We start from the raw sequence: 114,079 nt of genomic DNA, 5'->3' as shown, positions 1-114,079 counted from the left end.
GTGGGTGGCATACGGCTGTACGAGTACCACGCCGTGCCGGGTGCTCGGGACGGCGCTGCGGCGCAGCAGACCGGCGCCCGTGAGGGCGTGTGCCGTGACGTCGCGGCTCACGCCGTCGCGGAAGCGGATGCGAAGGCGCAGGTCCCAGGTGCCCACGCCGAGCGCGGCCAGCGCGGGGAGGTCCACGGTCGTCTCCGCCGACCAGGTGCCGACCGACGGCGCCGGCGCGGTCGTACCGCGGACCACCTCGTCCCCGTCGTCCCGGTGCCGCCACTCCACCTCCACCGCCTCCGGACCCGCCTGCGCCACCCGGCCGTACAGCTCGTGCAGGCGCAGCCGCAGCCGGGCACCGCGCGCGTGGGGCCGCAGTTCCGCGTCGACGGCCAGGGGCAGCACGGACACGGGCCGGGTGAGCAGGGGCTCCAGGGAGACGTGCGGGAGGTCCTCCGACCAGACGGGCGTGCCGTCGGCGGCACGGGCGTACGGCGGGTACAGCCGGGCCGGGCGGGCCGCCAGCTCCCGCAGCCGGGGCAGGTCGCGCGGCTCCGGGGAGGCCAGGACGACCCGTCCGACCAGCCGGCCGGGAGCGGCCGGGTTGCGGGCCCAGTCGTCCGCGTCGTACTCCGCGAGATGCGCCCGCGTGAGGTCCCACCACGCGCGCCGGTAGGCGGCGTCGCGCAACCCCAGTTCACGCACGTACATCCGCAGGTCGTGGTCGAGGAACTTGGCGCGCGCCACCCGGGCGAGTTCCTTCTGCCCGGCGCCCAGCAGGACCTCGTACGCCTGCCGGCACGCCTCCGTACGGGCCCGCCAGTTCTCGACGCCGGACCGGTCCAGCGAGATCGACAGCCGCTCGGCGGACCGGCGCACGTGCCAGACGTACACCCGGTCCGGGACCAGGGCGATGCGCGGGGCCGCGGCCAGCACGCGTGCGGTGAAGACGACGTCCTCGTACGGGAAGCGGCCCTCGGGGAAGCGGATGCCGTGCTCGCGCAGGAAGTCGGTGCGGTAGAGCTTGTTGACGCAGAGCGTGTCGTGGATCAGGCGCGGTCGCTGCGCGGGGTGCGGTAGCACGGTGTGGAGCGTGTAGAGGCGCGCCTGCCAGGGTACTTCGCGCCCCGACGGCAGTTCCCGGCGTACGCACAGGCCGCTCGCGACCTCCGCGTGCGCGCCCGTCGCCGCGTCGAGCAGCGCGTCGACCGCGCCGGGCGGCAGGACGTCATCGCTGTCCAGGAACATCACGTACGGCGACGTCACCGCGTCGAGCCCGGTGTTGCGCGGGGTGCCGCAGCCGCCGCTGTTGGCCCGGCGGCGGATGACCTTCAGACGGGGCTCCGACGCGGCGAGCCGGTCGAGCAGGCCGGCGCTGCCGTCCGTCGAGCAGTCGTCGACGGCCACGACCTCGCGCACGGCCGGGCCCTGGGCGAGCGCCGAGCGCACCGCGTCCGTCACATGGGCGGCGTCGTCGTAGCCGATGACCACGACGGCGACCTGAGGGAGAGGCCTCTCGGGGTTCTGTACGGCATTCATTACGGCGGATCGTAAGCCGGGCGAATGACATGAAAGTGGTAACACACCATCAAGTGTCATCGAAACCTGTGCAACGGCACAGAATCGGGCCGTGATGAGCGGACAGTCGAGGGGGAGCGGCCGGTTCGGCACGGGCGTGGTGCCTGTGGCGGTTCCCATGGCGGTGATGCCGGTGATCGGGCTGTGGGGCCTGGACCGCGGTGGCATGTGGGGCGACGAGAGCGTCACTTTCCAGGTCGCGCAGCGCACGGTGCCGCAGATCTGGCGGCTGCTGCACGACGTGGACGCGGTGCACGGCCTGTACTACCTGTTCATGCACGCAGTCCTCGCCGTCCACCCGGGCGAGGTCGTCCTGCGTCTGCCGTCGGTGTGCGCGGCGACGGCGACCGCCGGCCTGGTCGCGGCCCTCGGCGTCCGACTGGCCGGGCCCCGGGTCGGCCTGTGGGCCGGTCTCCTCTACGCGATCACGCCGATGACCGGCCACTACGCACAGGAGGGGCGGTCGTACGCCCTCGTCGCGGCGGGTGTGGCGGGGGCGACGCTGCTGCTTCTCAGGGCAGTGGAGGCGGCCACCGCACGGGCCTGGTGGCCGTACGGGACCGTCGTCGCCCTGACGTGTCTGCTGCACGAGCTGGCGGTGCCGGCGCTCTGCGCGCACGCGCTGACGCTGGCCCTGCTACGGGTGCCGAGGGCGGTGTGGTCGGGGTGGGGGCGCGCGGCGGGGGCGGTGGTGGCGCTCCTGCTGCCGCTGGTGTGGGTGTCGCAGGGGCAGTCAGGGCAGGTGGCGTGGCTGGTGCCGCCGGGGTGGGACCAAGCCGAGAGGCTGGTGCGGCACTTCTCTCCCGGGCCGACCGGGATGGTCTTCTGGGGGTCGCTGCTGCTGATGGCCATCGGGCTCCGGGCGCGGCGACTGGCGGCGGTCGCGCTCCCGCTGCTGCTCGTGCCGCCGGGGATCCTGATGGCCGTGTCGCAGGCGCGGCCGCTGTTCCACGACCGGTACGTGCTCTACTCACTGGCGGGCGCGTCCCTGCTGATGGGCGCCGGGGCCGGGCGGGTGGCCGGAGTGCTGGGGCGGCTGCGGTTCGACGGGCGGCGGGTGCGGGTCGGCGGCCGGCAGGTGCACGCCCTGCTGGGCGTCACCGGCGTCCTCGCCCTCACCGTCACCTTCGTCCACCATCTCCCCGTCCACCGTCAGGACCGGTCCGCCGCCCACCGCCCCGACAACCTCGCCGTCGTCTCCGCGCTCGCCCTCCGCCAGGTGCGCCCCGGCGACCCGGTACTGTTCGTCCCGTCGGTCGGGAGGCTCGCCGCACTGGCCTACCCGAAAGGGTTCCGGCAGGTCCGGGACATCGCGCTGCGGGAGTCGGCGCCCCGCTCCGGGACACTGTGGGGCCGCGAGGCGACGCCCGGCGAACTGCGGCACAGGCTCGCCTCGGTGGACCGCGTCTGGGTCGTCGCCGAGGCGTACGCGCTGGACCCTCGCTGGTCTCCGCCCGATCCGGTCGAGCGCACGAAACTGGCCGTCCTGGCGGAGGAGTTCACCGTCCGGGAGGAACACACCCGGGACGGGGTGATCCTCCGCCTCCACGTCCGGAGAACGCCGGCCGACGCACCGGCAACCGATGAGCCGTCCGCCGTCGCACCGGCCACTGACGAGCCGCCCGTCGACGCAGTAGCCGACGAGCCGTCCGTCGACGCACCGGCCACTGACGAGCCGTCCGCCGTCGCCGCGTCCACCGATGAGCCACCCGGCGCGTCCACCGACGGGCCACCCGGCTCCGCTACGACCGCTCGTCTGCCGGTGAACCGCCCGGCGGCTCCGCGAGCGCGGCCGCGTCGAGCGCGGTGGTGAGCTCGTCGAGGCGGGCGCGCAGGGCGCGGACCTCTTCGGGGCCGAAGCCGGTCGAGGCGGCGATCCGGCGCGGCACCTGAAGCGCCCGGCGCCGCAGCGCGACGCCCTCCTCGGTCAGCCGCACCTCCACCGACCGCTCGTCACGCGCACTGCGCTCCCGGCGCACGAGCCCTGCCGCCTCCAGTCGCTTGAGCAGCGGCGACAGCGTGCCGGAGTCCAGGCGCAGATACTCCCCGAGCTTCTTCACGGGCAGCTCGTCGTGCTCCCAGAGCACCAGCATCACCAGGTACTGCGGGTACGTGAGCCCGAGGTCCTTGAGGATCCCGCGGTAGACGCCGTTGAAGGCGCGGGATGCCGCGTGCAGGGAGAAGCAGATCTGCTGGTCCAGGCGGAGCCAGTCGTCGTCCGGCGTGTTCATGCCTCCAGGGTAGCTCGTGCCCGCCATTCAATTGCACACAACTTAATTGTGTGCTCTAATTCTGGGTGTCAGGCGGCCCGGAAGCGGGCCGCCGAACGTTGACGTGTGAGAGGGAAGGATTTCCATGGACGCGCTCTACACCGCTGTCGCCACCGCCACCCACGGCCGCGAGGGCCGCGCCGTCAGCTCCGACGGCGTGCTGGACCTCGCGCTGGGCATGCCCCAGGCACTGGGCGGCAACGGCCAGGGCACCAACCCCGAGCAGCTCTTCGCCGCCGGGTACGCCGCCTGCTTCGGCAGCGCCCTCGGCCTCGTCGGCCGCCAGGCCAAGGTCGACGTCAGCGACGCCGCCGTGACCGCCGAGGTCTCCATAGGCAAGCAGGGCGAGGGCTTCGGGCTCGCCGTCACCCTCCGCGTGGAGCTCCCCGACAGCGTGGACGAGGCGACCGGCCGCAAGCTGGTCGAGCAGGCCCACCAGGTCTGCCCGTACTCCAACGCCACCCGCGGCAACATCGAGGTCGAGCTCGTCATCGAGTAGGCACCGGCACGTCACCTCCCGACCCGCGCCAGCACCTCCCCCGTCCGTCTGCTCCACGCCACCACCACGGCCTCCTCGGGCACCGGGTGCCAGCGCGTCAGCAGCAGCCAGCGCACGTGATAGCGGCGGACGACGGCGGCACGCTCGGCGCGGGTCGAGCCGGGGGCCAGATAGGCGCGGACGTCGGCCGCCCGGCGTTTGCGTTCCCGTTCGTCCAGGGCGGGGTCGGGCCAGACGGGCGCGGCGAGGTTCGGCCCGTACCCGGCGATGGAGCGCCTGGCCAGGTATCCGTCGGTGATCACCACCTCGCCCGGCCCGATGTGCCGAGCCGCCCAGTCGTACGACGGCCAGCGCGTCGGCTGCGTGAACCCCACCGGGTCGACCGAGCGCGGCACGACCGCCCCGGCGTGCACGGTGACGAACCCGACGCACACCCCGACCGCCGCCGCCCCGCCCAGCACCCTCCGGGAGCGCCGCCACGGCCGGGGCGCCGCCAGCTCCACCGCCAGCGCGAACTGCAGCGGCACCAGCACGGCCCACAGGGCCCTGGCGTACGTGTAGTGCCCGCTCACCCAGCCGTACGCCACCATCAGGCTCTCCAGCAGGAACATCAGCACCAGCGGGTCACGCGCCGACCTGCGCGCCCGCACCCACAGCGCGGGCAGGCCGAGCAGCGCCAGCCAGGAGTTGGCGAGCATCCCCTCGTACAGCCGCCGGTGCATCGCGTCCATGCCGGTGTCGCCCACCAGCGTCAGGACGTCGTAGTACGGCCACGTCAGAGCCACCGTCGCGCAGGCCGCCCCGGCGAGCGTCCAGCGCGCCACGACCGGTCGGCGCCACCCGCGCTGCCGCGACGCCACGATCGCCACCGCCCCCAGGAGTGCCGAGGCCGCCGTGACGGGGTGGGTGAGCAGGATCAGCCCGTACAGGGCGCCGATCCCGGCGTACCCCCACCAGCCGCCGAGCCCGCTCGGGCCGACGAACCGCACGGCCGGGACGTCCTCACGCGCGCGCACGCAGGTCCAGGCCCACGCCCAGAACGTCAGCCCGATCGCGACCGCGGACGGATAGCCCAGGTTCGTCGTCATCGGCATCAGCCCGAGGTAGCCGCTCCACAGGATCCGCGCGGTACCCCACAGCAGCGTCATGAACAGCAGGGCCAGGACCGGCGCCCACGGGCGCGGGGTGAGCGCCCGGACGAAGCGGCCGATCCCCGTCAGCAGCACCAGCAGATGCACCGGCCCGGCGAGCTTCACGACCGCCCAGCCGGACAGCCCCGTCAGCCGCGCCAGGACGCCCTGGGTGACGGCGTACGGCCCGTAGTACGGGCTGCCCTCGCCCGGCAGATCGGCCATGGTGTGGGCCGGGTGCAGCAGGTCGGCCTTGAGACGCTCGACGACCGCCGCGTGCTGTCCGGCGTCGCAGCACAGCGGGATCCGCCAGAACGCCAGCGTCATCACCAGCCAGAACAGGGCGCCGAAGAACTGATACGGGGTCAGCCGCCCCACGCGGCCGCCGCGCAGTGCCGTCGCGCCGAGCACGGTCCGCCGGATGAGGACTCCGGCGCTCACAGGACAGTGGGAAAGGGGAGGGACTGGGGCATGCGCCGAATGTTCCCGCCCGTACCCGAGCCCTGACCCCGGGTCACTTCATCGGGTGAGGCGACTGCACCCACCTGCCGACGACAGGGGGCTCCTGATGAATCTCCGCGGCGTCACGGAGACCGAGACCCGTCAAAAGCCCCCTGGTCGCACAATTCCCGCTCCGCCGCCGCCGGCCAGCGCGCGAACCGGAACCCGGTCCGCTCGAAGGCACCCGTGAGGTTCCGCCAGAACCGCTCGGCGGTGAGCGGCGCGCGCACCGACTCCTTCAGCTCGGCCAGCGCGCCGCAGCCCAGCGCGGCCCGGGCCGCCTCGACCGCCTCCCGCGAGGCCCCGGCCCGCACCAGGTCCCGCTGCGGCGGGTGCTCCACCGCCCACTCCGCGAAGACCCAGTGGTTGCGCAGGAACTTCTCGTGCCCGGGCCAGCTCCACCGCTCCAGCGCGAGATGCGCGCCGATGGGACTGGCCAGTCCCCAGGCGTCGTTGACATAGGCGTCGAGCGGCGCCGCGGCTCCCGTGACACCGAGATGACGTCCCACGATCACCACCTGGTACGGGGAGTCCTCCCGCATCGGCGTGGCGTGCAGCCGGCGCCCGGCGTCGAAGTACAGCAGCGTCGGCCGGGGCGCTCGCGCGGCCTGAGCCAGCATGCCGCGCCCCTCCGGCAGGGACGGCCAGTTGTCCACCCAGGTGGCGGTGCGCACCGGGTTGTGGTCGCCGAGGCCCTCCACGTCGGAGCTGCGCACGTTGAAGGAGCCGGACGTGCTGCGCACGTCGAACGGTGCCCGCAGCGGACTGACCGCCGCGCACAGCCACACCACCAGCAGCGCGCTCGCGACCCCCGTGGTCCTGGTCGCGGGCACGACCAGGACCGGCAGGAGCAGCAGCAGGAGGGCGGGCAGGATCATGCGGGCGTGCATGTAGTCGCCGCCGACACGGACGACGTACCCGGCGAGCAGCAGGCCCGCCGCGAACGGCGCCAGCAGCACCGCGAGCGAGGCCCGCCCCGGGGCGCGGTCCCGCCGCTCCCGGCGGACGCGCCGCACGAGGAGGACGGCCATCCCGGCCAGCACGGGCACGACGGGCCACAGCCAGTAGGGCCCGAGCGTCTCCTGCACATAGCCGGCACCCCGGCCCCAGTCGCTGGCGCTCGCCTCCTTGGCGACGGCGGGCAGCGGCACCAGGATCCCGTAGTACCCCGCGCGGAACACCTCGTACGCCAGCGGCAGCGCCACCGCCGAGGCCAGCATCGCCGCGGTACCCCGCCGGGACGGGCGCAGCACCCACCACTGCGCCGCCAGGAAGCACACCGTGGCCACCGCGAGATCGGGCCGGACCAGCGGACCCAGCCCGAACACGAAGGCGGCGGCGTACGTGACCCGGGCCTGCTGACCGCGCCGGGTGCCCGTCAGCAGCCACCACGACAGGCCGGTCCAGAAGGCGCCCAGGCCGCTCTCCAGGCCCGAGGTCATGTACGACCAGAAGGGCGGCACGGCCAGCAGCGCGAACACGCCCGCCGGGAGCAGCAGAGCCGCGCCCCGGTGCAGCCGGCACGTGGCGTACAGGGCCAGCCCGAAACCGGCCGTGCTCAGCAGCAGCCCCAGCCCGACCGCGAGGAACGCCGGGTCCTCGCCGGTGACCCAGGTGCCGAGCGCGAGCAGCCACTGCCACAGGGTGCCGGTCGAACTCTCCGCCCGTTCCCCCACGTTGAACACGGGCCCGTTGCCCGCCAGGATCTGCCGGACCGGACGCAGGTAGATCAGCCCGTCGTCGCAGATCCAGCGCCGCCGGTAGCCCAGCACGAACAGGGCCGCGGTCGGCACGGCGACCAGTGCCGCGTGCCACCAGTGCACCGCCCGCAGCCGCTCGACGGCGGCCGGGGACCGCGCCGAGGAGGCCCGCTGGCCGGGCAGGGAGGGAACGGCCTCGGGGGTGGCGGGAGGTCTCATCGCTCCACCAGCGCCTCGGACCGGGCACGCGGCCCCGGGATCCGGCGGGCCACGGGCAGCAGCGCACCGCCCCGCTCGCCCAGCATCAGCAGGCGTACGACCCGCTCGGCGGCCTGCCCGTCCTCGAACTCGCAGTACCGCTCCCGGAAGCCCGCCCGCAGTCGCGCCGACTCCGTGTCCTGCCAGGTGCCGGACGCGAACAGCCAGGCCAGCTCCCGGTACGAGCGCGACACATGCCCCGGCGCGTCGGCCGTGATGTCGAAGTAGGCGCCCCGGCTCGCCGTGAAGGCACCCCAGTCGTCGGCGTGCACCACGACCGGCCGGTCGAGGAGGACGTAGTCGAACATCAGGGCGGAGTAGTCGGTGACCAGCACGTCGGAGGCGAGCAGCACGTCCTCGACGTGCGGCTCGTCGGTCGCGTCCACCACCACCCCCCGCCGGTGCAGGTCGGCAAGGCCCAGGCCGCGCGCCACGCCCCCGGCCAGCGACGGGTGCAGGCGCACGACGAGCGTGTGGCCGGGGCCGAGGTCCGCGGCGAACCGGGCCAGGTCGAACCGGTCCACGTGGCCGCCCCGCCGGTAGTCGCGGCGGGTCGGCGCGTACAGCACGACCGTGTGGTCGGCGGGGATGCCCAGCCGCTCGCGGACGGCCGGGCCCCGCTCCGGGCCGGCGCCGACCAGCACGTCGTTGCGCGGGCTGCCGGTCCGCAGCGAGGTGAAGTGGCACGGGTACGCCCGCGCCCAGGCCCGCTCCGCGTGCCGCCCGGCGACCAGGCTGTAGTCCCAGCGGTCGGCGCGGCGCAGCATCTGCGGCACATCGAAACCAAGCCGGGCGCCCGGCTTGGTCAGCAGGTCGGCGCCCAGGTACTTGAGCGGGGTGCCCTGGTGGGTGTGGATGTGGACGCTGCCGGGCCGCTTGGCCAGGGTGCCGGGCCAGTTGACGTTGTTCACCCAGTACGTGGCCCGGGCCATGACCTCGTGGTAGCGCCGCGAGCCCGGCGTCACATGGTCGATGCCGGGCGGCAGCGCGTCCACCGCGTCCTCCCGGACCACCCATACGCCCCGGATGTGCGGGGCGATCTCCAGGGCCTTGGCGTGGATCGCGGCCGGGTCGCCCGACACCCCGCGGTGGTGGGTCGCCGAGTAGACGGCCAGATGCGGATCGAGGGGACGCTTCGACTGGGCCGCGTACCAGCCGCGCAGGGCGGTCGCCGACGCCTTCCGAGCCACCCGCCGCTGCCCGCCCAGGGCAGCCGCGCGCAGGTCCCGCAGACCCCGCACCGCCGCGTACGACGCGTAGGGAGCCGACGCCAGCAGTCGCATCTCTACCCCGCGCCAGCCGTCCGGCTCCGGGAAGCCGCCCTCGGGGAGGTGGCGCCGGTGGAAGGAGCGGATCTCACGGTAGAAGTCGCCCCGGTCCGCGGGCCGCACCCGGTCCTCCCGGGCCAACACGAACAGCATGTGGTCCAGGGCCCGCTCCAGCAGCGGCGGCCGCGCCCAGTCGAGGTCGGGACGCTGCTCCAGGAACGCGAACAGGCCCTCGTACTGCGGGAAGATCTCGAAGTGCCGGCGCCCCGGCGTCTTGGTGATCGCGCCCTGCCGGCGCTGCCGGTACTCCACCCCGATCCGGTCCAGGCAGGCGATGCGGTCCGCCAGCACCATCGACCGGTAGGTGACCGGCGCGTCCTCGTACAGCCCCGGCGCGTACTGAAGGCCGTGCTCTTGGAAGAAGGACCGGCGGTACGCCTTGTTCCAGGCGACCAGGAACAGGTTCAGGTACTGCGGGCTCTCCCGGATGCCGAAGGTGTCCGTGCCCGCCGCGGCCAGCAGGTCCGCCGCCTCGCTGCGCCCGCCGCGGCCCCACCAGTAGGTGCGCACGTGGTCGAAGACCAGGATGTCCGGCTCGCCGGTCGCTTCGAGGCGGGCGGCGACGGCCGCCAGCAGGCCCGGGGTGTACTGGTCGTCGCTGTCGAGGAACAGGACGTAGTCGCCGGTTGCATGCTCCAGGCCGGCGTTGCGGGCCCGGCCCAGGCCGACGTTCTCGGGCAGGTGCAGCACCCGCACCCGGGCGTCGCGGGCCGCGTACTCCTCGAGGATCGCACCGCTGCCGTCCGGCGAGCGGTCGTCCACGGCGATCACCTCCACGTCGCCGTACGACTGGCCCAGCACCGAGTCGAGACACTCGCGCAGGAAGCCCTGCACCTTGTAGACGGGGACGATGATGCTGAAGCGGGGCACTTCTTCGGTCAGCTCCTTACGAGGGTGGCGGCGGGGGCCGGAACGCGCTCCGCGAGCGGGATCACGGGCGGGATCGACTCGGGCGGCTCCCCCAGCAGCACCCGGCGCACGACGCGCTCGGCGGCCCGCCCGTCGTCGAACTGGCAGAAGCGCTCCCGGAACGCGGCACGCAGGGCCGTGGCGGACTCGTCCGCCCAGCCGCCGTCGCGGAAGACGGCCGCAAGTTCCTCGGGCGTACGGGCGACCCGGCCGGGCGGGACCCGCATCAGGTCGAAGTAGACGCCCCGGATCTCCCGGTAGACCTCCCAGTCGTCGGCGTACACGACGATCGGCCGGTCCAGATTGGCGTAGTCGAACATGATCGAGGAGTAGTCCGTGATCAGCGCGTCGGCGGCCAGGCACACGTCCTCCGACGAGCGGTGCCCGGTGACGTCGATGATCCGGCCACCGCCCCGGCTCGCCCCTTGGTCGTAGAAGTAGTGGGCGCGCAGCAGCACCACGTAGTCGTCGCCGATCGCCTCGCAGAACTCCGCCAGGTCCAGACCCGACGCGAAGCCGGTGGCGTAGTCGCGGTGCGTGGGTGCGTAGAGCAGGGCCTTCTTGCCCTCCGGGACGCCCAGTTCCTCGCGGGCACGGGCGACGTCCTCGGCGGACGCCGTGTAGTAGACGTCGTTGCGCGGATAGCCGTACTCGAGGGTCTCGTGGGCGCCGGGGAACGCCTTCTCCCACATCTCGGTGGAGTGGCGGTTGGAGGTGAGGTTGTAGTCCCAGCGGTCGACCCGGGCCAGCAGTCTGGCGAAGCTCCCGGTCGCCGCTGCCACCACGGGGTACGTCGCCTGGTCGGCGCCCATCTTCTTCAGCGGTGTGCCGTGCTGGGTCTGGAGGTGCACGCTGCCGGGGCGCTTGATGACGGCGTCCGCGAAGTTGGCGTTGTTGACGAGGTACTTGGCGCGGGCCAGCACCTCCCAGTACCTGCGGCTGCCGATCACCGCGTACTCCACGTCCTTCGGCACGCTGTCCACCGCGTCCGGCTCCACCAGGAACACCGACCGCAGGTGCGGGGCGAGTTCGCGGGCCTTGGCGTGGATCGCGGCCGGGTTGCAAGCGTAACCGCGGCCCCAGTACGCGCAGTACACGGCGAGGTTCTCGTCGAGGGGGAGGCGCAGACCCGCCGCGTACCGCAGACGGGTGCGCAGCCCCCGGGGGTGCGGGAGCAGTGCGGCGGCTCGCGCGGCCCTCCGGGTGGCTGCGCGCAGGGTGCGGAACGCCGCGTACGCCCCGGACGCCAGCAGCCGGTGCTGGACGCCGAGGCTGCCACCGGGCGGCTGGTAGCCCGCGGGGCGGTGCTGCCGGTAGAGCGCGCTCGCCCGGCGGAAGAAGGCGCGCCGCCCGGCCGACAGCCGTCGGGGATGGGCGGCCGTCTTCAGTACGGCGGCGAAGAGCTGCTCGAACAGCGGCCCCAGCCGTTCCGCCGGCAGCCCCTGCTCCACGGCCCGGGTCAGGACCAGCTCGGTCTGTTCGAGAAGCTCGGCGTGGTGCTCTCCCGGCAGGTTGAGACGGTTGCCCGGCCGGCGCAGCAGATGCCGGACGACGACCGCGCGCAAGGCCGCCACCCGCTCCGCCCGCAGGGCGACCAGCCCGCCGAACCCGGTGTCGGTGAAGTGGTCCCCGGGGAAGGTGATGCTCTGCTCGGTGAGGAAGGCCCGGCGGTAGGCCGCGCTCCACGCCGGCAGCGCCACGCCCGTCAGCCGCGGGGCCCGGTCGGGGCAGAAGGCCCCCTCCGGCGTCCCGGCCAGCAGGGGCGCGGCCGGGTTGGTCGGCTCGCCCTCCCACCAGGGGGTGCGCTCGTGCTCGAAGTACAGGACGTCGACGTCGCCCACCGCGCCCAGCCGGGCGTCCAGCGCCGCCAGCGCTCCCGGGGCCAGGACGTCGTCCCCGTCGAGGAACAGCACATGGCCGCCGACCGCCGACCGCAGCCCGGTGTTGCGCGCCCCGGCCAGACCGGCCGACGGCGGCGAGTGCACCGGCGTCACCCTGGAGTCCCGCTCGGCGTACCAGGCGACGACGTCCGCCGCGGGTGAGTCGGGCGCGTCGCACACCGGGATCAGCTCGAAGTCGCCGAACGACTGGCCGAGGATCGAGTCCAGCGCCTGGGACAGCCGGCCCGCGACCCCATGGGACGGGACGACGATGCTGAAGCGGGGCATTCTGCTCTTTCTGTCGAGGGTCGAGCGCCTGCGGAAGCGGGGGCCGCGTCAGGCGACGTGACTACGGCGTCCCGGCCTCCCGGACGGGCGCCAGGAAGGCGGCCGGCTCGGGGTCGGCCGCGACGGGCTGGAGGGCATACGAACTCCCACGCGTGAGAACCGGGTTCAGAGGCTGTCGGTGACGACGGCCGGGCCGGCCGGCCGCGGCACCGTGGCGAGCGGCACGCGCGCCAGCGAGGCCGCCGCCGACGGCACCGGCCGGCGCTCGTCGAGCGGCACGACCGGCGGCAGGTCCGACTCCCCGAGGACGACCCGGCGTACGACCCGCTCGGCGGCCCGGCCGTCGTCGTACGTGCAGAACCGCTCCCGGAACGCCGAGCGCAGCTGAGCCGACCGGGAGCCGCGCCAGTGGCCGGTGGCGAAGATGTCGATCAGCTCGTCCTCGCCGCGCGCCACCGCACCCGGCGGGAAGGAGCGCAGGTCGAAGTAGGCGCCGCGGGCCGCCTCGTACGCCTCCCAGTCGTCGGCGTGGATCACGATCGGCCGGTCCAGGTTGGCGTAGTCGAACATCAGCGAGGAGTAGTCCGTGAGCAGGGCGTCCGAGGCCAGGCACAGCGACGACACGCTCGGGTGGTCGCTGACGTCGACGACCCGGCCGCAGGTGCTGGTCAGCGGGGCGTCGTAGGCGTGGTGGGCGCGGGCCAGCACGATGAAGCGCGGGCCCAGGCGGCGCACGATCCGTTGGAGGTCGAGGGCGCGGCGCTGGGAGCGGCGGTAGTCGCGGTGAGTGGGCGCGTAGAGGATCGCCACCGTGCCCTCCGGGATGCCGAGCGACGCGCGCAGCCGGGCCACGTCCGCCGAGGTCGCCGTGCGGAACACGTCATTGCGGGGGTAGCCGTACTCCAGCGTGGTGTAGCGGCCGGGGTGGACCCGCTCGTGGGTGAGAGTGGTGTGGCGGTTGGCGGACAGCACGTAGTCCCACTGGTCCACGCCCTTGAGCAGCCGGGCGAAGTCCCTGCCCCGGGCCGCCGCCGGGCGCTCCTGGAGGTCGAGGCCGATGTGCCCCAGCGGGGTGCCCTGCCCGGTCTGGATCAGGGTCTGGCCCCGGCGCTTGACCAGTCGGTGGTCGAATTCGGTGTTGCTGACCAGGTAGGCGGAGCGGGCGAGTGCCGTCCAGTAGGCGGCCGTACCGGGGACGAGGCGGCGCGGGCCCGGCGGGATGGTGTGGTGGTACTCGGGACGGGCGATCCACGCGGTGCGGATGTGCGGCGCGAGATCGCGGAACGCGGACTCCAGTGCGCCCGGGTTGCAGCTGTGGCCGCGGCCGTCGTAGGCGGCGAAGACGGCCCGGTCGGCGCGCAGCGGGAGACAGCGCTGGACGTGGTAGTGGAGCCTGAGCGCGGCGGACCGCAGGCCGCACAGCAGCCTCCCGGTGGTCCGCGCGACGCCGCGGTGCAGGGCCGACGCCAGCTGGAGCGTGCGGTAGGTACGGTGCAGGCCGAAGCGGATCAGGGTGTGGTGCACCCGGGCACGCAGGGGGACAGGGGCGCCCCGGGTGCGGTAGCGGCGGTAGTGGGCGCGGGCCCGGCGCATGAAGTCCGCGCGCGAGCCGGAGGGCAGCCGGTCCCGCCGGGAGTACACGATCGCCAGGTGATGGATCATGCGGCGGAACAACACCGGCCGCCACCGGACCAGTTCGGGGCGCTCCTCCAGAAACGCGAACACCCGGTCGTACTGCTCGAAGACGTCGAAGTGCCGCTCGCTGGTGGTGCGCAGGATGCCCCCCTGCCGCCGCTGCCGGTAGTGCACGCAGACACGGTCGAGGGTCGCGATCGACTCCGCGGTCATCAGCACCGGGTACGTCCACGGCGTGTCCTCGTAGTACCCGGGCGGGAAGACGAACCCCTTCTCCTCGACGAACTCCCGCCGGTAGGCCTTGTTCCAGGCGACCATCAGCAGCCTCAGCAGGCCCGGCCGGTCCTCCAGGCGGAACGGGGCCGAGCCCTGCTCGGTGAGCTGGAGGGCCGCCTGGTTGCGGACCACCTCACCCGTCCAGTACGTGCGCGCGTAGTCGAAGACCAGGACGTCCGGCTCGTCGGTCTCCTTCAGCCGGTCGGCGATGGACCGCAGCGCGTCGGGCGTGAGGGTGTCGTCGCTGTCGAGAAACAGCAGGTAGTCGCCGCACGCGTGCGCCACGCCTGCGTTTCTCGCGCGGCCCAGGCCGACGTTCTCGGGCAGATGGACGGGGCGGACGCGCGCGTCGCGGGCGGCGAACTCGTCGATGATCGCGCCGCACGCGTCCGGCGAGCAGTCGTCGACGACGATCAGTTCCAGATCGGGACAGGACTGGGAGAGCACCGATTCGAGGCACTCGTACAGGTACGCCTGAACCTGGTACGCGGGGACAATGACACTGAACCTGGGCAAGAGGCCATCCATCGGTCGGCGCGGGCGTTCGGCCCGGGAACGGCCGGTGGGGTGAGTTGGTTACGGCGGCTACGGCATCCGGGGGAACGCGGAAAGGGCGGACCGCGACCGGTCCGCCCCTCCAACTGGCTTGCGCTGAACGCTACTTGACGGCTCCCGCCATCACGCCGGACACGAACTGCCGCTGGAATGCGAAGAAGACGGCCAGCGGGACCACCATCGAGATGAACGCGCCGGGTGCCAGCACGTCGATGTTGTTGCCGAACTGCCGTACCTGAGTCTGGAGTGCGACCGTGATCGGCTGGCTTCCGGAATCCGAGAAGATCAGCGCGACCAGCATGTCGTTCCACACCCACAGGAACTGGAAGATGCCGAGCGAGGCGATCGCCGGGCCGCCGAGCGGCATCACGACACGGAAGAACAGGCGCAGTTCACCCGCCCCGTCCAGGCGCGCCGCCTCCAGCAGCTCTCTCGGGATCTCCGCGAAGAAGTTCCGCAGCAGGAACACGGCGAAGGGCAGGCCGAAGCCGACGTGAAACAGCACCACGCCGATCACCGAGCCGAAGATGCCGATGCTGCCGAAGAGTTCGGCGATCGGGATCAGCGCGACCTGCACGGGCACGACCAACAGGCCGACCACGCCCAGGAACCACCAGTCGCGGCCGGGGAACTCCATCCAGGCGAAGGCGTAGCCCGCCAGTGATCCGATGATCACGACCAGCAGGGTCGCCGGCACGGTGATCCACACCGTGTTGAGCAGGGAGCTGGTGATGTCTTCGTTCTCCAGCAGCTTGGAGTAGCTGTCGAAGGTGATCTGCGACGGCTCGGTGAACACCTTCCACCAGCCGCTCGCCGCGATGTCCTCCGGCGAGCGGAGACTCGCGAGCAGCAGACCGATCGTCGGCACCAGCCAGAACAGGCCGACGACGATGAGGAACACCCGCACCAGCCCACCGCTGACCCCCTCGGCCAGCCGGGACCCCAGCGACTGCTTCGTCTTCATCGCCGCACCTCCCGCCTCAGCCGACGCACGTTGAACCACATCACCGGGATCACGAGCAGCAGCAGGAACACCGAGATGGCGCTGGCGATGCCCGGCTGGTCCTCGGAGAAGCCCTTGCGGTACAGCTCCAGGGCGAGGACGTTCGCGTCGTCCTGGGCGGAGCCGGGGGCGATGATGAAGACCAGGTCGAAGATCTTCAGCACGTTGATCATCAGGGTGACGGCGACGACCGCGAGAACCGGCGCCAGCAGCGGCACCGTGACCCGTCTGAACACCTGCCACTCGGTCGCGCCGTCGACCCGGGCGGCCTCCAGCAGTTCCCGCGGCACGCCCGCGAGCCCTGCCGCGATCAGCACCATCGCGAAGCCCGCCCACATCCAGATGTACGCGCCGATGATGGACGGGGTGACCAGGGACGGGCCGAGCCAGTCCAGGCCGTTGTACGGCTCCTTGAAGTTGCTGTCCGGAAGCCGGAGTTGGGCCCCGTCGGCCGAGGCGGGCAGCGTGAAGGTGCCGTCGTCGGCTGCCGTGGCCGACGCCACGACCCTGCCGTCCTTCACGGCCTCGACCTTCATGCCGGCATAGCCCAGTTCGGACGCGTCGACCCGGTTGAGTGTCCCCACGCCCTTGCCCCGCGTGAAGTCCTGCCAGGTCGTACCGGTGATCTTGTCCGGCTCGGGCTTCGCCGCCACGGCGTTCTTCGCGTCGTCCGGCATCAGGTCCGGCGCGACACCCACCAGGGGCAACGAGACGGTCTCGCCCGTGCGGACGGGCGACTTGGTGATGAACGCACCCCCGCCCGCCGGCTCCAGCGGCGACTCCCGGCCCGGGTGGGCCTTCGGGAACGCCGACGACTGGGCGAACGTGTCGTGCACGCCCACCCACACCGCGTTCGCGACGCCCTTGTCCGGGTCCTGGTCGTACACCAGGCGGAAGATGATGCCCGCCGCCAGCATCGAGATCGCCATCGGCATGAAGACGACCAGCTTGAAGGCCGTGCCCCAGCGCACCCGTTCGGTCAGCACCGCGAAGATCAGGCCGAGCGCCGTCGCGACCGTCGGCGCGAACACCACCCAGATGATGTTGTTCTTCAGCGCGGTGCGGATGCCCTCGTCGGTGAAGAGGGCCTGGTAGTTGTCGATCCCGGCGAAGCCGTCGCCGGACTGGTCGTAGAAGCTGCGGACCACCGAGTACCCGATCGGGTACACCACGAGCGCGCCGAGCAGGACGAGCGCGGGCAGCAGGAACAGCGCCGCGACGGTCCTGCGGGTGCCGGTCACACTCTTGCGCGACTTGGGAGCGGCAGGGGGCGGAGTGCCCCCTGCCGCCGTGGCCGACGTCATGCCGTCAGCCTCCGTAGGCCGCGGCCGCTTCGGTCTCCAGCTTCGCTTGCGTACCCGCGATGTCCTTCGGGTTCTTCAGGAAGTCCTGGAGGAGCTTCCACTCGCCCTTGCCGGGCGTGCCGCCGAAGGCCTGCGGGGCCTGGTCGGACATGTCGAAGCGGAAGTCGTCACCGGCGTCGATGAGCGCCTTGGCGATCCGCTGCTGCACCGCGTTCGGGTACGCGGAGTTCGGCACGTTCTTGTTCGGAGAGAGGTAGCCGCCCAGCTTGGCCTGGATCTCCGCCGCGTCCGGCGAGGCGAGCCAGGTGGCCAGGGCCTGCGCCCCCTTCGAGTCCTGGAGGATCACGGCCGCGTCGCCGCCCGAGACCACCGGCCCGTTGTCACCGACCGCCGGGAACGGGAACACCTTCGCGTCCGTGCCGACCTTCATGGTCGTCGGGATGTTGACCTGCGCGAAGTCGCCCGCGGCGACCATGGCCGCCTTGGGCTGGTCCCCGCCGGTGAAGACCTGCGTGACGGAGGCCGGGAAGTCGGTCTGCAACGCACCGCTCGCCCCGCCCGCGACGTAGTTCGCCTTGCCCCAGACCTGCGCGAGCGTGGTCAGCGCGTCCTTCACGGACGGGTCCGTCCACTTGATCTCGTGCTTGGCCAGCTGGTCGTACTTCTCCGGCCCGGCCTGGGAGAGGTACACGTTCTCGAACCAGTCGGTCAGCGTCCAGCCCTCGGCGCCGCCGACGGAGAACGGGGTGACGCCGGAGTCGTAGACCGTCTGCGCGGTCTTCAGCAGATCCGGCCAGGTCTCGGGCTCACTCGCCCCGGCGTTCTCGAAGACCTGGTTGTTGTACCAGATCAGGGACTTGTTGGCGGCCTTGTAGTAGACGCCGTACTGCTTGCCGCCCACCTTGCCGATGTCCTGCCAGCCCTGCGAGTAGTTCTCGCCGAGCTCCTTCAGCCCCTCGGCGCCGAGTGGCTTGGCCCAGCCCCGGTCGACGGCCTGTTTGATGGCGCCCGGCTGCGGCAGCATCGCGATGTCCGGCGGCTGACCGCCGGCCACCTTCGAGCCGATGAAGTTGATGATCGGGTCCTGGGCGGGCACGAACGTGACCTTGGCGCCCGTGCGCTTCTCGAACTCCGCCAGGACCTTCTTGAAGTTGGCCTGCTCGGCGCCGCTCCACACGGCGGCGATCTCCAGGCTCGTCCCGTCAAGCTTCGGAAGGGTGACGTTGTTGGCGGTCTCCTCGGTGTTTCCCTCGGTTCCACTGTTTCCGTCGCCGTCGCCGTCGCCTCCGCAGGCGGTGAGCGAGAGCGCGAGCGCTCCCGCGGCGACGGCGGCCGCGGCCTTGGCGGCTCTGCGGTGCTGGGGGGTCGCCTTGTCCCGCTTCGGCGACCAGCGTGTCCGGATGGTGCTGCTCGTCATGCGCATGACTGCCCCGTTCTTCGTTCCATCGTCGAACGTCGAGCGCGCTCCCGTGCGATCTGGTCTACGCCCGGGTGTGCGGGGGCGGCAAGATGGCGTCGGCTGTCAAGCGGGGGATCGTGACCCCCTCGTGACCAGGGTCTCGTCCCTGATCAACGGACGGGGTCGGCATCCAGCCAGTGCCACGGACGAGTGCTACAGAAGTGACGGCACACGCGCCGCCGCTACCTCCCGCGCCGCCCTTTCCAGCGCGCTGGCCAACAGTGCCAGGTCGGTCGGGCCGTTTCCGAGTTCCCGCACCGGACGCCGGGCCGGTGGGTCACCCATGCGGTGCCATTCCAGGGGCACGACCGTGGGGCGCAGGGTCGCCGTCCGGGGGATACGGCCGGTGACCCGCCCGCCCTGGAACGGCGTGATCCGACCGTCCGCGCAGGCGAGGCGGCCACGGCCCGGAGCAGGTTCTCCCCCGGGTTCTCCGCTGCGCTCGAACGGGGGGGCGCCCCCATGGCCCGGTGCCGGTGCGTCGAGGGTGACGCGGAGGGTGGCCCGGCGCGCCGGTTCCGTCTCCGCCGTACGGGCGCACGGGCCGGTGGCCGCCACCAGGTGGACGCCCAGCCGCTCGCCCTCCCGGGCCACGGCCTCCAGCGCGCGCATCACCGACCCGGCCGCGGGCCGTCCGGTCGAGCCGAGGGAAGGGGAGACCAGCGCGTCCAGGTCGTCCACGACCACGACGAGCCGGGGCAGGGGCGGCGCCGCCTCCGTCTGCCGCCGGGCCGCTCGGGGCCGCAGCCGCATCGTCGAACTGGGCGGGGAGTCGAGATCCCCGGCCCCGGCGGCGGTCCCGGCACCGGCCTCGGCCTGGGCGCCGCCCCGGGCCGTCGCCGTGCGCTGGGCGACCATACGGCCCGACAGCTCGCGTCCCGTGTGCCACTCGGCGAAGTCGGACCGCCCCAGCAGCTCGGCGCGCCGCTTCAGCTCGGCGCTCAGGGACTGTGCGAACTCGCGCATCCGGACCGGGTCGTGGGCCGTGAGATACGTGGTGACATGCGGGACGTCCGTACAGACGCGCAGTCCCTCGCCGGCCCCGCCGCCCGCGCCGGGGCCGCCCCGGCCGTCGACCAGCACGATGCCCAGCCGGTCCGGCCGCTCGGCGGCGCCCAGGGACGCGACGACCGCCCGCAGCAACTCCGTACGGCCGCTGCCCGACGGGCCCTCGATCAGCAGATGCGGTCCCTGGGCCGCGAGGTCCGCGCAGACCGGGCCGCGCGGCCCGGCGCCCAGCACCGCGCGCACCCGCCCGCCCAGCGCCTCGGTGTCGTCGGCCGCGTCCGCCCAGCGCGCCATCAGCGACGCCGGGGTGGCCCGGGCCAGGCCCAGCTCGTCCAGCAGCCGTGCCGCCTGGGGCAGGGGCGCGGAGACACGCGGCTGCCGCTCCCTCGTCGCGCCGTCCGTGCGCAGCGGCGCCAGCGCCCGTGCGAACCGCTCGGCCCACGCGGGGGACACGGCGTCGACGGTGGCTATGGTGCCGTGGCCCACCGGCCCGACCGGCCCTGAGGCGCCGCCGACCCGGGCCACGCGCATCAGCCGCAGCGCCGTCGCCACGTCCCCGCTGAGCAGCGCGACCGCACCGCACTGCCGGAACGCGGGCGCCACCGAGCAGGCCGCCTCGTAGGTCTCCGTCACGGGCGAGGCGGGGGAGGCGGCCGCTGTCTCGGCCAGGCACACGACATGGATCCCGGCCCGAGGGCCCTCCAGCGCCAGCCGTGCCACGGCCTCACGCAGGTCGGCTCCGCCGGGGTCGCCGTCCACGACGAGGACGGTGTAGGGGCCGGGGAAGGCGGTCGCCGGGGTGGGGGTGTCGTCCCGGGCCCAGGAGGGGCGGCGGTGCACGGGACCGGCGGTGCTGGTCGCCGGGCTGTCGCCGCCCTGGGCGTCGGGGCCCGGCGCGTCGCTGTTCGGGCCGTCGGTCCCCTGGGCTCTGGAGAACCGCACGTTGCCCAGCAGCCCGTCGGCCCCTGCGGCGCCGCCTCCCGCGTCCGCCAGCTGGTCCTCCAGGCGGCGGAGGAGCTCGTCCGCGCGGGCAGCGGCCTGTTCCCGGTCGTAGGCGAGCAGCAGGCGGCAGTCCTGCCCGTGCCCCGGGCGGACATGCGGCAGCCAGCCCAGCCAGCCCCACTCGGCGGTGCGCTCCTCCAGGGGGCGGGAGCGGTCCGCGGCGATCAGGACGATCTCCAGGGCGTCGGGGGAGTGCAGCGCGGTGAGCTGCGCCAGCACGGCACGGGCCAGCCCGGCGAGCCGCGCCCGGGGCCCGGCCAGTCCCAGCGCGCCGGCCTCGCGCAGCCCGGAGGTCACCGGCACCGCGGGCAGCAGGCCCGAGCCGTCCGGCGCCGCCCGGTCGGCGGTGCCGAGACGCACCGCGAGCGCCTCCGGGTGCCCCGGACCGCGCTCCCACAGCCGGGGCCCCGGCCCCAGCGCCGTCAGCAGCAGCGTGGCCGGATCCGGCCAGGTCTCCGGCACCGCCGGCCCGACGGCAGAGCGCTGCACCGCCACTTCGGCCGGCTCGCCTTCGTACGTCCCGCGCGCGTCCGCCCCCTGCTCGCCGCGCCCTCCGGCCAACCGCCGCGCCCACGCCCCGAGCCCGCCCCGCCTGCGCGTCCCCGGCGGAACGTCCGTGCCCCGGAGAGGAGTGCCCTTGCGCCCGCGACCGGACAGCTCGTCCGCGGCGTCTGCCGGGAAAACCGGGCCGCCGTCGTCGACCGGACCGGCGCCGGTCGGAGTCGTCGGACGCGGGACCGCCTGGCCCCCGGCCCGGGCATGAGGGCCTACGCCGTCCGCCGTTCCGTCGCCCTGGCCGGAACCGCCCGCACCCCTGTCGCCGAACGCCTCGACACCGGAGCGCCCCGCGTGCGTGTCCCCGGCGCCGAGCCCGCCCTGTGTCGCGTCGCGCTGCCGCGGCGCCCGTACGACGGGCCCCGGGTTTCCCTGGCCCCGGGCGATGCCCGGCCCCTGCTCCCCAGGAGATGCCCGGAATCCGCTCTGCGCGGCCCCCGGACCGTCCCCGGAAGCCGCCCGCGAGGCCTCCGCGTCCGCTTCCACACCGCTGCTCTCGACCCGAGGCGCCCCACCCTGCCCCGGCACCACCGCCGACTCCCCGGAGCCCTGCCCCACGGTGCCCGGCGCGCCCCAGGCCGCCGAGCCGTAAGCGTGATGCGTCGGCCCGGCAGGAGCGGCGGGAGCGGTAGGACCGGCAAGACCGGAACGACCGGCCGCAAGCGGGTCCGACGCACGCGTATCCGCCCCCGAGCCGCCGTCAGGCCCCGGCACGCGCACGTGCCCCTCCCCGTCCGGCGTCGTGTCCACGCGGCCCCCCGGCCCCCCGGCGGGAGCCAGCCGCAGAGCCGATTCGCCGATCCGCAGCAGCGCCCCCGGTGTGAAACGGACCGCCCGGCCGCCCACCCGCGTGCCGTCCAGCGTCGTGCCGTTCGTGGAGTCGAGGTCGGCGACCGAGACGCCGCCGTCGGCGCTCACCGTCACCGCGCAGTGCAGCCGGGAGACGTCCGGGTCGTCGAGCGGTACGTCGGCGTCGGCGGAGCGGCCGATGCGGATCTCGCCGCCGTGCAGAAGGTGGACGCCGCCGGCGTCGGGCCCGGCGACCACCTGGAGCTGGGCCGGCGCGTCGTCCAGCTCGGGATGCGGCTCCGGCTCGCCCGGCCCGCCTACGGACAGCACGGCACCGTCGGTCAGCGGGGGCTCGCCGAGCGTGCAGCGCTGGGCGTCGAGCCGCTGCTCCCCGGCGTACAGCACCGGGGAGCCCGAGCCGTCACCGCCGAGGACCACCTGGGCGAGCGCCGAGGACACCGCCGCGAGCGCCGTCCCGGCGGGCGCGGTGACCAGCACATCGCAGCGCGCGGCGCGGTCCCGAGCCGGAGCCGCCAGGCCCAGCGGGTCTACGACGGTCAGCCGGATCTGCATCGCCGTCAGCGGTCCCTTCTGCCCGGGCGCGGAGTCCCCCCACCCCGCCCCAGCACGTCGGCCAATACTGCACGCATCCTCGCACCTGCCACTGACAGCGCGCCCCTCGCTCCGGAACAAGTGATCTTGATTGGTCGGCTCTGCCCGCAAAAGTGCCTGAGAGATGCCCCACTCGCGATCAGTTGAGATCGGTCACGCTCACTCTCGGCAACCCCGAGACCGAGGTGAGCGTCTTCCCTTCGAACGCGTGTGAGAACGGATACGTAAGACCCACAGAAAGACGACACCCCGGTCCCCGGCGGCACGGCACTACAGTGGGTCGGACAGGCCAGCAGGCAAGGCAAGCACCAGGGAGCGCATGACGTGCGGCCGGTAGGCAGCAAGTATCTGCTCGAGGAGCCGCTCGGACGCGGCGCCACGGGCACCGTCTGGCGAGCCCGCCAGCGTGAGACCGCGGGCGCCGAGGCGGCCGTGCCGGGACAGCCCGGAGAGACGGTCGCCATCAAGGTCCTCAAGGAGGAGCTGGCCAGCGACGCGGACATCGTCATGCGGTTCCTCCGGGAGCGCTCCGTCCTGCTCCGGCTGACCCACCCGAACATCGTCCGGGTCCGTGACCTGGTGGTCGAGGGCGAGCTGCTGGCGCTGGTCATGGACCTCGTCGAGGGGCCCGACCTGCATCGCTACCTGCGCGAGAACGGGCCCTTCAGCCCCGTCGCCGCGGCCCTGCTCACCGCCCAGATCGCCGACGCGCTGGCCGCCAGCCACGCCGACGGCGTCGTCCACCGCGACCTCAAGCCGGCGAACGTCCTGCTCCAGCAGTACGACGGGCAGATGCACCCGCTGCTGACCGACTTCGGCATCGCCCGACTGGCGGACTCCCCGGGCCTGACCCGCACCCAGGAGTTCGTCGGCACGCCCGCGTACGTCGCGCCCGAGTCCGCCGAGGGCCGCCCGCAGACCTCCGCCGTCGACATCTACGGTGCCGGCATCCTGCTGTACGAGCTGGTCACCGGCCGCCCGCCGTTCTCCGGCGGCTCCGCCCTGGAGGTGCTGCACCAGCACCTGAGCGCCGAGCCGCGCCGCCCGTCCACGGTCCCCGACCCGCTGTGGACGATCATCGAGCGCTGTCTGCGCAAGAACCCGGACGAGCGGCCCAGCGCGGAGAACCTCGCCCGTGGCCTGCGCGTCGTCGCCGAGGGCATCGGGGTGCACGCGAACTCCGCGCAGATCGCCGCCGCCGAGGGCGTCGGCGTGCTCCTGGTGCCCGACCCGGCGCCCGCGCCCGTGCCGGACACGCCCGGCGCGGCCGACGCCGACCCCACTCAGGTCCTCCCGCAGGGCGCGGGCTCGTACGACCCGAACGCCGCGACCAGCGTCATGCCGCACACCGGCGGCCCGTCCGGCGCCGCCGACCCCACCGCCGTACTCCCCAACCGGGGCGCGGCCGACCCGACCGCCGTCATGCCGCCGGTCCCGCCGGGCTCGCCCGGCCACCCCGGTCAGCAGGGCCAGCAGGGCGGACCCGAGGACCCGCACCCCTGGCAGAACCAGCTGCGAGCGGCCCGCGACCGCAACGAACAGACGCAGGTCCAGTACCTCGACCCGAACGAGGACCCGCTGCGCCGCCGCCCCCAGCGGCAGGTCGCCCGGCCCCAGCCGGGCCCCGGCTACGGCCATCCGCAGCAGCCCCAGCAGTACGCCCCGCAGCCCCAGCGGCCCCAGCCTCCGCAGCGCTATGCCCCGCCCGCGCCGCCGCCCCAGCCCCAGCAGCCGCAGCGGCCCCAGCGCGAGCCCCGGCAGCCCCGGCAGCGCAGCGCCAACCCGATGCGGATCCCCGGGCTCGGCTGCCTGAAGGGCTGTCTCTTCACGATCGTCATCCTGTTCGTCGCGGGCTGGCTGATCTGGGAGCTGAGCCCGCTCCAGGAGTGGATCGGCACCGGCAAGGGCTACTGGGACCAGCTGACCGACTGGTTCAACACCGTGACCGGCTGGTTCGAGAAGCTCGGCGGGAGCGGTTCGGGCACGAACTGACCGGAACCGCCCTGCGGGGTTGGTGATTTGTCGACACCTGGCGGGTGATTTCTGCCTCCGCAGTGAAGGTTGGCTCTCCGGACGCGTAGTTTTAACGACAACACGCGTCGGTAGGAGCAGCCTTGGCACGGAAGATCGGCAGCCGGTACACCGCCCACCAGATCCTGGGGCGGGGCAGCGCCGGCACGGTGTGGCTGGGTGAGGGTCCCGAAGGCCCCGTCGCCATCAAGCTGCTGCGCGAGGACCTCGCGTCCGACCAGGAACTCGTCGGGCGGTTCGTGCAGGAGCGGACGGCACTGCTCGGCCTGGAGCACCCGCACGTGGTGTCGGTGCGCGACCTGGTCGTCGACGGCAACGACCTGGCGCTGGTCATGGACCTCGTCCGAGGCACCGACCTGCGGACCCGGGTGGAGCGGGAACGGCGCCTGGCGCCCGAGGCGGCCGTCGCGATCGCGGCCGACATCGCCGACGGGCTGGCGGCCGCCCACGCCGCGGGCGTCGTGCACCGGGACGTGAAGCCGGAGAACGTGCTGCTGGACATGCAGGGCCCTCTGGGCCCCGGCGGCTCCCACCGCGCGCTGCTGACCGACTTCGGCGTGGCGAAACTCATCGACACCCCGCGCCGCACCAAGGCCACGAAGATCATCGGCACCCCGGACTACCTCGCGCCGGAGATCGTCGAGGGCCTGCCGCCGCGCGCCTCCGTCGACATCTACGCGCTCGCCACGGTGCTGTACGAGCTGCTTGCGGGCTTCACCCCGTTCGGCGGCGGCCACCCCGGCGCGGTCCTGCGCCGCCACGTCACCGAGACGGTCGTCCCGCTGCCCGGCATCCCGGACGAGCTGTGGCAGCTGCTCGTGCAGTGCCTGGCCAAGGCGCCGGCGTCGCGGCTGCGGGCCTCGGAGCTCGGGGCCCGGCTGCGGGAGCTGCTGCCGATGCTGGCGGGCATGCCACCGCTGGAGGTGGACGAGCCGGAGACGGAGTCCGCCGAGGAGGCGGACCAGGAGGAGCAGCCCGCCGGACCGGCACCGGCCGGGGAGCGGGTCCGGCGGCGGGGCGCGGTCCCCCTGGTGCCGGGTGCGAAACCGGCCGACTCCAACCGGGACACGCACACCTCGATGCGCGTGCCGGCACCCGACGAACTGGCCGGGGGCGCGCACGGCACGGCCCGGGCCCCGCGCGCGTCGGGCACGCCCCGGCCGGGCTCGGCCCGCAACCGCGCCATCGCCCGGCGCCGCCGCGTGGCCGTGGGCGCGGGCGCGGTCGCCCTGGCGGTGGCGATCGGCGTCGGGGCATGGCTGTCCACATCGGGCGACGACGCGAGCGCACCTCCCCAGGACACGAAGAACTCGGCCCCGCAGTCGCCCTGACCTGTCCCGGAGACAGGCGAAGGGCGACGGCAGCGGTCGGCGCCGGGGCCCGGCCGCCGCCGACGGGCGACCGGCGCGGGGGTGGCGCGGGGCACGAGGAGTTCGTCCCCGTTCCCCCTGGCCCCTCCCGCAGAACGGGCGAAGCCGACGGCGGCAGCGGCCGTTCCCCCGGCCCCTCCCGCGGAACAGGCGAAGCCGACGGCGGCAGGCGGCCGGGGCGAGTGCCCGGCGCTGGCCGGTGGGCGGAGCCGTTACGCTGGAGGCGTGGCAGTCGTCGATGTATCCGAAGAGCTCAAGTCCCTCTCCTCGACCATGGAGTCGATCGAGGCCGTTCTGGACCTCGACAGGCTGAGGGCAGACATCGCCGTGCTCGAGGAGCAGGCGGCCGCGCCGTCCCTGTGGGACAACCCCGAAGAGGCGCAGAAGATCACCAGCAAGCTGTCCCACCTCCAGGCCGAGGTGCGCAAGGCGGAGGCCCTGCGCGGTCGTATCGACGACCTCGCCGTTCTCTTCGAGATGGCCGAGGAGGAGGACGACCCGGACACCCGCGCCGAGGCCGAGTCCGAGCTCACGGCCGTGAGGAAGGCGCTGGACGAGATGGAGGTCCGCACCCTCCTCTCCGGCGAGTACGACGCCCGTGAGGCTCTGGTGAACATCCGCGCCGAGGCCGGCGGCGTCGACGCCGCCGACTTCGCCGAGAAGCTCCAGCGCATGTATCTGCGGTGGGCCGAGCAGCGCGGCTACAAGACCGAGATCTACGAGACGTCGTACGCGGAGGAGGCCGGCATCAAGTCGACCACCTTCGCCGTCCAGGCGCCCTACGCGTACGGCACGCTCTCCGTCGAGCAGGGCACGCACCGCCTCGTGCGCATCTCGCCCTTCGACAACCAGGGCCGGCGGCAGACCTCCTTCGCGGGCGTGGAGATCCTGCCCGTGGTGGAGCAGTCCGACCACGTCGACATCGACGAGAGCGAGCTGCGGGTCGACGTCTACCGGTCCTCGGGGCCCGGTGGTCAGGGCGTGAACACCACCGACTCCGCGGTGCGCATCACCCACATCCCCACCGGCATCGTCGTCTCCTGCCAGAACGAGCGCTCGCAGATCCAGAACCGCGCGACGGCCATGAACGTGCTCCAGGCCAAGCTGCTGGAGCGGCGCCGCCAGGAGGAGCAGGCCAAGATGGACGCCCTCAAGGGCGACGGCGGCAACTCCTGGGGCAACCAGATGCGTTCGTACGTGCTGCACCCGTACCAGATGGTCAAGGATTTGCGCACCGAGTTCGAGGTCGGCAACCCCGAGGCCGTGTTCAACGGTGAAATCCAAGGGTTCCTCGAAGCCGGAATTCGCTGGCGCAAGCAGCAGGAGAAGTAAGTTTGTCGACAAGGTAACTGCCGATGTCAGGGCGGCGGTTGCCTTGTCCGTGCCCCGCATGTCTGGGTTTTACATCACGCTCACAGAGTCAGACTCCCGGCATTACCCCCGTATTTGGACATGGCGCACGCAAACGCCCTTGACGTGTCTTTGAAAAATGGGAAGGGTAAAGCGCGGCATGCGTGTCTCTGGGGCGCATGTGAACCGGGGGGCTCTTCACCGCAGCTATCCCCGTCGAGCACAGCCCCGAGCGGTGCCTAATGACGATGAGCTACTGGGGGTAGCAACCACATGACGAAGAAGACGCGGATCCGTGTCGCGCGGATAGCGGCCGGTGCCGTGATCGCCGCCGGCGCCTCGCTGACCGCCGCCGGTGCCGCATCCGCCGCGGAGGCCGAGAACTGCCTGCTCGGCATCCTGTGCGCCGACGAGTCGCCCGTCCCGACTCCGACGCCGACGGATGTCCCGACGGACATCCCCACCGACCTGCCGACGGACCTCCCGACCGACCCGCCGTCGACCGAGGAGCCCACCGACGAACCGACCGACCCCACGGACGAGCCCACCGAGCCGACCGAGGACCCGACGAGCCAGCCGACCGACCCGGGCAACGGGAACGGCAACGGCAATGGTGGCGGCAACGGCAACGCCAACGGTGGCGGCAACGGCGGCGGCAACAACACCGACCCCGACGGCGGCACCTCCCCGCAGGAGGAGGGCTCCTCGTCCCTCACCGACATCGGCTCGGACGCCACCCCGGCGGCGCCGCAGGCCCAGGGCAACGGCCAGGAGCTCGCCGAGACGGGTGCCGCGCAGACCACCTTCCTGGTGATCGGCGCCGCCACGATGATCGCCGGCGGTGTCGGCTTCCGCGTCCTGCCGCGTCTCATGGGCGGCCGCGGCGGGACTGCCGCCTGACGGTAGCCGCGTCCGTACGGACCGTAGGCACAGCGCAACGCCGAGGGCCCGGAGCGAAACGCTCCGGGCCCTCGGCCGTGTCTTCGGACCGCTGACTACGCCGCTCGGCGGTCAGGCGGTCTGGTGCGCCAGCAGCGCCACCGCGGCGATCAGCACTGCCAGCAGTGCGATCAGCGCCATCGGGTTCAGACCCGCGAGGAAGTTCTCCTGCTGCAGCCGTTCGCGGTTCGCACGGCACACGGGGCACCGGCCCTCGCTCACGGGCGCCGCGCAGTTCGCGCACACCAGCCGGTCGTACGTCATGCGCTCGCCCTCCTTGCGCCGGTTCCTTGTGTGTAACGCTCGCGGTGGTGCGAACGTTCCCTCTCCACTGTGCCAGGTTCCTCCGGAGGGTGCGCGGGTCGCTCCCGAGGGGGGTGGTCGCTGTTGCCGCGCGGCTGCGGGTCGTACGCGGCTCCTCGCGCAGTTCCCCCGCGCACCCTGGGGGCGTGGTACTCACCGGCAGAAAAAGGCACAAGTTCTACAGAAGCGCCACCGGTGACTGCGGTGCCCTGCCCGGTTCGCGTATGGTCACGCTCATCTACCCCCGGCTACCCGTGGTGCATCCGTGATCCGATTCGACAACGTCTCCAAGGTCTATCCCAAGCAGACCCGCCCCGCCCTCAGGGATGTATCCCTGGAGGTCGAGAAGGGCGAGTTCGTCTTCCTCGTGGGGTCCTCCGGCTCCGGAAAGTCCACCTTCCTGCGGCTGATCCTCCGCGAGGAGCGGTGCAGTCACGGGCAGGTGCACGTTCTGGGCAAGGACCTCGCGCGCCTCTCCAACTGGAAGGTGCCGCAGATGCGGCGCCAGCTGGGGACGGTCTTCCAGGACTTCCGCCTGCTGCCGAACAAGACGGTCGGCGAGAACGTCGCCTTCGCGCAGGAGGTCATCGGCAAGTCGCGCGGCGAGATCCGCAAGTCCGTGCCGCAGGTGCTCGACCTCGTCGGGCTCGGCGGCAAGGAGGACCGGATGCCCGGCGAGCTGTCCGGTGGTGAGCAGCAGCGTGTCGCCATCGCGCGGGCCTTCGTCAACCGGCCCAAGCTGCTCATCGCCGACGAGCCCACCGGCAACCTCGACCCGCAGACGTCCGTCGGCATCATGAAGCTGCTCGACCGCATCAACCGGACGGGCACGACCGTGGTGATGGCCACGCACGACCAGAACATCGTGGACCAGATGCGCAAGCGCGTCATCGAACTGGAGAAGGGCCGCCTCGTCCGCGACCAGGCCCGCGGTGTCTACGGCTACCAGCACTGAGACCGCACCCGAGAGTCACGGAAAGGCATAACCCTTCGCCATGCGCGCCCAGTTCGTCCTGTCGGAGATCGGCGTCGGTCTTCGCCGCAATCTGACGATGACCTTCGCCGTCGTCGTCTCCGTCGCCCTGTCGCTCGCCCTGTTCGGCGGGTCGCTCCTGATGAGCGACCAGGTCAACACCATGAAGGGCTACTGGTACGACAAGGTCAACGTCTCGATCTTCCTCTGCAACAAGAGCGACGCCGAGTCCGACCCCAACTGCGCCAAGGGCGCGGTGACGGACGACCAGAAGAAGCAGATCAAGGCCGACCTCGACAAGATGGGCGTCGTCCAGACGGTCACGTACGAGTCGCAGGATCAGGCGTACAAGCACTACAAGGAGCAGTTCGGCGACTCCCCGCTGGCCAGTTCCCTCACGCCGGACCAGATGCAGGAGTCGTACCGCATCAAGCTGAAGGACCCGCAGAAGTACCAGGTCATCGCCACCGCCTTCAACGGCCGGGACGGCGTGCAGTCCGTGCAGGACCAGAAGGGCATCCTGGACAACCTCTTCAAGCTACTGAACGGCATGAACTGGGCCGCGCGCGCGGTGATGGCGCTGATGCTGGTCGTCGCACTGATGCTGATCGTCAACACGGTGCGCGTCTCGGCGTTCAGCCGCCGGCGCGAGACCGGCATCATGCGCCTGGTCGGCGCCTCGGGCTTCTACATCCAGGCGCCGTTCATCATGGAGGCCGCGGTCGCCGGGCTCATCGGCGGCACGCTCGCGTGCGCCTTCCTGATGATCGCCCGGTACTTCCTCATCGACCACGGACTGGCCCTGGCCGACCAGCTGACGCTGATCAACTTCATCGGCTGGGACGCGGTCCTGACGAAGCTGCCGCTCATCCTCGCAACGAGCCTGCTGATGCCCGCGTTGGCGGCGTTCTTCGCGCTGCGCAAGTACTTGAAGGTGTGACACATACCAAGAGGGCCGTGCGGTCAACCAGCCGTACGGCCCTTCCCCTTGTCCTAGACTCACCGGCATGTCAGGTCGTGACCCGTTCTGTCAGCCCCGTCGCAGCCGCCGCGGGGCCGCCCTGACATTGATGTTCGCGAGCGTGCTCGTCGCCGGCGCGGCCACGGGATCCCTCCCGCAGGCCGAGCGGAAGTCCGCGCCGGACGAGGCCCGTGCGGCCACCCCGGCCGGGCACCACGCGGACGTCGCCAGGGCGGCCGAGGAGGCCATGGCCGACGGCAAGTCCCCGATGGAGGCCGCGAAGCGCGCCGTCAGCCGCAGCGGGGACCGCTGGGGCGCCGTCTACTCCCAGGGCGATTATGAGGAGTTCGAGGAAACCCTCGACGGTCAGTACACCGGCGTCGGCCTGTGGGCGCGCAGCGAACGCGACGGCCGTATCGAGGTGACGAAGGTGCGCGCCGGTTCGCCCGCGGCCGCCGCCGGGATCCGCCCCGGAGACCTGCTGCGCAGCGTCGACGGCGAGAAGACCGACGGGCGGCCCGTCACCGAGGTCGTCTCCTTGCTGCGCGGGGACGCCACCGACGCCCCCGTCGGCACCACCGTCAGCCTCGGCCTGGAGCGCGGCACGCGCGCGTGGACCGAGACCCTGCGCCGGGCTCAGCTGTCCACGGACTCGGTCGCCGTTCGAAAAGTCGCCGGCTCGATCACTGTCATCCGGGTCGACACCTTTACCAAGGGCTCCGGCGACCAGGTCCGTGAGGCCGTCCGGCAGGCCCCGCCCGGCGCCGGGATCGTCCTCGACCTGCGCGGCAACTCCGGCGGCCTGGTCACCGAGGCCGTCACCGCCGCCTCCGCCTTCCTCGACGGCGGCCTGGTCGCCACCTACGACGTCGACGGCGAGCAGCGTGCCCTGCACGCCGAGCCCGGCGGTGACACGACGAGACCTCTGGTCGCGCTCGTCGACGGCGGGACGATGAGCGCGGCCGAACTCCTCACCGGCGCCGTTCAGGACCGCGGACGGGCGCTCGTCGTGGGTTCCCGGACCTTCGGCAAGGGCTCGGTCCAGATGCCGAGCAGGCTGCCCGACGGCTCCGTCGCGGAGCTGACCGTCGGGCACTACCGCACTCCCTCCGGCCGCGCGGTCGACGGCCGGGGCATCACGCCCGACCTGGACGCCGACGAAGGGGCCCTCCAGCGGGCCGAGACCGTACTGCGCGGTCTGGCCGGTCCCTCGTAATCGACTTCCCGCGGGACCCCTCCGTAGTGCGAAAATGGGCGGCACTATGGCTAAGGAAAAAGGGCGCAAGCTGATCGCGCAGAACAAGAAGGCGCGGCACGACTACCTCATCATCGACACCTACGAGGCCGGTCTGGTCCTCACCGGCACCGAGGTGAAGTCACTGCGCCAGGGACGGGCGTCGCTGGTCGATGGCTTCGTGCAGATGGACGGGCACGAGGCGTGGCTGTACAACGTGCACGTGCCGGAGTACAGCCAGGGCACGTGGACCAACCACAGCGCGCGGCGCAAGCGGAAGCTGCTGCTGCACCGCGAGGAGATCGACAAGCTGGAGTCGAAGTCGCAGGAGACGGGTCACACGATCGTGCCCCTCGCCCTGTACTTCAAGGACGGCCGCGCCAAGGTCGAGATCGCGCTGGCGAAGGGCAAGAAGGAGTACGACAAGCGCCAGACGCTCCGCGAGAAGCAGGACCGGCGCGAGGCCGAGCGGGTGATCTCGGCGGTGCGGCGCAAGGCTCGGGGGTAGGGCCGGCTCGGCGGACACCCGGTCGCCGGGAATACGGTGGCATCGTCGGGCGTTGGTCACGTACGATGGCACCTGCGCCTCACAGCGGGCGCGAGCCCCCGGCGGGGGCGACGATTGAAAAATCAACATGGGGATGATCGGTTTCGACAGCGGCTGTCGAAGCAGGGGAAGCGTGTCGAGGAAGCGGCCATGATCTCGTAAACCACAGGCCGAAAAAATAATCGCCAATTCCAAGCGATCCATCTCCCAGGGCGAGCTCGCCCTCGCTGCCTGATCTTCAGGTAGCGAGCAGCGGCTCCCCTACTTAAGGGAGTGTCAGCCCGGGGGTGTTCCCGACCCGGATCCTGGCATCATTTAGGGAACTAAACCTTGATCCCGGTCACGGGGTGAAGAGGGAAACCACACAGTGACTGGGCCCGTCGGAGACTTGTCGGCGTGATCTCCGGGGCCGAGAAAAGCACAGCCGACTGCACACGGAGAAGCCCTGATTCCACACCGTTGGACGCGGGTTCGATTCCCGCCATCTCCACTCATCCCATGTGGGCAGAGGCCCCGTCGCTTACGAGCGGCGGGGCCTCTGTCATGCGTGGTCCGCTTCTCCCGTGACGTCGAAGCGCTTCGACGGAAGAACGTATGTAGGGTGCGTGAGGGCGTCACTGGGGCGAGCGCTGACCGGTGAAGCGATTCGACGTGGCGCACAGGGACAGCGCCAGGGCCACGGCCGCCGCCGTCACCGGGATGCCGTATCCCGCCGTCGCGGACACGTGCTCCACCGTCCAGCCGCCGAGCGCGCTGCCGCAGGCGATGCCGCCGAGCAGGCCGGTCACCGCCAGAGTCATGCCCTCGTTCAGCCGTCCCTCGGGGGTGCGCTGCTGGACCAGCGTCATGGTGGTGACCATCGTCGGAGCCGTCGCCATCCCGGCGATCAGCAGCGCGCCCGCCAGGAGCGGGAGCGAACCGGTGAGGGCGGCCGCGAGCAGCGGCAGGATCAGCAGCGCGGTCATCGCGGCCACACACCACGGCAGGCGGGACGCAGTCGGCCCGGCGGGCTTCGCGGCGCCGTACAGCAGACCCGCCACGCACGAGCCCGCCGCCTGGAGCGCGAGCACGACACCGGCCGCCGACCGGTACCCCCGTGCGTCCGCGAACGCGAGCGTGACGACCTCAGTCGAGCCGAACACCGCGCCCATCGCCAGGCAGACCGCGAGCAGAGGAGGCATGCCGGCGGCGCGCAGCGGCGCACTCGCGGGTATGCGCGCGCCGACCGGCGGCTCCGTCGCACGCCGAGTCGTGAACAGGAGCATTCCCGCCAGCAGCAGCACCGCCCCGACGAGCGTGCCCGCCTCCGGGAAGAACGCCCCGCACAGGAAGGCCGCGAGCACCGGGCCCAGCATGAAGCACAGCTCGTCCGCGGCCTGCTCGAAGGAGTTGGCGGTGTGCAGCGCCTTGGCGTCACCGGCCAGCAGATACGCCCAGCGGGCCCGGGACATGCCGCCGATGTTGGGGGTCGTGGCGGTGGCGGCGTAGGAGGCGAACAGGGTCCAGACGGGGGCGTCGTGACGCACGCACAGCAGCAGCGCGAGCGAGCCGAGGACGGCGATCATCGTGGCGGGCAGCGCCACCCGGGCCTGGCCGTACCGGTCGACGAGCCGCGCGGTCCACGGCGCGACCACCGCGGTCGCCGCGAGTCCGGTTGCCGTGACAGCACCGGCGAGGGCGTACGAGCCCCGCGCCCCGGCGATCATGACGACCGCACTGACGCTGAACATGCCCATCGGCAGCCGGGCGATCAGGTTCCCGGCGGTGAAGGCCCGGGCGCCCGGCAGCCCGAAGAGACGGCGGTACGGGGTGAGTTGCGGCATGCGCCCACCGTCGCCCGGAGGCGACCGGGGGGTCCAACACCTGTTCCGTACGGAATCACGCACCTGGGTTGTAGGACGGGCGGGAAATATTCGCTACCCGTTCTTCATACAGAGATATGGAGAGTCCTTAATGGCGCATAGAAAAGATGCTCAACCGGGAAATCCTTCACCCGTTTGCCGCGCATCCGCTGAAGAGGGCCGACGGTTAGTCGGTACATGACCGAGGCGACCAGGAAAGACGGTTGGGCGGTAACGCTCGGCCCCTACACCTACATTCCCGCTCCAGCGCACTCGTCGGCTACCGTCAACGGCACGCTCACCAAGGCCGGTTGCCCGGTCGCGCTCCAGGTGACCGAGCCGGTGCTGCGCGATTTCATCGATGCCATGAGTGTGCTGGAAAAGGACCTCGCCCGGCGGTGGATCTGTGCGACGGAATGGCCCGCTTTCGCGCTCGCGGAATAGTCGGGCCGCGCTATGTACGACAACGGAATCGAGGGCACCGGCCGGCACCGGGCGCCGACCCGGGATTTCGTCACTCCGCTGACGCCACCGGATCCGACCTGGGATCCGGCCGAGGAACTGGCGTTCATCCTCGAGGAGGCACTCGGGGACCAGGAGTCGAGGTTTCCCGCCCCGCGTGACGTGGCACCGCCCGCCCCCGCGGACCCGCCCCCGGGCGAGCGCATGCGCCGGCTCCAGGACATCACCGAGGAACTGCCGCCCGTGCGGGACGTCCCCCGGCGTCACCGCAAGGTCCGGGTTCGACGAGCCGGGGGCGTGCTCCGCACCACCAGCTTCCTCGTCGCCGCCCTGACGGCCGTCATCGCCTCCGCGGTGAGTCTCCTGAGCGGCATGGTCGCCTACGACCCGCTGCGCCTGGTCGGCGTGTCCTCCGCGGAGCGCGGCCTCGGCACCTGGTGGCCCCTGCTGGTGTACGGGCCCTGGCTGGTGGCCTCCCTGTCCGTCCTGCGCGCCGCGCTGCACCAGCGCCGTGCCGTGCACTCCTGGTGTGTGGTGCTGGTCTTCTCGTGCGTCGCCGTGCTGCTGTGTGTCGCCCAGGCGCCGAGGACCGTCCTCGGTACCGCGGCCGCGGCCCTGCCCGGGCTGGCGGCGCTGGCGTGCTTCCAGCAGGTCGTCCGCCAGATCACGCTGACCCGTCCGCCCGTGCGTACTGTGCCTCGCCATCGCCTGGGGCAGGTTCCGTCGAGGGACTTTCCCGGTGGGGATGTTCCGGGGGGTGAGGTGACGGGTGCCGGTGCCGGTGCGGTTTCGGCTGAGCGTGAGGGTGAGGGCGCGGGCGAGGGGCCTGAGCGGGTGGCCGGAGGCTGAGCGGGCAGCCCGCCGCTGTAGGTTCACGGCATGCCCGGCCACCTCGATCCCCGACTCCTGCGTGCCTTCGTCACCGTCGCCGAGGAACTGCACTTCACCCGTGCCGCGGTGCGTCTCCACACGGCCCAGCAGGCGCTCAGCCGGGACGTGCGACGACTGGAGCGGGAGCTGGGCGCCGAGTTGTTCGTGCGGACCACCCGGCAGGTGACGCTCACGCCCGACGGAGAGCGGCTGCTGCCGTACGCCCGCCGCGTGCTCCAGGCGCAGGAGGAACTGCTCGCCGCCTTCGACCGGGCCCGGCCCCTGCTGGTGGACCTCAACTCCCCGGGCCTGGTCACACCGCGTCGCGTGCTGCAGGGGGCGCGTGAACTCGCCCCCGGGCACGAGCTGATGGCCCGCTACGAGAGCGGCCTGACCGGGGCCGCCGGGGAGTTGCTCGCGGGCCGGCTGGACGCCTCGTTCGGACGGTTCGCCGGGCTGGACCCGGCACTGCGGGCCGGGCTCGACCACCAGCCCGTAAGGTACGAGCCGATGGCGGTCGTGCTGCCCGAGGACCACCGGCTGGCCTCGCTGGCGGAGGTGCCGCTCGCCGAGCTGGCCGGCGAGACCGTCTACGCGGGCGCCGGCAATCCCCGTACGCCGGAGTGGACCGGTCTCGCGCGGCTGTTGTTCGAGGGGCGGGACATCGAGATCGCGCCACCGGCACCACTGGCCGTGGGGGACGAGGAGTTCCAGCGGGTCATGGCCCGTACGCGCAACCCGGTCCTGGCCGTCGTGGGGTTCCCGGCCCCGCCGACGACGGTGTCACGTCCTCTGGTCGATCCCGTTCCGCTTTCCCCCGTCTCGCTGGTGTGGCGCAAGGGCCTGACGCACCCCGGGCTCGACGCGCTGCGACGGGCGGCGGCGCGGCTCGCGGTGGAGGAGGGGTGGCTGCGGAGGCCCGCCGGAGGGTGGGTTCCGGCCACCGATGATGTCCTCATGGTGTCTCGCCGCTGACACGATTCCGCACGTGGTCCGCACATATCCTCCGCGTGCGCTACATTCGACGCCTGAGCACGGTGTGGTAATGGGGGGCGCTCTGGACGGGTTGGGGACCCGGTCCGGACGACGGGTGCTCAGGTCGTACGCGCACCTGAACCATCCCGTGGGGGGAAGTGCGTGCGTGTGAAACAGTGGCGAGAAGACGCCCAACCCGAATGGCCCGAGGTCGCAGCGGCGACCGGTGAACTCCCCGCGGACGGCAGAGCCCGGGACCGGAGAGCCACGCAGGTCTTCGCCGGCGGCGACGTCCAGGTGACGGGTACCCGCCCGTCCGCCCGGACGGAGCTGACGGAGATACTGCGCGGCATTCCCCGGCAGAGCGAGGGTGAGGTCGACCCGTTCGCCGCGGATCCCGGAACCCGGCCGGTCGTAGGCGACCCCTGGCAGGAGGACGCCGACCCGGTCGGGCACGTCCGGGCCGGGACCCTCGCCGGGCACACTCACGACCCGCACGAGGTCACCGTCCAGCTCGACGCCGTCCAGCTCGGGGACGGGTTCGTACGGCAGGTCAAGGAAGACACCGGCGCGAGCACCTCCGACCGGCCAGTCTTCGTGGACGAGTCCGGTCGCCGCAGCCGTCGCCTCCGCCGGATCGGCATAGCCATCGCCCTGGCCTGCGGGGTCTACGCCGTCGTCATCGTCGCCACGGTGCTGTCGGGCAACTCCAACGCGCCCTGGCTGCCCGTGCCGGGCCAGCAGGAGGGCCGGCCGGCCGGGCAGGTCGACACCCCGTCGCAGCCCACGGAGTCGGCCCCGGCCGGTGACACGGGCGCCACCACCCCGGGCAGCGCGCCGGCGACCGACGAGGCCACGGCACCTGCGCCCGGCCCCAACGCCCTCGAACCTGCGGCCTCCGCGAGCCCGGGACGTCCCGGCGCGACCGCCAGGCCCTCGCCGACGGCGACCTCGACCACACCGGCCCCGGGGAAGGGCGTAACCGACCCGACCCCGACCGAGCCGGCGGACCCGCCGGCCACGCCGGCGACCGACCCGACGCCGACGGTCGAGCCCACGTCAGAACCGACCGAGCCCACAGGCGCCGGCGACAGCGGCGGCACCGAAACGGTCGCCGAAGGCCCGCCCGAGACGCCGCCCGTCGCCCAGCCGCCCGCCGCCCAGCCGCCCGCCGCCTAGACCCGGTCGCGGGGCGGCGCCCGCCGCGTCCGCCCTCCAGGGCAGATCCGGGGGAAGGGCGCTCCGGCGCCCCAGATCTCAGGCCCAGAGCTCCCGGTCCCGCTGGAGCGGAGGGACCCGATGACGCCGCGGAGCAGCCGGCACCGTCCCCGCACCACCCCGTCCCCGCAGCACTTCACACCCGCACCACCCCGGAGTACCACAACCCATGGCATCCCATACCCGCCGTTCGGGGCCCGCGCCCGGAGCCCGTGGCGGTTCCAGGCGCCGCCTGCCCCTGCGCCTGCTGCTGCCCCTGCTCGTCCTCGTCGCGCTGATGGCGATGCTCATGCTGCGCGGCTACGTGCACAGCGAGATCCTCGCCGACCACCGGGTCCGGCCGCCCGCCGCCACCGACCAGGTGCCGGAGAAGATCATGAGCGGCGGGCCCGTCATCGACACCCGCAGCGGCCGCACCGAGAGCCTGCGCGTGCCCGACCACCGCCTGGTCCTCACCTTCGATGACGGCCCCGACCCGACCTGGACACCAAGGGTCCTGGACGTACTGAAGAAGCACGACGCACACGCGGTCTTCTTCGTCACCGGCACCATGGCCTCGCGCCACCCGGACCTGGTCCGGCGCATGGTCGAGGAAGGCCACGAGATCGGCCTGCACACCTTCAACCACCCCGACCTCTCCTACCAGTCCAAGAAGCGCATCGACTGGGAGCTGTCCCAGAACCAGCTCGCGATCTCGGGCGCGGCGGGCATCCGCACCTCCCTCTTCCGGCCGCCGTACTCCTCCTTCGCAGGCGCCATGGACAACAGGTCCTGGCCGGTGACCGAGTACATCGGCCGCCGCGGCTACATCACCGTCGTCAACAACACCGACAGCGAGGACTGGCGCAAGCCCGGTGTCGCCGAGATCGTCCGCCGTGCCACGCCCAAGGGCGGCAAGGGCGCGATCGTGCTGATGCACGACTCCGGCGGCGACCGCCACCAGACTGTCGAGGCACTGGACCGCATGCTGCCCGACCTGCGCGAGCAGGGCTACGAGTTCCACAACCTCACCGAGGCCCTCGATGCCCCGAGCGCGCACTCCCAGGTCACCGGCCTCGACCAGTGGAAGGGTGCGGCGTGGATCTTCCTGGTCCAGGCCTCGGAGCACCTCACCGACGGGCTGGTCTTCGGCCTCGCGATCGTCGGCACCCTCGTCATCGGCCGTTTCGTGTTGATGCTGCTGCTCTCCGGGATGCACGCCCGCCGGGTGCGCCGCCGCGGCTTCCGCTGGGGAGCACCGATCATCGAACCGGTGTCGGTCCTGGTCCCGGCGTACAACGAGGCCAAGTGCATCGAGAACACGGTCCGTTCCCTCGCCGAGAGCGACCACCCCATCGAGGTCCTCGTCATCGACGACGGCTCCTCCGATGGCACGGCACGGATCGTCGAGGACATGGGCCTGCCCAACGTCCGGGTGGTCCGCCAGCTCAACGCGGGCAAGCCGGCCGCGCTGAACCGCGGTGTGGCCAACGCCCGGTACGACCTCATCGTGATGATGGACGGCGACACGGTCTTCGAACCGTCCACCGTGCGCGAACTGGTGCAGCCCTTCGGCGACCCGCGCGTGGGCGCGGTCGCGGGCAACGCCAAGGTCGGCAACAAGGACACCCTTATCGGCGCCTGGCAGCACATCGAGTACGTGATGGGGTTCAACCTCGACCGCCGGATGTACGACGTCCTGCGCTGCATGCCGACGATCCCCGGCGCGGTCGGGGCGTTCCGTCGCAGCGCGCTGGAACGGGTCGGCGGCATGAGCGACGACACGCTCGCCGAGGACACCGATATCACGATGGCCCTGCACCGCGACGGCTGGCGCGTGGTCTACGCGGAGAACGCCCGTGCCTGGACCGAGGCGCCGGAGACGGTCCAGCAGCTGTGGTCCCAGCGCTACCGCTGGTCGTACGGCACCATGCAGGCCATCTGGAAACACCGCCGGGCCCTGGTCGACAAGGGCCCCTCGGGCCGCTTCGGCCGCGTCGGCCTCCCGCTGGTGTCCCTCTTCATGGTCGTGGCGCCCCTGCTGGCCCCGCTGATCGACGTGTTCCTCGTCTACGGCCTGGTGTTCGGCCCGACCCAGAAAACGATCATGGCGTGGCTCGGCGTCCTGGCGATCCAGGCGGTCTGCGCGGCCTACGCCTTCCGACTCGACCGCGAGCGCATGACCCACCTCGTCTCGCTGCCCTTGCAGCAGATCCTCTACCGACAGCTCATGTACGTCGTCCTGCTCCAGTCCTGGATCACCGCCCTCACCGGCGGCCGGCTGCGCTGGCAGAAACTGCGGCGCACCGGTGTCGTCGACGCGCCCGGCGGCGTCCCCGTGCCGCGCCAGCGGTCCCAGAGCAGCGGCGAGCGGAGGCCGGTGGCATGACCCACGGAAACCCGATCCCCACGTCATCGGCGGCGTCCGGCACACCGGGGCCGCCGTCGTACGGCATCCCGCAGCAGCGCACGACGGACCCCGCGGCCTCGGGCGAAGCCGCCCCCGACGCGGCGCCGCGCCAGGGCGGCGGCCGTGACCGCTACCTGGACCTGCTGCGCTCGATCGCCCTGGTCCGTGTCGTCGTCTACCACTTGTTCGGCTGGGCGTGGCTGACCGTGCTGTTCCCGTCGATGGGCGTGATGTTCGCGCTGGCGGGCTCCCTGATGGCGCGCTCGCTGAACCGCCCCGCGCTCGGGGTGGTCCGGGGCCGGATCCGCCGGCTCCTGCCCCCGCTCTGGGCGTTCAGCGTGGTGGTGCTGGCGATGATGTTCGCGGGCGGCTGGAACCCGCTGAAGGACCCGGACCACGGCGGCACCTGGGGCCTGATCGACCTCTTCAACTACGTCTTCCCCGTCGGCGCCCCGCCCTTCCCCTGGCACCTCGGCGCCAAGTCCGGCCTGCTGGAGGACACCTGGGCGGTGCAGGCGGCCGGTCCGCTGTGGTACCTGCGGGCCTACCTCTGGTTCGTCATCGCCTCCCCGCTGCTGCTGTGGGCGTTCCGCCGGGCACCGTGGCCGACGCTGCTGGCGCCCCTGGGCCTCACGGCGGTCGTCGGTACGGGCCTGGTGAAGATCCCCGGCGAGACGGGCAACGCCGTGACGGACTTCGCGGTCTACGGCGGCTGCTGGGTCCTGGGCTTCGCCCACCACGAGGGTCTGCTCAAGCAGATCCCCCGCTACCTGTCGATCTCCTGCGCGGCCCTGCTGATGGCCTTCGGCCTGTGGTGGGCCTCGGGTCACCTGGGGCCCGACGGCTGGGACCTGAACGACATCCCCCTGGCCCAGGCGGCCTGGTCCTTCGGCTTCGTGGTCGTCCTCCTCCAGTACTCCCCGTCCTGGCGCGCACTCCCGGGCCGCCTCGCCAGGTGGGACAAACTCGTGACCCTCTCCAACAACCGCGCCGTCACGATCTACCTCTGGCACAACCTCCTCATCATGGCCACGGTCCCGATCCTCGACCTCCTCTACGAACTGCCGTTCCTCCAGAGCGACAGCGCGGTGTCCGCCCTGGACACCACGTACACCCTTTGGATGTTCGTCCTGGTCTGGCCCCTGATCGGCGCGGCGATCCTCGCGTTCGGCTGGGTCGAGGACGTCGCGGCGAAGCGGAAGCCCCGGTTGTGGCCGAATCGTGCGCCTCGGGTGAGGGTTCGTGGCAGCCGGAGGCGCGCGGCACCCGGAAGCTAAGCTGACCCGTCATCGGCGGGGGGGGCGGACGATGAGCGGCCCTTTCCGGGGGTTCCTTTTCGGTCCAGGCGAGAGAACGACCGCGCTGGAATGCCGGCTGCTGTGGACGTCCCTGGGGCTCGGCGCGGAGCTCGTCAAGGTCGCCGACGAGCTGGCGGACTCACTCCGCCTGGCGTGACGCGGCGGAACCCCGGCGCTTCCCGAACACATCACCGAGACCGAACCGCTCCCAGGGGACCATCGCGAGCGGCATCCAGCCGAACCCGACGGCGAAGACGGCGACGACGGTGGTGATCCGGGCCGGGAGGAACCACCCGAGCTGGGCGACGAGCAACGACACGACCAGCAGCCAGACGTCGAACACCAGCACCGCCAGCACCTTGCGCGCCGCGGCTCCCGGGCCGACCCGGGGCGTGCCTCCGTTCTCTTCGGTCCCCCGCACCATGCCGAAGAGGATCACCGGCAGCATCAGCCCGGTCAGTCCGCCGATCGCGATGCCTCCCACCACCAGGGCGTTGTGCCCGTCGTCGGGCACCATGCTCGACAGCGGGGCCGCGTCCACCGCCCTGCCCAGCAGGGCCACGGCCGCGAACGCGCCGAGCGTCGCCGTCGCCAGCACGAGGAGCGTTCCCGCTCCGAAGGCGACGTTTCCGGCGAAGGAGCGCTGCGGGCGCTGCGCCTCCGGCCGCTCGGCCCCCGACTCAGCGGACATGGACTCTCCCCTTCCCGTGTGGGGTCCGCTAGAAGATAACGGGACCCCGTGCCCCCGGCCTTTCCCGGTGTGGAAAACTGCCTGAGTTGCGCATGTGAACAACTGTGAGCAGTCAGTGGCCCGGGGGAGCGGTGGGATGAGTAAGCGGCAGACACAGAAGATGTTGCGGCTGATGGCGAGCGGAGAGCCGGTCGAGCTCACCAGCCCGATGGCGTCCGTGAAGAAGCTCGCCCGGCTGGCCTTCGTCGCCCAGCAGTTCGGCTACGAGTACGCGGACGTCCGGCAGAGCACCGGCCGCAACGGCGCGCTCACCATGCTGATCCTGCCCGACCCCAGCCCGCAGGCCCGGGCCCGGGCCGCACAGAACTGGGCGCAGTACCCGGGCGCCGGCGACGGTGTCTCCCTCCCGCCGCTCGTGCCGGACGCCTTCGAGCTCCTCAAGGCCCGCATCAACTTCGACCTCACCGGCAAGAACGCCGAGAAGCGCATGGGCTGGGCGGCCCTCGGCATCACCGTCGGCTGCGTGGTCCTCGCCTTCCGCGCCGGCGGTGAGTCCTTCGACTTCGTCGCGGCGGGTGTGGTGTGGCTGCTGTTCATGGCGATCTTCGGCATCGGGCTGCTGGTCACGCGCAAGCGCAACACGAAGTTCGCAGCCAGGTTGCAGGCGGCCGGCTTCATGCCGGTGACGGATGAGAACGGGCGGTTGCGGTACCTGCCGCCCGGGGCGCAGCTGCCGGGGCACGGCAATCCGTTCGGGGGAGGACCGTACGGCGGTGCGCAGGCGGCTGGGGCGCCGGGGTACGCGGGTGCGCCGGGTCAGCCCGGCGGGATGCCCACTCCGGCCGGGGGCGCCCACGCAGGTTACGGACAGCAGGCGCCGGGACCGTACGCCCAGCCGGCACCGGGACCGTACGCCCAGCCGGCACCGGGCCCGTACCCCGCCCAGTCCGCGCCCGGCCCGTACCCGGCGCAGCCGGCACCGGGCCCGTACCCCGCCCAGCCCGCGCCCGGCCCGTACGGAAGCCAGCCCCCCGGCCCCTACAACCAGCCGTATCCCCAGCAGAATCCCCACTGGCAGCCCCCGCAACGCTGACACAACGCCACCGAACCTCTCATCCCGCCCAAGGCAGGGGTGAGAGCAAAGTTCCCTCGCGGTCACCCGCTGGCACAGCCACGAAACGCGTCCTCCCTACCTTCGGGATCAGCACTCATGGAACGACCGAGTCCCGGAGCAAGTGGAGGCGTCATGACAGGCCCTGGCACGGCACCCGCACCCCCGAGCAGGGGCGGACGCTGGATCCAGCACTGGGATCCGGAAAACGAGATCTTCTGGAAGGAGACCGGGGAGAAGGTCGCCCGCCGGAACCTCTTCTTCTCCGTGCTCTCCGAGCACATCGGCTTCTCGATCTGGACCCTGTGGTCCGTGCTGGTCCTCTTCATGGGCCCGGAGTACGGGCTGACCCCGGCCGACAAGTTCATGCTGACCTCGATGGTCACGCTCGTCGGCGCCGTCGTCCGCGTCCCCTACACCTTCGCCGTCGCGATCTTCGGCGGCCGGAACTGGACGATCATCTCCGCCGGCCTCCTCCTCGTCCCTACGGTCGCCGCGTTCACCGTGATGGAGCCGGGCACCTCCTTCTCCACCTTCCTGCTCGTCGGCCTGCTCGCCGGCATCGGCGGCGGCAACTTCGCCTCCTCCATGACCAACATCAACGCCTTCTTCCCGCTGCGGAAGAAGGGCTGGGCCCTCGGTCTGAACGCGGGTGGCGGCAACATCGGCGTACCGGTGATCCAGCTGGCCGCGCTCGCGATCATCGGCGCCGGCGGCGGGCCGCGCGTGCTGCTCGGGATCTACATCCCGCTGATCCTCGTCGCCGCGGTCATGGCCGCGCTGTTCATGGACAACCTGGAGAACGTCAAGAACGACACCGGTGCCGCCAAGGACGCGTCACGGGACGCCCACACGTGGATCATGTCCTTCCTCTACATCGGAACCTTCGGCTCCTTCATCGGCTACAGCTTCGCCTTCGGCCAGGTCCTGCAGAACCAGTTCGGACGCACCCCGCTGGAGGCGGCGTACGTCACCTTCATCGGTCCGCTCCTCGGCTCCCTGATCCGGCCCCTGGGCGGCTGGCTGGCCGACAAGTACGGCGGCGCGAAGATCAGTCTGTGGAACTACGTCGGCATGGGCGTCGCGACGGCGATCCTGATCGGTGCCTCGATGGAGAAGTCGCTGGCGCTGTTCACCGTGGCGTTCGTGGTGCTGTTCGTGCTCAGTGGGCTCGGCAACGGCTCGACGTTCAAGATGATCCCGGGCATCTTCCAGAACAAGGCCCTCGCCAAGGGGCTGAAGGGGGAAGCGGCCGCTGCCTACGGACGTCGCCTCTCCGGCGCCTCGATGGGACTCATCGGCGCGGTGGGCGCGCTCGGCGGCGTCGGCATCAACCTCGCCTTCCGCCAGTCCTTCATCTCCTACGGCTCCGGCACCGGCGCCTTCATCGCCTTCCTCGCCTTCTACGCGGTCTGCTTCGTGGTCACCTGGTCCGTATACCTTCGCCGTACGGCTCCCCGGGTACCCGCCACGACGGCGACCTCGGCGGAGCCGCAGCTCAGCTACGCCAAGGTGTGACGCTGTGCTGATCCGGGGCCATCCCCCCGGATCCCCGGCCGAAGCCCGCAGCCGTCGATCCGGCGGACAACGGCATCGGTAACACGAGCGACATCAAGCCGATCCGAGCCTGTCACGAGCCGTTGACAGGCTCGATCGGCATGTAGGTACGCCGTACCCATAAGTACGACGACTCGAGTGCGGGACGAGAGCCATGTACGAGGAAGAACAGCGACCGGACCACGGGCCCCTGGCGGGCTTCACCGTGGGCGTGACGGCCGCGCGCCGGGCCGACGAGCTGGGCACGCTGCTGCAGCGGCGCGGTGCCGCCGTTCTGCACGCCCCTGCCCTGCGGATCGTGCAGCTCGCCGACGACAGCGAGCTGCTGGGCGCGACGAAGGAGCTCATCCGCCAGGTGCCGGACATCGTGGTCGCCACGACCGCGATCGGTTTCCGGGGCTGGGTCGAGGCCGCCGACGGCTGGGGGCTCGGCGACGATCTGCTGTCGCGGCTCGGCGGCGTACGGATCCTGGCACGCGGCCCCAAGGTGAAGGGCGCGGTCCGCGCCGCCGGGCTGACGGAGGAGTGGTCGCCGTCGTCGGAGTCCATGGCGGAGGTGCTCGACCGGCTGCTGGAGGAGGGCGTGGACGGGCTGCGGATCGCCATCCAGCTGCACGGTGAGCCGCTGCCCGGGTTCGTGGAGGCGCTGCGGGAGGGCGGGGCCGAGGTCGTGGGCGTGCCCGTCTACCGGTGGATGCCGCCGGAGGACATCGCCCCGGTGGACCGCCTCCTGGACGCGACGGTTTCCCGGGGCGTGGACGCGTTGACCTTCACCAGTGCCCCGGCCGCGGCCTCCCTGCTCTCCCGGGCGGAGGAGCGCGGGATGCTCCACGAGGTACTGGAGGCCCTGAGCCACGACGTACTGTCGGCCTGCGTGGGTCCGGTCACCGCCCTGCCGCTGCAGTCCCGCGGCATTGACACCATCCAGCCCGAGCGTTTCCGGCTCGGCCCCCTCGTCCAGCTCCTCTGCAAGGAACTGCCCGGCCGGGCACGCACGCTGCCGATCGCCGGACACCGGGTGGAGATCCGCGGCCATGCCGTCCTGGTGGACGGTGACCTCAAGCCCGTGCCGCCCGCCGGTATGTCCCTCCTCCGCGCGCTCTCCCGCCGCCCCGGCTGGGTGGTCGCCCGCGCGGAACTCCTGCGCGCCCTCCCCGGCTCCGGCCGCGACGAGCACGCGGTCGAAACAGCCATGGCCCGCCTCCGCACGGCCCTCGGCACGCCGAAACTGATCCAGACGGTGGTCAAACGGGGCTACCGCCTCGCCCTGGACCCGGCAGCGGAGACGAAGTACGCGGACGCGTGACCGCATCCGCGAGTTGGGCGAAATACCGCCACGCTGACGCCCACCGCGCGACCGGGCCCGCTCGGCGTGGCGTGCACGCCATGGCCGGAACCCGTGCCCGGGCGGAGCCGTCCCTCACGACCGGCCCGTGCGAGGGGTTTCCGGCGCCGCAGTGGGCAGGCACTGTAAGAGGGAACGGTTTCCCAGCCCTCTCACTGGCACCCCGCCGAACCCCTCGCGACCGGGGTGCACCCTAGGCGGTGACAGGCACATGGCACTGGGTACGGCCACGGCCCCGTACGAGCTGCGGTTCGATGCCGGGCGGATCTGCCTCGATCTGCTCTCCACCACGCATCCGGAGGAACGGCTGGACTCCGTGGACGTGCTGCGCGTCTGGATCACCGGCTCCGGGCTCGTCCCGGCGGACACCGCCCTGGCCCACGCCGACGCCACCTGGCTGGTCGCCTTCCGCGAACTGCGCGGGCAGGTCGACCGGTTGGTGCGCGGCTGGTCGGGATCCGGAGCCCGGGCGTACGACTTCGCGCTCGCGCGCGTCAACGACCTCGCCCGTACCGCACCCCCTGCCCCGCGCGCCGTCCGCGGCGGAGACGGCGAGCTCGTACGTCAGTTGGACGGCCCGCCCGGCTGCCCCGCCCTGCTCGCGGCCGTCGCCCGGGATGCCGTGGACCTGCTGACCGACCCCGTCGCCCGCGCGGCCCTGCGGGAGTGCGAGGGCGACAACTGCCCCATCGTGTACCTCGACACCTCCCGGGGACGCAGGAGGCGCTGGTGCTCCAGCGAGGTCTGCGGGAACCGCGAACGGGTCGCCCGGCACCGCCGCCGCGCGGCACTCACCCGCGCTTAAGTCCCTTTTGCCCTTCACGGCAAGGCCGTTGGGTGGTCGCTGCATTCAATTTCCCTGTCCTAAATGCGACTTCTGCGGATGCACTGTCGAAGTGATTTCGATTACACGCCGTTTACCTACGCACCCGTAGGGAAGGCCTGGCTTGATCTGGTCGCTGTGGCGGAAATGTAAAGAACGCGGGGTGGGAATGTGCTCCCATGTCCCCCTCGTCACGCCACTCCGAAGAAATCTGTCACGTCTCTTTGAACACCCAACGCCTCACGTCCGTACGGCATGTGGAGCGACCGACTGGGGGAACCCCCGGACACCGGAGGTGGGCGTGCGCAAGGATTCCGTCGTGGCCAATGAACGTGCACCGAGGGCCCGACATCGCATGTCCCAGCCCTCGGAACCCGACGAGGAGCTGATGCGTGCGCTCTATCGCGAACACGCCGGACCCCTGCTTGCGTATGTCCTGCGCCTGGTCGCCGGAGACCGGCAGCGCGCCGAGGACGTCGTGCAGGAGACGCTCATCCGTGCCTGGAAGAACGCCGGTCAGCTCAATCGGGCGACCGGATCGGTACGCCCCTGGCTGGTGACGGTCGCCCGGCGCATCGTCATCGACGGCCACCGCAGCCGGCAGGCCCGGCCGCAGGAGGTCGACCCGTCGCCGCTGGAGGTCATCCCCGCGGAGGACGAGATCGACAAGGCGCTGTGGCTGATGACTCTCTCGGACGCACTCGACGACCTGACCCCCGCTCACCGGGAGGTGCTCGTCGAGACGTACTTCAAGGGGCGTACGGTCAATGAGGCGGCCGAGACCCTGGGCATACCCAGCGGAACCGTCCGCTCCAGGGTGTTCTACGCCCTGCGTTCGATGAAGCTGGCACTGGAGGAGCGGGGGGTGACGGCGTGATGAGTGTTTACGGGGGAAACCAGGGGTTCGGCACGGGAGGCATGGGTATGTCTGGACCCATGCAGGAATCTCCGGTGCCGAACGAGCACGAGACCGTCGGCGCCTACGCTCTCGGCATCCTCGACGACGCCGAAGCAACCGCTTTCGAAGCCCACCTCGCGACCTGTGAATGGTGCGCCCAGCAGCTCGACGAGCTGGCCGGCATGGAGCCGATGCTCGCCGCCCTCGCCGACCTGCCCGGCTCCGGCACGCCCGCGATCGGCGAGTCGCTGTCCGCGAAGCCCCGGCCGCGCCTGGTGGAGAAGCTGGTCGACGAGGTCGCCGACCGCCGCGCCCAGAAGCGCCGCCGCAGTTTCTACATGGTGGCCGCGGCCGGCGCGCTGATCATCGGCGGTCCCTTCGTCGCGGTCGCGACGAACGGCGGCGACGGCGGCGGCGCGGAGAACCGCCCGCTCGCGTCGAGTCCCGCCAAGGAAGCCTTCGACGGCATCTCCGACAAGATCACGGCCACCGACCCGAACACCAAGGTCTCCGCGACCGTCGCAGTCCAGAAGAAGGACTGGGGCACCGGAATGGTCCTGGAGCTGAAGAACGTCAAGGGCCCGCTCAAGTGCGCCCTCGTCGCGGTCGGCAAGAACGGCGAGCGGGAGACCCTGTCCTCCTGGTCCGTCCCGGAATGGGGCTACGGCCTGCCGGACGCCAAGTCCGAGAAGGCCAAGGAGCCGCTGTACGTCCAGGGCGGCGCCGCCTTCGAGCCGAACGAGATCGACCACTTCGAGGTAGTGACCTTCGACGGCAAGCGGCTGGTCGAGGTCGACGCGTAGCCTTACCGGGTCCCCTTCGCGTACGGTGGACGGCTGCCCAGCACGTCAGAAGGGGGCCCGGTGGCCGCTCAGGCTCAACAGGAAACCGCGCTCGACTCCCTGAGAGACAGAGAGATCGGCGTCGAACAGGAACACCTGGACCGGGTGTACCGGCGTCTCGAGGAGAAGATCCACGAGGCCGAGTTCCTCATGAACGACGCGGCCCAGCGCGGCCAGGTCGGCACCCCCGGCGCGCTCGCCGAGCGGGACGCCCAGGTCTTCCGCGCGGGCATACACCTCAGCCGGCTGAACAACGAGTTCGAGGACTTCCTCTTCGGCCGCATCGACCTGCTGCGCGGCAAGGACGGCAAGAAGGGCCCCGACGGTGCGTACACCGCCGTCGAACCCGCCGAGGGCTCGATCCGTGAGGACAACACCGCCGACATCGCCGAGACGCTGCACATCGGCCGCATCGGCGTCCTCGACCAGGACTACGCCCCGCTGGTGATCGACTGGCGGGCGCCGGCCGCCGCTCCCTTCTACCGGTCGACGCCCGTGGACCCCGGCCGGGTCGTCCGCCGCCGGGTCATCCGCTCCAAGGGACGCAGGGTGCTCGGCGTCGAGGACGACCTGATGCGCCCCGAGCTGACGGCCTTCCTCGACGGCCACGAGCTGTCCGTCATCGGTGACGGTGCCCTGATGGCCGCGCTCGGCCAGGCCCGCAGCCACACCATGCGCGACATCGTCGCCTCCATCCAGGCCGAGCAGGACCTGGTCATCCGCGCCCCCGCCGCCTCCGTGACCTACGTCGAGGGCGGCCCGGGCACCGGCAAGACCGCCGTCGCCCTGCACCGCGCGGCCTACCTCCTCTACCAGGACCGCCGCCGGTACGCGGGCGGCATCCTGATCGTCTCGCCGACCCCGCTGCTCGTCGCCTACACCGAGGGCGTGCTGCCCTCGCTCGGCGAGGAGGGCCAGGTCGCCATCCGCGCCATCGGCTCCCTCGTCGACGGCGCCGAGGCCACGCTCTACGACTCCCCGTCCGTGGCCCGCGCCAAGGGCTCGTCCCGCATGCTCAAGGTGCTGCGCAAGGCCGCGCGCGGAGCCCTGGAGCTGAACGATTCACCGGCCCGGCTGCGCGTGGTCGCCTTCGGCCGCCGACTGGAGCTGGAGGCCGAGCAGCTGGCGGGCATCCGCCGCGCCGCCCTCGGCGGCACCGCCCCCGTGAACCTGCTGCGCCCCCGCGCCCGCAAGCTTCTCCTGGACGCCCTGTGGGAGCAGTCCGGCGCGGCCGGCCGCCACGCCGACCCGGAGCTCGCCGCCGAGCTGCGTTCCTCCTTCGACGAGGACATCACCTCCGAGGACGCCTTCATCGAATTCCTCGACGCCTGGTGGCCCGAACTGACCCCGGCGGCCGTCCTGGACGCCATGGCCGACGAGCGGCGCCTCGGCCGCTGGGCCCGGCGGATCCTCAACCCCGGGGAGATCCGCAAGGTCGCCCGCTCCCTCAGGCGAGACGGCTACTCGGTGCACGACATCGCGATGCTCGACGAGCTCCAGGCCGTCCTCGGCGCCCCGGCCCGCCCCCGGAAGAAGCGCGAACTCGATCCGCTCGACCAGCTCACCGGTCTGGAGGAGCTGATGCCGGTGCGCGAGGAGTCGCAGCGCGAGCGCGCCGAGCGGCTGGCCGCCGAGCGCACCGAGTACGCCCACGTCATCGTCGACGAGGCCCAGGACCTCACCCCGATGCAGTGGCGCATGGTCGGCCGCCGTGGCCGGCACGCCACCTGGACGGTCGTCGGGGACCCGGCCCAGTCCTCCTGGTCCGACCCGGACGAGGCCGCCGAGGCCCGCGACGAGGCCCTCGGCACCCGTCCGCGCCGCCGCTTCGAGCTCACGGTGAACTACCGCAATCCGGCCGAGATCGCCGAGCTCGCCTCGAAGGTGCTGGCCCTGGCCATGCCCGGCTCCGCGTCCCCGAAGGCGGTCCGCTCCACCGGAGTCGAGCCCCGCTTCACAGTCGTGGACAACACTTTGGCCGAAACAGTCCGCGCCGAGGCGGCCCGGCTGCTGGAGCGCGTCGACGGCACGGTCGGTGTGGTCGTCGCCATGCAGCGCCGAGAGGAGGCCCGCCGCTGGCTCGCCGGGCTCGGCATGGGGGTCCCCCCGGTCGAGCGAAGCCGAGACTGGGGGAGGGTCGTGGTCCTCGGCAGCCTGGAGGCGAAGGGCCTGGAGTACGACGCGACGGTCGTGGTCTCCCCGGCGGAGATCGCCGACGAGTCCCCGGCCGGCCTGCGTGTGCTCTACGTCGCACTGACCCGGGCCACGCAGCAGCTCACGGTCGTCTCGGCCGAACGGGACGAGCCCGACGCGGCGGGAGTACCGGACCTGCTCAGGGACTGACCCGTCCTTCCGGTCCTTCCGGCGGACCGTGCCCGGATACCCACTTGTCGGTGAAATGAACTCCCGGTACGGGAATGGCCTTACGGGATCTGTTTGTTAGCCTGGACGTGGCACCGGCCCGATCCAAGCCCCCGGGCCCAACCATCGTCGCTACGAGCGACCACTTGCCGCGAGGCGAGCATGGCGGGTCGGTGTCGCTTACTTCCCGAGGGACCCACGTCAGAGTGACGTGGGTCTCTTTTTGCTGGCCTGTTCCGCGAACAAAAAGTTCGCAATCGAGGGTGGCTACCTGCTACCCGGCGGTAGGTGCGACGATCGGACGGCACAAATCAGCGTCAGGTGAAAGCAGAGGAAGTCGGCCATGGCAACGGCGCCCAGCGTCTCCTACTCGATGACGGTCCGGCTGGAGGTGCCCGCGAGCGGAACCGCCGTCTCGCAGCTCACCACCGCCGTGGAGTCCTCCGGAGGCTCGGTGACCGGCCTCGACGTCACCGCATCCGGTCACGAGAAGCTCCGTATCGACGTCACCATCGCGGCCTCGTCGACCGCGCACGCGGACGAGATCGTCGAGGAACTCCGCGGCATCGAGGGCGTCACGCTGGGCAAGGTCTCGGACCGGACCTTCCTCATGCACCTCGGCGGCAAGATCGAGATGGCGTCCAAGCACCCCATCCGCAACCGTGACGACCTGTCCATGGTCTACACGCCGGGCGTGGCCCGCGTCTGCATGGCGATCGCCGAGAACCCCGAGGACGCCCGCCGCCTCACCATCAAGCGCAACTCCGTTGCGGTCGTGACGGACGGCTCCGCCGTGCTGGGCCTGGGCAACATCGGCCCGAAGGCCGCGCTGCCCGTCATGGAGGGCAAGGCGGCCCTGTTCAAGCGGTTCGCCGGCATCGACGCCTGGCCGATCTGCCTCGACACCCAGGACACCGACGCGATCGTCGAGATCGTCAAGGCGATCGCCCCGGGCTTCGCGGGCATCAACCTGGAGGACATCTCCGCTCCCCGCTGCTTCGAGATCGAGGCCCGGCTGCGCGAGGCCCTCGACATCCCCGTCTTCCACGACGACCAGCACGGCACCGCGATCGTCGTCCTCGCCGCCCTCACGAACGCACTTCGCGTCACGGGCAAGGCGATCGAGAACATCCGGGTCGTCATGTCCGGTGCCGGCGCGGCCGGTACGGCCATCCTGAAGCTGCTGCTGGCCGCGGGCGTCAAGAACGCCGTCGTCGCCGACATCCACGGTGTCGTGCACGCGGGTCGCGAGGACCTGGTGGACGCCGCCCCGGACTCGGCGCTGCGCTGGATCGCCGACAACACCAACCCCGAGGGCCTGACCGGCACGCTCAAGGAGGCCGTGCGCGGCGCCGACGTCTTCATCGGCGTCTCGGCCCCGAACGTCCTCGACGGCGACGACGTGGCCGCCATGGCCGAGGGTGCCATCGTGTTCGCGCTCGCGAACCCGGACCCCGAGGTCGACCCGGCAATCGCCCGCCAGACCGCGGCCGTTGTGGCCACCGGCCGTTCCGACTTCCCGAACCAGATCAACAACGTGCTGGTCTTCCCGGGTGTCTTCCGCGGTCTGCTGGACGCCCAGTCCCGCACGGTCAACACGGAGATGATGCTGGCCGCCGCGACCGCCCTCGCGGACGTGGTGACCGAGGACGAGCTGAACCCGAACTACATCATCCCGAGCGTCTTCAACGACAAGGTCGCGGGCGCGGTCGCCGGAGCGGTCCGGGAGGCCGCCAAGGCGGTGGGCGCGACGGTCAGCAGCTCGTCCGGCGTCTGAGGACGAGGCCGCTCGGCCCGCAGTGAGTCCGGGGGCGACAGCCCCCGGACTGTGAGGATCCCCACGGCAACCCGGAAAACGGCGCGTCGCAAGACCACTGTCAGCGGCGGACCCCTATCGTGGCGGCCAGGCTCAGGCCCTCTTTTCGTGTGACTCCCCAAGGGTGTTCTCACGACTCCGCCGGGTGCCGGATTGGCTTTCCCGCCGCAGGTAGAGGCAGGATGCCTCCCTGGGCGCGAGGGTCTGACGACGGACCCGGGTCCGGGGACTCATTGAGGACCCTGGCAGCATCGGCTTCGATCTGACGCCTCAACGGCAAGATGAACACGGGAGTAACAACATGAACCGCAGTGAGCTGGTGGCCGCGCTGGCCGACCGCGCCGAGGTGACCCGCAAGGACGCCGACGCCGTGCTGGCCGCGTTCGCCGACGTGGTCGGCGACATCGTCTCCAAGGGGGACGAGAAGGTCACGATCCCCGGCTTCCTGACCTTCGAGCGCACCCACCGTGCCGCTCGCACCGCCCGCAACCCGCAGACCGGCGAGCCCATCCAGATCCCGGCTGGCTACAGCGTGAAGGTCTCCGCGGGCTCCAAGCTCAAGGAAGCGGCCAAGGGTAAGTGACCTGGTCGTTCGTACGTCTCAGGACGACGTACGAGGCACAGTGACACCAAAGGGGCGGCCACCCGAATCGGGTGGCCGCCCCTTTGGCATCACTGCGTGTGCTGACTGCGTGTACTACCCGAGCGCCCTGCCCGGCAGTGCCACCTTCGCGCCCGGCTCCATGAGCTTCTCCATGCTGTGCTTTCCCGGGGGATGACCCCCGGACCCCCAGCCGGGCGGGCGTTGCTCCAGGGCCGGGATCAGCCGAGCGCCTTGCCGGGGAGCTCGACCTTCGCGCCCAGCTCCATGAGCTTCTCCATGAAGTTCTCGTAGCCTCGGTTGATGAGGCCGATGCCGTGGACGCGGGACGTGCCCTGGGCCGCCAGCGCCGCGATGAGGTACGAGAAGCCGCCGCGGAGGTCGGGGATGACCAGATCGGCGCCCTGGAGCTTGGTGGGGCCGGAGACGACGGCCGAGTGGAGGAAGTTGCGCTGGCCGAAGCGGCAGTCGGAGCCGCCCAGGCACTCGCGGTAGAGCTGGATGTGGGCGCCCATCTGGTTCAGGGCGGAGGTGAAGCCGAGGCGGGACTCGTAGACCGTCTCGTGGATGATGGACAGGCCCGTGGCCTGGGTCAGGGCCACCACCAGGGGCTGCTGCCAGTCGGTCTGGAAGCCGGGGTGGACGTCCGTCTCCAGCGCGATGGACTTCAGCTGGCCGCCGGGGTGCCAGAAGCGGATGCCCTCGTCGTCGATCTCGAAGGCCCCGCCCACCTTCCGGTAGGTGTTCAGGAACGTCATCATCGAGCGCTGCTGGGCGCCACGGACGAGGATGTTGCCCTCGGTCGCCAGCGCGGCCGACGCCCAGGACGCGGCCTCCAGGCGGTCGGACAGGGCGCGGTGGTTGTAGCCGCCGAGCTGGTCCACACCGGTGATGCGGATCGTCCGGTCGGTGTCCATCGCGATGATGGCGCCCATCTTCTGAAGGACGCAGATCAGGTCCTCGATCTCCGGCTCGACAGCCGCGTTCGAGAGCTCGGTGACACCCTCGGCGAGCACCGCCGTCAGCAGCACCTGCTCGGTCGCGCCCACGGACGGGTACGGCAGCCGGATCTTCGTGCCCCGCAGCCGCTGCGGCGCCTCCAGGTACTGCCCGTCCGCCCGCTTCTCGATCCGCGCGCCGAACTGCCGCAGCACGTCGAAGTGGAAGTCGATGGGCCGGCCGCCGATGTCGCAGCCGCCGAGGCCCGGGATGAACGCGTGGCCGAGGCGGTGCAGAAGGGGGCCGCAGAAGAGGATCGGGATACGGCTCGAACCCGCGTGGGCATCGATGTCAGCGACGTTCGCGCTCTCCACGCGCGTCGGATCCATCACCAGTTCGCCGGGTTCGTCCCCCGGACGGACCGTCACGCCGTGCAGCTGCAACAGACCCCGAACGACCCGTACGTCACGGATGTCCGGAACATTGCGGAGCCGGCTCGGAGCGCTGCCCAGCAGCGCTGCCACCATGGCCTTCGGTACGAGGTTCTTCGCACCGCGGACACGGATCTCGCCCTCCAGCGGGGTTCCGCCGTGGACAAGCAGGACATCGTCGTTGACGGTCATGAATCTCGCGTTCCGTGGAGTCGGGCAGGGGCCAGGAGGGAAAGGGTAATCGCCCTCCACCCCCCTTCCGTAAGCCTGAGTCAGACCCAGCCACGTCATAGCTCTGTCACAACACGAACCGTTCCGTGCCGGGCACGTGGGGTCACGGTCACGTCCGTGCGCGCCGGACGTATCGGTGCGCCCGCCCGTCTCCCGCCGTCACCCTCGATCGAGGCCTTACCAGGCCGCATCCTTGATTCATGGCCGCGTTCACTCCCGTCCCCGCATTGCCTCCCCGCGTGGAGGGAAGATGCGGGATCATGTCTGGCATGACCGAGGTGTCCTCGCTCACAGGGCGGTTGCTCGTGGCCACGCCCGCCCTGGCGGACCCGAACTTCGACCGCGCGGTGGTGCTGCTCCTCGACCACGACGAGGAGGGCTCCCTCGGTGTCGTCCTCAACCGCCCCACCCCGGTGGACGTGGACGACATCCTGGAGGGCTGGGGGGATCTCGCCGGCGAACCCGGCGTCGTGTTCCAAGGCGGCCCGGTGTCGCTGGACTCGGCCCTCGGGGTCGCCGTCGTCCCCGGCGGCGCGTCCGGGGAGGCCGCACCGCTGGGCTGGCGCCGGGTGCACGGCGCGATCGGTCTGGTCGATCTGGAGGCCCCGCCGGAACTGCTGGCCTCCGCCCTCGGCTCGCTGCGGATCTTCGCCGGATACGCCGGCTGGGGCCCGGGCCAGCTGGAGGACGAGCTGGTGGACGGCGCGTGGTACGTCGTCGAGTCGGAGCCCGGTGACGTCTCCTCGCCGTCCCCGGAGAGGCTCTGGCGCGAGGTGCTGCGCCGCCAGCGCAACGAGCTGGCGATGGTGGCGACGTACCCGGACGACCCTTCGCTCAACTGATGTCTGTGAGCTTCAGTACCCTTGGGTTCATGAGCACTCTCGAGCCCGAGCGCGGGACTGGTACGGGGACCCTCGTAGAGCCGACGCCGCAGACCTCCCACGGTGACGGTGACCACGAGCGCTTCGCCCACTACGTCCAGAAGGACAAGATCATGGCGAGCGCCCTCGACGGCACCCCCGTCGTGGCGCTGTGCGGCAAGGTCTGGGTGCCGGGCCGCGACCCGAAGAAGTACCCGGTGTGTCCCATGTGCAAGGAGATCTACGAGTCCATGGGCTCCGGCGACGACGACAAGGGCAAGGGCGACAAGTAACGCCCGCCCGCGCGGGGCGTAAGGCCTCCAGGGTGCGCTTTGGGCGCCCTGGGGGCTTTTGTGCTGTCGTCCGGGCGTTGCGCGGGATGCTGCAAGGCTCCTTCAGGCCAGGGAGCACTCAACAGCCTCGTCGTCGTCGCGGGCTGTGTGGAGATCGCCTCCGCACTCATCGCGTTTCTCGCCGCGACCGCCGTGACACGATTCCGCTTCCGTTTCTTCGGACCACCTTGCCGATCATGACACTTCCCAGTCGACGCTGCCGATGGCCTTGTCTGCGGACCGGGCGGAGCGGTGAAGGACTGACGTGACTGAACTGATCCCGAAGCCCCGCAGCGTCGTCGCCATCACCGGCGAGGTGCGGCTGACGACGCACTCCCGGCTCTACGCCTGCTCCGGGACGCAGGGCGTCGGCCACTGGCTGCGCACCGTTCTCTGGCAGGCCACCGGTCTGCCGTTGCGCGAGGGGCGGGAACTCGACGATGTCGGCGGCGACGGCATCGGGCTCCAACTCGATCCCGAGCTCGGCCCCGAGGAGTACCGCCTCGTCAGCGACCGGAACGGCGTCCTCATCGGGGGCGGCAGCGCGGCCGGTGTCTTCTGGGGTGCCCAGACCCTGCGGCAGCTTCTCGGCCCTGACGCGTACCGCAAGGCTCCGCTCAGCCGCGACCGCGCCTGGGCCGTGCCGTACCTCACGATCGAGGACGCCCCCCGTTTCCGCTGGCGCGGCCTCATGCTCGACGTCGCCCGGCACTTCATGCCCAAGGAAGGTGTCCTGCGCTATCTCGATCTGATGGCGGCGCACAAACTCAACGTCTTCCACTTCCATCTGACGGACGACCAGGGCTGGCGCATCGAGATCCAGCGGCATCCACGGCTGACGGAGATCGGCTCCTGGCGGGCCCGGACGAAAACCGGCCACCGGGCCTCGCCGCTGTGGGAGGAGAAGCCGCACGGCGGCTACTACACCCAGGACGACATCCGGGAGATCGTCGCCTACGCCGCCGAGCGGCATATCACCGTCGTCCCCGAAATCGACGTACCCGGCCACTCGCAGGCCGCCATCGCCGCGTACCCGGAACTCGGCAACACCGACGTCATCGCTGCATCCATTGAGGGGGGCACATCCCTCTCCGTCTGGGACACCTGGGGAATCAACCCGAACGTACTCGCCCCCACTGACAACACCCTGCGCTTCTACGAGGGTGTCTTCGAGGAAGTACTGGAGCTGTTCCCGTCCGAGTTCGTCCACGTCGGCGGCGACGAATGCCCCAAGGGCCAGTGGCGGCGGTCCGAGACCGCCCAGGCGCGCATCAGGGAACTCGGACTCGCGGACGAGGACGAGCTCCAGTCGTGGTTCATCGGGCACTTCGACGCCTGGCTCTCCGTGCGCGGGCGCCGGCTGATCGGCTGGGACGAGATCCTGGAGGGCGGGCTGGCGAAGGGCGCGGCCGTGTCCTCCTGGCGCGGCTACGCCGGAGGCATCGCCGCCGCGCGGGCCGGCCACGACGTCGTCATGTGCCCCGAGCAGCAGGTGTATCTGGACCACCGTCAGGCCCCGGGCCCCGACGAGCCGGTACCGATCGGGTGGGTGCGCACCCTGGAGGACGTCTACCGATTCGAGCCCGTGCCGCCGGAGTTGACGCCCGAGGAGGCCCGGCACGTGCTCGGCACCCAGGCCAACGTGTGGACCGAAGTGTTGGAGGACCAGGCACGCGTGGACTACCAGACGTTCCCCCGGCTCGCGGCCTTCGCCGAGGTCGCCTGGAGCGCCCTGCCCGACCCGGCGGAACGGGACTTCGCCGGCTTCGAGCGCCGCATGACCGCCCACTACCGGCGTCTCGACGCCCTCGGCGTCGCCTACCGGCCACCCGCCGGCCCGCTGCCCTGGCAGCGGCGCCCCGGGGTGCCGGGCCGCCCGAAGGACGGCCCGCCGCCCCGCCGGTAGCAGGCGGGCCGTCGCTACCGAACAGCTCGAACAGGCCACGGAAAATGCGCACAAGGGTCACCGAAAGTGCCAATCCGCGCGCACTGGCGAACCCGTGCGAAAACGGACGATCTCCCCGGTGAGGTGGGCGAATGCCTCCTAGCGGACCCGTGTCTTCGGCTCTCGCCAAGATGTGCCAGAGTTGCCACGTCCGCCCTGTCAGCACGTACCGTACGGCAACACAGGTGGGACCAGGTGGGGCAGCGGGAAGGGGCAGCCGGTTTGACCACGCACGCACCGCAGGCGGCGCAGGTCGTCACGCTGCCCACGACGCTGGACGAGGCCGTCGCGGCACTCACCGCCGTGCCCGCCGCCGTGCCCGTCGCGGGCGGTACCGATCTGATGGCCGCCGTCAACTCCGGGCAGCTCAGGCCCGCCGCGCTGGTGGGACTCGGCCGGATCAGCGAGATCCGCGGCTGGCGGTACCTGGATGGTCACGCGCTGCTCGGCGCGGGCCTCACGCACGCGCGCATGGGCCGCCCCGACTTCGCGGCCCTGATCCCGGCGCTGGCCGCCGCCGCGCGCGCCGCGGGCCCGCCGCACATCCGCAACGCGGGCACCCTGGGCGGCAACATCGCCTCGGCCGCCCCCACCGGCGATGCGCTGCCGGTGCTGGCCGCCCTGGAGGCGACACTGATCATCGCGGGCCCGGGCGGAGCCCGCCGGGAGCTCCCGGTGTCGCACCTGCTGGCCGGCATGGACATGCTGCGCGCCGGCGAACTCATCGGCTACGTGCGCGTGCCGCTGCTGCACGCCCCACAGGTCTTCCTGAAGGCGACCGGTCGTACCGGCCCGGGGCGCGCGGTGGCATCCGTGGCCTTGGTCCTGGACCCCGCGCGCCGGGGTGTGCGCTGCGCGGTGGGCGCCATAGCGCCGATGCCGCTGCGGCCCCTGGAGGCCGAGCAGTGGGTCGGCCGGCTCATCGACTGGGACAACAACCGCGCGCTCGTGCCGGAGGCCCTCAACGCCTTCGGGGAGTACGTCGCCACGGCCTGCATCCCCGACGCGGCCCCGGCCGAGGACGGCTCCGTACCGCAGCTTCCGCCCGCCGTACTGCACCTGCGGCGCACCGTCGCCGCGCTGGCCCGACGAGCACTGGGGAGGGCGCTGTCGTGACCGACGACCAGCACGGAGAGGGCACGCCCCGGGGCGGGAGCCGCTGGGATCCGCTGCCCCAGGGCGAGTACGACGACGGCGCCACCGCCTTCGTCGAACTCCCCGAGGGGGGCGTCGACGCCCTGCTGGCCGCTCACAGCCCCCTCGCCGCGCCCGGCCACGGCTACGTACCGCCGCAGATAGCGGTCGACCCCGCGATGACCGCCGGTACCGACCCGGCAGCCCCGGGCGCGTGGCCGGTGCCCGGCGTGCCCGTCGACGGCGCCCAGTGGCACGACCCGCACGCGGCACACCAGCAGGGCCACGAGCACGGCGGTCACGAGCAGCCGGGGCACGACACGGGGGAGCGGTCGTACGGCTCGGAGGCGCCGTACGGATCCGGCACGCCGTACGGCTCCGACGCGGGGGCGGCGCGGCACGGGAACGACCGCTTCACGTACAACCCGGGAGCCACCGGGCAGTGGAACTTCGACGAGGCCACGGCGGCGGAGTCCGCGCCCGGCCATGACGTGACCGGGCAGTGGTCCATCCCCGTCGCCGGGGGCGACCTTCCGGACGAGTCGGGCGAGTTCACCACGTCCTCGCTGGTCGAGCAGTGGGGCGGCACCCCACCGCCCACACTGCCGGGCGGTGCGCCCGCGCCGTGGGCGACACAGGCGGCGGGCCAGCCGTGGGGACAGCAGGTCCCGCAGGACCCGGCGGGGCAGGAACAGGCCGGGCCGGGCTATCCGTACGGGCACGAGCAGGGCGACGGGCACGGACACGGGCAGCCGGGGGCCGCCGGACCGGCCTCCGGGTACGCACCGGATCCGGCCGCGCAGCGCGCCCACGCCCCGGAGCAGCTGCCTGCCGGGCCCCTGCCGCAGGAGGCGGACCCGGCGGCCGGCCACGCCCCCGGGGCGACCGACGGCACCGGTCACGTACCGCAGCAGCCGGAGAGTGCCGGGCAGGCGCAGGAGCCGTCCGGCTCCCCCGGTCATGGGCCGGAGCCGTCCGGGTTCGGCGGCCATGGGCCGGAGGTGCCGGGCGCCGGTCACGCACCTCAGCCGCCCGACGGTGCCGGTCATGGGCCGGAGCAGCCGGCTTTCGCCGAGCACGGGTCGGATCCGCACGGCTTCACGGACCACGGCTCGGAGTCGTCCGCCTACACGGACCACGGCTCGGAGTCGCACGGCGTACCCGGCCACGGTGCGGAGTCGTCCGCCTTCACCGACCACCGCTCGGAGCCGTCTGCCTTCGCCGACCATGGCTCGGATCCCCAGGACGTCACGGAGCGTGGCTCGGAGGCGTCCGCCTTCACGGACAACGGCTCGCAGTCGTCCGCCTTCACCGACTACCGCTCGGAGCCGCACGCCTTCACGGACCACCACGGCCCGGAGCCCTCCGGCTCCCCCGGCCACGGCCCGGAGCCGTCCGGCGTACCCGGAAACGCGCCGGAGCCGTCGGGTCACGGCGGTGAGCCGACCGAGCACCCCGCTGCCACCGATGACGCTCCCGAGCACCCCGAGGACGCCGAGCACCCCGGTTCCGTCGCGCACGCCCCCGGACAGCCCGGCCCCCAGCCGTACCCCGAGGCCCCCGGTGAGCCCGCGCACGAGGCACACGCGGAAGCCGCCGCGCCCCCGCAGACCGCCCAGGAAGCCTCACAGGACGTTCCCGGCCCCGATGAGGTCGCCGAGGACGCACCGGAGGCCGCAGAGGGCGCTGACGGCCCCGCCGAGCCGTCCGCCGGGCCCCTCCCGGCCGAGGCGGACCCGGCCGCCGGGCCGGAGGACGCCGACGGCGAGACTCCGGACGACCCGGCACCGCAGGACCGGTCCGCCGTCTCGTACGACTCGGCCGACGACCAGGGCGAGGCGTCCCAGGACGAGCCCTCAACGGCCCCGCAGGAGGAACACCCCCTCGCCTCCTACGTCCTGCGCGTCAACGGCACCGACCGCCCCGTCACCGACGCCTGGATCGGCGAGTCCCTGCTGTACGTGCTGCGCGAGCGGCTCGGACTCGCGGGGGCCAAGGACGGCTGCTCGCAGGGCGAGTGCGGCGCGTGCAACGTCCAGGTCGACGGGCGGCTCGTCGCGTCCTGCCTGGTCCCGGCCGTGACCGCCGCCGGCAGCGAGGTCCGTACCGTCGAGGGCCTGGCCGAGGACGGCCGGCCGTCGGACGTGCAGCGGGCGCTCGCGCGCTGCGGCGCCGTGCAGTGCGGCTTCTGCGTGCCGGGCATGGCGATGACCGTGCACGACCTCCTGGAAGGCAACCCGGCGCCCACCGAGCTGGAGACCCGCCAGGCGCTGTGCGGCAACCTGTGCCGCTGCTCCGGCTACCGGGGCGTGGTGGACGCCGTGAAGGAGGTCGTCGCCGAACGCGAGGCACACTCCGCGCCCGCCGACGGCGACACCGACGAGGCCCGCATCCCGCACCAGGCGGGCCCGGGCGGCGGCGTCAACGCGTCGGCCTTCGGCTCGCCCCCGGAATCGCACACTCCGGACCCGCACACTCCAGACCCCCATGACCAGCCCTACGGCCAGGACGGAGGCCCCGCGTGAGCAACGAAGCAGCCACCGCGCAGGCCGCACAGGCCGCGGAGGCCGCCCCCGCCCCGGAACCACTGCCGCACGGCCTCGGCGCCTCCCTCCCGGCCGCAGACGCCCGCGCCAAGACGGAGGGCACCTTCCCGTACGCCGCAGACCTGTGGGCCGAGGGCCTGCTGTGGGCGGCCGTGCTGCGCTCACCGCACCCGCACGCGCGCATCGTCTCCATCGACACCTCCCACGCGCGCGAGATGGCCGGCGTACGTGCCGTCGTCACCCACGAGGACGTCCCCGGCAGCCCGTTGCACGGCCGCGGCAAGGCCGACCGCCCGGTCTTCGCCTCCGAGGTCGTACGCCATCACGGCGAGCCCATCGCCGCCGTCGCGGCCGACCACCCGGACACCGCGCGGATGGCTGCCGCCGCCGTCATCGTCGAGTACGAGGTGCTCGACCCGGTGACCGACCCGGAGCAGGCCTTCGAGGCGGAGCCGTTGCACCCCGACGGCAACCTGATCCGGCACATCCCGCTGCGCCACGGTGACCCGGAGGCAGCCGGCGAGATCGTCGCAGAGGGCCTGTACCGCATCGGCCGCCAGGACCCGGCGCCCATCGGCGCCGAGGCGGGCCTGGCCGTACCGCGCCCGGACGGCGGTGTGGAGCTGTACCTCGCGTCCACCGACCCGCACGCCGACCGCGACACGGCCGCCGCCGCCTTCGGCCTGGAACCCGAGCGGGTCAAGGTCGTCGTCACCGGTGTCCCCGGCGCCACGGCCGACCGCGAGGACCAGGGCTTCCAGCTCCCGCTCGGCCTGCTGGCGCTGCGCACCGGCTGCCCGGTGAAACTCGCGGCCACGCGCGAGGAGTCCTTCCTCGGGCACGCCCACCGGCACCCCACCCTGCTGCGCTACCGCCACCACGCCGACGCCGAGGGCAGACTCGTCAAGGTCGAGGCGCAGATCCTGCTCGACGCGGGTGCCTACGCCGACACCTCCGCCGACGCCCTGGCCGCCGCCGTCGCCTTCGCCTGCGGCCCGTACGTCGTCCCGAACGCCTTCATCGAGGGCTGGGCCGTCCGCACCAACAACCCCCCGTCCGGCCACGTGCGCGGCGAAGGCGCCATGCAGGTCTGTGCCGCCTACGAGGCACAGATGGACAAGATCGCCAAGAAGCTCGGCCTCGACCCGGCCGAGGTGCGGCTGCGCAACGCCATGGCGACGGGCGACGTGCTCCCGACCGGCCAGACGGTGACCTGCCCGGCTCCCGTCGCCGAACTCCTCCAGGCCGTGCGGGACTTCCCGCTCCCGCCGCTGCCCAAGGACACGCCCGAGGAGGAGTGGCTGCTGCCCGGCGGCCCCGAGGGCGCGGGCGAACCGGGCGCCGTGCGCCGGGGCGTGGGCTACGGCGTGGGCATGGTGCACATGCTCGGCGCGGAGGGCGCGGACGAGGTCTCCACGGCGACCGTGAAGGTCCACGACGGTGTCGCGACGGTGCTGTGCGCGGCCGTCGAGGCCGGCCAGGGTTTCACGACCCTGGCCCGGCAGATCGTGCAGGAGACGCTCGGCATAGACGAGGTGCACGTGGCGCCCGTCGACACCGACCAGCCCCCGGCGGGCGCGGGCTGCCGTGGCCGGCACACCTGGGTGTCGGGCGGCGCGGTGGAGCGCGCGGCCAAGATGGTCCGTACGCAGCTCCTCCAGCCGCTCGCCCACAAGTTCGGCATGTCCACGGAGCTGCTCCAGATCACCGACGGCAAGATCACGTCGTACGACGGAGTCCTCTCGACGACCGTCACCGAGGCGCTGGACGGCAAGGAACTGTGGGCCACCGCCCAGTGCCGCCCGCACCCGACCGAGCCGCTCAACGAGGCCGGCCAGGGCGACGCCTTCGTCGGCATGGCCTTCTGCGCGATCCGCGCGGTGGTGGACGTCGACATCGAGCTCGGTTCCGTACGGGTCGTGGAACTGGCCGTCGCCCAGGACGTGGGGCGGGTCCTGAACCCCACCCAGCTGGCCGCCCGGATCGAGGCGGGCGTGACCCAGGGCCTGGGCATCGCGCTGACCGAGAACCTGCGCACCCCGCGCGGCCTGATCCGCCACCCGGACCTGACCGGTTACGCCCTCCCGACGGCTCTCGACGCGCCCGACATCCGCATCGTCCGGCTGGTCGAGGAGCGGGACGTGGTCGCCCCCTTCGGAGCGAAAGCGGTCAGCGCGGTGCCGGTGGTGGCGTCCCCGGCGGCCATCGCGTCCGCCGTGCGGGCCGCCACGGGCCGCCCCGTGAACCGGCTGCCGATCCGCCCGCAGGCGGCGGTGGTGACGGAACGGGCGTGACGCCCATGCCGGCCGGCGTCGTCCTGGTCACCGGGGTGATGGCGGCCGGCAAGTCGACGGTCGCCCAGGCGCTGGCGGAGACGCTGCCGCGGGCGGCGCACGTCAGGGGTGACCTGTTCCGGCGCATGATCGTGTCCGGGCGCGAGGAGTACGCCCCCGGCGCCGGGGACGAGGCCCGGGCGCAACTCCGGCTCCGGTACCGCCTGTCGGCGGCGACCGCGGACGCGTACGCCGAGGCCGGGTTCACGGCGGTCGTGCAGGACGTGGTGCTGGGCGAGGACTTGAGGACCTACGCCGGTCTGGTGCGCACCCGGCCGCTGCACGTGGTCGTCCTGGCGCCACGCCCCGAGGCGGTGGCCGCGCGGGAGGCGGAGCGGCCGAAGACGGGATACGGCGACGCCTGGACCGTCGGCATGCTGGACGAGGCGCTGCGCACGCGGACGCCGCGCATCGGACTGTGGCTGGACACCTCGGAGCTGACGGTGGGACAGACCGTGGAGGCGATTCTGGCGGAAAGGGAACGCGCGAGGGTGCTCTGAGCGTCCTGTGAGGTGGACGTGTGCGGTCGCCGGGGCGCGCGTCGCTGTTCCGGGGCGTTGTCAGTGGTGGGGCGTAGTGTTCTGGGCAGTGGGGGACGGCTGCCGGGCCTGGCCGGGCGGACTGCCGTGCTCCGCCAGGGGACGGTGAGCAAGCACATTCGGGGGAGCCCATGAGTACGACCGACGCCGGTTCCGCGGTGATCACCCTGACCGAGTCCGACCTGGACCCGTGGGTGACGCACGCGTCGACGCGGCACTGGCTGACCGGGCCCGGACTGCCGGGCGAAAGCGGCGTGCTGAGCTTCGCCGAGCTGGGCCGGGAGGGTCTGCGCACGGTGGCGGACTCGACGGGCGATCCCGACCACCGGCTGTCGGCGGAGCTGCGCGAGCAGCTCGTGATAGGCGGACTGCTCGGCCCCGGAGACCTGGAGACGGAGTCGGTCCTGCTGGACGGCGCGACGGGCGAGATCTCGACGACGTACTTCCTGCACGACCGCCCCGACCTGATGGACCGCCGCCCCTTGGCGCCCTCGCTGCGGACGCTGGTGCGCTTCGCCGAGTCCACGGACGAACTGGCGGGTCTGCGTGGCCAGTTCGCCTCCTACGCGGGCCGCTTCGGCCCGAAGGCGGTGGCGGAGGCCTCCCAGCACCTGCTGGCGGTGTTCCGGGACGGGGCGGACGGCGAGCCGGCCCCGTTCTGGAAGATGGCGGCCCTGATCCGTCCACTGTCCCTGGTCGCGGGCCGGGGCGGCACCTCCGGCCTGTCCCTGGACCTCCCGCACCGCCTCCTGGACCAGGAGTTCGGCCCCGGCAAGGTGGCCCGCTTCGAGGACGTCGACTTCCCAGCGACCCTCACGCACGAGCCGACCCGCCGCTTCCTGCGCGAGGTGGGCCTGCCGGAGGACGCCTACGTCTTCTCCCTGGACACGGACGTCCCGCTGGCGACGCTGGCGGAGTACTACGCCGACACGGACGGCCCGACGGGGCTGCTCCCCTCCGAGGCCCACCGCCTGATACGCCTCGGCCACCTCGTCGAGGACAACAGCCTGGTCGTCGACGGCGCGACGGGCGCGGTCCTGAACTGGTGCGAGCCCGAGGCGACGCTGTACCCGCTGAACACGGACGTGTCGACCCTGGCGTTCACCCTCTGGCTGCTGCACCGCGAGCGGGCGATCGACGCCCAGTCGGACCACGAGCTGACCACCGACACCTACGACCAGTTGGCCATGACGATGCTCCAGGTCCTGTCGGCCGTCGACCCGACGGGCGTCACGGCGGGCAGGTCGGGCCGCCACTACTGGACGGACGCGTTCCAGGACGAGGCGGGCGGGGTGCTGTAGGAGCGGGGTCCCCCGACCCGACTGCTCCCGTTGCGCCCTTATTGCGCCCTGGCTGACTCCCGGACGCACGCACATGCTCGGTCCCATGGGGGATACAGGCGAGTCGAGCATCATCCCGTTACCCGACCTCGACGGACACCGGCAGCGGCCACCGGGCGCGCCGCGGCCGTGGGAGAAGACCGACCGGGCCCAGGCCGCGATGGAGGGCGCCACCGGCCCTGAGCCGCCCGCTCCACCCGTCTGCCCCAACTGCGGGCTTGTCGGTGACCGGCGTGTCACCTACTACGGCTGGCACGTCCTCCTCGAACCGGACATGCCGGTGCCCGCGCACATGGTTCCCGCCTGGCACCGCTGGTACGTGGACTCCAACGGGACCGCGTGGAACAGCCGCGAGGACGAGCCCGCGCCCGGCGCCGTGTGCCGCGTACCGCATCGGATCGCCTGTCCCGGGCTGCGGCTTGAGGAGGTCGGCCTGTGGCGGTGGCTGGACGCCGTACGCGCGGAGAACGCGCGCCGGGCGAGGCGAGAGGCCGACGAGGAAAGCGGACCGGGAGCGCTTCCCGACGCCGGCTGACGCCGTGACCGTACGAACGGGCTGCAACTCCACGTGGGTCATGTTCTGCCCGACCGGCGGTCTCTGCCCGGCAGGCTGGTGAAGAGGCCGTGGCGGGATTCGAACCCGCGTAACTCGCTTTGCAGGCGAGCCCCTGAACCACTCGGGCACACGGCCTTGTTCGCACTCGATGTCGTGACCGTAGGACGCGGGTGAGGCAGGGCTCAAGGGCATCCGGACCGGTGCAACGTGACTGCCATACGCAGTTCATGAACGGGGGTGGCCGAGAGGAGGGGTGTACGACCAAGGTCTCAGCCGGGGACCATCTCGCGACAGGGGTGACAGTGGCCCGTGGGCCTTACGCTGGCGGGCATGAGTGTCCCGAAGCCGCCCGACGCGGATGTCGTAGGTGCCGATGACCTGCCCTCCGTCGCCGCGGTGGAGGAGACCGTGCTGGGGCGGGGCTACCGGGCGCTGAGCCTCGGGATCGTCTCCGTCGTGCTGCTCATCGCCTTCGAGGCGACGGCGGTCGGTACGGCGATGCCCGTCGCGGCGCGTGAGTTGGACGGGGTGCCGCTGTACGCGTTCGCGTTCTCCGGGTACTTCACGACCAGTCTGTTCGGGATGGTGCTCTCCGGGCAGTGGTCGGACCGGCGTGGGCCTCTCGGGCCGTTGACGACGGGCATAGCCTCCTTCGGGGCCGGGCTGTTGCTGTCGGGGACCGCCGGCGCGATGTGGGTGTTCATCCTGGGGCGGGCCGTGCAGGGGCTCGGCGGCGGGCTGGTGATCGTCGCGCTGTACGTCGTCGTCGGGCGGGCGTATCCGGAGCGGCTGCGGCCGGCCATCATGGCCGCGTTCGCCGCGAGCTGGATACTGCCGTCGATCGTCGGCCCGCTCGCCGCCGGCACGGTGACCGAGCAGCTCGGGTGGCGGTGGGTGTTCATCGGGATACCCGTGCTCGTCGTCCTTCCGCTCGCGCTCGCGCTGCCGCAGATACGGCGCCGGGCGGCCGGACCGTTACCTGCGGCGGAGCCGGACTCCGAGCCCTCTTCTCCCGGCCGGCCCCCCTCCCTCAACCGCCGCCGTATCCGCCTGGCCCTGGCCATCTCCCTCGGTGCCGGCCTGCTCCAGTACGCCGCCCAGGACCTGCGCCCCCTTTCGCTCCTGCCGGGCGCGGTCGGACTGGCCCTGCTGGTGCCCGCCGTGCTCGGGCTGCTGCCGCGCGGCACCTACCGGGCCGCTCGCGGGCTGCCCTCCGTCGTGCTGCTGCGCGGCGTCGCCGCGGGGTCCTTCATCGCCGCGGAATCCTTCGTGCCGCTGATGCTGGTGACCCAGCGCGGCCTCAGTCCGACCCTGGCCGGGTTCTCGCTCGCCGCGGGCGGCGGGACGTGGGCGCTGGGCTCGTGGGTGCAGTCGCGGCCGCGGTTCGAGCCGTACCGGGAGCGGTTGACGACTCTCGGCATGCTGCTGGTGGCGGTGGCCATCGCCACCGCGCCGAGTGTGCTGATCGACTCCGTGCCCGTCTGGACCCTGGCCGTCGCCTGGGCGTTCGGCTGCTTCGGCATGGGCCTCGTCATCTCCTCCACGAGCGTGCTCCTGCTCAAGCTCTCCGCCCCCGAGGAGGCCGGCACCAACTCCGCCGCCCTCCAGATCTCCGACGGCCTCTCCAACGTCGTCCTGCTCTCCGCCGGCGGCGCCGCCTTCGCCGCCCTCGGCGGCGGCACGGTCACCCACACCACCACCGACACCAGCGGCTCCCATCCGGCCGCCTTCGCCGCGGTGTTCCTGCCGATGGCGGTGGTGGCGCTGGTGGGGGCCTGGGTGACGACGCGGCTGCGGGAGCGGTGAGGAGCCCTTCCGGGCTGTGACGTGGATCCCACCCGGGCATGACCCGGCCTTGTCCGCGCATGGACAGTGGTGGGCCGCCGGTAGGGTGGCCCGGTTGTCATACGTAGCCGAGCCGTCAGACTCCCTCGAACGAGCCGCCCGACCCCCAACGGAGACCGTGACTACCACCGCCGGCACAAGCTCTGCCTCGCACCACCTGTCCCCGGCGTTCCCCGGCCGCGCCCCGTGGGGTACCGCCAGCAAGCTGCGTGCCTGGCAGCAGGGCGCGATGGAGAAGTACATCCAGGAGCAGCCGCGGGACTTCCTGGCGGTCGCCACCCCCGGCGCCGGCAAGACGACCTTCGCGCTGACGCTGGCGTCCTGGCTGCTGCACCACCACGTCGTGCAGCAGGTCACCGTCGTGGCCCCGACCGAGCACCTGAAGAAGCAGTGGGCCGAGGCCGCGGCCCGCATAGGCATCAAGCTCGACCCGGAGTACAGCGCCGGGCCGCTCGGCCGGGAGTACCACGGGGTCGCCGTGACGTACGCGGGTGTCGGTGTGCGGCCGATGCTCCACCGGAACCGCGTCGAGCAGCGCAAGACCCTGGTCATCCTCGACGAGATCCATCACGCCGGTGACAGCAAGTCCTGGGGCGAGGCCTGTCTGGAGGCCTTCGAGCCCGCCACCCGCCGACTCGCCCTCACCGGTACGCCCTTCCGGTCCGACACCAACCCCATCCCCTTCGTGACGTACGAGGAGGGGAACGACGGGATCCGGCGGTCCGCCGCCGACTACACCTACGGGTACGGCAACGCGCTCGCCGACAACGTCGTCCGGCCCGTCATCTTCCTCTCCTACAGCGGCAACATGCGCTGGCGCACCAAGGCCGGTGACGAGGTCGCCGCGCGGCTCGGCGAGCCCATGACCAAGGACGCCATCAGCCAGGCCTGGCGGACCGCCCTCGATCCGCGCGGTGAGTGGATGCCCGCCGTGCTGCGCGCCGCCGACCAGCGGCTGACCGAGGTGCGCAAGGCCATCCCAGACGCCGGGGCGCTCGTCATCGCCTCCGACCAGGACTCGGCGCGCGCGTACGCCAAGCTGATCCGGGAGATCACCGGCAGCAAGGCGACCCTCGTGCTGTCGGACGACTCCGGGGCCTCCGAGCGGATCGACGAGTTCAGCGGCAACACCGACCGGTGGATGGTCGCGGTGCGGATGGTGTCCGAGGGCGTCGACGTGCCGCGGCTAGCGGTCGGGGTGTACGCCACCACCATCTCGACCCCCCTCTTCTTCGCCCAGGCCGTCGGGCGTTTCGTACGGTCCCGGCGGCGCGGCGAGACGGCCTCCGTGTTCCTGCCGACCGTGCCCGACCTGCTCTCCTTCGCCAACGAGATGGAGCGCGAGCGCGACCACGTCCTCGACAAGCCCAAGAAGGAGGGCGAGGAGGACCCGTACGCCGAATCCGAGAAGGAGATGGAGGAGGCGAACAAGGAGCAGGACGAGGACACCGGCGAGCAGGACATGCTGCCCTTCGAGGCGCTGGAGTCCGACGCGGTCTTCGACCGGGTCATGTACAACGGCGCCGAGTTCGGCATGCAGGCCCACCCGGGGAGCGAGGAGGAGCAGGACTACCTCGGCATCCCCGGGCTGCTGGAGCCCGACCAGGTCCAGCTGCTGCTCCAGAAGCGGCAGGCCCGGCAGATCGCGCACAGCCGCAAGAAGCCGGACGAGGAGGCCGACCTGCTCGAAGTGCCCGCAGAGCGGCGGCCGGTGGTCTCCCACAAGGAGATGATGGAGCTGCGGCGGCAGCTCAACACGATGGTCGGCGCGTACGTCCACCAGAGCGGCAAGCCGCACGGCGTGATCCACACGGAGCTGCGGCGCGTGTGCGGGGGGCCTCCGGCGGCGGAGGCGACGGCGGGGCAGCTGCGGCAGCGCATCGCCAAGGTCCAGGAGTGGGCGACGCGGATGAAGTGACGCCGGGCGTCGTCACAGGGCCGGGCCGAGCCGAGCCCGGCCCGTTCCGTATGTGTGGGTGTCGTGTGTGCTCATTGGAGCCCGATGAGTCCCCTGTTGTACGTATCCGGGCAAACAGAGCCAGTCGATCCCGACGTGTGCCCGGATTGTGGACGGAGCCTTCCGCTGAGCGAACCCCCTTCGCTACTGTCCGGCTACGCATACGCCCCGTGGCAGCGCCGCCGCGGAGCGCAGCCGTGAAGCGACGCGGTCCGGACAGGCCGGGCCGCCGGCCGATCGGCGGCCTCTGAAGCGCGTTGCCGACGGGACTCGGTGACGCATCCGCCGACCAGGGGGCCGCCGACCTCACCACTAAGGAGTGGGCGTCGTGACCGCGGAGACCTCCCAGACGCTCGACAGAGGACTGCGTGTCCTCAAGCTGCTCGCCGACACGGACCACGGGCTGACCGTGACCGAGCTCTCCCTCAAACTGGGCGTCAACCGGACCGTGGTGTACCGGTTGCTCGCCACGCTGGAACAGCACGCGCTCATACGCCGTGACCTGGGCGGACGTGCCCGGGTCGGGCTCGGCGTGCTGCGTCTGGGCCGGCAGGTCCACCCCCTGGTACGAGAGGCCGCGATGCCGGCGCTGCGGTCGCTGGCCGAGGACATCGGCGCGACGGCGCACCTGACCCTGGTCGACGGGGCGGACGCGCTCGCCGTGGCCGTGGTGGAGCCGACCTGGACGGACTATCACGTCGCCTACCGGGCCGGATTCCGGCACCCTCTGGACCGGGGCGCCGCGGGCAAGGCGATCCTCGCGGCCCGGCAGCACCCGATGACGGACCCGGGCTACACCCTGACGCACGGGGAGCTGGAGGCCGGCGCGTGCGGGGCGGCGGCCCCGTTGCTGGGCGTGACGGGTGTCGAGGGCAGCGTGGGCGTGGTGATGCTGACGGACGTGGTGCCGGAGCGGGTGGGGGCGAGGGTCGTGGACGCGGCGCGAGAGGTCGCGGACGCGCTGCGCTGACGTGTGCGGGACCGCTACGGGCGCGCTCTGACGACGTCGCCCCGGCGTCCGCCGAGCCCTCCGGTCAGGCCCCGGGCGACCTGGGCCCGGCCGGATTCCATGCCCGAGTTAGATTGATCCCGTGTTCTCTCGCCTCCCGCGCCCCCAGGCCATCGCCGTCTGCGCCCTGCCCGTCGTGGCTCTGCTCGCCACGGCGGTGTTCGCGCCGCTGCCGTTCTCGGTGGCGCAGCCCGGGCAGACGACGAACGTGCTCGGGGAGGACAAGGGCGCCCCGGTGATCACCATCTCGGGCGCGCCGACCCGGGACACGCCTGGCCAGCTGCGCATGACCACCATCGTGGCCACCTCGCCGGACCGCCGGGTCTCGCTCCCGGACATCGTCGACAGCTGGTTCCGCACGGACCGGGCGGTCATGCCGCGCGACGCGATCTATCCGAGCGGCGACACCGTCCAGGAGATCGAGCGGCACAACGAGAAGCAGATGAAGGAGTCCCAGGACGCGGCGACGCAGGCCGCGCTGAACTACCTCGGCCTCGACGACAAGGACGTCAAGGTCGGCCTGAAGCTCTCGGACGTGGGCGGGCCCAGTGCCGGGCTGCTGTTCTCCCTGGGGATCATCGACAAGCTCAACGGCGACGGCACCGGTGGTGATCTCACCGGGGGCCGTGTCATCGCCGGCACCGGCACGATCGCCGCCGACGGCACGGTCGGGGCGGTGGGCGGCGTCGCCCTCAAGACCCAGGCCGCCAAGCGTGACGGTGCCACCGTGTTCCTCGTCCCGAAGGCCGAGTGCGCGGACGCGCGGGCCGAACTGCCGAAGGGCCTGCGGCTGATTCCGGTGACCACGCTGAAGAGCACGGTGAGTTCACTGGTGGCCCTGGAGACGGGGAAGGGGTCCGTGCCCAGCTGTTAGTGGGCAGCGGCTGCCGTCCCCGGCCGGGTGGCGAGCCTTAAACCGACCTCGACGAGGGTCCAACCGAGGCGGGTGCGGAGGCTGTGAGGGGGCTTGGCCCTGACGGGGCCCTGGGCTCCGGCCTCGGCACGGAGTTCCGCGGCGCGGGCGTGGTACAGGGTGAGGTGGATGTCGGGGTGCATCTCAGTCCGTCCTGATCGGGAAGGCGTGGGTGTGGAAGCGGACCTGCTCGGCGCCGGGGGTGTCCTCGGCGGTCTCGCGGTCGCGGTAGGTCTCGACCAGCGCGTGCATCTTCTCGACGAGTTCCCGTGTCAGTTCGGGCGTCAGTCGCAGCGTGAAGCTGCTCATGTCCCAGACGCGGCTCCACTCGTCGGGCCATGAGTCGCGGTTGCCCAGCCAGGTCGACAGATCCCGGGTCTGCGTGGTGGCGACCTCGTGGAGGTACAGGTCCGCCGCCCCGCGTACGACCGGGTCCGAGTCGTTGAGCAAGGTCTCGTCGAAGCGCAGGCCGTGGTGGACCGCCTGCCACCATCGCTCGCGCCCCTTGCCCCGCTCGGGGGCGTCCTCGACGAAGCCGTACTCCGCGAGTTGGCGCAGGTGGTAGCTGGTGGCACCGCTGGACTCGCCCAGCTTCGCGGCCAGTTGCGAGGCGGTGGCCGGGCCGCCGAAGCGCAGGGCGTCCAGCAGCTGCATCCGCAGGGGGTGCGCGAGTCCGCGCAGGGATCGGGCGTCGAGTTGCCGTACCTGTGGGTTCTGGGGTTCGGTCACGGTGCAAAGGTATCCTTGCAAAGAAACCCTTGCAAGGGTTTCTTTGCAACTCCCTTCGTCACCTCTCCCTGACGAGTCCCTCCGCCACCATCCAGTCCAGCGCCACCTGGTGCGGATCCTCCCCCTCCACATCCACCTTCGCGTTCAGCGTCCGCGCCACCCCGTTGTCCAGCCTCGCCGTCACCGGATCCAGCACGTCCGCGATCGCCGGCCACTCCTTCAGCGTCCTGGCGTTGACCATCGGCGCGGCGTTGTAGTTGGGGAAGAACGTCCTGTCGTCCGCCATGACCGCCAGGTTCATGGAGTTGATGCGCCCGTCGGTGGTGAACACCTCCCCGTACGGGCAACTCCCCTTCGACGTCTGGGTGTAGATGATCCCCGTGTCCATCTGCGTGATGCTCCGCGCCGGCAGCTTCATCCCGTACGCCCGCTGCATGCCCGGCAACCCGTCCGCCCGGTTGGCGAACTCGACCTCCACGCACAGCTTCACCGCCTCCGGGGCGGACTTCGCCAGCTTCGCCACGTCCGACAGGGTCTTCGTGCCGTACTTCCTCGCGTTCCGCTGGTTCATCGCCAGCGCGTACGTGTTGTTCAGGGACGACGGCCGCAGCCAGGTCAGCCCGTTCCCAGCGTCGGCCTTCCGCACCGCCTCCCACTGCTCGTGCGGATCGGCGATCGGTTTGCTGTTCCCCAGGTAGGTGATCCAGGCCGTCCCCGTGTACTCGTACCCGGCGTCGGCGTCGCCCTTGCGGACGGCCTCGCGGCTGCCGATGGAACCCTGGATGCCCGTGCGGTCGAGCACCTCCGCGCCGGCCGCCTCCAGGGCGATGCCCATGATCGCGCCCAGGATCAGCCCCTCGGTGAACGACTTCGACGTCACGGTCAGGCTCGCGCCCTTCAACGGCTCGCCCCGCCCGACCGACCCGGGCCGCACGTCGTCCGCCATGGGGGAGCCGCTGGTCAGGCCACAGCCCGCGACCAGCAGCCCCGCTGCCACGAGGTACCTGCGCCGTCTCATGGCTGGAGTCCCCGGGGCCGCAGGAGCACTTCCGCCAGCGAGGCCAGCCAGTCCACCAGCAGCGCCAGGACCACCGTGAGGATCGAGCCCAGCACCAGTACCGGCATCCGCTGGTTGGTGATCCCGGTCGTGATCAGCACGCCCAGCCCACCGCCCCCGCCGAAGACCGCCAGGGTCGCCGTGCCGACGTTCAGGACGAGGGCCGTGCGTACACCCGCGAGGATCAGAGGGACCGCGAGGGGGAGTTCCACCCGGGTCAGGACTCCCACCGGCGACATGCCGATGCCCCGCGCCGCCTCCAGCAGGGTCGGGTCGTTCGCCTTCAGGCCGGTGATCGTGTTCGACAGCACGGGCAGGACGGCGTAGGCGATGATGCCGATCAGGGCGGCCCTGCGGCCGATGCCCAGCCAGATGACGAGGAGCGCCAGCAGACCGATCGCGGGTGTCGCCTGGCCCGTGTTGGCGAACGCCATCGCCACCGGGGCGGCCCTGCGGAACGCCCCGCGGGTCAGCAGGATCCCCAGCGGGATCGCGATGATCAGCACGAAGAACGTGGAGATAGCGGTCAGTTGGATGTGCTGCCACAGGGCCTTCGAGACCTGGCCGCCCGACAGGGCGTTCCGGGACAGCGCGTCCAGGTCGGCCCGCCGGAACCAGAGCCAGGTGGCGAGCAGTACGGCCACCAGGGCGACGGGCAGGACGGTCAGCTTCTGCCAGCCGACGTGCCGGGGCGGCGGGCCGGGTGGCGTCCGGGGCTCCTCGGTCTCGTCTTCGTCCGCCGGTCCGGGGGCGGTGCGCACCGGACCGGGAGCGGTCACCGCGTCCCTCCCAAGCCGCCCACGCTCGTGACGCCCCCGCCGCCGTCCTGTTCCGCGTGCGTCTGCGCCGCCCGCAGTTCCTCCAGCTCGTGCTGGTGCTCCAGCGCGTCGAGCCGGTCCGCCTTCAGCATGTCGTGCACGGAGTTCATGAGCGTCTCCATGTCGACGACGCCCGTGTACTCACCCCGCCGTCCGGTCACCGCCACCCGCCCCGCGTTGTCGGTGAGCACCGCCTCCAGCGCGTCCCGCAGGGTCGCGTCCCGGGTGACCGTGTCGTGCACCGGCGTCCCGGCCCGGGCCAGCGAGCCGCGGGCCCGCATCAGGTCGCCGCGCCGGAGCCACTTGTACGGGCGGCCGCGCCGGTCGAGCACCAGGACCTCGTTGGTGCCGCCGGCCCGCAGCCGGTTGAAGATCTGCTGCAACGGGTCGTCGATCGTCACCGTCGGGTAGTCGGTGATCTCCACGTCCCGTACGCGGGTCAGGTTCAGCCTCTTCAGCGCCGCCCCGGCGCCGACGAACCCGGACACGAAGTCGTCCGCCGGGTTGGTGAGGATGGCCTCGGGGGTGTCGAACTGCGCGATGTGGGACCGCTCGCGCAGGACGGCGATCCGGTCGCCGATCTTGATCGCCTCGTCGAAGTCGTGCGTGACGAAGACGATCGTCTTGTGCAGCTCGTGCTGGAGCCGGATCAGCTCGTCCTGGAGATGGTCGCGGGTGATCGGGTCCACCGCCCCGAACGGCTCGTCCATCAGCAGTACCGGGGGATCGGCGGCGAGGGCCCGGGCCACGCCCACCCGCTGCTGCTGGCCGCCGGAGAGCTGACGCGGGTAGCGGCCGTGGAACTCGCCGGGGTCGAGGCCGACGAGGTCGAGCAGTTCCTCGGTCCGCGCCCGGATCCGGGCCTTCGGCCAGCCGATCATCCTCGGTACGAGCGCGATGTTCTGCGCGACCGTCATGTGCGGGAAGAGCCCGGCGGACTGGATCGCGTAGCCGACCTTGCGGCGCAGCCCGACCGGGTCGATGTCGGTGACGTCCTCACCGTTGATGCGGATACGGCCGCCGGTCGGCTCGATCAGCCTGTTGATCATCTTGAGCGTGGTCGACTTGCCGCAGCCCGAGGGGCCGACGAAGACGACGACCTCGCCCGCCTTGATCTCCATGCTCACGTCGTCCACGGCCGGCTGCGCACCGCCGGGGTACCGCTTGGTCAGGTTCTCCAGCTCGATGGAGGCCCCGTGGTCACCGGTCTCAGGCACGGATCCCCCTGGGAATGGTCAGCCGCCCGATCAGGACGTACGCGGCGTCGAACAGCAGCGCCAGGACGATGATGCCGAGCGTTCCCGCGAGGACCTGGTTGAGCGCGTTGGCGCTGCCCAGCGAGGCCAGGCCGCGGAAGATGACGTTGCCGAGGCCGGGGCCGGAGGCGTACGCCGCGATGGCCGCGATGCCCATCAGCATCTGGGTCGCGACCCGGATCCCGGTCAGGATCGGCGGCCAGGCCAGCGGCAGCTCGATCCGCAGCAGCCGGGCCGCCCGGGACATCCCGATGCCCGTGGCCGCGTCCACCAGCGACGGGTCGACCCCGCGCAGCCCGACGATCGCGTTGCGCACGACCGGCAGCAGCCCGTACAGCGTCAGCGCGATCACCGTCGGCGCCACGCCCAGGCCCACGACCGGGATGAGCAGCCCGATCAGGGCGAGCGCGGGGACGGTCAGGACGGTGGCGGTGGTCGTGGTCGCGAGGTTCCCGGCCCACTCGCTGCGGTAGGTGGCGACGCCGATCAGGACCCCGAGCACGGTCGCGACGACCATGCACTGGAAGACGGCGCCGGCGTGCTGGTAGGCGTCCGTGAGCAGCTGCTGGTGCCGGCCGGCCAGATACTCCCAGAAGGTCACAAGCGCTCACCCCACGACTCAGGTCTCCTCCGCGGCCTGCTCCACCAACGGGATGATCCGCAGCGGCACCGGGTTCTCCATGACGATCGCCGTGGAGGCCCGGACGATGCCATCAAAACCGACGACCCGGTCGATCACACGCTGGAGATCGGCGTTCGAGCGGGCCACCAGCCGGCACAGCATGTCCCCGCTGCCGGTGGTGGTGTGCAGCTCCAGCACCTCGGGCACGGTCGCCAAGTGCGCCCGGACGTCGGCGCCTTGGCCCTGCCGGATCTGGAGCGTCGCGAAGGCCGTGACCGGGTAGCCGAGCGCCGCCGGGTCCACCTGCGGGCCGAAGCCGCGGATGACTCCGTTCGACTGAAGCCGGTCGAGCCGCGCCTGCACCGTGCCGCGGGCCACTCCCAGTCGCCGGGACATCTCCAGCACCCCGATCCGCGGTTCCCGGGCCAGCAGCAGGATGATCCGGCCGTCCAGATGATCGATCGCCACAGCAGCCTCCCGGCATGGTCATCCTGTACAGAAATGCCGTCGATACGACCGTATTGCTGAACAGATTGCCCAGCGGACAAGCAAACTATTGCGCACCTTGCCGAGTGGGGAGACCCTGCGGCTATGACGCAGACCACACACCACACTCCCGACACCGCCCGGCAGGCCGACCCCTTCCCGGTCAAGGGAATGGACGCGGTCGTCTTCGCCGTGGGCAACGCCAAGCAGGCGGCGCACTACTACTCCACCGCCTTCGGCATGAAGCTGGTCGCCTATTCCGGACCGGAGAACGGCAGCCGCGAGACCGCTGCTTACGTCCTGGAGAACGGCTCCGCCCGCTTCGTCCTCACCTCGGTCATCAAGCCGTCCAGCGACTGGGGCCACTTCCTCGCCCGGCACGTGGCCGAGCACGGCGACGGAGTCGTCGACCTCGCCATCGAGGTGCCGGACGCACGCGCCGCGTTCGCCTACGCCGTCGAGCACGGCGCCCGCCCGGTCGCCGAACCGTACGAGCGGAAGGACGAGCACGGCACGGTCGTCCTGGCCGCCGTCGCCACCTACGGCGAGACCCGCCACACCCTCGTCGAGCGCTCCGGCTACGACGGCCCGTACCTGCCCGGTTTCGTGGCGGCCCAGCCGATGGTCGAGCCGCCCGCCCACCGCACCTTCCAGGCCATCGACCACTGCGTCGGCAACGTCGAACTCGGCCGGATGAACGAGTGGGTCGGCTTCTACAACAAGGTGATGGGCTTCACGAACATGAAGGAGTTCGTGGGCGACGACATCGCCACCGAGTACAGCGCGCTGATGTCGAAGGTCGTCGCCGACGGCACGCTCAAGGTCAAGTTCCCGATCAACGAGCCGGCCATCGCGAAGAAGAAGTCGCAGATCGACGAGTACCTGGAGTTCTACGGCGGCGCGGGCGTCCAGCACATCGCGCTCAACACCAACGACATCGTCCAGACGGTCCGCACCATGCGCGCGGCCGGCGTCGAGTTCCTCAACACGCCCGACTCCTACTACGACACGCTGGGGGAGTGGGTCGGCGAGACGCGGGTCCCGATCGACACCCTGCGCGAGCTGAAGATCCTCGCCGACCGCGACGAGGACGGCTACCTGCTGCAGATCTTCACCAAGCCGGTCCAGGACCGTCCGACCGTCTTCTTCGAGATCATCGAGCGCCACGGCTCGATGGGCTTCGGCAAGGGCAACTTCAAGGCCCTGTTCGAGGCGATCGAGCGAGAGCAGGCCCGCCGCGGCAACCTGTGACCCGGGCCGCCCCGGTCAGGTCGTGCGGGTGTCACGGGGCACCCGCACGACCTCACTCCCCGTCCGTCTCCGGCACCTCGTCCGGCGGCTTTCCCACGGTTCTCCGTGGCGCTCACGGTGCGTCAGTACGACGACCACACCCGGGCAGGTGAAGGGTGCCGCCGACGGGGTTCACACCGATGGCCGCGGGTGCGAACCTGTGATCATGAGCCGTATCGAAGCGCCCCGCTCCGACGACGCAGACACCGCAGCGACCGGCGACCTCGTCGACCTGCTGCTCAACGGCCTGCCCGCCGAGGCCGTCCTCACCGACCCCGACGTCACGGCCTCGTACGCCCACGACATGGCGAGCTTCTGCCCGGCCGGCGCCCCGGCCGTGGTCGTCCTGCCCCGCACGGTCGAGCAGGTCCAGCACGTGATGCGCACCGCCACCGCCCTGCGCGTCCCGGTCGTCCCGCAGGGCGCCCGCACCGGCCTGTCCGGCGCCGCCAACGCCTCCGACGGCTGCGTCGTGCTCTCCCTGACCAGGATGGACCGGATCCTGGAGATCAACCCGGTCGACCGCATCGCCGTCGTCGAGCCCGGCGTGATCAACGCCGCCCTCTCCCGGGCCGTCGGCGAACACGGCCTGTACTACCCGCCGGACCCCTCCAGCTGGGAGATGTGCACCATCGGCGGCAACATCGGCACGGCCTCGGGCGGCCTGTGCTGCGTGAAGTACGGGGTCACCGCCGAGTACGTCCTCGGACTGGACGTGGTGCTGGCCGACGGGCGGCTCCTGTCCACCGGCCGCCGCACCGCCAAGGGCGTCGCCGGCTACGACCTGACCCGTCTGTTCGTCGGCTCCGAGGGCTCGCTCGGCATCGTCGTACGGGCCGTGCTCGGCCTGCGCCCCAAGCCGCCCGAGCAGCTCGTGCTGGTTGCCGAGTTCGCCTCCGCGGCCGCCGCCTGCGACGCCGTGTGCCGCATCATGGAGGGCGGCCACGTCCCGTCACTCCTCGAACTCATGGACCGTACGACGGTCAAGGCCGTCAACGACCTGGCACAGATGGGCCTTCCGGAGAGCACCGAGGCCCTGCTGCTCGCCGCCTTCGACACCACCGCCCCGGCCGCCGACCTCGCCGCCGTCGGCGCGCTGTGCGAGGCCGCCGGCGCCACCCAGGTCGTACCGGCCGACGACGCGGCGGAGTCCGAACTGCTCCTCCAGGCACGGCGGTTGTCGCTCATCGCGCTGGAGGCCGTCAAGGGCGTGACGATGATCGACGACGTGTGCGTGCCCCGCTCCCGGCTCGCCGAGATGCTCGAAGGGGTCGACCGGATCGCCGAGAAGTACCGGCTCACCATCGGGGTCGTCGCCCATGCGGGGGACGGCAACACGCATCCGACGGTGTGCTTCGACCCGGCGGACCCCGACGAGTCCCGGCGCGCCCGCGAGTCCTTCGACGAGATCATGGCCCTCGGCCTGGAACTCGGCGGCACCATCACCGGCGAGCACGGCGTCGGCGTACTGAAGAAGGAGTGGCTGGCGCGCGAGATCGGCCCCGTGGGGATGGAGATGCAGCGGGCCGTCAAGCAGGCCTTCGACCCGCTGGGCATCCTGAACCCGGGCAAGCTGTTCTGACGGCCGTGTCCTCACCGGCCTCACAGGCCTCACCGGGCGAGCAGCTCGGTCAGCTCGTCGTCGAGGCCGGGCTGCTCGCCCTCCGTCCCCGGCGGGACCACCCGCAGCGTGCGCTCCAGCCAGGCCGACACCTGCGCCGCCGGGGCCTCCAGCAGGGCGTCCCCGTCGGGTGAACTCAGCGCCATCAGTACGACGCTGCGCCCCTCGGCCTTCGTCGGCCACACCCGCACGTCCCCCCGCCCGCACGGCCGGAACACGCCCTCCACCAGCAGGTCCCGGGCGAACGTCCAGTGCACGGGGTGCGCGGAGTCGATGTGGAAGGTGACGTGCACGGCGTACGGATCGTCGGTGACATACCCGAGCCGGGCCGGAACCGGGATCCGGTGCTCCGGCGACAGGACGAGTTTCAGCTCCAGTTCGCGTTCCACCACGGTGTGCATGGCGGTGTTCCCTTCTCCGCACGGGTGCCCGCGAGGGCCGGTCGGGAGGAGAGAGCGCGCGGGGGCGGCGGCATTACGCGCGTTGCCGGAATTTTTTTCGCAGGGGGAGGCGTCGGGCCGCGCGATCCGTAGCACATCAGTGCTCGAAAGGGGTGGGTCCGGTGGGAGCGGCGGTGGGGGTTGCGCGCGTCTGATAGATGTGGAGGCCCCCATTTGGCCCTCGAGCAGATACGGGACGACGGAGATGAGCGCCCCAACCCCGGCCCCCGGTGACGACAGGCCCCGCGAAGGTTATTACCCGGATCCGTCCATTCCTGGATACGTCCGGTACTGGAACGGTGCGTCCTGGGTACCGGGCACCAGCCGTCCCGCGCCCAAGGACGGCGAGACGCTCGCACCGCCTCCCGGCGCGGGGACGGAGCAGCCCGGCGCCTCCGGCTCCGCCTCGGCCTCGGTCGAAGAGACCGGTCCGCACTTCTTCGACGAGGACCCGGCCGACGAGCCGTCCCCTGCCGACGCCCAGCACGGCAGCCGTCCCGAACCCGCGTCCGCCTGGGGCGCCGACCGCTCCCGGCAGGCCGGCTTCGGCGGCGACCAGGACCGCCGCGTCTCGTGGGGCGCACCGCAGGGCGCGCAGGGCGCCGATCCGCGGGTGCCGCACGCCGACCGGCAGCCGTCCGGCGAGTCCGCCGGCACCGACGGCACGGCGAACTCCCCCGAGTTCTCGGCTTCGCTCGACCAGGGGGGACCCCCTTCCCCCACCGACCAGGAGGCGAACGCCGCGGCCGCCGGCAGCACGTTCGTCTTCCGCCGCCCGACGGGGAAGTCCGGGGGAGGGGCCTCCGCCGATGCCCCCGACGAGGGCACGATGACGTTCCGCGCGGTGTCGCCGCGTCCGGGCACGGCCGCGTCCGGAGGCGGCTCGAAGCCCGCCGGGGGCTCCGGCGGCAACTCGGGGACTCCCGGGTTCGGTTCTGCGGGCTCGGGCGGTTCGGGCAGTGGCCCGGCGGCGTCCGGGTTCGGTGCGCAGCCCGGGTCGGGCGGTTCCGGTGGCAACCCGCCCGGGTCTGGGTTCGGCCCTCAGGGAGGGGCGGCGGCCTCCGGTGCCTCGGGCTTCGGGGCGGCGGGCTCGGCCGGCCCGGCGGCGTCCGGTTTCGGGGCCCAGGCCGGCCCGGGCGGGAACCCGGTGGGACCCGCCTTCGGCGCGCAGGGCGGTGTGGCCGGCTCCGCGGACGCCTCGAACCGCCCCGGCTTCGGTGCCGGGAAGGCCGCCGCCGCCCGGGCCGCCGCACAGGCCGACCCCGGCGTCCAGGCCTCCGCAGTCGCCCCGGCTGCGCTGTCCGGGCCCCAGTCGGCGCCCACCGTCCCCCCGCAGTCCGGCGGGCCCCAGCCCGGCCCCGCCTCCGCCGCCGCACCCCTCAGCGCCGGCCCCGGTGGCGGTCAGTCCTCCTGGGCGCAGCAGGTGCACCGGCTCGCCGGAGAGGGCGGCGGTGACGATCAGCCCGTCGCGCCCTGGAAGCCGCCGACCGAGGACGTGTTCCAGGCGGCCGCGCGGCGCCAGGCGTCGGCCCGCCCCGCGGCGCTCGGCAAGCGGCTGGCCGCCCGGCTGCTGGACACCCTCGTCCTCGCCGGCATCACGGCCGGGGTCGCCGTACCGCTCGGCATCAAGGCGATCGACCACGTCAACGAGAAGATCGAGGAGGCCAAGCTCTCCGGCGAGACCGTCACGGTCTGGCTGCTCGACGGCACCACGTCGGCGTACCTCGGCATCGTCCTGGCCGTCCTGCTGCTCGTCGGCGTCGTCTCCGAGGTGCTGCCCACCGCCAAGTGGGGCCGCACCCTCGGCAAGAAGCTGATGGGGCTCGACGTACGGGACATCGAGGGCCACGACGCCCCGGAGTTCGGCGCGGCCCTGCGCCGCTGGCTGGTCTACAGCGTGCCCGGACTCCTCGTCGTCGGGATCGTCGGCATCGCCTGGTGCCTCTTCGACAAGCCGTGGCGCCAGTGCTGGCACGACAAGGCCGCGCACACGTTCGTGGCGGGCTGAGCGGCACCCGTATGTCCGTCACGGGACGGCGGCGTACCGCTGCGGCACCAGGGAGTCCGTACTTCGGACGGCCGCCCGCCGGATGCGGAGCCGGGCAGTACGCGGTCGACTCGGGCCATGAGCAGTGAACCGCCCCCCGGCTCCGGTCAGCAGCCCCCGGAAGACGATCCGTTCAGGAAGCGGCCCCCGGGCGAGCAGCCCGGCGAGGGCGCGGGCTCGCCCTACGACGGCCCTCCCAGTGGTGGCCCCTACGGCGGCGGCTCCTACCCCACCGACCCCCTGGCGGGCATGCCCCCGCTCGCCGACAGCGGCAAGCGCACGCTCGCCCGCATCATCGACATGATCCTGGTGGGCGCCGTCGTCTGGCTGCTCACCTGGGGCTTCGGCGTCAACGAGTACGACGTGGACAGCGACCGCATCGAGGTCGGCAAGTCCTTCGGGCAGTCGGCGGTCGCCGCCGTCCTCTACATCGCCTACGACACCCTCCTGACCGCGCGCACCGGCCAGACCCTCGGCAAGAAGCTGCTGCACATGCGGGTGGCCAACCTCGACAACGGCGCCACGCCCTCCGGGCAGACCGCGCTGATGCGCGCGGCGGTGCTGTGGATCCCGTTCGCCTTCTGCTGCGCCTGCCTCTGGACCGTGATCTCGGGCGGCTGGAGCTTCCTCGACCGGCCCTACAAGCAGGGCCTGCACGACAAGGCGGCCAAAACGGTCGTGGTCAGCACCGACTGAGGCACCGCACCGACAGAGGCAACGCGAGGTACAGACGGATCAACCGGCGGTCAGGAGACCGCCCGCTCGCGCACCGGCTCCGGGGCCGGCGCGGGCACCGAGGCCCGTACGGGTTCCTGGGGCGCGGGCTGTTCCACCGCTGCCGGGCGCTTCCCGGGCAGCGGCACCGTCATGGCGACCAGCAGCCCGAGGGCGAGCGCCGCGACGGCGATGACCGCGATCCCCACGCCCGAACTCGTCTGTGACAGCAGCAGCAGGGCGAGGGTCGAGAAGATCACGGTGCAGGAACCGTAGGCGAGCTGTGCGGCAGTCGGACGGGGCATGGCCATCATGTCCTCGAAAGTGGGGGTCCACGGGGGTGTCGGCCTGGCATTCCGCCAGCTTCCGGGCGTTCCGCCAAGTGACATTCTCATCGGCAGGGTGCCCGAGTGGAACGAACGGTAAGCGTGACCTAACCAACAGGGCCGGAGCACAGGGGGCGCACGGAGTCATGGCGTCCAGGTAGTGGACATATGCGCGCGCCCACCGGACGGTGGCACGTGCCTGCCGGGCGGCGGACACCGCTGCCCGGGCACCAGCCTGGTTGTCCGTAAAACGAACGCCGACTCCGCATAGTGCACTTGACCTGTTCAAGTCAAGGTCTGTCTTTTCTTCTAAACCTCTAGTCAAATGTCGTCACTTGACTACACGCGTTGATCACGCGCGCGCGGGCCCCTTCACACCAGACCCCTTCCTCCGCGCGCACGAACGCGGGGGAGGAACTCAAGTGACCAGTAGACCCTGGACGTTCAGAGCGGCCGCGATAGGCGTGGCGCTCGCGGCGGCCACGGCCACCGGCTCCGCATTCGGTGTGGCCCAGGCCGACGACACCTCCGCTCCCAGGTCCACCACCGTGGACCGGCACGACCCGGCGGATCGCCACCACGGCGAGCACGACCTCGAAGGCCCGCTGAGCAAGACCCAGGAGGCCCAGCGCCAGGAGGCCCTGAAGCAGGTCATATCCGGCAAGAACACGGTCAAGAACCGCGACGGCTCGAAGGTCGTCCAGCTCAAGAGCAAGAAGGGCGACAGCAAGTACGTCGAGCTCGGCCGCGAGAAGACCGACAAGATCTTCACCATCCTGGTCGAGTTCGGCGACAAGGTCAGCGAGTTCGGCGGCACGCCCGGCCCGCTGCACAACCAGATAGCCAAGCCGGACCGCAAGAAGGACAACTCCACGGCCTGGCGGGCGGACTACGACCAGGAGTACTTCCAGGACCTCTACTTCGGCACCGGCAAGAAGACCGAGTCGGTGAAGAAGTACTACGAGAAGCAGTCCTCCGGCCGCTACTCGGTCGAGGGCGAGGTCTCCGACTGGGTCAAGGTCCCCTACAACGAGGCCCGTTACGGCAACAACGCGTGCGGTGACACCAACTGCCCGAGCGTGTGGAACGTCGTCAGCGACGGTCTGAACGCGTGGGTCTCCCAGCAGAAGGCAGCTGGGAAGACCGACGCCGAGATCAAGGCGGACGTCAAGCAGTACGACCAGTGGGACCGCTACGACTTCGACGGCGACGGCGACTTCAACGAGTCCGACGGCTACATCGACCACTTCCAGGTCGTGCACGCCGGTGAGGACGAGTCCGCGGGCGGCGGCGCGCAGGGCGAGGACGCGATCTGGGCCCACCGCTGGTACGCCTTCGGCACCGACGCCGGCGCCACCGGCCCCGCGGACAACAAGCTCGGCGGTGCCAAGATCGGTGACACCGGCATCTGGGTCGGCGACTACACCGTCCAGCCTGAGAACGGCGGACTCGGCGTCTACGCCCACGAGTACGGCCACGACCTCGGCCTGCCGGACCACTACGACACCACCGGCGGCGGCGACAACTCCACCGGCTTCTGGACCCTGATGTCCTCCGGCTCCTGGCTGGGCACCGGCAAGAACGAGATCGGTGACCTGCCCGGCGACATGACCGCCTGGGACAAGCTCCAGCTGGGCTGGCTCAAGTACGACAGCGCGAAGGCCGCGACGAACTCGTGGCACAAGCTGGGTCTCGCCGAGTACAACACGAAGCACAAGCAGGCCCTCGTGGTCGAGCTGCCCAAGAAGGCCGTCACCACGGAACTCGTCACCCCGGCTCAGGGCGCCACCCAGTGGTGGAGCGGCAGCGGCAACGACCTGAAGAACACGCTGACTCGTTCCGTGGACCTGACCGGCAAGGCGTCGGCGTCCCTGACCCTCGACGGCTGGTACGAGATCGAGGCCAACTACGACTACCTCTACACCGAGGTGTCGACCGACGGCGGCGCCAACTGGACCGCGCTCGACGGCACGGTGGACGGCCGGCCGCTCCCGCGGGACGGCAGCGACAAGCCGGCCCTGACCGGCACGGCCGACGCCTACAAGAAGCTGGCGTTCCCGCTGGACGCCTACGCGGGCAAGAAGATCGACCTGCGCTTCCGCTACCAGACCGACGGCGGCCTGGCGATGAAGGGCTTCGCGGCCGACCGCATCGCCGTGACCGCCGACGGTGCCGCCGTCTTCTCCGACGACGCCGAGTCCGCGGACGCGGCCTGGAAGGCCAACGGCTTCTCCCGCATGGGCGCGTCCTTCACCGAGGACTACGCGCAGTACTACATCGCGGAGAACCGCCAGTACGTGTCGTACGACAAGACCCTCAAGGTCGGCCCGTACAACTTCGGCTTCTCCGGCAGCCGTCCGGACTGGGTGGAGCACTACGCGTACCAGAACGGACTGCTGATCTGGAAGTGGGACACCTCCCAGGCGGACAACAACACCAGCAAGCACCCCGGCACCGGCCTGCTCCTGCCGATCGACTCGCACCCGACCGCGCTGAAGTGGTCCGACGGCACGCTGATGCGCAACCGCATCCAGAGCTACGACGCGCCGTTCAGCAAGTACCGCACGGACGGCCTGACGCTGCACATGGCGGACGTGGCGACCCGGATCCCGTCGTCGAAGGGTGTGCCGGTCTTCAACGACCGCACCAACGACTACTACGACGAGACGAACGAGACCGGCGGCGTCAAGATCACTGACACCAACACCAAGATCAAGATCATCAAGGAGGCCAAGGACGGCTCGACGATCGAGCTCGAAGTAGGCCCCGCAGCGAAGTAAATCGCGTCTTCCCAGGTCAGAGCATGATCGGCGGTGACCCCCTGGCGGGTCACCGCCGATCCGTGTTTAGGTGCGTCCTGTGGTTCTCTTATTGACACCGACCGACACACCGACCGACACGGGGGTATGACCGCATGGCCGCAGGAGGCTTCTGCAAGCTGCCGAACGGCACCGTGGTGGTGGCACTGAACCTGCCCAGCCCCGCCGTCGACGGCCCCGGCTCCGTCCGCGTGCTCGTCCACGCGGCGAACCGCGCCCGAGCCCTGACCAGGCTCCGCAACCTGGGGATGCGCGCGGTCTACCTGCGCGGCAACGCCGCGCCACCGTCCCCCGACGAGATCACAGCGGTCCTGCACCACCCCGACGGCCTGATATGGCGCACGGCCCCTGACAACGGTGTCGTGGGCGGCCCGGACCTCGCCCTGGAACTGTGGCGCCCGATCAGAGCCCTCCTGCGCCGTCCGACGGCCCAGACCTGACCCTCGGGGCCTACCGCATCACTGGACGACCGGCTTGCCCGAGAGCTCCACGCCCGCCTCGCGCAGCTCCTCCAGGGCCCGCTCGGTGGTCTCCTGGGCCACGCCCGCCGTGAGGTCGAGGAGGACGTGGGTGCGGAAGCCCTCCTCCGCGGCGTCCAGGGCCGTGGCGCGTACGCAGTGGTCCGTGGCGATGCCGACCACGTCGACCTCGGTGACCTCGCGGGAGCGGAGCCAGTCGGCCAGTTTTGTGCCGTTCTCGTCCGTCCCCTCGAAGCCGCTGTACGCCGCCGCGTACGCGCCCTTGTCGAAGACGGCGTCGACGGAGCCGGACGCGACGGCGGGGGCGAAGTTCGGGTGGAAGCCGACGCCCTCCGTGCCGGCGACGCAGTGCGCGGGCCAGGAGCGGACGTAGTCGGGGTTGGTGGAGAAGTGGCCGCCGGGGGCGATGTGGTGGTCGCGGGTGGCCACGACGTGCTGGTAGCCGGACCCGGCCGCCTGCCCGATCAGCTCGGTGACGGCGGCGGCCACGTCGGCACCGCCGGACACCGCGAGGCTGCCCCCCTCGCAGAAGTCGTTCTGCACGTCTACGACGATCAAGGCGCGGCGCATGGTCGGTGTCCTTCGGCTATGAGGTCGGCAAGCCCGGCCGCTGAACTTCCGAGCCTATTGACATGGAGGAGGAGACGGGAGGGGGCACGGGTCGGCGCATCGCGGCACACCCCCTAGCTACCCGAGGCTCCGTGCGCGTACTCCGTCGGAATGACGGGCTCCCCGCGCGAGAGCTGTGTGGCCGACATCGGGAGTCCCGCTCGCGCCGCCGCGTGCCGGTCCCGGGCCGCGTCCAGCGGCTCACGGGCGACGACCTCGCCGCCCTTGACCAGCTCCACGAGCAGCTGCCGGTCCGCGAGATCCGCCGGCACCGGCCCGGTGCCGACCACCTCGGCCTCGGCGACCCCGTAGGAGTCCAGCCGCCGCGCGGCCCACTTGCGCCCGCCCACGGACGTCTTGCCCCCGCTCGACTTCTTCGCCACCGGCACCAGCGGCGCGTCCGGCCCGGTGGACTCGGCCCGCGCGACCAGCTTGTAGACCATGGAGGACGTCGGGTGCCCGGACCCGGTCACCAGCTGGGTACCGACGCCGTACGCGTCCACGGGCGCCGCCGCCAGCGAGGCGATCGCGTACTCGTCCAGGTCCGAGGTCACGATGATCTTCGTGTCGGTCGCGCCCAGCTCGTCCAGCTGCTGCCGGACCCGGTGCGCCACCAGCAGCAGGTCGCCGGAGTCGATCCGCACGGCCCCGAGCCCGGTCCCGGCGACCTCCACGGCTGTACGGACCGCCTCGGCGACGTCGTAGGTGTCCACCAGCAGCGTCGTGCCCCGCCCCAGCGTGTTCACCTGGGCCTGGAAGGCGTCCCGCTCGCTGTCGTGCAGCAGGGTGAAGGCGTGGGCGGAGGTGCCGACGGTGGGGATGCCGTAGCGGAACCCGGCGGCCAGGTCCGAGGTGGTCGCGAAGCCGCCCACGTACGCGGCCCGGGACGCCGCCACCGCCGCCAGCTCGTGCGTGCGCCGGGCGCCCATCTCGATCAGCGGCCGGTCCCCGGCGGCCGACGACATGCGCGAGGCGGCCGCGGCGATCGCCGAGTCGTGGTTGAGGATCGACAGGATCACGGTCTCCAGCAGCACGCACTCGGCGAAGGTGCCCTCGACCCGCATGATCGGCGAGCCCGGGAAGTACACCTCGCCCTCGGGGTAGCCCCAGATGTCCCCGCTGAAGCGGTAGCCGGCGAGCCACTCGAGGGTCTCCCCGCCGACGATCTCGCGCTCGCGCAGGAAGTCGAGGACGCCCGCGTCGAAGCGGAAGTTCTCCACCGCGTCCAGCACCCGCCCGGTGCCCGCCACGACGCCGTAGCGGCGCCCGTTCGGCAGGCGCCGGGTGAAGACCTCGAACACGCTCCGCCGCTCGGCCGTGCCCGCCTCCAGGGCGGCCCGCAGCATCGTCAGCTCGTACTGGTCCGTGAAGAGCGCCGTCGAGGGAACATCCACCGGCAGCCCAAGGTCCGCTGTGTTCATGAGCGGGATCGTACCCCCATTTCGTCAGTCTGACGATTTACGTCAAGGCCCCCGACTTCCAGGCCCGTTTGTGCGACTACCCCCCTCGGGTGGCAGCATGGGCAGTGTGACGTCACCCGCGCCCCTGGAGATCGAACGGACCGAGTCGGCGGAGGAGGTCTTCGCCGTCCCCGAGCCGGACCTCCCCTGGGTCACCATCGTCCACAACGACCCGGTCAACCTCATGAGCTATGTGACGTACGTCTTCCAGACGTACTTCGGCTACTCCAAGGACAAGGCCACCAAGCTCATGCTCGACGTCCACCACAAGGGCCGGGCGGTCGTCTCCAGCGGCAGCCGCGAGGAGATGGAACGCGACGTGCAGGCCATGCACGGCTACGGCCTGTGGGCCACCCTCCAGCAGGACCGCAAGTAGCCAGCTCCCCGCCCAGCAGTGAAAAGGCGTTCATGCCCGGAACCTTCGAACCGCTTCCCGGCGGCGGCGCGGCCGTCGCCCTCGACGACGTCGAGATCTCCATCATCCGGTCGCTGGCCGTCCAGCTCCTGGAGCTCATCGGCCCCGGCCCCGCCGAGGACGCCCCCGACGACCCGCTCGCCGAGCTGTTCGCCGAGGGCCCGAGCGAGCCGCCCGCCGACCCGGTGCTCAAGCGCCTCTTCCCGGATGCCTACAGCGACCCCGAGCAGCCCGCCTCGCCCCGGGACGCCGAGGAGCAGCGGGCGTACTCCGCCGAGTTCCGCCGCTACACCGAGAACGACCTGCGGGCCGGCAAGCGGGACAACGCCCTCGCGGTGATCCGCTCCCTTGACGCGCTCTCCTCGGCCTCGGCCGGCGAGGGCGGCGCGGTGCTGAAGCTGTCGGTGGAGGAGTCGCAGCGGTGGCTGGGCGCCCTGAACGATCTGCGGCTCGCGATCGGCTCGCGGCTGGACATCACCGACGAGGAGGACACCGACCTCCTCTACCGCCTCCCGGACGAGGAGCCGCGCAAGCCGATGGTGATGGCCTATCTGTGGCTGGGCGGCCTTCAGGAGACGCTGGTCGAGACCCTTATGCCCTGATCCGTGCAGGTTCTGTGACCGCGGGGTGACCGATCGGTGTTCGCTCAGAGGACGCTCAAATCCGGATAACGATCCCGTCACCGCTCTCGCCTTCTATGCCGACTTCGGCTGCACTTTGTCCGGTTTTCCCTGTGTGGTGTGTCACAAGCCGTCCGTGTGATCACTGCTGCCGTCGTGATAAATCTTCACGATCGCCCGGCCGACACCACCCGAATGTTCGGCCGGGTGCGCCACCGAGCCGGTAACCGCCGGCCAGGCACCACTCCAGCAATCCGGGGGGATCGAGACCCGATCCGAGGCCGACGAAGGCCCGGGTCGGCATGGAGAAAGGCGCACCACACATGACCTCTGCGCAGGTCGACACGGAAAACGTCCCCGAGGAGGGGTACGAGCGCGGGCTCGGCAGTCGCCAGGTCCAGATGATCGCGATCGGCGGCGCCATCGGCGTCGGTCTGTTCATGGGTGCCGGAGCGAACATCGCCAAGGCCGGGCCCAGCATCATCCTCATGTACGCCCTCGCGGGCGTCGTCATCTTCTTCATCATGCGGGCGCTGGGCGAACTGCTCCTCTACCGGCCCGTCTCCGGCTCCTTCGCCGAGTACGCCCGCGAATTCCTCGGCCCGTTCTTCGGATTCGTCACGGGCTGGACGTACTGGCTCATGTGGGTGGTCACCGGCATGGCCGAACTCACGGCCGCCGCGATCTACATCCACTTCTGGTTCCCCGAGATCCCGCAGTGGGTCAGTGCCCTGGTCTTCCTGGTAGTGCTCTTCGGCGTCAACCTGATCTCCGTCAAGATCTTCGGCGAGGTCGAGTTCTGGTTCTCGATGATCAAGGTCACGGCCATCATCGGCATGATCGTCATCGGCCTCGGCGTGCTCACCCTCGGCTTCTCCGACGCCGGTGACACCGCCACCGTCTCCAACCTCTGGTCGCACGACGGCTTCTTCCCGAACGGCATCGGCTCCAGCCTGATGACGCTCCAGGGCGTCATGTTCGCCTACCTCGCCGTCGAGCTCGTCGGCGTCACCGCGGGCGAGTCCGAGAACCCCGAGAAGACCCTGCCCAAGGCCATCAACACCCTGCCCTGGCGCATCATCGTCTTCTACGTCGGCGCGCTGCTGGTGATCCTCTCCGTCGTCAAGTGGACCGAGTTCTCCGAGGGCGAGAGCCCGTTCGTCCACGCGTTCGGCGAGATCGGCATCCCGCTCGCCGCGGGCATCGTCAACTTCGTGGTGCTCACCGCGGCCCTGTCGTCCTGCAACTCGGGCATGTACTCCACCGGCCGGATGCTGCGCGACCTGGCCTCCAACAGTGAGGCGCCGCAGGCGTTCGGCAAGCTCAACGCCCGCAAGACGCCCGCCGTCGGCATCACGGTCTCCGTGGCGCTCATGGGCATCGGCGTCGTTCTGAACTACGTCGTCCCGGAGAAGGCGTTCCTCTACGTCACCTCCGTCGCCACCGCGGCCGGCATCTGGACCTGGATGATGATCCTCGTCAGCCACATCCGCTACCGCGCCGCCGTCGACGCGGGCCGGCTGCGCGCCTCGTCCTTCCCCGCTCCCGGCGGGGCGCTCTTCAGCTGGGTCGCGCTCCTCTTCCTCGTCGGCGTGACCTGCATGATCGCGTACGACAAGGACGCGCGGGTCTGCCTGTACGTCGCGGCCGGCTGGGCCGTCGCCCTCGGTATCGGCTGGGCGATCCTCAAGAGCCGCAACCCGCAGATCGCCGAGCGCCGCGACGCGGAGTTCGAGAAGGTCGGCTGAGCCGGCTGACGAACCAGTCAGGACGTCCAGCCGCAGGGAGCACTCGTGGCGCCCCCTGCGGCTGCCGCTCAGGGCGTCCGGCATGTGGGCCGTTCCGTACCAGCCATCGGTACGGAACGGCCCTTCTGCTTATCCTGACGAGCATGCTGACCATCACCCAGGCCCTCGTCGACCAGATCGTCGCCCACGCGCGCAAGGACCACCCCGACGAGGCGTGCGGCGTCGTGGCGGGCCCCGCGGGCTCGGACCGCCCCGAGCGCTTCATCCCCATGCTGAACGCGGCCATGTCGCCCACGTTCTACGAGTTCGACTCCGGCGACCTGCTCAAGCTCTACCGCGAGATGGACGATCGCGACGAGGAGCCGGTGGTGATCTACCACTCCCACACGGCGACCGAGGCCTACCCCTCCCGCACCGACATCTCGTACGCGAACGAGCCCGGCGCGCACTACGTCCTCGTCTCCACGGCCGACACAGACGGGGCCGGAGAGTTCCAGTTCCGCTCGTTCCGGATCGTGGAGGGCGAGGTCACGGAGGAGCAGGTCGAGATCGTCGAGGCGTACTGAGCGGGCCTGAACAGCGCGGTCTCACTCCCCGGCCTGAAATCGTCCGCGATGTGGGATCACATTCCAGAACCCGGACCGGGAATCGATACGATGAGCGCATGGTTTTCCACGACGTGAGCGACAAGACGCCGGGCATGCTGCTCGTGGCGCGGCTGCACGTCGACCTGTGCAGGCTCGCCAGCGCCATCTGTTGACGCCGACCCTGCCGCCGTACGGCCGTGAGCCGCGGCGCTGCACACACGCACCACCCCGCTGTTCTTGCGCTGCCGCGCGCCCGACTGACTACTCCCGACAGGAGCCCTGAGCCATGGCCATCGAGGTCCGCATCCCGACCATCCTCCGCCAGTACACCGACGGTCAGAAGGCGGTGGAGGGCAGCGGTGACACCCTCGCCGAGCTGTTCGCCGACCTCGAGACGCGGCACGCCGGCATCCAGGCCCGCATCGTGGACGGCGACCAGCTGCGCCGCTTCGTCAACGTCTACCTGAACGACGAGGACGTGCGCTTCCTCGACGGCATCAACACCAAGCTGACGGACGGCGACAACATCACGATCCTGCCGGCCGTGGCCGGCGGCATGGTCTGATCACCTATGCGATACGACTCACCCCTGGCCGCGGTCGGCAACACCCCGCTGGTGCGCCTGCCGCGGCTGTCGCCGTCCGCCGACGTGCGTATCTGGGCGAAGCTGGAGGACCGCAACCCGACCGGGTCGGTCAAGGACCGCCCGGCCCTGCACATGATCGAGCAGGCGGAGAAGGACGGCCGGCTGACCCCGGGTTGCACCATCCTGGAGCCGACCAGCGGCAACACCGGCATCTCCCTGGCCATGGCGGCGAAGCTCAAGGGCTACCGCATCGTGTGCGTGATGCCGGAGAACACCTCGCAGGAACGCCGGGACCTGCTGGCCATGTGGGGCGCCGAGATCATCTCCTCCCCGGCCGCGGGCGGCTCCAACACCGCCGTGCGCGTCGCCAAGGAGCTCTCGGCCGAGCACCCGGACTGGGTGATGCTCTACCAGTACGGCAACCCGGACAACGCGGGTGCCCACTACGCGACGACGGGCCCCGAGATCCTCGCGGACCTGCCCTCCGTCACCCATTTCGTGGCGGGCCTCGGCACCACGGGCACGCTCATGGGCGTGGGCCGCTACCTGCGCGAGAACAAGCCGGACGTCCAGATCGTCGCCGCCGAACCGCGCTACGACGACCTGGTCTACGGCCTGCGCAACCTCGACGAGGGCTTCGTCCCCGAGCTGTACGACGCGTCGGTCCTCACCACCCGCTTCTCGGTCGGCTCCGCGGACGCGGTCACCCGCACCCGCGAGCTGCTCCAGCAGGAGGGCATCTTCGCCGGCGTCTCCACGGGCGCCGCGCTGCACGCCGCGCTCGGCGTGGGCCGCAAGGCCGTGAAGGCCGGCGAATCGGCGGACATCGTGTTCGTCGTCGCCGACGGCGGCTGGAAGTACCTGTCGACGGGCGTCTACACGGCGGCCACGACGGAGGAGGCCATCGAGACGCTCCAGGGGCAGCTCTGGGCGTAACCCGACGGCGGATCACACGAGAAGGGCCGGAGTGAGGACTCCGGCCCTTCTGCGTTTCCGACCCGCAGTCCCGGCGGCAGCCCGGACCCGGCCCGGTCCTCGGGCCGCTCGGGTTCCCGGGCGCGGTCCCCCCCCGGCGGCAGGCGGGTGGTCCGCCGGGGTGCCGGCCGCGGTTACGGGCTGGCGTGCTGGTGCCATACCTGCTGCTTCGACGGCTGGGGCGAGGGTGGTGGCCGACGGTCCGGTCTTCGGCCGGGCTTCGGCTGGGGGGCGGGGGGCCGTGGCGGGCCGTAGCGCCCGGTCGTCGCGTCGGCCGATCCGCCGGTCGTCGCGGTCGGCCCGTGGCCGGTCCGGTGGCATGTTCCTGCGGGGACGTGTGAGTTCCGGCTCTCAGCCGGCCAGGTACCGCACCTGGTCCCACAGCGCCGGGTCCACCACCCCGACCCGTCGCCGGAAGCCCCACACCGGGACCTCCCGCAGTTCGTCCGTCTCCAGGAAGCTCGTGCGGCCCTGGGGGTCGCCGACCGAGCCCGGGGGGAGGGGAATCACGCCGGTGCGCTCGTGCCGGAACCGGGTGGTGATCTTCGCGACCGTCGCCCGCTCCCCGCGCACCGCCAGCACCAGGCAGGGCCGGTCCTTCGTGCGGACCTCGTCCTCGTAGGGAACGTCCGCCCACCAGATCTCCGCCGGCTGCGGCAGGCCCGCCACCGTGGCGGTTCCAACCGCCGTCCGGCCCCGCCGCGCCGACGACCGCCGCCCCCAGCCGTCGACGAGCGTGGCGACGAGCGCGAGCAGTACCACCGCGGCGAGCGCCAGCCACCAGGACGTGTCCATACTGAGACGGTACCGGCGCCGTCCCTCCCACGCGCCCCCCTCACAAGGATCACGCCGCGCCCTGCCAGCCGAACCGGTGACACCACAGGTGAGTTCGCCCACAACGGCCCTTGGCGGAGGAGCGACCGGAGGTTTTGCGCCTTACGCTCGACGCACCGCACGACCCCCGACGCCCCTCTCAGACATTCCCGCCAGCGGAGGTTTCTGCTTCATGAAGCTCACCGTCGTCGGCTGCTCGGGGTCGTTCCCGTCCGCGGAATCGGCCTGCTCGAGCTACCTCGTCGAGGCCGACGGCTTCCGGCTGCTTCTCGACATGGGCAACGGTGCCCTGGGCGAGTTGCAGCGCCACTGCGGTCTCTACGACCTCGACGCGATCTTCCTCAGCCATCTGCACGTCGACCACTGCATCGACATGTGCGCGTACTTCGTCGCGCGCTACTACCGCCACGACGGCGGCCGCTGCGATCCGCTCCCCGTCTATGGACCGGAAGGCACGGAACACCGGCTGACCACCGCCTACGCGGACACCCCCTCCGCCTCCTCCATGAGCGAGGTCTTCGACTTCCACACGGTCAAGCCGTCCACCTTCGAGATCGGCCCGTTCACGGTGCACACCGAGCGGGTGGCCCACCCCGTGGAGGCGTACGGCATCCGCGTCGAACACGACGGCAAGGTCCTGACGTACTCCGGCGACACCGGTCTGAGCCCTGCCCTGGACGAACTCGCCCGGGACGCCGACCTGTTCCTGTGCGAGGCGGCGTTCACGCACGGCAAGGAGAACATCCCCGACCTGCATCTCAACGGCCGCGAGGCGGGCGAGACGGCGGCCCGGGCAGGTGCCCGGCGTCTGGTCCTCACGCACATCCCGCCGTGGACGGACCCCCAGGTCAACCTGGCCGACGCCCGCGCGGTGTACGACGGTCCGGTCGACCTCGCGGCACCGCGGCAGACGTACGAGGTCTGAGGGCCTGTCCGGCACACGAGCACGACGAGGCCCCGGAACCGAAGCGGTTCCGGGGCCTTCACCGTGTGCGGACTACTTCGCCTCCGCCTTCTGGAGCTCGGCGAGTTCCTCGTCGGACTCGCGGCCCGGCGTCGGCAGGTTGAACTTGGTGATCGCGAAGCGGAAGACCACGTAGTAGACCGCCGCGAAGCACAGGCCCACCAGGGCCAGGCCCCAGGGGTTGGTCGCGATGCCCAGGTTCAGGAAGAAGTCCACCGCGCCGGCCGAGAAGCCGAAGCCGTCCTTCATCCCCAGGGCCCAGGTCAGCGCCATCGAGACACCGGTGAGCACCGCGTGGATCGCGTACAGCACCGGGGCGATGAACATGAAGGTGAACTCGATCGGCTCGGTGACGCCCGTGACGAACGAGGTCAGCGCGAGCGAGACCATCATGCCGCCGACGACCTTGCGGCGCTCGGGCCGGGCGCAGTGCACGATCGCCAGGCAGGCGGCCGGCAGGGCGAACATCATGATCGGGAAGAAGCCGGTCATGAACTGGCCGGCGCTCGGGTCGCCCGCCAGGAACCGGGCGATGTCGCCGCTCTTGCCCTCGTAGGTGCCGGCCTGGAACCAGGGGAAGGAGTTCAGCAGGTGGTGCATGCCGATCGGGATCAGCGCGCGGTTGGCGACACCGAAGATGCCCGCGCCGACGGCTCCGGAGCCCACCAGCCACTCGCCGAAGTTGTGCAGGGCCGTACCGAGGACCGGCCATATGTAGCCGAAGACGATGCCGATGACCAGGCCCGCGAAGGCGGACAGGATCGGGACCAGGCGGCGACCGCCGAAGAAGCCGGCCCAGTCGGGCAGCTTGGTGCGGTAGAAGCGCTGGTAGAGCAGAGCCACCACGAGACCCATGACGACACCGCCGAGCACCTTGGCGTCGACGGGCGCGTCCGTCATGACGACCTTGCCGTCGACAGCCGTCGCCACCTTGGGCAGACTCGGGTCGGTGAACGTGGCCAGCACGTTCTTGAAGACCAGGTAACCGACGACGGCGGCGAGAGCGGTCGAGCCGTCCGACTTCTTCGCGAAGCCGATCGCGATGCCCACGGCGAACAGCAGCGGCATGTTGTCCAGGATCGCGTTGCCGCCCGCGGTCATGAAGCTCGCGATCTTGGTGATGAACTCCGGGAACGACTCCCGCCCCAGCATGTCGGTGTTGCCGAGGCGGACCAGGAGCGCGGCGGCAGGCAGCACGGCGACGGGCAGCATGAGGCTGCGGCCGATACGCTGCAGGACCGCCATCACCGCAGACCCCTTCTTCGGGCTCGCGGACGCGGCTGTGGCTGTGGACATGAACTTCCTCCATGGGGCACGGCGCCGCCCAGGGAAGAGTTCGACGGGGGACGGCGGCGTCTCAAAAGGGGAACGCGGTCTCCACCGCGCGACCTCCACCAGTGAGTGGTGTAGACCAGTTGTAGCACGGTAGGCCGAACGAGTGGAACCCGCCAATTCCGCCCGCCTCGACGATCACGCCGTGACGCTGTAGAGGAACGCGAAGCACAGACCGATCGGGACGATCAGTCACGGTCTGGTCGCCAGGTTCCAGTTGATGGCGTAGTCGATCAGCCCCGCCGAGAAGCTGAACCCGTCCTTGAGGAACTGGTGCAGCCCCACCACCGGCAACGCCCGGTTCGCCACCTCGAAGACGCTCGCCCCCCCGCGTCCAGACCGTCCATCCAGTTGCTGAAACCCTCCAGCGCGTCACCGATCGGTGGCCATACCCACGGACACAGCGACGGGAACCCGATCGCCACGAACGCCATGATGACCGGGCTGGTGGACCGTGCCCCGCCCGCCCCCACCATCACTTTCGAGACGTTCGTCCAGCCCGTCGTCCCCGAACACACCAGGCTGACCCAGCCGGTTCCAGCGAGCGCGGGCAGGACTGACGGCGGCCTCGGCGCCGGCGGGGCTGTCGGCACTCGTTCCGGTCCCTTTGTCGAGAGACAGGCTCGTGGTGTAGACCAGTCGAACGGACGGTCGCACACTGACGTGACGCCATCCTTCGGCACGCACGACATGACCGCTCGCAAAGTTGGGTCAACTGTGGATTACTGCGACAAAGCGGTTCGGATCAGGGAGAACGAACATGGCCACCAAGGCTGAGAAGATCGTTGCCGGGCTCGGCGGCATCGACAACATCGAAGAGGTCGAAGGCTGCATCACCCGCCTGCGGACCGAGGTCGTGGACCCCGCCAAGGTCGACGAGACCGCCCTGAAGGCCGCCGGCGCCCATGGCGTCGTCAAGATGGGCAGCGCGATCCAGGTCGTCATCGGCACCGACGCCGACCCCATCGCCGCGGAGATCGAAGACATGATGTGAAGCGCGGGGATCGTCCCGGGCTTCACCCCCTGACAGACCCCCGAGCTCGGCCGTGAGGGCCCCTTCCCACCGCGGGAGGGGCCCCTTCCGCGCGTACGGATAGGCTCAGCGGCATGTCTCGAATCGACGGCCGCACCCCCCAACAACTCCGCCCGATCACCATCGAACGCGGCTGGAGCAAGCACGCCGAAGGCTCCGTCCTCGTCTCCTTCGGCGACACCAAAGTCTTCTGCACCGCCTCCGTCACCGAAGGCGTCCCGCGCTGGCGCAAGGGCAGCGGTGAAGGCTGGGTCACCGCCGAGTACTCCATGCTGCCCCGCTCCACCAACACCCGCGGCGACCGCGAGTCCGTCAAGGGCCGCATCGGCGGCCGCACCCACGAGATCAGCCGCCTCATCGGCCGTTCGCTCCGTGCCGTCATCGACTACAAGGCACTCGGCGAGAACACCATCGTCCTCGACTGCGACGTCCTCCAGGCCGACGGCGGCACCCGCACCGCGGCCATCACCGGCGCCTACGTGGCATTGGCGGACGCCGTCGCCTGGGCCCAGCGCAAGAAGATCATCAAGGCCGGCCGCCAGCCCCTCACCGGCACCGTCAGCGCCGTCTCCGTCGGCATCGTCGGCGGCGTCCCCCTCCTCGACCTCTGCTACGAGGAGGACGTCAAGGCCGACACCGACATGAACGTCGTCTGCACCGGCGACGGCCGCTTCGTCGAAGTCCAGGGCACCGCCGAGGCCGAACCCTTCGCCCGCGAGGAACTCAACGCCCTCCTCGACCTCGCCGTCGCCGGCTGCACGGAACTCGCCGCCCACCAGCGCACCGCGCTTGATACCGTCCTCGAAAAGTAAAGGGCGCGCCAAGACGAGTGCTCGGCACGGGCAACCGCGCCGAGCACGCTCGCGTCTGAAGGAGTACGGGCGCACGGCTCATCCCTGTGCGCCCGGCCACCCACACGGGCCGCCCGGCCCGCCCGACGAGAGGGACCGTTCCATGGCCGCGAGCCGCCGCCGACGCCGCACCGCAGCCGTCGCCGCCACCCTGGCGGCCGTCGCGCTGACCACCGGACTCACCACCGGCTGCGCCGCCGTCGACAAGGCGATGGACTGCGTCCGGACCGCCGACGCCATCGCCGACAGCGTCACGGAACTCCAGCAGGCCGTCGACAACGCCGCCAACGACCCGACGCAGCTCGACGAGTCCCTCGACTCCATCGACAAGAACCTGGACAAGATCGGCGACAAGACCGACAACGCCGACGTCAACAAGGCCGTCGACGACCTCAACCAGGCCGTCGGCAACGTCCGCACGGCGATCAAGAACGGCGACGAGACGCCCGACATCAGCCCGGTCACGGACGCGGCGGGCGAACTGACGAAGGTCTGCACGCCCTAACGCTGCACCGGCTGGGCCGGGCTTCTCGTCTGCCGGGTTTTGTCGGTGGGTGGGCGCGGATCCGTGGTGGCTGGTCGCGTCCACGCGGCGGAGCCGCATGTGTCACAGCCCCGCGCCCCTTACGGGGCGCGCCCCCGGGCCCGGCGATACTGGGGGCCATGAGTCGCCTGATCCTCGCCACCCGCAATGCCGGAAAGATCACCGAACTTCGCGCGATCCTCGCCGAAGCCGGGCTGCCGCACGAACTCGTCGGCGCCGACGCCTACCCGGACATCCCCGACGTCAAGGAAACCGGCGTCACCTTCGCCGAGAACGCGTTGCTGAAGGCCCACGCCCTGGCCCAGGCGACGGGCCTGCCCGCGGTCGCCGACGACTCCGGCCTCTGCGTCGACGTCCTGAACGGCGCCCCCGGCATCTTCTCCGCCCGCTGGTCCGGCCGCCACGGCGACGACAAGGCCAACCTGGACCTGCTCCTCGCCCAGCTCTCGGACATCGCCGACGAACACCGCGGCGCCCACTTCGCCTGCGCGGCGGCGTTGGCCCTGCCGGATGGCACGGAGCGGGTCGTGGAAGGCCGGCTGCGGGGCGTCCTGCGCCACGAGCCCACCGGCGCGGGCGGTTTCGGCTACGACCCGATCCTCCAGCCGGAGGGCGAGACCCGAACCTGCGCGGAGCTGACCCCGGAGGAGAAGAACGCGATCAGCCATCGGGGGAAGGCGTTTCGGGCGTTGGTGCCGGTGGTGCGGGAGCTGTTGGGCTGAGGGGCCACTCGGGTGGGCGGCCCCTCAGTGCATGTGCGGCCGGTGGGATTCGAACCCACACGGGCTTTCGCCCAAGGGCTCCTAAGGCCCTCGCGTATGCCATTTCGCCACGGCCGCGTGTGGCCGCCATGCTACCGGTCGGCGGCCACCTTCCTGCGTTGCCCTCCTCGGCACCAGGTGTCCGTGGAGGCGTGGCAGTTGGGGCACAGCAACCGTAGGTTCTCCAGCCGGTCGTCGCTCCAGTCACCGTTGATGTGATCGACCTCCAGGGTCATGGGCTTGCCGAGCCACTCGGGGCCGATTCCGCACTCGGCGCAGAGTTCGGGGACACCGCTTTCGCGGAGGGCCCGACGCAGCACAGCGGTGCGGGTCCGACGCTCGCCGTCGTGCTTGACCAGGATCTCCTCGGGGCGCCGGGCCAGTGCCGGACCGCGCTTCCCGCGCTGGTGGGCCTGTCCCAGAAAGTGCTCGGTGTTGAGCTGTTCCTGGGCGATCCACCGGCGCAGATGCGCGCGCTGCGTGCTGCTGCCCGGGCGTCCCAGGCGGCGAAGCGCCTCTGAGATGGAGACGGACTCGGCGACCGCGACACGCAGTTCCTCGGGGGTGGGCCGTGCCCGCCGACTGCTCATGAGGCATGCCCCCGCGCGCGTCGTTTGCCACGCCCTCGGTAATTGTCCGTCGTCGAATGGCAGTTGGGGCACAGGAGCCGAAGGTTCTCGATCCGGTTGTCCCTCCAGCGGCCGTTGATGTGGTCGACCTCCAGGGGGAGCGGGTGGCCCCGCCAGACCGCCTCTATGCCGCAGAGGGCGCACCGCTCCGCTACCCCGGAAACCGTCATCGCCCACTTGAGGCGGTCGCTCGGAACACGTCGGGCGCGATCGGCTGGTTGCTCGACGAGGAAGGCCTCAGGGGTCCGCGGGCGCCAGCGTTTCCCACGCCTCGTCGGCACCTGAAAGTGGGACGTGTCGATGTCGTACGCCTTGATCCGGCGGCTGATGTGCGTGTGATGCCCGCCTACCACCTCGAGCCCGAGGTGCCGCAGCACCTCGCACATGTTCGTCGACGCCGCGACCGCCCGCTCAAGGACGTCTCTCGTCCACTTCACCCCCTCCCGCTCGAAGTGCGACACGTCCACACCCAGCTTCTTCATCCGCCCGTACACATACCGCCGTGTCGAACTCTTCGGATCCACCCCCAACCACACCAACGCCTCCGACAACGTCCGCGCCCCCCGAGCCGCCTCCTCCAGCCGCTCCCTGGTGTACGCACTCGCCCCCATCGAGCCCCTCCGTCACTCCGCCCCTCGACCACTCGTTCGCGGTCTCGCACGGAGTAACGAACCGCTTATCGGACGGTCACGCCCGAAAAACGGAGCGGCTCGTACCGGACCTCTCCGGTACGAGCCGCTCCAGAGGATCAGCGGGGTCTCAGATCCCCAGATCCTTGATGATCTTGGCCACGTGGCCCGTCGCCTTGACGTTGTACAGGGCCCGTTCGACCTTGCCCTCCTCGTCCACGATCACCGTGGAGCGGATGACGCCGACGACCGTCTTGCCGTACAGCTTCTTCTCGCCGTAGGCGCCGTAGGACTCCAGGACCTGCTTGTCCGGGTCGGCCAACAACGTGACCTTCAGGGACTCCTTGTCGCGGAACCTGCCCAGCTTCTCGGGCTTGTCGGGGGAGATGCCGATCACCTCGTAGCCCGCGCCGGCCAGCAGCTCCAGGTTGTCCGTGAAGTCGCAGGCCTGCTTGGTGCAGCCGGGGGTGAGGGCGGCCGGGTAGAAGTACACGATGACCTTGCGGCCCTTGTGGTCCGACAGGGACACCTCGGTGCCGTCGGCGTCGGGCAGGGTGAAGGCGGGGGCCACGTCCCCCGGCTGGAGTCGCTCGCTCATCGGACCAGCGTAACCGGGGGTCCCGACAGTGCGATGAGCCGTGGAGCTGACAGACTGTCCAGCACAGGTTTCACACCGACTTCGGAGGCGACACGGTGGCGGACACGGCGGACACCAGAACCCCGGCGCAGATCGAGGCGGACATCAGGCGCCGCCGCGAGACCCTGGCCGAGACCCTCGACGAGATCGGGGTGCGGGTGCACCCGAAGACCATCGTCGGGGACGCCAAGGCCAAGGTCGCGTCCAATATCGATCACACCCTCGGGCGGGCCTATGTGGAGGTCAACCGGGCCGTCACCGATGTGCGGGCCCGGTTCGTGGACGAGGACGGTGCCCCGCGGCTGGAGCGGGTCGTGCCCGTCGCCCTCGTCGTCGTCGGAGTGGTCGGGCTGCTCGCCTTCAGCGCGCGGCGGCGCAAGGGCTGACCCGAGCGCGTACGTTCACGGGGAAGACAGGTAGGTTTCAGGCGTGAGCGCCAAGAGAAACGAGCACAGCACCCATCCCGACAAGCTGCCCATCCGGATGCTGCACGACCGCGTACTCGTGCGGCAGGACACCAGCGAGGGCGAGCGGCGTTCCGGCGGCGGCATCCTGATCCCCGCCACGGCGGCGGTCGGCCGGCGGCTGGCCTGGGCCGAGGTCGTCGCGGTGGGGCAGAACGTACGGACCGTGGAGCCGGGCGACCGGGTTCTGTTCGACCCGGAGGACCGCGCCGAGGTCGAGGTGCGCGGTATCGCGTACGTGCTCATGCGCGAGCGTGATCTGCACGCTGTGGCCGCGGACCGGTTCGAGGGCTCGGAGGACTCGACGGGCCTCTATCTGTAGGTCCAGAAGCAGCGCGGAAGGGGCCGGTGACCATCGTCACCGGCCCCTTCCGCGCTGCTTTGCCACGTTGGAGAGACCCGACGAGACGCGCCGTACCGGGACGAAGGCAAAGACGACGCACCTGCACCGTCAGCCCGTTTCCCGGAGGTGCCGTCATGGCCTGGGTTCTGCTCGTCGTCGCCGGTCTGCTCGAAGTCGGGTGGTCCGTCGGTATGAAGTACACCGACGGCTTCACGCGCCCGCTCGCCGGCGTTCTCACCGGTGCCGGCATCGTCGCCGGCATGCTGCTGCTGTCCCAGGCCGCCAGGACCCTGCCCATCGGTACCGCCTACGGCGTGTGGGTGGGCATCGGGGCGGCCGGGGCGGCGGTGTTCGGCATGGCCGTGCTGGGGGGAGCCGGCCACCGCCGCCCGGATCTTCTTCGTGTGCCTGCTGGTGGTCGCCGTGGTGGGGCTGAAGGCGACCTCGGGTCACTGAGAGAGCGACGGCGGGCGGCTCACTCGCGGCGCGCCGTCTGCGGGACCACGCCCCAGCCGGGGCCTGTCGACCCGCCCGTCGTGCCGCCGTCGGTCGTGTCGCCGCCGCCCTCCGTCGTGCCGCCGTCGGTCGTGCCGCCGTCGGTGGCGGTGCCGCCGTCGTCGGTCCCGCCGTCCGTGGTGCCGCCGCTCGGGGACTCGCCGCCCGTGCTGCCGTCGGTGGTGCCGCCGTCGGTCTGGCCCTGGGTCTGCTCCTCGGGCGCGCTCGGGGCCTGGCCGGGCGTCTCGGTGCCGGTGTCCTGGCCGCCGGTGGACGTGCTGCCGCCGTCGGTGGTGCCGCCCGTGGTCGGGTCGGTGGGGGCCTCGGTGCTGGGGGCCTGCGGGACGTCGGCGCCCGGCTGGAGCCTGAGGTCGAAGTCGGTGACCGGCTTGCCTTCCAGGGCGTCCCGGGTGAACTGGGCCCAGATGTCGGCGGGCGCCCCGCCGCCGTTGATGCGCTTGAGGCCCATCGCGCCGTACAGCGACTTGTGGGCGGCGGTGACCGGGTCCTGGCCCATGACGGAGACGACCGTGGCGAGGTCGGGGGTGTAGCCGGCGAACCAGGCCGCCGTGTCCTCCTCGGCGGTGCCGGTCTTGCCTGCGGCGGGTCGGCCCGCGGCCTGCGCGGCGGAGGCCGTGCCGTTCTGGACGACGCTCCGCAGGACCGAGGTGGTGGTGTCGGCGGCCTCGCGGCTCACGGCCTGCCGGGTGCGCCGCTCGGGCAGCTCGATCGGCGAGCCCTCCTTGGTGACCTTCTCGACCATCGTGTACGTGCCGTGCCGGCCGTGGTTGGCGAGCGTGGCGTACGCCTCCGCCATGTCGAGGACGCTGGCGGTGGCCGTGCCGAGCGCGATGGCGGGGCCGTCGGCGAGGTCGGGGGTGGTCTCGGGGACGCCGAGGTCGATCGCGGTCTGCTTGACCTTCTGGGGGCCGACGTCGGCCGCCATCTGCGCGTACACCGAGTTCACGGAACTGTCGGTCGCCTCGGTGACGGTGATGTCGCCGTAGGAGTGCTGGTCCTCGTTCTCGGGGGCGTACGGGTCGCCGGTCCAGCCCTCGACCGGGCGCTTGTTGGTGCCGTCGTAGATCGTGTTCGGGGTGATCACGCGGCCGTCCTGGGTCTGCGAGGCGTTCTCGACGGCCGAGGTGAACACGAACGGCTTGAAGGTGGAGCCGACCTGGAAGTCCCTGCGGGTGGCGTTCGGGGTGTACTGCTTGACGTAGTCGATGCCGTTGTACATCGCGACGACCTTGCCGGTCTTGGGCTCGACGGCGGCGCCGCCCGCGCGGACGTAGGTGTCGATCTTGTTGTTCTTGTCCAGCTTGTCCATCAGCTTGTCGTTGACGGCCTTCACGAAGGCGTCCTGCCTGGGCTTCTGGAGCGTCGTGGTGATGCGGTAGCCGCCGGCGTCGAGCTGATTCTCGTCGATGATCTTGTTCTGGGTGAGGTAGTCCTTGACGGTCCGGACGATGTAGCCGCGCTGGCCGGACATGCCGGTGGACAGGGTGGACTCCTTGGGCACCGGGAACTTCATGCCGGCCCGCTTCGACGCGCTGAGCCAGCCCTTCTTGACCATGCCGTCCAGGACGTAGTTCCAGCGGGACTCGGCGGCCTTGCGGTTCTCGGGGTGGGCGACGACGTCGTACTGGCTGGGGGCGTTGACGAGCGCGGCGAGGTAGGCGGCGCGGGCCGGGTCGAGGTCCGTGGCGTCCATGCCGTAGTAGGCCTGGGCGGCGGCCTGGATGCCGTAGGCGTTGCGGCCGAAGTAGCTGGTGTTGAGGTAGCCCTCGAGGATGTGGTCCTTGCTCACCTCGCGGTCCAGCTTGATCGCGATGAAGAACTCCTTGGCCTTGCGCGTGACGGTCTGGTCCTGGCGCAGGTAGTAGTTCTTCACGTACTGCTGCGTGATCGTGGAGCCGGACTGCTTGCCCTTGCCGAGGGCCGTGTTCCAGGCCGCGCGGAGCATGGCCTTGGGATCGACGGCGGACTCGGTGTAGAAGTCGCGGTCCTCGGCGGCCAGGATCGCGTGCTGGGCGTCCTTGGAGATCCGCGGGAGGGTGACGTTCTCCCGGTTGACCTCGCCGTCGCGGGCGATCACCGAGCCGTCCGCGTAGAGGTAGACGTTGGCCTGCTTGGTGGCGAGCGCGTTGGCCGGCGGGATCTTCACCAGCGAGTAGCCGAGGAAGAATCCGCCGACCAGCAGCAGGGCGACGATGATGAAGGCGCCGAGCGTCATACGCCAGGTCGGGATCGTCCGGCGCCAGCCGGTCCGCTTCGGTTTCCCGGCCGGCCGGGCCTCCGGCGTGTTCGGGTCGCCGTCCGCCTGCGGCTCTCTCGGTGCCCAGCCCGGTGTCGGCTGCTGCGGCTGAGGCTCGTCACTCATGTCGTGCACGGACTCCTGTTTCGCGTCGTACGTCGTTCCCGTACGTCTCTGCTCGCTCTTGCGCCCCTGTGATGAAGACTGTCCCATCCGGCGATCAGTTCCCTGACCGAGGGCCGTGTCGTGAACCGTGTGGCGAGGCGGGCCCCGTGCGGGCGAACGCGCGGGACGGGCGCAGGGTGAACTGCGTCATCCTGCGCGCCTGTTCGGAGAGCGATCCTGCCTGCGCGAGATTCGCCTGAAGGGGGACACGACCGACGCTACGACTGCTCGCCCTGACCACGGGCGCTCGGCCCACGCGGACGGAACGGATCGTACCGTCTGGGCCGGCCGGACTCGCCCTGCGGCGCCCCCACCCCTCCCGAAAAGCCGTGGCACGCGTGATCGCCGGTCCACTAGGCTCCTGCGCTTCGGTGCCGGGCGGCGAGGAGGGCTGTGGATGTGGGCTCGGGACGGTTGTACGCGGCCGTCGCGGCGGGGGGCTTCAGGCGGTACGCGACGTATCGGGCGGCCACGGTGGCCGGGGTGTTCACCAACACGGTCTTCGGCCTCATTCTCGTCTACACGTACCTGGCGCTCTGGGAGGAGAAGCCGCACCTGGGAGGGTACGACCAGGCGCAGGCCGTGACCTATGTGTGGCTGGGGCAGTGCCTCTACGCGACGCTCGCCATCCAGGGCGGCGGAGCCGAGAAGGACCTGATGGAGCGGATCCGCACCGGTGAGATCGCCGTCGACCTGTACCGGCCGGCCGATCTCCAGCTGTGGTGGCTGGCGGGCGACGTGGGGCGGGCGCTGTTCCAGATGCTGGGACGGGGCGTCATCCCGTTCACGTTCGGCGCGGTCTTCTTCCCCATGGCGCTGCCGACGTCGGTCATCCCCTGGGCGGCCTTCGTGGTCACGCTCCTGCTGGCAACGGTCGTCAGCTTCGCGATCCGCTATCTGGCGGCCCTGAGCGTGTTCTGGCTCATGGACGGCATGGGCGTCAACCAGGTCCTGATGATCACGGGGGTCTTCTTCTCGGGCATGGTGCTGCCGCTGAACGCCTTCCCGGGGGTGTTCGGCGACATCGTGCGGGTGCTGCCGTGGGCGGCGCAGATCCAGATGCCGGCGGACGTGCTGATGGGGGAGACCGACCCGCTCGGGGCGTTCGCCTTCCAGGCGGCGTGGGCGGTGGCGCTGCTGGCGGCGGGGCGGCTGCTGCAGTCGGCCGCGACGCGGCGGGTGGTGGTGCAGGGTGGGTGAGCGGAGCGTCCTGCTGGAGGGGCTGCGGGCCTACCGGCTGATCGCCGGGATGTGGGTGCGGTCCAGCATGACCTACCGCACCTCCTTCGTCGTCACGGTGTTCGGCAACCTGATGGTGACCGGTCTGGACTTCGTGGGCATCCTGCTGATGTTCTCGCAGGTCGACTCGCTGGGCGGCTGGTCGCTGCCCGAGATCGCGTTCCTGTACGGGCTGTCGGTGACGGCGTTCGGGATCGCCGACCTGGTGCTGGGCTCGATGGACGTCCTGGGCGCCCGGATGCGTGACGGCTCGTTCGACATCCTGCTCGTGCGTCCCGCGCCGGTGCTCGCCCAGGTCGGCGCCGACCGCTTCGCGCTGCGTCGCCTCGGCCGGATCACCCAGGGCGCGGTGGTGCTGGTCTGGGCGCTGGTCTCGGTCGACGTCGACTGGAGTGCGCCGAAGGCGCTGCTGGTGCCGGTGATGGTGGTCAGCGGCGCGGCGATCTTCTCGGCGGTGTTCGTCGCGGGCGCGGCCTTCCAGATCTTCGCCCAGGACGCCGCCGAGGTGCAGAACGCGTTCACGTACGGCGGGACCACGCTGCTGCAGTATCCGCCGACCGTGTTCGGGAAGGACCTGGTGCGCGGCGTGACCTTCATGCTGCCGCTCGCCTTCGTCAACTGGGTCCCCGCCGCCTATGTGCTGGGCCGGCCGTACCCGGTCGAACTGCCCCGGTGGACGGCCTTCGCGTCGCCGCTGGTGGCGGTGGCCTGCTGCGCGCTGGCGGGGATGGCGTGGCGGGTGGGGCTTCGTTCCTACCGGAGTACAGGGAGTTGAGTTGACCGGGGTGGACAGCGGGCTGACCGGAGTGGACGACGGGTCGGCCGGGGCGGACGGTGGGTCGGCGGACAGCGGGTTCATCGAACTCGACGGTGTCGAGAAGGTCTTCGACGTGCGCAAGAAGACCGGCTTCATGAAGCGGGAGCGGCGGCAGGTGCGGGCCGTCGATTCGATCTCCTTCCGCGTGGAACGCGGCGAGATGGTCGGCTACATCGGCCCGAACGGCGCCGGCAAGTCGACCACGATCAAGATGCTGACCGGCATCCTCACCCCGAGCGCCGGCCGGCTCCGGGTCGCCGGCATCGATCCCTCCCGCGAACGCTCGCGGCTCGCGCACCGCATCGGCGTGGTGTTCGGGCAGCGTACGACGCTGTGGTGGGACCTCCCGCTGGTCGACTCGTACCGGCTGATGCACCGCATGTACCGGATCCCGGACGCCCGTTACCGCGAGAACCTCGACCGTCTGGTCGAACTCCTAGACCTGGGCGACCTGCTGGACGTGCCGGTACGGCAGCTCTCGCTCGGGCAGCGGATGCGCGGCGACATCGCGGCGGCACTGCTGCACGACCCGGAGGTGCTGTACCTCGACGAGCCGACCATCGGCCTCGACGTCGTGTCGAAGTCCAAGGTGCGGGAGTTCCTGCGGGAGTTGAACGCCGAGCGCGGCACGACGGTGCTGCTGACCACGCACGATCTCCAGGACATCGAGCAGTTGTGCAAGCGGGTGATGGTCATCGACCACGGGCGCCTGATGTACGACGGCCCGCTCGCCGGGCTGCACGAGGCGGGGGAGAGCGAGCGGACCCTGGTGGTGGACCTGGAGCGGGAACTGCCGCCGATCGACGCCCCGGCGCCCGCCCGGGTGGTCCGGGTGGACGGTCCGCGGCAGTGGCTGGCGTTCCCGGCGGCGGAGTCGGCGGCGCCGCTGGTCGCGCGGATCGCCGCGGAGTACCCGCTGGTGGACCTGTCGGTGCGGGAGCCGGACATCGAGGCGGTGATCGCCAAAATGTACGCGGAGCGCGCGACCGCATAGTGTCCGGGACATGTAACTCGTAGGCTGCTGTGTATGACCGACGACTCAGTCCCGGACCTCCGCGCCTCCGACGCCGACCGTGAACGGGTCGCCGAGATCCTGCGGGACGCCCTCGCGGAGGGCCGTCTCGACATGGCGGAGTTCGAGGAGCGGCTGGACGCGACGTACCAGGCGCGGACGTACGGCGAACTGGCGCCGATCACCCGGGACCTGCCGGCCGCGGGTGTCACGGTGCCCTCCGTGTCACTGGCCAAGGAGCCCGCCGCAGGCTCGGACGGCTCGGAGTGGTCCGGGCGGATCGTCGGCGGCGAGGGATCCTCGTCGTGGGCTGTCGCCGTGATGTCCGGCTTCCAGCGCAAGGGGCGCTGGACGATGCCCCGGCGGTTCACCTGTCTCGCCCTCTGCGGCGGCGGGGAGATCGACCTGCGCGAGGCGAACTTCGCGGAGCGCGAGGTCGAGGTCAACGCGATCGCGATCATGGGCGGGGTGGACGTCATCGTCCCGCCCGGCGTCGAGGTCGTCGTCCGCGGCGTCGGCGTCATGGGCGGCTTCGACCACCAGGAGGAGGGCGTCCCCGGCGCCCCCGGCGCGCCGCGCGTCATCGTCACCGGCTTCGCCTTCTGGGGCGGCGTCGGAGTCCAGCGAAAGCTGACCCGGGCGGAGAAGCAGCGGCTCCGCGAGGAACGCCGCCAGGAGAGGCTGGACCGCAGGGCGGGGCGACGCCAGCTGGACGGCTAGCCGCCGCCTGCGGGCAGTCGTGCCGCTGGGGCGCCACCCGTCCCACAGAGGGCGGCACCCCGCGGCGCCGGGCTGGGCACCCACCCCGCCCCAGCACTATCGCCGGGTACGCAGCAGCTGACCTCAGCCCTACAGCTCCGCCGGCACCGACCCCTTCAGGCTCTCCAGGTCGAACGCCTCCGCCATCCGCGCATACCCCTTGTCACTGGGATGCAGGTGATCGCCGGAGTCGTAGTCGGCCCGCAGCCGCCGCGGGGCATAAGGGTCACGCAGCGCCTTGTCGAAGTCGGCCACCGCGTCGAAGACCCGCCCCGCCCGGATCTCCGCGTTGATCTGCTGCCGCACGGCCTCCCGCGCGTCCGAGTACCCCCGGTGCCCGCCGAACGGCATCAGCGTCGCCCCCACGACCTTCAGCCCCCGCGCGTGCGCCTGCCCGACCATCGTGCGCAACCCGCCGAGAATCGCGTTCGGATCCGCGAGCCGCGGGTTCCGCAGGATGTCGTTGACCCCGAGGTCGATGACGACGACCTTGACGTTCGTCCGCTCCAGCACGTCCCGCGCGAAGCGGTTCAGCCCGCTGGGGTTGTCCGCAGGCCGGCCCAGCCCGTCCGCGAGGACCTGGTTCCCGCTGATGCCCTGGTTGACGACGCTGTAGCGGGGCAGGTCCCGCCCGGCGGCGGTCTCCGCGCGTAGCCTGTCGGACAGGACGTCGGTCCACCTGCTGTTGGCGCCCGCGGTGGAGGTGATCCCGTCGGTGAGCGAGTCGCCGAGGACGACGACCGTCCCGTCGGACTCGTTGCTCAGCACGTCCAGCGCGGTCAGGTAACGCCAGTACATGCTCTGCTCGGTGTACGGCGCGCCCGTCGCGTCAGCCGTGTGGTCGCCCTGGGCGACGTAGGAGATCTGCCGGGCGTGCCGGTGGTACGTCACCGGGCCGGAGCTGGTCGGTGTGTACGTGGTGATCAGGACGTCCGCGTCGTGCGGGATGACGATGCGCACGGCGTCGCTCATCACCTGCCGGCCGGGCGGGATGACGACCGTCGGCCCGCCGTTGAAGGTCAGCTGCCGCAGGGTGTCCGAGAGCGCGGCGGCCGTGCCGCTCCCGGCCGCGACGGCGATCGAGGCGCGCGTGATGCTCAGAGGCGACTGACCGTAGAGATTGGACAGCGTCACGCGGGCACTCGTACCGCCGACGCTGCTGTGAACGACGTTGCGCACCGAACGGTCCGCCATGCCGGTCGTCTCCGTGCCGGGCTCGGCCGCGGACGGGGAGGTGGACCAGGTGCCGACCCAGGTGCCGGTGGAGGCGGGGGCGGCGTTGTTCGGAAGGCGGCTGTCGGCGATGGCGTTCCGGCTCTGCGTACCGTCGTCGGTCGCCACTCCGACGTATATGGCGGTGGAAAGGGCCACGATCGCTGCGATCAGTCCGGCCAGAAGGGCGTAACCACGACCCCGGGTCATGCTGTGTAGTTCTCCTCGGGCGATGGGAGCCCCAGGCTCCGATCTGATGTGCCCATGATGCGTCATGGGCAGGGGGAAGCTCACAGGACCCCCCATGGCATTACCCCCTCCCGACAGACGCCGGGAACTCCTGATCCGTTCCAGGAGTCGGTCAGGAAGGGACAATGTGTGCGGGATCACCAAGCGGGTGGAGCGGATGGAACGGACGAAAGTGGAAGAAAAGGGTGACGTCCGGGGGCAGCATGCCCGCCCGGGAGCCGTCACGAACCGTGCGATGGCGACCTTCAGCCCGGCGGACGAGGAGAAGCAGCGCGGCGTACGCCGTATGAAACTCACCGCCACCGGGCTCCTGCTGTTCGTCGCCGTGGTCTACATCCTCGCCAAGTGGGCCCAGAACTCCGGCGCCGGGCCCTGGGCGGGCTATGTCGCCGCGGCCGCCGAGGCGGGCATGGTCGGCGCGCTCGCCGACTGGTTCGCCGTCACCGCCCTCTTCCGCCACCCCCTCGGCATCCCCATCCCGCACACCGCGATCATCCCCACCAAGAAGGACCAGCTCGGCGTCTCCCTCGGCGAGTTCGTCGGTGAGAACTTCCTCTCCGAGGACGTCGTACGGCAGCGGCTGCGCGCCGTCGGCATCGGCAGCCGCCTCGGCGCCTGGCTCGCCGTCCCCGAGCACGCCGACCGGGTCACGGCGGAGCTGTCCACGGCCCTGCGCGGCGCCCTGACCGTCCTGCGCGACTCCGACGTCCAGGCCGTGGTCGGCGAGGCGATCACGCGCCGCGCCAACGCCCAGGAGATCGGGCCCGGCATCGGCAAGATGCTGGAGAAGATCGTCGCCGACCGCGGTCACAAGCGGGTCGTCGACCTGGTCGTCACCCGCGCGCACGACTGGCTGGTGCTGCACCGCGACGAGGTGATGGACGCCGTGGAGGGCGGCGCCCCCGGCTGGACGCCGAGGTTCGTCGACCGCAAGGTCGGTGAGCGCGTCTACAAGGAACTGCTGCGCTTCGCCACCGAGATGCGCGACATGTCCGCCCACCCCGCGCGCCGCGCCCTCGACCGCTTCCTCACCGACTTCGCCTCCGACCTCCAGTCCGACACCGACACCCGCGCCCGGGTCGAGCGGCTCAAGGGCGAGGTGCTGGGCCGCGGCGAGGTCCAGGACCTCATCGCCAGCGCCTGGACGGCCGTACGATCCATGATCGTCGCGGCGGCGGAGGACGAGCGCAGCGAGCTGCGGCTGCGCGTACGGGCCTCCCTGCTGTCGCTGGGCTCCCGGATGGCGGCCGAGCGCAAGGTCCAGGACAAGGTCGACCAGTGGGTGGAGGACGCGGCCGTGTACGTCGTCACCACCTACCGCAAGGAGATCACCTCCCTGATCACGGACACGGTGGCGAGCTGGGACGCCGAGCACACCACGAAGAAGATCGAGGCGAACATCGGCCGCGACCTCCAGTTCATCCGGATCAACGGCACGGTGGTCGGCTCGCTCGCCGGCCTGCTGATCTACACGGTGTCGCACGCGCTGGGAGCGTGAGGGGGGGGGAGACGTGACGCGCCGGTGACGTGAGGTGGCAGGGCGTAAGCGAATGCGCTCAGGGCACTCGAACCGGGTTCTTCTCGATGAGGAGGGAGCCCATGACCACCGCACAGGCCGGCACCGGCCGAACCGTGACCACCGACATCCCCGCCCGTCTCGACCGCCTCCCGTGGTCACGCTGGCACTGGACGATCGTCATCGGACTCGGCACCGTGTGGATCCTCGACGGCCTCGAAGTCACCGTCGTGGGCAACATCGCCAGCCGCCTGTCGGAGCCCGGCAGCGGCCTGCCCATCACCTCCGGCGAGGTCACCGGCATGGCGGCCGCCCTGTACGTGGCGGGAGCCTGCTCCGGCGCGCTCTTCTGGGGCCGGCTGACCGACAAGTGGGGCCGCAAAAAACTCTTCATGATCACACTGGCGGTCTACCTCGGCGCCACCGCCCTGACCGCGATCGCCTTCGACACCTGGTGGTTCTTCCTCTTCCGCTTCCTCACCGGCTTCGGCATCGGCGGCGAGTACGCGGCCATCAACTCCGCGATCGACGAGCTGATCCCCAAGGAGTACCGCGGCCGCGTCGACCTGATGATCAACGGCAGCTTCTGGCTGGGCGCGGTCGGCGGCTCCCTCCTCTCGATCGTCGCGCTGGACACGGACGTCTTTGCGGCGAACGTCGGCTGGCGCCTCACCTTCGCTCTCGGCGCGGTCCTGGCCCTGGTGATCCTCCTGGTCCGCCGGCACGTCCCGGAGAGCCCCCGCTGGCTCCTGATCCACGGCCGCGACGACGAAGCGGAACGCATCGTCTCCTCGATCGAGCGGAAGATCGAGCAGGAGAACGGCGAGCCGCTGCCGCGGGCGGAGGGCGAGATCACCATCCACCAGCGCCGCAGCGTCTCCTTCCTGGAGATCGGCCGTACGGTCTTCTCCGACTACCGCCGCCGCGCCGTCCTCGGCTTCTCCCTCTTCATCGGCCAGGCCTTCCTCTACAACGCCATCACCTTCGGCTTCGGCGCGATCCTGACGACGTTCTTCGACGTCCCGAGCGGCAGCACCGGCTACTACTTCGCGGTCATCGCACTCGGCAACTTCTGCGGCCCGCTGCTGCTGGGCAAGCTCTTCGACACGGTGGGCCGCCGGGTGATGATCTCCGGCACGTACCTGCTGTCCGGCCTGCTCCTCTTCGGCACGGCCTGGCTCTTCGACCAGGGCTCGCTCAGCGCGAGCACGCTGACGGCATGCTGGTGCGCGGTGCTGTTCTTCGCCTCGGCGGGCGCGTCCAGCGCCTACCTGACGGTCTCCGAGGTCTTGCCGATGGAGACCCGCGCCATGTCCATCGCCTTCTTCTACGCCATCGGCACGGCAGCCGGCGGCATCAGCGGCCCGCTCCTCTTCGCCGACCTCAC

The 114,079-nt window shown here is 71.4% G+C and carries 98 protein-coding genes, 2 tRNA genes, 1 other RNA gene, 2 pseudogenes and 1 riboswitch (1 of these 104 cut by a window edge); of the genes and pseudogenes, 67 read left to right on the top strand and 36 right to left on the bottom strand.

Annotated features, from left to right (window positions below; translation table 11 throughout):
• A protein-coding gene (locus tag ACZ6TU_RS35710) for a glycosyltransferase family 2 protein (protein ID WP_469552990.1) crosses the window boundary here: on the bottom strand, positions 1-1,530 show its 5' portion. 87 nt of this gene lie to the left of the window's left edge; the window shows 1,530 of its 1,617 coding nt (coding positions 1-1,530); its start codon is at positions 1,528-1,530; its stop codon lies off the left edge, out of view.
• A 157-nt stretch (positions 1,531-1,687) separates the two neighbouring features.
• Here ACZ6TU_RS35710 and ACZ6TU_RS35705 point away from each other — a divergent pair, with 157 nt between their 5' ends.
• Positions 1,688-3,382, top strand: coding sequence for a glycosyltransferase family 39 protein (locus ACZ6TU_RS35705; protein ID WP_467669052.1), 1,695 nt, complete (start codon positions 1,688-1,690; stop codon positions 3,380-3,382).
• On the opposite strand, the gene ACZ6TU_RS35700 is transcribed toward ACZ6TU_RS35705, so the two are convergent.
• Complete coding sequence (locus ACZ6TU_RS35700; protein ID WP_467667818.1) at positions 3,312-3,827, bottom strand: MarR family winged helix-turn-helix transcriptional regulator; 516 nt, start codon at positions 3,825-3,827, stop codon at positions 3,312-3,314. The genes ACZ6TU_RS35705 and ACZ6TU_RS35700 overlap by 71 nt on opposite strands.
• A 97-nt stretch (positions 3,828-3,924) precedes the next feature.
• On the opposite strand from ACZ6TU_RS35700, the gene ACZ6TU_RS35695 reads away from it, so the two are divergent.
• On the top strand, positions 3,925-4,338 hold the full coding sequence (locus ACZ6TU_RS35695; protein ID WP_467667820.1) for an organic hydroperoxide resistance protein: 414 nt from the start codon (positions 3,925-3,927) through the stop codon (positions 4,336-4,338).
• Between the two features lie 11 nt (positions 4,339-4,349).
• On the opposite strand, the gene ACZ6TU_RS35690 is transcribed toward ACZ6TU_RS35695, so the two are convergent.
• The 9 genes from ACZ6TU_RS35690 to ACZ6TU_RS35650 form a co-directional block, all read right to left on the bottom strand.
• Complete coding sequence (locus ACZ6TU_RS35690) at positions 4,350-5,909, bottom strand: hypothetical protein (protein ID WP_469552988.1); 1,560 nt, start codon at positions 5,907-5,909, stop codon at positions 4,350-4,352.
• A gap of 143 nt (positions 5,910-6,052) precedes the next feature.
• Positions 6,053-7,888, bottom strand: a complete 1,836-nt coding sequence (locus ACZ6TU_RS35685; RefSeq protein WP_469552986.1) for an arabinofuranosyltransferase AftB family protein — start codon at positions 7,886-7,888, stop codon at positions 6,053-6,055.
• Complete coding sequence (locus ACZ6TU_RS35680; protein ID WP_467667825.1) at positions 7,885-10,125, bottom strand: bifunctional glycosyltransferase/CDP-glycerol:glycerophosphate glycerophosphotransferase; 2,241 nt, start codon at positions 10,123-10,125, stop codon at positions 7,885-7,887. The genes ACZ6TU_RS35685 and ACZ6TU_RS35680 overlap by 4 nt, the downstream gene beginning before the upstream one ends.
• Positions 10,126-10,133: 8 nt before the next feature.
• Positions 10,134-12,332: a bifunctional glycosyltransferase/CDP-glycerol:glycerophosphate glycerophosphotransferase gene (locus ACZ6TU_RS35675; protein WP_469552984.1), complete on the bottom strand. Its 2,199-nt coding sequence runs from the start codon at positions 12,330-12,332 to the stop codon at positions 10,134-10,136.
• A gap of 165 nt (positions 12,333-12,497) precedes the next feature.
• The gene (locus ACZ6TU_RS35670) at positions 12,498-14,759 is read right to left on the bottom strand and encodes a bifunctional glycosyltransferase/CDP-glycerol:glycerophosphate glycerophosphotransferase (RefSeq protein ID WP_467667829.1); all 2,262 of its coding nucleotides are present in this window, start codon (positions 14,757-14,759) and stop codon (positions 12,498-12,500) included.
• Between the two features lie 142 nt (positions 14,760-14,901).
• Positions 14,902-15,762: a carbohydrate ABC transporter permease gene (locus ACZ6TU_RS35665; protein WP_469552982.1), complete on the bottom strand. Its 861-nt coding sequence runs from the start codon at positions 15,760-15,762 to the stop codon at positions 14,902-14,904.
• Positions 15,759-17,105, bottom strand: coding sequence for a carbohydrate ABC transporter permease (locus tag ACZ6TU_RS35660; RefSeq protein WP_467667833.1), 1,347 nt, complete (start codon positions 17,103-17,105; stop codon positions 15,759-15,761). Before ACZ6TU_RS35660 ends, ACZ6TU_RS35665 begins: the two co-directional genes overlap by 4 nt.
• A gap of 4 nt (positions 17,106-17,109) precedes the next feature.
• On the bottom strand, positions 17,110-18,528 hold the full coding sequence (locus ACZ6TU_RS35655) for an ABC transporter substrate-binding protein (protein ID WP_467667835.1): 1,419 nt from the start codon (positions 18,526-18,528) through the stop codon (positions 17,110-17,112).
• Positions 18,529-18,717: 189 nt separating this feature from the next.
• Positions 18,718-22,491, bottom strand: a complete 3,774-nt coding sequence (locus ACZ6TU_RS35650) for an FHA domain-containing protein (protein WP_467667837.1) — start codon at positions 22,489-22,491, stop codon at positions 18,718-18,720.
• Between the two features lie 363 nt (positions 22,492-22,854).
• Here ACZ6TU_RS35650 and ACZ6TU_RS35645 point away from each other — a divergent pair, with 363 nt between their 5' ends.
• From ACZ6TU_RS35645 to ACZ6TU_RS35630, 4 genes are all read left to right on the top strand, one after another.
• A complete protein-coding gene (locus ACZ6TU_RS35645; RefSeq protein ID WP_467667839.1) occupies positions 22,855-24,522 on the top strand; it encodes a serine/threonine-protein kinase in 1,668 nt (555 codons plus the stop codon).
• A 122-nt stretch (positions 24,523-24,644) separates the two neighbouring features.
• The gene (locus tag ACZ6TU_RS35640) at positions 24,645-25,892 is read left to right on the top strand and encodes a serine/threonine-protein kinase (protein WP_467667841.1); all 1,248 of its coding nucleotides are present in this window, start codon (positions 24,645-24,647) and stop codon (positions 25,890-25,892) included.
• A 264-nt stretch (positions 25,893-26,156) separates the two neighbouring features.
• A complete protein-coding gene (gene prfB / locus ACZ6TU_RS35635; protein WP_467667843.1) occupies positions 26,157-27,263 on the top strand; it encodes a peptide chain release factor 2 in 1,107 nt (368 codons plus the stop codon).
• 291 nt (positions 27,264-27,554) lie between these two features.
• Positions 27,555-28,181: a hypothetical protein gene (locus tag ACZ6TU_RS35630; protein WP_469552978.1), complete on the top strand. Its 627-nt coding sequence runs from the start codon at positions 27,555-27,557 to the stop codon at positions 28,179-28,181.
• A 111-nt stretch (positions 28,182-28,292) separates the two neighbouring features.
• Here ACZ6TU_RS35630 and ACZ6TU_RS35625 read toward each other — a convergent pair whose 3' ends face one another.
• Positions 28,293-28,484, bottom strand: a complete 192-nt coding sequence (locus ACZ6TU_RS35625; RefSeq protein WP_133931420.1) for a hypothetical protein — start codon at positions 28,482-28,484, stop codon at positions 28,293-28,295.
• Between the two features lie 304 nt (positions 28,485-28,788).
• Between ACZ6TU_RS35625 and ftsE the strand changes: the two genes are divergently transcribed.
• From ftsE to ssrA, 5 genes are all read left to right on the top strand, one after another.
• Positions 28,789-29,478 (top strand): cell division ATP-binding protein FtsE, encoded by a 690-nt coding sequence (gene ftsE, locus ACZ6TU_RS35620; protein ID WP_003990615.1) that lies wholly within the window; start codon positions 28,789-28,791, stop codon positions 29,476-29,478.
• A gap of 40 nt (positions 29,479-29,518) precedes the next feature.
• A complete protein-coding gene (ftsX, locus tag ACZ6TU_RS35615; RefSeq protein WP_467667847.1) occupies positions 29,519-30,436 on the top strand; it encodes a permease-like cell division protein FtsX in 918 nt (305 codons plus the stop codon).
• Between the two features lie 67 nt (positions 30,437-30,503).
• Entirely contained in the window at positions 30,504-31,673 is a 1,170-nt protein-coding gene (locus tag ACZ6TU_RS35610; protein WP_467667849.1) for a S41 family peptidase, read from the top strand.
• Between the two features lie 46 nt (positions 31,674-31,719).
• On the top strand, positions 31,720-32,199 hold the full coding sequence (gene smpB, locus ACZ6TU_RS35605) for an SsrA-binding protein SmpB (RefSeq protein ID WP_467667851.1): 480 nt from the start codon (positions 31,720-31,722) through the stop codon (positions 32,197-32,199).
• Positions 32,200-32,328: 129 nt separating this feature from the next.
• Positions 32,329-32,731, top strand: a transfer-messenger RNA (tmRNA) gene (ssrA, locus tag ACZ6TU_RS35600).
• A 121-nt stretch (positions 32,732-32,852) separates the two neighbouring features.
• On the opposite strand, the gene ACZ6TU_RS35595 is transcribed toward ssrA, so the two are convergent.
• Positions 32,853-34,124: an MFS transporter gene (locus ACZ6TU_RS35595; RefSeq protein WP_469552973.1), complete on the bottom strand. Its 1,272-nt coding sequence runs from the start codon at positions 34,122-34,124 to the stop codon at positions 32,853-32,855.
• 153 nt (positions 34,125-34,277) lie between these two features.
• Here ACZ6TU_RS35595 and ACZ6TU_RS35590 point away from each other — a divergent pair, with 153 nt between their 5' ends.
• The 7 genes from ACZ6TU_RS35590 (at position 34,278) to ACZ6TU_RS35560 (ending at position 41,448) form a co-directional block, all read left to right on the top strand.
• A complete protein-coding gene (locus tag ACZ6TU_RS35590) occupies positions 34,278-34,523 on the top strand; it encodes a hypothetical protein (RefSeq protein WP_467667855.1) in 246 nt (81 codons plus the stop codon).
• A 12-nt stretch (positions 34,524-34,535) separates the two neighbouring features.
• Positions 34,536-35,390, top strand: coding sequence for a hypothetical protein (locus ACZ6TU_RS35585; RefSeq protein WP_467667856.1), 855 nt, complete (start codon positions 34,536-34,538; stop codon positions 35,388-35,390).
• A 30-nt stretch (positions 35,391-35,420) separates the two neighbouring features.
• Positions 35,421-36,386, top strand: a complete 966-nt coding sequence (locus ACZ6TU_RS35580; RefSeq protein WP_469552970.1) for a LysR family transcriptional regulator — start codon at positions 35,421-35,423, stop codon at positions 36,384-36,386.
• Between the two features lie 162 nt (positions 36,387-36,548).
• Positions 36,549-37,565: a hypothetical protein gene (locus ACZ6TU_RS35575; RefSeq protein ID WP_469552969.1), complete on the top strand. Its 1,017-nt coding sequence runs from the start codon at positions 36,549-36,551 to the stop codon at positions 37,563-37,565.
• 208 nt (positions 37,566-37,773) lie between these two features.
• Positions 37,774-39,972, top strand: a complete 2,199-nt coding sequence (locus tag ACZ6TU_RS35570) for a polysaccharide deacetylase family protein (protein WP_467667861.1) — start codon at positions 37,774-37,776, stop codon at positions 39,970-39,972.
• Positions 39,969-41,270 (top strand): acyltransferase family protein, encoded by a 1,302-nt coding sequence (locus tag ACZ6TU_RS35565; protein WP_469552967.1) that lies wholly within the window; start codon positions 39,969-39,971, stop codon positions 41,268-41,270. Before ACZ6TU_RS35570 ends, ACZ6TU_RS35565 begins: the two co-directional genes overlap by 4 nt.
• A 31-nt stretch (positions 41,271-41,301) precedes the next feature.
• Positions 41,302-41,448 carry a hypothetical protein gene (locus ACZ6TU_RS35560; RefSeq protein WP_467667864.1) on the top strand — a complete coding sequence of 49 codons (147 nt, stop codon included), beginning with the start codon at positions 41,302-41,304 and terminating at the stop codon, positions 41,446-41,448.
• On the opposite strand, the gene ACZ6TU_RS35555 is transcribed toward ACZ6TU_RS35560, so the two are convergent.
• Positions 41,431-41,982: a hypothetical protein gene (locus ACZ6TU_RS35555; protein ID WP_467667866.1), complete on the bottom strand. Its 552-nt coding sequence runs from the start codon at positions 41,980-41,982 to the stop codon at positions 41,431-41,433. The two genes, ACZ6TU_RS35560 and ACZ6TU_RS35555, sit on opposite strands and share 18 nt — an antisense overlap.
• 136 nt (positions 41,983-42,118) lie before the next feature.
• Here ACZ6TU_RS35555 and ACZ6TU_RS35550 point away from each other — a divergent pair, with 136 nt between their 5' ends.
• The 9 genes from ACZ6TU_RS35550 to ACZ6TU_RS35510 all read left to right on the top strand — a co-directional run bounded on the left by ACZ6TU_RS35550 (position 42,119) and on the right by ACZ6TU_RS35510 (position 53,318).
• Positions 42,119-43,075: a hypothetical protein gene (locus ACZ6TU_RS35550; protein WP_469552965.1), complete on the top strand. Its 957-nt coding sequence runs from the start codon at positions 42,119-42,121 to the stop codon at positions 43,073-43,075.
• Positions 43,076-43,228: 153 nt separating this feature from the next.
• Positions 43,229-44,611, top strand: coding sequence for a nitrate/nitrite transporter (locus ACZ6TU_RS35545; protein ID WP_467667870.1), 1,383 nt, complete (start codon positions 43,229-43,231; stop codon positions 44,609-44,611).
• Between the two features lie 193 nt (positions 44,612-44,804).
• Positions 44,805-45,956, top strand: coding sequence for a uroporphyrinogen-III synthase (locus ACZ6TU_RS35540; protein WP_467667872.1), 1,152 nt, complete (start codon positions 44,805-44,807; stop codon positions 45,954-45,956).
• 250 nt (positions 45,957-46,206) lie between these two features.
• On the top strand, positions 46,207-46,800 hold the full coding sequence (locus tag ACZ6TU_RS35535; RefSeq protein ID WP_469552964.1) for a CGNR zinc finger domain-containing protein: 594 nt from the start codon (positions 46,207-46,209) through the stop codon (positions 46,798-46,800).
• A gap of 373 nt (positions 46,801-47,173) precedes the next feature.
• On the top strand, positions 47,174-47,695 hold the full coding sequence (locus ACZ6TU_RS35530) for a sigma-70 family RNA polymerase sigma factor (protein ID WP_010039908.1): 522 nt from the start codon (positions 47,174-47,176) through the stop codon (positions 47,693-47,695).
• A complete protein-coding gene (locus tag ACZ6TU_RS35525) occupies positions 47,695-48,519 on the top strand; it encodes an anti-sigma factor family protein (protein WP_469552963.1) in 825 nt (274 codons plus the stop codon). Before ACZ6TU_RS35530 ends, ACZ6TU_RS35525 begins: the two co-directional genes overlap by 1 nt.
• A 60-nt stretch (positions 48,520-48,579) precedes the next feature.
• Positions 48,580-50,901: a HelD family protein gene (locus ACZ6TU_RS35520; protein ID WP_467667878.1), complete on the top strand. Its 2,322-nt coding sequence runs from the start codon at positions 48,580-48,582 to the stop codon at positions 50,899-50,901.
• Between the two features lie 361 nt (positions 50,902-51,262).
• On the top strand, positions 51,263-52,696 hold the full coding sequence (locus ACZ6TU_RS35515; protein ID WP_467667880.1) for an NAD-dependent malic enzyme: 1,434 nt from the start codon (positions 51,263-51,265) through the stop codon (positions 52,694-52,696).
• 340 nt (positions 52,697-53,036) lie between these two features.
• Positions 53,037-53,318, top strand: a complete 282-nt coding sequence (locus tag ACZ6TU_RS35510; protein WP_003990598.1) for an HU family DNA-binding protein — start codon at positions 53,037-53,039, stop codon at positions 53,316-53,318.
• 239 nt (positions 53,319-53,557) lie between these two features.
• Here ACZ6TU_RS35510 and murA read toward each other — a convergent pair whose 3' ends face one another.
• Entirely contained in the window at positions 53,558-54,898 is a 1,341-nt protein-coding gene (murA, locus tag ACZ6TU_RS35505; RefSeq protein ID WP_467667882.1) for a UDP-N-acetylglucosamine 1-carboxyvinyltransferase, read from the bottom strand.
• Positions 54,899-55,206: 308 nt separating this feature from the next.
• Between murA and ACZ6TU_RS35500 the strand changes: the two genes are divergently transcribed.
• The 9 genes from ACZ6TU_RS35500 (at position 55,207) to ACZ6TU_RS35460 (ending at position 66,501) form a co-directional block, all read left to right on the top strand.
• Positions 55,207-55,779, top strand: a complete 573-nt coding sequence (locus tag ACZ6TU_RS35500; protein ID WP_307175486.1) for a YqgE/AlgH family protein — start codon at positions 55,207-55,209, stop codon at positions 55,777-55,779.
• A gap of 29 nt (positions 55,780-55,808) precedes the next feature.
• On the top strand, positions 55,809-56,090 hold the full coding sequence (locus ACZ6TU_RS35495; protein WP_010039914.1) for a DUF3039 domain-containing protein: 282 nt from the start codon (positions 55,809-55,811) through the stop codon (positions 56,088-56,090).
• Between the two features lie 304 nt (positions 56,091-56,394).
• On the top strand, positions 56,395-58,035 hold the full coding sequence (locus ACZ6TU_RS35490; RefSeq protein ID WP_467667885.1) for a beta-N-acetylhexosaminidase: 1,641 nt from the start codon (positions 56,395-56,397) through the stop codon (positions 58,033-58,035).
• 261 nt (positions 58,036-58,296) lie between these two features.
• Positions 58,297-59,190, top strand: a complete 894-nt coding sequence (locus ACZ6TU_RS35485) for an FAD binding domain-containing protein (protein WP_467667887.1) — start codon at positions 58,297-58,299, stop codon at positions 59,188-59,190.
• Positions 59,187-61,733 carry a 2Fe-2S iron-sulfur cluster-binding protein gene (locus ACZ6TU_RS35480; protein WP_469552959.1) on the top strand — a complete coding sequence of 849 codons (2,547 nt, stop codon included), beginning with the start codon at positions 59,187-59,189 and terminating at the stop codon, positions 61,731-61,733. The genes ACZ6TU_RS35485 and ACZ6TU_RS35480 overlap by 4 nt, the downstream gene beginning before the upstream one ends.
• Positions 61,730-64,048, top strand: a complete 2,319-nt coding sequence (locus ACZ6TU_RS35475; protein ID WP_467667891.1) for a xanthine dehydrogenase family protein molybdopterin-binding subunit — start codon at positions 61,730-61,732, stop codon at positions 64,046-64,048. The genes ACZ6TU_RS35480 and ACZ6TU_RS35475 overlap by 4 nt, the downstream gene beginning before the upstream one ends.
• Before the next feature lie 5 nt (positions 64,049-64,053).
• The gene (locus ACZ6TU_RS35470; protein WP_467669054.1) at positions 64,054-64,587 is read left to right on the top strand and encodes an AAA family ATPase; all 534 of its coding nucleotides are present in this window, start codon (positions 64,054-64,056) and stop codon (positions 64,585-64,587) included.
• 170 nt (positions 64,588-64,757) lie between these two features.
• Positions 64,758-65,927 carry an SUKH-4 family immunity protein gene (locus ACZ6TU_RS35465; protein WP_467667893.1) on the top strand — a complete coding sequence of 390 codons (1,170 nt, stop codon included), beginning with the start codon at positions 64,758-64,760 and terminating at the stop codon, positions 65,925-65,927.
• Positions 65,928-66,012: 85 nt separating this feature from the next.
• A complete protein-coding gene (locus tag ACZ6TU_RS35460; protein ID WP_467667895.1) occupies positions 66,013-66,501 on the top strand; it encodes a DUF6083 domain-containing protein in 489 nt (162 codons plus the stop codon).
• A gap of 84 nt (positions 66,502-66,585) precedes the next feature.
• On the opposite strand, the gene ACZ6TU_RS35455 is transcribed toward ACZ6TU_RS35460, so the two are convergent.
• Positions 66,586-66,657: transfer RNA gene (locus ACZ6TU_RS35455), tRNA-Cys, on the bottom strand.
• A gap of 195 nt (positions 66,658-66,852) precedes the next feature.
• Here ACZ6TU_RS35455 and ACZ6TU_RS35450 point away from each other — a divergent pair.
• The 4 genes from ACZ6TU_RS35450 to ACZ6TU_RS35435 all read left to right on the top strand — a co-directional run bounded on the left by ACZ6TU_RS35450 (position 66,853) and on the right by ACZ6TU_RS35435 (position 72,207).
• Positions 66,853-68,328: an MFS transporter gene (locus ACZ6TU_RS35450; protein WP_467667896.1), complete on the top strand. Its 1,476-nt coding sequence runs from the start codon at positions 66,853-66,855 to the stop codon at positions 68,326-68,328.
• Between the two features lie 157 nt (positions 68,329-68,485).
• Positions 68,486-70,285 (top strand): DEAD/DEAH box helicase, encoded by a 1,800-nt coding sequence (locus ACZ6TU_RS35445; RefSeq protein ID WP_467667898.1) that lies wholly within the window; start codon positions 68,486-68,488, stop codon positions 70,283-70,285.
• Positions 70,286-70,652: 367 nt separating this feature from the next.
• The gene (locus ACZ6TU_RS35440) at positions 70,653-71,294 is read left to right on the top strand and encodes an IclR family transcriptional regulator (RefSeq protein ID WP_467667900.1); all 642 of its coding nucleotides are present in this window, start codon (positions 70,653-70,655) and stop codon (positions 71,292-71,294) included.
• Between the two features lie 121 nt (positions 71,295-71,415).
• The gene (locus tag ACZ6TU_RS35435; protein WP_467667902.1) at positions 71,416-72,207 is read left to right on the top strand and encodes a S16 family serine protease; all 792 of its coding nucleotides are present in this window, start codon (positions 71,416-71,418) and stop codon (positions 72,205-72,207) included.
• On the opposite strand, the gene ACZ6TU_RS35430 is transcribed toward ACZ6TU_RS35435, so the two are convergent.
• Genes ACZ6TU_RS35430 through ACZ6TU_RS35400 form a run of 7 tightly spaced genes read right to left on the bottom strand, consistent with a single transcriptional unit; the run spans position 72,204 to position 77,196 of the window.
• Positions 72,204-72,389 carry a hypothetical protein gene (locus ACZ6TU_RS35430; RefSeq protein WP_467667904.1) on the bottom strand — a complete coding sequence of 62 codons (186 nt, stop codon included), beginning with the start codon at positions 72,387-72,389 and terminating at the stop codon, positions 72,204-72,206. The two genes, ACZ6TU_RS35435 and ACZ6TU_RS35430, sit on opposite strands and share 4 nt — an antisense overlap.
• 1 nt (position 72,390) lies before the next feature.
• On the bottom strand, positions 72,391-72,975 hold the full coding sequence (locus ACZ6TU_RS35425; RefSeq protein WP_467667906.1) for an ArsR/SmtB family transcription factor: 585 nt from the start codon (positions 72,973-72,975) through the stop codon (positions 72,391-72,393).
• 58 nt (positions 72,976-73,033) lie between these two features.
• On the bottom strand, positions 73,034-73,993 hold the full coding sequence (locus ACZ6TU_RS35420) for a glycine betaine ABC transporter substrate-binding protein (RefSeq protein ID WP_467667907.1): 960 nt from the start codon (positions 73,991-73,993) through the stop codon (positions 73,034-73,036).
• Positions 73,990-74,811 (bottom strand): ABC transporter permease, encoded by an 822-nt coding sequence (locus tag ACZ6TU_RS35415; RefSeq protein ID WP_467667909.1) that lies wholly within the window; start codon positions 74,809-74,811, stop codon positions 73,990-73,992. The genes ACZ6TU_RS35420 and ACZ6TU_RS35415 overlap by 4 nt, the downstream gene beginning before the upstream one ends.
• Positions 74,808-76,067, bottom strand: a complete 1,260-nt coding sequence (locus tag ACZ6TU_RS35410; protein WP_467667911.1) for a betaine/proline/choline family ABC transporter ATP-binding protein — start codon at positions 76,065-76,067, stop codon at positions 74,808-74,810. The genes ACZ6TU_RS35415 and ACZ6TU_RS35410 overlap by 4 nt, the downstream gene beginning before the upstream one ends.
• Positions 76,060-76,707: an ABC transporter permease gene (locus ACZ6TU_RS35405; RefSeq protein ID WP_469552955.1), complete on the bottom strand. Its 648-nt coding sequence runs from the start codon at positions 76,705-76,707 to the stop codon at positions 76,060-76,062. Before ACZ6TU_RS35405 ends, ACZ6TU_RS35410 begins: the two co-directional genes overlap by 8 nt.
• 18 nt (positions 76,708-76,725) lie before the next feature.
• Complete coding sequence (locus tag ACZ6TU_RS35400; RefSeq protein WP_351406546.1) at positions 76,726-77,196, bottom strand: Lrp/AsnC family transcriptional regulator; 471 nt, start codon at positions 77,194-77,196, stop codon at positions 76,726-76,728.
• A gap of 123 nt (positions 77,197-77,319) precedes the next feature.
• Between ACZ6TU_RS35400 and hppD the strand changes: the two genes are divergently transcribed.
• Together hppD and ACZ6TU_RS35390 are read left to right on the top strand one after the other, a co-directional pair.
• The gene (gene hppD, locus ACZ6TU_RS35395) at positions 77,320-78,465 is read left to right on the top strand and encodes a 4-hydroxyphenylpyruvate dioxygenase (RefSeq protein WP_467667915.1); all 1,146 of its coding nucleotides are present in this window, start codon (positions 77,320-77,322) and stop codon (positions 78,463-78,465) included.
• Between the two features lie 199 nt (positions 78,466-78,664).
• Positions 78,665-80,086, top strand: coding sequence for an FAD-binding oxidoreductase (locus tag ACZ6TU_RS35390; protein WP_469552953.1), 1,422 nt, complete (start codon positions 78,665-78,667; stop codon positions 80,084-80,086).
• A gap of 29 nt (positions 80,087-80,115) precedes the next feature.
• Here the strand turns inward: ACZ6TU_RS35390 and ACZ6TU_RS35385 are convergent, their stop codons facing one another.
• Entirely contained in the window at positions 80,116-80,526 is a 411-nt protein-coding gene (locus ACZ6TU_RS35385) for an SsgA family sporulation/cell division regulator (RefSeq protein ID WP_467667919.1), read from the bottom strand.
• Positions 80,527-80,770: 244 nt separating this feature from the next.
• Between ACZ6TU_RS35385 and ACZ6TU_RS35380 the strand changes: the two genes are divergently transcribed.
• Positions 80,771-82,573, top strand: a complete 1,803-nt coding sequence (locus tag ACZ6TU_RS35380) for an RDD family protein (protein WP_469552951.1) — start codon at positions 80,771-80,773, stop codon at positions 82,571-82,573.
• A gap of 117 nt (positions 82,574-82,690) precedes the next feature.
• Positions 82,691-83,308 (top strand): RDD family protein, encoded by a 618-nt coding sequence (locus tag ACZ6TU_RS35375; protein WP_467667923.1) that lies wholly within the window; start codon positions 82,691-82,693, stop codon positions 83,306-83,308.
• Between the two features lie 50 nt (positions 83,309-83,358).
• Here the strand turns inward: ACZ6TU_RS35375 and ACZ6TU_RS35370 are convergent, their stop codons facing one another.
• Positions 83,359-83,637 carry a hypothetical protein gene (locus tag ACZ6TU_RS35370; RefSeq protein WP_469553002.1) on the bottom strand — a complete coding sequence of 93 codons (279 nt, stop codon included), beginning with the start codon at positions 83,635-83,637 and terminating at the stop codon, positions 83,359-83,361.
• Between the two features lie 437 nt (positions 83,638-84,074).
• Between ACZ6TU_RS35370 and ACZ6TU_RS35365 the strand changes: the two genes are divergently transcribed.
• Positions 84,075-86,432: an immune inhibitor A domain-containing protein gene (locus ACZ6TU_RS35365; protein WP_469552949.1), complete on the top strand. Its 2,358-nt coding sequence runs from the start codon at positions 84,075-84,077 to the stop codon at positions 86,430-86,432.
• Positions 86,433-86,566: 134 nt separating this feature from the next.
• Positions 86,567-86,911, top strand: coding sequence for a hypothetical protein (locus ACZ6TU_RS35360; RefSeq protein ID WP_467667927.1), 345 nt, complete (start codon positions 86,567-86,569; stop codon positions 86,909-86,911).
• Between the two features lie 18 nt (positions 86,912-86,929).
• Here the strand turns inward: ACZ6TU_RS35360 and ACZ6TU_RS35355 are convergent, their stop codons facing one another.
• Complete coding sequence (locus ACZ6TU_RS35355) at positions 86,930-87,520, bottom strand: nicotinamidase (protein WP_467667929.1); 591 nt, start codon at positions 87,518-87,520, stop codon at positions 86,930-86,932.
• A 113-nt stretch (positions 87,521-87,633) separates the two neighbouring features.
• Positions 87,634-88,980, bottom strand: a complete 1,347-nt coding sequence (locus ACZ6TU_RS35350; protein ID WP_467667931.1) for a nicotinate phosphoribosyltransferase — start codon at positions 88,978-88,980, stop codon at positions 87,634-87,636.
• 97 nt (positions 88,981-89,077) lie between these two features.
• On the opposite strand from ACZ6TU_RS35350, the gene clpS reads away from it, so the two are divergent.
• The 7 genes from clpS (at position 89,078) to ACZ6TU_RS35315 (ending at position 93,911) form a co-directional block, all read left to right on the top strand.
• On the top strand, positions 89,078-89,395 hold the full coding sequence (clpS, locus tag ACZ6TU_RS35345; protein ID WP_020270284.1) for an ATP-dependent Clp protease adapter ClpS: 318 nt from the start codon (positions 89,078-89,080) through the stop codon (positions 89,393-89,395).
• Between the two features lie 32 nt (positions 89,396-89,427).
• Complete coding sequence (locus tag ACZ6TU_RS35340; protein ID WP_469552946.1) at positions 89,428-90,036, top strand: DUF2017 domain-containing protein; 609 nt, start codon at positions 89,428-89,430, stop codon at positions 90,034-90,036.
• 341 nt (positions 90,037-90,377) lie between these two features.
• Complete coding sequence (locus tag ACZ6TU_RS35335) at positions 90,378-91,802, top strand: amino acid permease (protein ID WP_467667935.1); 1,425 nt, start codon at positions 90,378-90,380, stop codon at positions 91,800-91,802.
• A 143-nt stretch (positions 91,803-91,945) separates the two neighbouring features.
• The gene (locus ACZ6TU_RS35330; protein WP_279545644.1) at positions 91,946-92,368 is read left to right on the top strand and encodes a M67 family metallopeptidase; all 423 of its coding nucleotides are present in this window, start codon (positions 91,946-91,948) and stop codon (positions 92,366-92,368) included.
• Positions 92,369-92,466: 98 nt separating this feature from the next.
• Positions 92,467-92,562 carry a putative leader peptide gene (locus tag ACZ6TU_RS35325; RefSeq protein WP_020270288.1) on the top strand — a complete coding sequence of 32 codons (96 nt, stop codon included), beginning with the start codon at positions 92,467-92,469 and terminating at the stop codon, positions 92,560-92,562.
• Positions 92,563-92,675: 113 nt separating this feature from the next.
• Positions 92,676-92,954, top strand: a complete 279-nt coding sequence (locus tag ACZ6TU_RS35320; protein WP_306966691.1) for a MoaD/ThiS family protein — start codon at positions 92,676-92,678, stop codon at positions 92,952-92,954.
• 6 nt (positions 92,955-92,960) lie between these two features.
• A complete protein-coding gene (locus tag ACZ6TU_RS35315; RefSeq protein ID WP_467667938.1) occupies positions 92,961-93,911 on the top strand; it encodes a PLP-dependent cysteine synthase family protein in 951 nt (316 codons plus the stop codon).
• A 390-nt stretch (positions 93,912-94,301) separates the two neighbouring features.
• Here ACZ6TU_RS35315 and ACZ6TU_RS35310 read toward each other — a convergent pair whose 3' ends face one another.
• The gene (locus ACZ6TU_RS35310; protein WP_467667940.1) at positions 94,302-94,745 is read right to left on the bottom strand and encodes a type II toxin-antitoxin system PemK/MazF family toxin; all 444 of its coding nucleotides are present in this window, start codon (positions 94,743-94,745) and stop codon (positions 94,302-94,304) included.
• A 211-nt stretch (positions 94,746-94,956) separates the two neighbouring features.
• Here ACZ6TU_RS35310 and ACZ6TU_RS35305 point away from each other — a divergent pair, with 211 nt between their 5' ends.
• Positions 94,957-95,709, top strand: coding sequence for an MBL fold metallo-hydrolase (locus ACZ6TU_RS35305; protein WP_467667942.1), 753 nt, complete (start codon positions 94,957-94,959; stop codon positions 95,707-95,709).
• Between the two features lie 72 nt (positions 95,710-95,781).
• Here the strand turns inward: ACZ6TU_RS35305 and ACZ6TU_RS35300 are convergent, their stop codons facing one another.
• The gene (locus ACZ6TU_RS35300) at positions 95,782-97,044 is read right to left on the bottom strand and encodes a PTS transporter subunit EIIC (RefSeq protein WP_469552943.1); all 1,263 of its coding nucleotides are present in this window, start codon (positions 97,042-97,044) and stop codon (positions 95,782-95,784) included.
• A gap of 231 nt (positions 97,045-97,275) precedes the next feature.
• Positions 97,276-97,553 (bottom strand): annotated as a pseudogene (locus ACZ6TU_RS35295) (hypothetical protein); the annotation flags it as partial.
• 287 nt (positions 97,554-97,840) lie between these two features.
• Here ACZ6TU_RS35295 and ACZ6TU_RS35290 point away from each other — a divergent pair.
• From ACZ6TU_RS35290 to rdgB, 4 genes are all read left to right on the top strand, one after another.
• Positions 97,841-98,074 (top strand): PTS sugar transporter subunit IIB, encoded by a 234-nt coding sequence (locus ACZ6TU_RS35290; RefSeq protein ID WP_010039992.1) that lies wholly within the window; start codon positions 97,841-97,843, stop codon positions 98,072-98,074.
• 113 nt (positions 98,075-98,187) lie between these two features.
• Positions 98,188-98,925 (top strand): ribonuclease PH, encoded by a 738-nt coding sequence (gene rph, locus ACZ6TU_RS35285; RefSeq protein ID WP_467667946.1) that lies wholly within the window; start codon positions 98,188-98,190, stop codon positions 98,923-98,925.
• A gap of 142 nt (positions 98,926-99,067) precedes the next feature.
• Complete coding sequence (locus tag ACZ6TU_RS35280; protein WP_467667948.1) at positions 99,068-99,469, top strand: hypothetical protein; 402 nt, start codon at positions 99,068-99,070, stop codon at positions 99,467-99,469.
• A gap of 158 nt (positions 99,470-99,627) precedes the next feature.
• Positions 99,628-100,230 carry an RdgB/HAM1 family non-canonical purine NTP pyrophosphatase gene (gene rdgB, locus ACZ6TU_RS35275; RefSeq protein ID WP_467667950.1) on the top strand — a complete coding sequence of 201 codons (603 nt, stop codon included), beginning with the start codon at positions 99,628-99,630 and terminating at the stop codon, positions 100,228-100,230.
• 34 nt (positions 100,231-100,264) lie between these two features.
• On the opposite strand, the gene ACZ6TU_RS35270 is transcribed toward rdgB, so the two are convergent.
• The 4 genes from ACZ6TU_RS35270 to bcp all read right to left on the bottom strand — a co-directional run bounded on the left by ACZ6TU_RS35270 (position 100,265) and on the right by bcp (position 102,125).
• Positions 100,265-100,347 (bottom strand) — tRNA-Leu (locus tag ACZ6TU_RS35270).
• A gap of 14 nt (positions 100,348-100,361) precedes the next feature.
• Positions 100,362-100,859 carry an HNH endonuclease gene (locus ACZ6TU_RS35265; protein WP_467667952.1) on the bottom strand — a complete coding sequence of 166 codons (498 nt, stop codon included), beginning with the start codon at positions 100,857-100,859 and terminating at the stop codon, positions 100,362-100,364.
• Positions 100,856-101,509, bottom strand: coding sequence for an HNH endonuclease (locus tag ACZ6TU_RS35260; RefSeq protein WP_467667954.1), 654 nt, complete (start codon positions 101,507-101,509; stop codon positions 100,856-100,858). The genes ACZ6TU_RS35265 and ACZ6TU_RS35260 overlap by 4 nt, the downstream gene beginning before the upstream one ends.
• A gap of 148 nt (positions 101,510-101,657) precedes the next feature.
• Positions 101,658-102,125, bottom strand: a complete 468-nt coding sequence (bcp, locus tag ACZ6TU_RS35255; protein ID WP_467667956.1) for a thioredoxin-dependent thiol peroxidase — start codon at positions 102,123-102,125, stop codon at positions 101,658-101,660.
• Between the two features lie 95 nt (positions 102,126-102,220).
• On the opposite strand from bcp, the gene ACZ6TU_RS35250 reads away from it, so the two are divergent.
• The 3 genes and pseudogenes from ACZ6TU_RS35250 to ACZ6TU_RS35240 all read left to right on the top strand — a co-directional run bounded on the left by ACZ6TU_RS35250 (position 102,221) and on the right by ACZ6TU_RS35240 (position 103,427).
• Positions 102,221-102,550 carry a DUF3618 domain-containing protein gene (locus ACZ6TU_RS35250; protein WP_467667958.1) on the top strand — a complete coding sequence of 110 codons (330 nt, stop codon included), beginning with the start codon at positions 102,221-102,223 and terminating at the stop codon, positions 102,548-102,550.
• A gap of 43 nt (positions 102,551-102,593) precedes the next feature.
• Positions 102,594-102,950: a GroES family chaperonin gene (locus tag ACZ6TU_RS35245; protein ID WP_010040015.1), complete on the top strand. Its 357-nt coding sequence runs from the start codon at positions 102,594-102,596 to the stop codon at positions 102,948-102,950.
• Between the two features lie 53 nt (positions 102,951-103,003).
• A riboswitch (guanidine-III (ykkC-III) riboswitch) is annotated at positions 103,004-103,072 on the top strand.
• 33 nt (positions 103,073-103,105) lie between these two features.
• Positions 103,106-103,427, top strand: a pseudogene (locus tag ACZ6TU_RS35240) (DMT family transporter).
• Between the two features lie 19 nt (positions 103,428-103,446).
• On the opposite strand, the gene ACZ6TU_RS35235 reads toward ACZ6TU_RS35240, so the two are convergent.
• Positions 103,447-105,849 carry a transglycosylase domain-containing protein gene (locus ACZ6TU_RS35235; RefSeq protein WP_469552938.1) on the bottom strand — a complete coding sequence of 801 codons (2,403 nt, stop codon included), beginning with the start codon at positions 105,847-105,849 and terminating at the stop codon, positions 103,447-103,449.
• A 438-nt stretch (positions 105,850-106,287) separates the two neighbouring features.
• On the opposite strand from ACZ6TU_RS35235, the gene ACZ6TU_RS35230 reads away from it, so the two are divergent.
• From ACZ6TU_RS35230 to ACZ6TU_RS35215, 4 genes are read left to right on the top strand one after another with little or no spacing between them, the layout of a single operon-like run.
• A complete protein-coding gene (locus ACZ6TU_RS35230; protein WP_467669058.1) occupies positions 106,288-107,088 on the top strand; it encodes an ABC transporter permease in 801 nt (266 codons plus the stop codon).
• A complete protein-coding gene (locus tag ACZ6TU_RS35225) occupies positions 107,081-107,902 on the top strand; it encodes an ABC transporter permease (RefSeq protein ID WP_467667964.1) in 822 nt (273 codons plus the stop codon). The genes ACZ6TU_RS35230 and ACZ6TU_RS35225 overlap by 8 nt, the downstream gene beginning before the upstream one ends.
• A gap of 10 nt (positions 107,903-107,912) precedes the next feature.
• Positions 107,913-108,938 carry an ABC transporter ATP-binding protein gene (locus tag ACZ6TU_RS35220; RefSeq protein ID WP_467669060.1) on the top strand — a complete coding sequence of 342 codons (1,026 nt, stop codon included), beginning with the start codon at positions 107,913-107,915 and terminating at the stop codon, positions 108,936-108,938.
• Between the two features lie 33 nt (positions 108,939-108,971).
• Positions 108,972-109,676, top strand: a complete 705-nt coding sequence (locus tag ACZ6TU_RS35215; protein WP_469552936.1) for a DUF1707 SHOCT-like domain-containing protein — start codon at positions 108,972-108,974, stop codon at positions 109,674-109,676.
• 129 nt (positions 109,677-109,805) lie between these two features.
• Here the strand turns inward: ACZ6TU_RS35215 and ACZ6TU_RS35210 are convergent, their stop codons facing one another.
• Positions 109,806-111,137 (bottom strand): SGNH/GDSL hydrolase family protein, encoded by a 1,332-nt coding sequence (locus tag ACZ6TU_RS35210; RefSeq protein ID WP_469552934.1) that lies wholly within the window; start codon positions 111,135-111,137, stop codon positions 109,806-109,808.
• 196 nt (positions 111,138-111,333) lie between these two features.
• Between ACZ6TU_RS35210 and ACZ6TU_RS35205 the strand changes: the two genes are divergently transcribed.
• The gene (locus ACZ6TU_RS35205) at positions 111,334-112,674 is read left to right on the top strand and encodes a DUF445 domain-containing protein (RefSeq protein ID WP_467667970.1); all 1,341 of its coding nucleotides are present in this window, start codon (positions 111,334-111,336) and stop codon (positions 112,672-112,674) included.
• 101 nt (positions 112,675-112,775) lie between these two features.
• Positions 112,776-114,079, top strand: a 1,304-nt coding sequence (locus ACZ6TU_RS35200) for an MFS transporter (protein ID WP_469552932.1), incomplete at its 3' end; no start/stop codon positions are given.

The organism is Streptomyces sp. NPDC052064, assembly GCF_055585925.1.
Note: the sequence above shows the minus strand (reverse complement) of the source record. Positions and strands in the feature narration are given on the sequence as shown.

Coding starts and splice junctions, on each gene's coding strand:
- ACZ6TU_RS35555 (WP_467667866.1), bottom strand. CDS start 41,982: ATGTCCGCTGAGTCGGGGGCCGAGCGGCCGGAGGCGCAGCGCCCGCAG.
- ACZ6TU_RS35655 (WP_467667835.1), bottom strand. CDS start 18,528: ATGCGCATGACGAGCAGCACCATCCGGACACGCTGGTCGCCGAAGCGG.
- ACZ6TU_RS35470 (WP_467669054.1), top strand. CDS start 64,054: ATGCCGGCCGGCGTCGTCCTGGTCACCGGGGTGATGGCGGCCGGCAAG.
- ACZ6TU_RS35650 (WP_467667837.1), bottom strand. CDS start 22,491: ATGCAGATCCGGCTGACCGTCGTAGACCCGCTGGGCCTGGCGGCTCCG.
- ACZ6TU_RS35320 (WP_306966691.1), top strand. CDS start 92,676: ATGGCCATCGAGGTCCGCATCCCGACCATCCTCCGCCAGTACACCGAC.
- murA (WP_467667882.1), bottom strand. CDS start 54,898: ATGACCGTCAACGACGATGTCCTGCTTGTCCACGGCGGAACCCCGCTG.
- rph (WP_467667946.1), top strand. CDS start 98,188: ATGTCTCGAATCGACGGCCGCACCCCCCAACAACTCCGCCCGATCACC.
- ACZ6TU_RS35370 (WP_469553002.1), bottom strand. CDS start 83,637: ATGGCCATGCCCCGTCCGACTGCCGCACAGCTCGCCTACGGTTCCTGC.
- clpS (WP_020270284.1), top strand. CDS start 89,078: ATGGGCAGTGTGACGTCACCCGCGCCCCTGGAGATCGAACGGACCGAG.
- ACZ6TU_RS35330 (WP_279545644.1), top strand. CDS start 91,946: ATGCTGACCATCACCCAGGCCCTCGTCGACCAGATCGTCGCCCACGCG.
- ACZ6TU_RS35695 (WP_467667820.1), top strand. CDS start 3,925: ATGGACGCGCTCTACACCGCTGTCGCCACCGCCACCCACGGCCGCGAG.
- ACZ6TU_RS35385 (WP_467667919.1), bottom strand. CDS start 80,526: ATGCACACCGTGGTGGAACGCGAACTGGAGCTGAAACTCGTCCTGTCG.
- ACZ6TU_RS35540 (WP_467667872.1), top strand. CDS start 44,805: ATGTACGAGGAAGAACAGCGACCGGACCACGGGCCCCTGGCGGGCTTC.
- ACZ6TU_RS35700 (WP_467667818.1), bottom strand. CDS start 3,827: ATGGCGGGCACGAGCTACCCTGGAGGCATGAACACGCCGGACGACGAC.
- ACZ6TU_RS35665 (WP_469552982.1), bottom strand. CDS start 15,762: ATGAAGACGAAGCAGTCGCTGGGGTCCCGGCTGGCCGAGGGGGTCAGC.
- ACZ6TU_RS35465 (WP_467667893.1), top strand. CDS start 64,758: ATGAGTACGACCGACGCCGGTTCCGCGGTGATCACCCTGACCGAGTCC.
- ACZ6TU_RS35570 (WP_467667861.1), top strand. CDS start 37,774: ATGGCATCCCATACCCGCCGTTCGGGGCCCGCGCCCGGAGCCCGTGGC.
- ACZ6TU_RS35325 (WP_020270288.1), top strand. CDS start 92,467: ATGGTTTTCCACGACGTGAGCGACAAGACGCCGGGCATGCTGCTCGTG.
- ACZ6TU_RS35420 (WP_467667907.1), bottom strand. CDS start 73,993: ATGAGACGGCGCAGGTACCTCGTGGCAGCGGGGCTGCTGGTCGCGGGC.
- ACZ6TU_RS35560 (WP_467667864.1), top strand. CDS start 41,302: ATGAGCGGCCCTTTCCGGGGGTTCCTTTTCGGTCCAGGCGAGAGAACG.
- ACZ6TU_RS35675 (WP_469552984.1), bottom strand. CDS start 12,332: ATGCCCCGCTTCAGCATCGTCGTCCCGTCCCATGGGGTCGCGGGCCGG.
- ACZ6TU_RS35430 (WP_467667904.1), bottom strand. CDS start 72,389: ATGCACCCCGACATCCACCTCACCCTGTACCACGCCCGCGCCGCGGAA.
- ACZ6TU_RS35535 (WP_469552964.1), top strand. CDS start 46,207: ATGGCACTGGGTACGGCCACGGCCCCGTACGAGCTGCGGTTCGATGCC.
- ACZ6TU_RS35525 (WP_469552963.1), top strand. CDS start 47,695: ATGAGTGTTTACGGGGGAAACCAGGGGTTCGGCACGGGAGGCATGGGT.
- ACZ6TU_RS35235 (WP_469552938.1), bottom strand. CDS start 105,849: ATGAGTGACGAGCCTCAGCCGCAGCAGCCGACACCGGGCTGGGCACCG.
- ACZ6TU_RS35545 (WP_467667870.1), top strand. CDS start 43,229: ATGACAGGCCCTGGCACGGCACCCGCACCCCCGAGCAGGGGCGGACGC.
- ACZ6TU_RS35460 (WP_467667895.1), top strand. CDS start 66,013: ATGGGGGATACAGGCGAGTCGAGCATCATCCCGTTACCCGACCTCGAC.
- ACZ6TU_RS35500 (WP_307175486.1), top strand. CDS start 55,207: ATGACCGAGGTGTCCTCGCTCACAGGGCGGTTGCTCGTGGCCACGCCC.
- ftsX (WP_467667847.1), top strand. CDS start 29,519: ATGCGCGCCCAGTTCGTCCTGTCGGAGATCGGCGTCGGTCTTCGCCGC.
- ACZ6TU_RS35310 (WP_467667940.1), bottom strand. CDS start 94,745: ATGGACACGTCCTGGTGGCTGGCGCTCGCCGCGGTGGTACTGCTCGCG.
- ACZ6TU_RS35290 (WP_010039992.1), top strand. CDS start 97,841: ATGGCCACCAAGGCTGAGAAGATCGTTGCCGGGCTCGGCGGCATCGAC.
- rdgB (WP_467667950.1), top strand. CDS start 99,628: ATGAGTCGCCTGATCCTCGCCACCCGCAATGCCGGAAAGATCACCGAA.
- ACZ6TU_RS35515 (WP_467667880.1), top strand. CDS start 51,263: ATGGCAACGGCGCCCAGCGTCTCCTACTCGATGACGGTCCGGCTGGAG.
- bcp (WP_467667956.1), bottom strand. CDS start 102,125: ATGAGCGAGCGACTCCAGCCGGGGGACGTGGCCCCCGCCTTCACCCTG.
- ACZ6TU_RS35450 (WP_467667896.1), top strand. CDS start 66,853: ATGAGTGTCCCGAAGCCGCCCGACGCGGATGTCGTAGGTGCCGATGAC.
- ACZ6TU_RS35590 (WP_467667855.1), top strand. CDS start 34,278: ATGACCGAGGCGACCAGGAAAGACGGTTGGGCGGTAACGCTCGGCCCC.
- ACZ6TU_RS35610 (WP_467667849.1), top strand. CDS start 30,504: ATGTCAGGTCGTGACCCGTTCTGTCAGCCCCGTCGCAGCCGCCGCGGG.
- ACZ6TU_RS35315 (WP_467667938.1), top strand. CDS start 92,961: ATGCGATACGACTCACCCCTGGCCGCGGTCGGCAACACCCCGCTGGTG.
- ACZ6TU_RS35260 (WP_467667954.1), bottom strand. CDS start 101,509: ATGGGGGCGAGTGCGTACACCAGGGAGCGGCTGGAGGAGGCGGCTCGG.
- smpB (WP_467667851.1), top strand. CDS start 31,720: ATGGCTAAGGAAAAAGGGCGCAAGCTGATCGCGCAGAACAAGAAGGCG.
- ACZ6TU_RS35630 (WP_469552978.1), top strand. CDS start 27,555: ATGACGAAGAAGACGCGGATCCGTGTCGCGCGGATAGCGGCCGGTGCC.
- ACZ6TU_RS35375 (WP_467667923.1), top strand. CDS start 82,691: ATGAGCAGTGAACCGCCCCCCGGCTCCGGTCAGCAGCCCCCGGAAGAC.
- ACZ6TU_RS35210 (WP_469552934.1), bottom strand. CDS start 111,137: ATGACCCGGGGTCGTGGTTACGCCCTTCTGGCCGGACTGATCGCAGCG.
- ACZ6TU_RS35380 (WP_469552951.1), top strand. CDS start 80,771: ATGAGCGCCCCAACCCCGGCCCCCGGTGACGACAGGCCCCGCGAAGGT.
- ACZ6TU_RS35265 (WP_467667952.1), bottom strand. CDS start 100,859: ATGAGCAGTCGGCGGGCACGGCCCACCCCCGAGGAACTGCGTGTCGCG.
- ACZ6TU_RS35705 (WP_467669052.1), top strand. CDS start 1,688: ATGGCGGTGATGCCGGTGATCGGGCTGTGGGGCCTGGACCGCGGTGGC.
- ACZ6TU_RS35335 (WP_467667935.1), top strand. CDS start 90,378: ATGACCTCTGCGCAGGTCGACACGGAAAACGTCCCCGAGGAGGGGTAC.
- ACZ6TU_RS35550 (WP_469552965.1), top strand. CDS start 42,119: ATGAGTAAGCGGCAGACACAGAAGATGTTGCGGCTGATGGCGAGCGGA.
- ACZ6TU_RS35360 (WP_467667927.1), top strand. CDS start 86,567: ATGGCCGCAGGAGGCTTCTGCAAGCTGCCGAACGGCACCGTGGTGGTG.
- ACZ6TU_RS35205 (WP_467667970.1), top strand. CDS start 111,334: ATGGAACGGACGAAAGTGGAAGAAAAGGGTGACGTCCGGGGGCAGCAT.
- ACZ6TU_RS35660 (WP_467667833.1), bottom strand. CDS start 17,105: ATGACGTCGGCCACGGCGGCAGGGGGCACTCCGCCCCCTGCCGCTCCC.
- ACZ6TU_RS35280 (WP_467667948.1), top strand. CDS start 99,068: ATGGCCGCGAGCCGCCGCCGACGCCGCACCGCAGCCGTCGCCGCCACC.
- ACZ6TU_RS35585 (WP_467667856.1), top strand. CDS start 34,536: ATGTACGACAACGGAATCGAGGGCACCGGCCGGCACCGGGCGCCGACC.
- ACZ6TU_RS35495 (WP_010039914.1), top strand. CDS start 55,809: ATGAGCACTCTCGAGCCCGAGCGCGGGACTGGTACGGGGACCCTCGTA.
- ACZ6TU_RS35215 (WP_469552936.1), top strand. CDS start 108,972: ATGACCGACGACTCAGTCCCGGACCTCCGCGCCTCCGACGCCGACCGT.
- hppD (WP_467667915.1), top strand. CDS start 77,320: ATGACGCAGACCACACACCACACTCCCGACACCGCCCGGCAGGCCGAC.
- ACZ6TU_RS35300 (WP_469552943.1), bottom strand. CDS start 97,044: ATGTCCACAGCCACAGCCGCGTCCGCGAGCCCGAAGAAGGGGTCTGCG.
- ACZ6TU_RS35625 (WP_133931420.1), bottom strand. CDS start 28,484: ATGACGTACGACCGGCTGGTGTGCGCGAACTGCGCGGCGCCCGTGAGC.
- ACZ6TU_RS35510 (WP_003990598.1), top strand. CDS start 53,037: ATGAACCGCAGTGAGCTGGTGGCCGCGCTGGCCGACCGCGCCGAGGTG.
- ACZ6TU_RS35355 (WP_467667929.1), bottom strand. CDS start 87,520: ATGCGCCGCGCCTTGATCGTCGTAGACGTGCAGAACGACTTCTGCGAG.
- ACZ6TU_RS35685 (WP_469552986.1), bottom strand. CDS start 7,888: ATGAGACCTCCCGCCACCCCCGAGGCCGTTCCCTCCCTGCCCGGCCAG.
- ACZ6TU_RS35350 (WP_467667931.1), bottom strand. CDS start 88,980: ATGAACACAGCGGACCTTGGGCTGCCGGTGGATGTTCCCTCGACGGCG.
- ACZ6TU_RS35565 (WP_469552967.1), top strand. CDS start 39,969: ATGACCCACGGAAACCCGATCCCCACGTCATCGGCGGCGTCCGGCACA.
- ACZ6TU_RS35305 (WP_467667942.1), top strand. CDS start 94,957: ATGAAGCTCACCGTCGTCGGCTGCTCGGGGTCGTTCCCGTCCGCGGAA.
- ACZ6TU_RS35340 (WP_469552946.1), top strand. CDS start 89,428: ATGCCCGGAACCTTCGAACCGCTTCCCGGCGGCGGCGCGGCCGTCGCC.
- ACZ6TU_RS35530 (WP_010039908.1), top strand. CDS start 47,174: ATGTCCCAGCCCTCGGAACCCGACGAGGAGCTGATGCGTGCGCTCTAT.
- ACZ6TU_RS35580 (WP_469552970.1), top strand. CDS start 35,421: ATGCCCGGCCACCTCGATCCCCGACTCCTGCGTGCCTTCGTCACCGTC.